This window comes from Bacteroides sp. AM41-16 (assembly GCF_003603495.1).
GTDB lineage: Bacteria > Bacteroidota > Bacteroidia > Bacteroidales > Bacteroidaceae > Bacteroides > Bacteroides uniformis.
Window position 1 is genome coordinate 396702 of sequence record NZ_QTNE01000001.1, and the last position, 115343, is coordinate 512044.

Sequence of the window (115343 nt, forward strand, 5' to 3'; positions counted from 1 at the left end):
GGTAATTGCAATCTAAACTGCGTTGAGCGGAAAACGAGACTCGAACTCGCGACCCTAACCTTGGCAAGGTTATGCTCTACCAACTGAGCTATTTCCGCGATTGCGGATGCAAAGGTAGATATTTTCCTTAAACCTGCAAACATTCCGCAGACTTTTTTCACACAGAAAAGTGTACATTTTCGCCAGGCATACAAGCAGACTTTTGATTATCAACTCATTCGCCCACGATAATCTTCATAAGAAAATTGCTTGAAAACTTCAGCTTTTCCTTCTTTTGTCCACATTGCAATGGCCGGATGGTGAATTCCATTGAACATATTCGTCTTTACAGTGGTGTAATGTATCATGTCCTCAAAGACGATTCTCTCCCCTATCTGCAGCTCATGGTCGAAACTCCACAGTCCCATATAGTCGCCGCTCAAGCAGGAGTTTCCTCCAAGGCGATAGACGTAAGGGCCCGCATCGCCCATCTCCGCTCCACGCACTGCAGGCTGATAGGGCATCTCCAGACAATCCGGCATGTGGCACGTAAAGCTAACGTTGAGAATGGCGGTACGAATGCCGCGGTTTTCCACGATGTCCACTATCTCCGAGCTCAGCACACCGGTCTGCCAAGTAAAAGCGGAACCGGGCTCAAGAATGATTTGAAGATGTGGATAGCGCCCCTTCAAGCCCTGCAACAGACGGACAAGATGCTCTACATCATAATCCTTACGCGTCATCAGATGCCCGCCTCCTAAATTCAACCACTTAATCTGTGAGAACCAGCGGGAGAATTTTCCTTCCAAGTGCTCCAATGTGTGTTCCAGCTCGTAGGAAGAAGACTCGCAGTGACAATGACAGTGAAAACCTTCAATACCCGCCGGAAGTTCTTCGGGAAGCGGGTCGGCCATTACACCGAAGCGGGTACCGGGTGCGCAGGGATTATAAAGCTCCGTTTCCACCTCAGAGTATTCAGGATTGATACGGATACCGCAGGAAATGCCGCTTCCCTCCGCCACCACTACCGGATAAAAGCGGTGGAACTGCGAAAGCGAATTGAAAGTAATATGGCTGCTGCACCGCATTATCTCCGGAAAATCGGCCTCGGTATAGGCAGGCGAGTACGTATGTGCCTTACTTCCGAACTCCTCCAATGCCAGACGGGCTTCGTAGACGGAACTTGCCGTAGAGTGGTCTATATACTCCCTGAAAATGGGAAAGGAACGCCACATGGCAAATGATTTGAAAGCGAGGATTATCTCCACACCTGCGCGGTCGGCCACACTTTTTATCAGTGCGAGGTTCTTTCTCAGCAATCCTTCTTCCATAATATAGCAGGGAGAAGGGAAAAGGGAAAAGTCTTTATTTGTCATTCTTCTATCTATATTTACTATTCTAAATTGTCCGTATGTATCGTTCTAACTGTCTTTTTTTAAGATACCACGGTCCTACACTTATACCATCATCCTCTTACAAATATCCCGTTTTTGTGTGAGACAAAAGATGCGACTATCCTATGACAGCACTTTGAAACGCGCGAAGCGCAGCAAAAGTTGTTTGTCTCCCGCATTCTTGAAGCGGATGGTGGCTTTCGCATTGTCTCCTTCGCCCTCCACTTTCAAAACTTCACCCAGGCCGAAACGTTCGTGCTCTATCAATTGTCCCTGCTGTACACGATTGGCAGACCCGCCGGCAGAAGGCGATGTACTTGCCGTATTTGCAGAAGGCGCCACCCGTTTCAGGTTACGTGGAACAGTCGGCGCAATAATCTGCTGTTTCGGTCGTACAGACACACGCTCTTTTCCTCCATACGGAGCATCTTCCCTATCAGGCGCAAAACCTCTGGCGTTCTCCCTGCGGAAAGCGGCGGCTTCCTCCTCTACCCTGCGGAACATTCCCGCATCCTGAGGCAGACGCAGGAAACGTATATCTATATCCTTCAGGAAACGGCTGGGACTGCCAAACTCCATCTTGCCATATCGGAAACGCGTCTTTGCATACGATAGGAAACAGTGTTCTTCAGCACGTGTGATGGCTACATAGAACAGCCGCCGTTCTTCCTCCAATGCCCGGGGAGAGTCACCCACCATGCCGCTGGGAAAAAGATTCTCCTCCATCCCCACTACAAACACATTCTTGAACTCCAATCCCTTGGCCGAATGTACAGTCATCAGGGTTATCTTCTCATCGTCCCCATCCTTATCCGAATCCTGGTCGGTAAGAAGGGAAACTTCCGAAAGGAAGTCACCCAACAACACGTTCGGGTTTCCTTCCTCCTGCCGTTGGGCACAAAAATCACTCATACCGTTCACCAGCTCCTCTATATTCTCCTTACGGCTCAGATTCTCGGGAGAGTTGTCCTGACACACATCATTGATGATGCCCGATTGGCGAATAATGTCGGCACCGATCTCGTAGGCATTCTTCTCCGCAGCATCTGTGATAAAGGCGGATATAAGTTCGCGGAATGCCTGCAACTTTCCCACCGTACCTTTATTGAAGTTCAAGCCATACGCCAACGGCTCACAAAGCACGGTCCACAAACTTACATTGTGCCCGGTGGCGGCAGCAATGATTTTTCCCACTGTCGTATCTCCGATACCCCGTGCAGGATAATTGATAATACGTTTGAAAGCCTCTTCATCATTGGGATTCACTATCAGACGGAAGTAAGCAATAACATCTTTGATTTCCTTGCGTTGATAGAACGACAAGCCTCCGTAAATACGGTAAGGCATACTGCGTTTGCGCATGGCTTCCTCAAAGATACGGCTCTGCGCATTGGTACGGTAGAGTATCGCAAAATCAGAGTAGGCATAGCGCTTTTCACGCCGCAGTTCAGCTATCTTATTCACCACAATATCCCCTTCTTCCACATCACTGTATGCCTGGTACACACCAATGGCCTCTCCCTTCTCCTTTTCCGAGAACACTTCCTTGCGTATCTGCCACTGGTTCTTTTCTATCAGGCTGTTGGCCGCGCGGACAATGGTCTGGGTGGAACGGTAATTCTGCTCCAGCTTGAAGACCTTCGTATCGGGATATACTTTCGTAAAGTAGAGAATATTGTCAATATCGGCACCACGGAAGGAGTAGATACTCTGTGCATCATCCCCCACCACACAGACATGCTGATGGTTCTTGGCAAGTTGCAGCACGATGCTGTGCTGTGCAAAATTGGTATCCTGATACTCATCCACCAGAATGTAACGGAACTGCTCCTGATAACGCGCCAACACCTCGGGGTGGTCCCGGAACAGCAGGAATGTGTAGAACAGCAAATCGTCGAAGTCCATCGCATCTGCCTGCCGGCAACGCTCCCAATATCTCTGGTAGATGTCGCGAAGCGCCGGAACCTTGGCTGCACGGTCTCCTTCGTAAGCCTCCTTGTTGTTGGCATAGCCTGCCGGAGAAACCAGATGATTCTTGGCATTCGAGATACGCGCCTGCACCATCCCCGGCTTGTACACTTTCTCATCCAGCCCCATTTCCTTGATAATGGAACGTATCAAGCTTTTACTGTCTGCCGTATCGTAAATGGTAAACTGCGAAGTGAAGCCGATATGCCCGGCCTCGACATGCAGAATGCGCAGGAACATGGAGTGAAAGGTTCCCATCCACAGATGGCGCGCCCTCTCCGGCCCTACCTGACGGGCTATACGCTCCTTCATTTCGCGCGCCGCCTTGTTGGTAAAGGTCAATGCCAGAATGTTCCAAGGCTGGTAGCCATTCTCCAGCAGATAAGCAATCTTGTAGGTCAGCACGCGCGTCTTTCCCGAACCGGCACCGGCTATCACCAGTGACGGACCGTCATTGTATAACACCGCGTTCCGTTGTCCTTCGTTCAGTTCCTCTATATAATCGGGCATATCCGTATAATCTTAAAATGATGATATTTTTTCTTCCTTTGTTTTTACGGAGGCAAAGATAAAAAAAGCTTCGGAGACGTACGAACATTTCTATAGGTTATAGTGTTTATATAGTAAAGTTCCAAAATTAAATAATTGAAACTTATGAATACAATATTAACGATTTTAATGATAACAGTTATGACTTACGAAATGCCAAAACTTCCCTACACCAACAATGCACTGGAACCTGTAATCAGTCAGCAAACCATAGATTACCACTACGGTAAACATCTGCAAACCTACGTGAACAACCTCAACAACCTCGTTCCGGGAACGGAATTTGAAGGCAAAGACCTGGTAACCATTGTTGCCACAGCACCGGACGGTGCCATCTTCAACAATGCAGGACAAGTGTTGAACCACACATTATACTTCTTACAGTTTGCTCCGAAGCCTGCCCACAGCGAGCCTACCGGCAAGCTGGCAGAAGCCATCAAACGCGACTTCGGCAGCTTTGAGAATTTCAAGAAGGAATTCAACGCGGCAGCTGTCGGCTTGTTCGGCTCCGGATGGGCTTGGTTGTCTGCCGACAAGAACGGCAAACTCCACATCACCAAAGAAGCCAACGGTAGCAATCCGGTACGCGCCGGTCTTGTTCCGCTACTCGGATTCGACGTGTGGGAACATGCCTACTATCTTGATTACCAGAACCGCCGTGCCGACCATGTGAACGAACTGTGGAGCATCATCGACTGGGATGTAGTAGGTAAAAGACTGAAATAAGCAACAAGGTCCCACTAAACATGTTAATGACGCATTCTTGAGCAACTAAGGTTCAAGAATGCGTTTTCTTGTTTAAAATAGCCATCTAACATATTTTAAAGAAATTCTTTGGCTTCTACCATAAGTATTCATTAACTTTGCTAAACTTAAAAGTTAAACAAAAGAAATGAAACTCATCGTAGTAACAGCACCCACATTTTTTGTGGAAGAAGACAAGATTATCACGGCACTATTCGAAGAGGGGCTGGATATTCTACATCTGAGGAAGCCGGAAACTCCCGCCATGTATTCAGAACGGCTTTTAACGCTGATACCCGAAAAATACCATAAGCGCATCATTACCCATGAGCACTTCTACCTGCAGGAAGAGTTCAGCCTGATGGGGATTCATCTAAACACCCGCAATCCCAAAGAGCCCCACGACTATTCGGGCCACATCAGTTGCACCTGCCATTCACTGGACGAAGTGCAGAACAAGAAGCATTTCTATGACTATCTGTTCCTAAGCCCGATATATAATTGCATCACAAAGTCCGGAGTCACGTCCGGCTTCACAGCCGAAGAGTTGCGGCAAGCAGGAAAAAGTAAGGTCATAGACAGTAGAGTCATGGCTTTGGGAGGCATTACTCCCGACAACATACTGGAGATTAAGGATTACGGATTCGGTGGTGCCGTTGTAATGGGTGATTTATGGAATAAATTCAATGCCTGCACCGACCGCGATTATCTGGAAGTAATCTGCCACTTCAAGAAGTTAAAAAAAATGGCTGATTGAGCCTTGCCTTGGACTGGCAAATCAAAATTTACCGTACTCTTTGTATTCAATACCGGCAGGCAACGTGAAATAGAAGGTGGAGCCTTCCCCTTTCTTAGACTCCACACCGATACCTCCCCCATAGTGCTCCACAATAGATTTGGTGATGGAAAGCCCCAACCCCGTACCTTTGATATTGTAGTTCATCTTCACAAACCGTTCAAAGATGGCATGTCTTCCCACTTCATCGATACCACAGCCTGTATCTGCCACATAAAAATAGAAGTTATGGTTGCTCAATCTCCTGCAACCGATTTTCACACTGCCCATTTCCGTAAACTTCAAGGCATTCCTCACCAAGTTACCTATGACTTGGGCAAAACGCACACGGTCTACCACCAAACGGCATTGAGGCAACCGTTCTACAAACTCCACCTGAATGCCCGTGGGATGCGAGCGCATATTCTCCGTCGTGCAGACTTCATCAATCAGCGCGTTTACATCCACTTCTCCATCGTTATATTCCAGGGTATTTGCCTCAATCTTCGAATAGTCCAGCAAGTCATTGACCAGTTGCAGCAGCGAGTCCTTGTTATCATTAATCTCTTTCAGGAAAGCCATACGGGTTTCTCTGTCCAGATTATCCATTTCGGCAAGCATGGTTGTAAAGCCTACAATAGCATTCAAAGGAGTACGTATTTCGTGAGTCATATTAGCTATGAAAGCATTCTTCAGCTGATTGGATTCTTCGGCAACCTCATTGATGCGCTGCAACGTCTTCAACCTTTTGCTCTTGCTGATGGAAATGATTATCATGATGACCAAGAGCAGAATGACAATCATTCCAAAACTGTATATTAGTGCTTCATTCTTCTGATAGAGGTCGCTGGTCCAGACATCATATGCTGCCGTAATTGTTAATATCATCGTTTATTGCTTGCTTATTGGAAACTATAAAATTATAGGAAGCAAATATACTAAAGAAAACACAAATAAATTAATAGAAACTACAGTTTTTTCCAACAAAATGGGCCGCATGCCATTACCAAGTAAAGCATGCAGCCCATAAATGTCATTATTCAGTATTATTGATATCAGCCTTCAATGGCAGCCTGCGCCGCAGCCAGACGTGCAATAGGCACACGGAACGGAGAACAGCTGACATAATTCAAGCCAACTTTGTGGCAGAACTTCACAGAAGAAGGCTCACCGCCATGTTCGCCGCAGATACCGCACTTCAAATCCGGACGGATAGCACGTCCCTTTTCAGTAGCCATGCGCACCAACTGTCCTACACCATTCTGGTCGAGTACCTGGAACGGGTCTACTTTCAGAATCTTCTTCTCCAGATAAATCGGGAGGAAGGAAGCGATATCGTCGCGTGAATAACCAAATGTCATCTGAGTCAAGTCGTTCGTACCGAATGAGAAGAACTCGGCAGAGGAAGCAATGCGGTCGGCAGTCAAGGCGGCACGCGGAATCTCAATCATTGTACCTACCTTGAAGTCGATGCTGTCACCCACTTCTTCAAACAACTGGGCAGCCTCAGCACGAATCACTTCTTCCTGCTGCTTGAACTCATACAAGATACCGGTCAGAGGCACCATGATTTCAGGATGGGTTTCAACACCTTCCTTCTTCAATTCCAAAGCAGCACCCAGGATGGCACGCGTCTGCATCTGTGTAATTTCAGGATATGTATTTCCCAAACGGCAACCACGATGACCCAACATCGGATTATGCTCACAAAGTGCCTCAACACGTTGCTGGATATACTGGAGGCTCACGCCCATCGTATCTGCCATTTCCTGCTGTCCCTTCAGGTCATGGGGAACAAACTCATGCAAAGGAGGATCAAGCAGACGCACCGTCACCGGACAGCCTTCCATTGCTTTGAAAATTCCCTTGAAGTCAGCTTGCTGGTAGGGAAGAATCTTAGCCAAAGCCTTGCGGCGCCCTTCTGCATTTTCTGCCAGAATCATCTCGCGCATGGCTTTAATCTTCTCGCCTTCGAAGAACATGTGTTCCGTACGGCAAAGGCCGATACCCACCGCACCAAAATTGCGTGCCACTTCTGCATCGTGAGGAGTATCCGCATTGGTACGAACCTGCAGCTTCGTATATTTGTCTGCTAAATCCATCAGTTCCGCAAAGTCACCGGACAGCTCAGCCGCTTTTGTCTCCACCTTGTCTTTATATACTTCACCGGTGCTTCCGTTCAAGGAGATATAGTCACCTTCTTTCAACAGTACACCATCCACTTCCACTGTACGCGCCTTGTAGTCGATGTTCAAGGCACCTGCACCAGACACACAGCACTTACCCATACCACGAGCAACCACTGCCGCATGCGAAGTCATACCACCGCGGGCAGTCAGGATACCTTCGGCAACTGCCATACCTGCCAAATCTTCCGGAGAAGTCTCGATACGTACCATCACCACACGCTTGCCGGCAGCATGCCATTCGGCAGCATCATCGGCAAAGAATACGATTTGTCCCGTAGCGGCACCCGGAGAAGCGGGAAGACCACGAGTCAACACCTTAGCTTGTTTCAGAGCTGTCTTATCAAATACCGGGTGGAGCAGTTCGTCCAACTTATTGGGCTCACAACGCATCAATGCAGTCTTTTCGTCAATCATACCTTGATGGAGCAAGTCCATGGCAATCTTCACCATAGCGGCTCCGGTACGCTTACCGTTACGGGTCTGGAGGAACCAGAGTTTACCCTCTTGTACTGTAAACTCCATATCCTGCATATCACGGTAGTGATTTTCGAGTTTTGTCTGCAAAGCATCCAGTTCCTTATAGATTTCCGGCATAGCCTCCTCCATGGAAGGATATTTGCTGACACGTTCTTCTTCGCTTACACCGGCTAATTCAGCCCAACGTTGAGAACCGATTTTTGTAATCTGTTGCGGAGTACGGATACCGGCAACCACGTCTTCACCTTGTGCATTAATCAAATACTCGCCATTGAAAAGGTCCTCACCGGTAGCAGCATCGCGGCTGAAGCAAACACCCGTAGCAGAGCTCTCGCCCATATTACCGAATACCATAGCCTGAACGCTTACGGCAGTACCCCATTCGTCAGGAATTCCCTCCATCTTACGATACAAGATGGCGCGTTCGTTCATCCAGGAGTTGAATACGGCACAAACGGCACCCCACAACTGCTCGTAGGCACAAGTCGGGAAGTCTTTTCCGGTTTGTTCTTTCACCGCAGCCTTGAACTTCTTCACGAGTTCCTTAAGGTCTTCCACCTCAAGCTCGTTATCCAGCTTCACGCCTTTAGCATGTTTCACATCTTCTATAATAGCCTCGAACGGGTCTACATCTTCCTTGTTCACCGGCTTCATACCCAGCACCACGTCGCCATACATCTGCACGAAACGACGGTAAGAGTCCCATGCAAAGCGTGCATTGCCCGTCTTGCGCGTCAGGCCTTCCACCACTTCGTCATTCAAGCCAAGATTCAGGATAGTGTCCATCATGCCCGGCATGGAAGCGCGTGCACCCGAACGAACGGAAACCAGCAACGGATTCTCCACATCACCGAATTTGGAACGCATCAGCGTCTCCACATGGGCAATGGCCTGTTCAACTTCGTTCTTCAACAGAGCAACGACTTTATCCTGCCCCATTTCATAATATTCCGTACAAACTTCTGTCGTTATTGTAAAGCCCGGAGGAACCGGAACCCCTATAAGGTTCATTTCTGCAAGGTTGGCACCTTTCCCACCCAAAAGGTTTCTCATATCGGCCTTTCCTTCTGCCTGGCCGTTACCAAAGGTATAAACTCTTTTTTTGTCCATAATATAAATTTAAAGTTTTTGATAGTGATTTCTCTTTTCTGTTCGCAAATCTAAGTATATTTCGCAGACTAGAAAACTTTTTCAGAAAAAACTTTATGCTAAAATGCAATTTCGACATTGCAATCTTTAATATTTCATTTCATAGAGAGAAATCCCGAAAAAATGTCTATTTTTGCCGAAGAATTTATTAGATTGGTGTAAAAGTGGCAAGAAAGAGAAAAGAACTTCCCCTACTGGAGAAGGTGACAATTACGGATGTGGCTGCCGAAGGAAAAGCCATCGCAAAAGTCAATGATTTGGTGATTTTCGTACCATATGTCGTCCCCGGCGATGTAGTTGACCTGCAAATTAAGAGAAAAAAGCATCATTATGCTGAAGCCGAGGCTGTGAAATTCCATGAATATTCGGCAGTACGGGCAGTTCCATTCTGCCAACATTATGGTGTATGCGGCGGTTGTAAATGGCAGGTTCTCCCCTATTCCGAGCAAATCAAGTATAAGCAAAAACAAGTAACGGACAACCTCACCCGCATCGGCAAAATCGAATTGCCGGAAATCTCTCCGATATTAGGTTCAGAAAAAACTCAGTTCTACCGGAATAAACTGGAGTACACTTTTTCCAACAAACGTTGGCTGACGACAGAAGAGGTTCAGCAGAATGTAGTGTACGAACAGATGAATGCCGTAGGCTTCCATATTCCCAATGCTTTCGATAAAGTGCTTGCCATAGAGAAGTGCTGGTTGCAGGACGATATATCCAACCGCATCCGCAATGCGGTACGCGACTATGCCTACCAGCACAACTATTCCTTCATCAACCTGCGTACGCATGAAGGAATGCTACGCAATATGATTGTGCGTACCTCTACCACCGGCGAACTGATGGTAATCCTCATCTGCAAGATAGAGAAAGAGGAGGAAATGGCTCTGTTCAAGCAAATGCTGCAATACATAGCAGATACATTCCCCGAAATCACTTCCCTGCTATACATTATTAATAATAAGTGCAACGATACCATCACCGACCTCGAGGTACACACCTTCAAGGGGAAAGACCACATCTTCGAGGAAATGGAGGGACTGCGCTTCAAGGTAGGTCCCAAATCTTTCTATCAAACCAACTCCGAACAAGCCTACAACCTCTACAAAGTAGCGCGCAACTTTGCCGGACTGACCGGTAACGAGCTTGTTTATGACCTTTATACCGGCACGGGTACCATTGCCAATTTCGTATCCAAGCACGCACGCCAGGTAATCGGCATAGAATATGTGCCCGAAGCCATTGAAGACGCCAAGGTCAATGCCGAGATTAACGGAATTAAAAATACATTGTTCTTTGCCGGAGATATGAAAGACATGCTGACACAAGACTTCATCAACCAATACGGCCGTCCCGATGTCATCATCACCGACCCTCCCCGTGCCGGAATGCACCAGGATGTAGTGGATGTCATTCTGTTTGCCGAACCCAAACGCATCGTATACGTCAGCTGTAATCCGGCTACGCAGGCGCGCGACCTGCAACTGCTCGATGCGAAATATAAAGTGAAGGCCGTTCAACCGGTAGACATGTTCCCGCACACCCACCATGTGGAAAACGTAGTATTATTGGAATTAAAAAATTGAAAGTACAAGTAGTTTTCAATCGTAAATTGTAAATTGTCTAATCGTAAATTAAAACCAGTCGTGGCAAAAGAAAAAATTACAGCAAGAGCCCGCACACAATATACGGACTACATGGTGAAGGAACCGATGGAGCTCATGGAGTTTCTGGCAGCTAAAATGCCGGACGCCAGCCGCACCAAGCTGAAATCATTGCTAAGCAAACGCATTATATATGTGGACAGCGTTATCACTACACAATACAATTTTCCCCTGAAACCGGGTATGAAAGTACAAATCAGCCGTGAGAAGGGACGTAAAGAGTTCAACCATAAACTGATGAAGATTGTATACGAGGATGCCTATATCATCGTGATAGAGAAGATGCAGGGTTTGCTGTCCGTCAACACTGACCGGCAAAAGGAACGTACCGCCTATACCATCTTGAATGAATACGTGCAACGCTCGGGCAAGCAGCACCGTGTACACATCGTGCACCGCCTGGACCGTGACACCTCCGGCTTGATGATGTTTGCCAAAGACGAGAAGACCCAACGTACACTACGCGATAACTGGCATGACATTGTAACAGACCGGCGATACGTAGCCGTAGTGGTCGGCGAGATGGAAAAAGATGCAGGAAACGTGGTTTCTTGGTTGACAGACCGCAAGCTGTATGTATATTCAAGTCCGACAGATGACGGGGGACAAGAATCCATTACGCATTACCGTACCATCAAACGAGCCAATGGATACTCTCTCGTTGAACTGAACCTGGAAACGGGACGAAAAAACCAGATACGTGTACACATGCAGGATTTGGGGCATCCCATTATCGGCGACGGACGCTATGGACTGGAAGACGTAAATCCTATCGGACGCTTGGCCCTGCATGCTTTCAAACTCTGTTTCTATCATCCCGTCACGGGAGAGCTGATGCGGTTTGAAACACCTTATCCGGGAGAGTTCAAGAAATTGGTTTTGAAGAATAAGTAAAAAGCTGACATACAATAAAAAACGGAGCAATTGATTTGCTCCGTTTTTTATTGATAAGCATGTCGTCATTGCCGACGCATACGAAAAGGCTGTCCGTGAATATTATCTTGATATTCCCTCCAGCTATTATACCAAGTACCACTGAAAGAATAAGAATCAGCCATGGCTCCTTCAATGTAAGCCATGCTGCCACCATCATAGAATTCCAATTCCATCAGATTGTAAGCCCCACTAACCCAATTCCATCTGAAAAGCAAATAATTCGGGTCGCCATATGAACCAATAGTACCTTGGTTGCGCGCGTTAAAGGTCATAATCGTCCCCCTACCCCAAGTATATGCCCCGAAATCTATTTCTTCAGATGTATACCATTCACCGGGCAGATTATATTCCGTTTCTTCCTCACTATCACATGATGTCAATCCTAATACAAGGACAAACAACAATAACATTTTTGTGTATTTCAACATATTATTCATAAGCCATACTTTATTTATAATTAGCATCTACCATCATAACAACCACTCCATCCAGTTTACCGGATAAATAATGTTCGCGCACCCATACATTATCAAAGTACTTGATTTCACCGGCACCATAATTCAGAGTCAACCCCTCCATAGACTTATCCATCCATTTCCAAGTAAAAGTACGTGAAGTCGTTTCATAGGGACGGGACTCGCCTCCGCGATAATACTCCCAGATTTCCTGTCCAGAATTATCAGCCTTGGCAAACTTCAGCTGATGACTGCATAACACTTCAACTCCATCTTTGTTTTCCGTCTGATATTCTTCTATCCACGTCTTCCCACACAATTTGTCGTCGCTATTCTGCATGGTATAATATACATCATCCCCACAAGACGCCAGCCCAATCGTAAATACACACAACAGCAATATCTTCACATAATTCAAAGTCTTCATAAGTTATCGAGTTTAGTTAATACTTGCGGACAAACATACACAAAAAAAATGAAACACTTAATACTTCGCCTGAAATTTCTTGTAGAAGACAAGGAATAAAATAAATCCCATCAGTGCAAACGGTACGCCTGCCAATGCGGGATAACGGTATCCTCCACTCAAGGCAAGACCTCCGATATAGGCTCCGATAGCATTCCCCAAATTGAAGGCCATCTGCACACAAGCGCCTCCCAACATTTCTCCTCCAGGGGCCACACGAATCATCAACACCTGCTCCGGACTGGAGACGGCAAACAAACCTGCCGTACAGAGTGTCATCAATATTGCCGAACACCACGGATGGGGCGAGAGTAAAAATATCAATAATAAAATAACACATATCATCCCTTGCACCACCGTACCTACCTTTCCCGGAGTGTACCGGTCGGACATGCGCCCACTGACCAGATTGCCGGCAACCATTCCGAATCCTGCCAGTACCATCAGCGCCGTAATGCTTTCCGCACTAAAACCGGAAACCTCAGTCAGCAACGGGGTGATGTAGCTATACCAGCAGAATACGCCACCGTTGCCCAAAGCCGTAGCTCCCAATATGAGCCACGGCGCCGGCTTCTTCAAAAAACGGAACTGTCCTTTAAATCCCGTGTCTTTCAGTCCTTCGACCTGCGGTACCCAACGCCAAATGTAGTACAGTGTTATCAATCCCCAGGCACCTACCAGCAGAAACGTGGCACGCCAAGACAGTGTATGGCTCAACGAAGTACCCAACGGCACCCCAAACAGATTGGCCACAGTCATTCCCGCTATCATAATTGAAACCGCCTCCGAGCTTTTCCCCTTATCAGCCAATTTTCCCGCAACAATGGAAGCCACCCCAAAATAAGCGCCATGAGGAAGTCCGGAAACAAAACGTCCCAACAGCAAGACCCAATAATTGGGTGCCATAGACGCACAAATATTACCCACAATCATTAATGCCATCAAGACCAGCAGAATCTGCTTCAACGGGCGTTTACGGGCCAGGAGCAGCATGGGCGCACCAAAACAAACACCCAACGCATACGCAGAAATGAAATGACCGGCCACGGGAATGCTGATTCCCAAATCAGTAGCCACATAGGGCAAAATACCCATCATCGTAAATTCGGCAATCCCTAGCCCCAATGTGCCGAACGCCAATGCAATAAGACTCTTCTTCATACCTTAAAAAACAACCTATATTTTTTACCGGGCGCAAAGATAATGACATTGCATTCTCCAAATAAAAAGGATACCGAATTATTTTCAGTATCCTTCTTCATTTTTTATCTTATATCAATTGTATACCCACCTTTAAAGACTCCTCCCGGCGCCAAGTGCTGCATACAGTCCTTATCCTTATATTCGCCCTTATAATGGGCACGGTCACAACGCCCGTACCACGGCTCGATGCAGACAAACGGAGCATTCTTGGCCGGAGGCGACCACAACCCCACCACCGGAGTGTCGAAATACAGACTGAGATAGGGCTTCTTCTCCTTATTATATAATGTAACTTCTTTCACTTGACTGTTTTCCAGAATCAGGGCATCTTTATCAAAGGAGTGGATGTCCAAAGGCAGCAGGCCATCTGTCAACTCAAGCAAATATTCCTTATCCGGAGCGGCACATCCTTTCTCGGAGATAAGGATATAGTGCAAACCTTCCGTCTTATCAAAGCCGAAATATCCACGGTCCGTTGTCTCCGTATCATAGTCCGGGTAATAGAAAGCCGGATGGGCCCCTATCTGGAAGTGCATTTCGCGTGTTCCGGTATTGATGACTTTCCAAAGCACCTCAATCTTCTTTCCCTCTATCCGATAGCCTATCTCAAGGCAAAACGGGAAAGGATATTTCTTGCGTGTTTCCTCACTGTCAACCAGTCGATAGCGTACCTCATCTTCCAGTTCAAGCATCAATTCAAAATCCATATCGCGGGCAAAACCGTGTTGCGTCAATGCGTAGGAAACGCCTTCGTGGCGGTATTCATTCTCCCAAACGCTACCTACAATGGGAAAAAGCACCGGAGAATGCCGTTTCCAAAAAGCGGGGTCTGCCTGCCAAAGATATTCTTTTCCATCATGCAAGATACTGCATAACTCGGCCCCATGTGGGGAGACTTTAATTGTCAGTTCTGAATTAGAAAGTGTTTTCATATCATATATCATTTTGTTATTTTCTCATATAGTGTGGCATCTCTCCGGGTATTTCCATCGAAATCTCCACCAGGCCACCGACCACTCCGTCCTGCTTCCATGCCGTCTGATAAATCATTTTCCTGACACCGTTCTTCTCAATGGTGTAGGCATTCACTCCCCCCGTCTCCAGCAGTTCGCGTATCTTGGCTTGCGATTGCGGGTTGTGGCAATCAAAGAGATTCTTGCCTATCAGGTCACCGTGTTTGGCAAACGTACGGCATGCTTTCTCGTTCATATATAGGATGATTCCCTTTGTGTCGCATACAGTTACGGCACAGTTCATTTCATTGGCCCATTCGTACATAATTCTTTATTTTTAATTGGCTATTTTCTATGCACTTGAAATGCATTTACAGAAAACTCTTCAAAGTCAAATGTCCTTTTCTCTATCGAATTATTATTGCATTAATCCTCCTTCTATGAAGAAAACGACTTCATTCAATCGTTCTTTATTCGATTCTTCATCTTTGAAAATAGCTGGAGTGAAGATTATCCTATCTTGAATCAGATTATCTACCAAATCCCACATGACTTCATGGTACAGCATCACCATTGCCACTTTTTCATTGTCAATACCATATTGGCTTGCTAAGGAGCCACAATTATTCTTTAGTTCCGCACTGATAGAGTTTACCAATTTTTCAGTTATTTGATGAAAGCGGTCTTGCCGTTTCTTTATAATAGGAAATAATACATCTCCATTATCATCTACCAGCCCATAAGGTTTTAACTGAGAAACGAGTTTGGCATCTGTTACTTTTCCGAATTGTGCTATTTCATCAGCACAATGGTCCATAATGTCGTTGTCAGGAGCAATGCCGCTATTGATGTAAGTCAAAATCAAATTCTGTTCTCCGAAACCATTCGTACCGCATGCAAAGCCATTTCTTGATTCGTATAATACCCAGTAACAGCCACTCCAGCTTGTATAATTGTCAACATCCTCAAACAAGACTAACTTTGTCCACATTTTTCCATCCAGAAGGTATGAAAAAACAAGTGAGAGTACATTGTTCTTGAATCCCATTTCACTGATAGTTTGTGCCAATGATATAAAGTCTGCCTTTGTTTTGACATACATGGATTCAGCAATCTCCTTACTTAAGCTTCTTAGAGAATTGGTCTGTTCTTTGTCGAGAATGGGTATAGTAGCTTTCCATTTTCCTTTTGTTTTACTGACAAGTCCACCTACTTCCAATAACAATAATTGGCTATCAGAGCATTTAATACCCATTTCACGAAGTTCGGCTTGAGTACGTGGAGTCCGTAAATTGTATAGTATTTCCCAATTATTATCTGGCGTTACATAGTCTTCGGGCTGATGTCCGTTCACTGCAACAAACTGGGTTGCTTCCCATTCGCTATAAGGTCTTATCGATATTTGTGCTTTAATCATTGTGGTAACGGACAATAAGGCAAACAACAATAATAAGTCCGGATAATGTTTCATATATCGCTTAATTTTAGTTTTGTTCATCATTCATGCACTTCTCTTATGTAACAAAGATAACGTTTTTTTCAATTCCTCTCTCAAACCTATAACAAAAAACTTCCCGACTACCAATAAAAAACTTCCTAACTACTAATAGTAAAGTTTGCAAGTATAGAGATAAAGAATTACCTTCGCCCTTGGTTTGTCTATCCCAAGCCTTGGGATAGAAATCCCCAACCTTGGCATACACATCCGCAACCTTGGGACAAACTCTGTAAGCCCCAATAAACAAACGAACCTCATAACAACGCTACCATCATGGCAGAATACAACATGCAGGAACTGAACCTGCCGGGAGAAGACGGCAAACGCATCCTCTACCCACGAATGAAACTATACGGGCAGGTGGACTTGGAAACCATCACCGAAAAGATAGCATACGCCTCATCCTTCACACGAGGAGACATCATCGGACTGATGCAAGCCATCACCGACGAAATAGCCTACCAAATGGGGCAAGGTTACTCCGTGAAGATTGACAACTTAGGAGTATTCACCCCTGCCCTCGGTCTGCGGCAAGACCGTGAACGGGAGACGGGCGAAGAAGGAGACACCAAGCGAAACGCCGTCAGCATCTGCCTGAAGGACATACATTTCAAGGTGGACAAAGAACTACTGTACCGTACCGCTCGCCATTGCCACCTGAAACGTTCCACCGACAAATTCCAACGCTCCTCACAAGTGTTTTCTCCGCAGGAACGGCTGGAACGGGCAAAAAAATACCTGGAAAAGAACAGCTTCATGACCCAAGCCGACTATTGCCAACTGACCGGCTTATTGAAGTCCGCCGCCTCCCGCGAGTTGCGCGAATGGATAGCCAATCCCGAATCGGGCATCGACTACAAAGGACGAGGAACACACAAGATTTATATTCTAAGGAAACCATAACCCACATCCATTGAAGTAACAAAAACAATGAAGATACTACATACCAGCGACTGGCACCTGGGACACACCCTCTACAACTACGACCGCACCGTCGAACAGCAGGCCTTCCTACGGCAACTCACCCGCATAGTAACCGAAGAGCAGCCCGACGCCATGGTGGTAAGCGGAGATATCTACCACTACTCCTCTCCCGCTGCCGCCACGCAGAAGATGTACACCGACGCCATGCTGAACATTCACCAAGCCTGCCCCGAAATGACCATCGTAGTCACCGCCGGAAACCACGACAGCAGCTCCAAATTGGAGATAGACAGCAACCTCTGGCAGCACTTCGGCTTGAACGTTGTGGGAAACATCGAACGTACAGCCGAGGAAGTGAATTTGGACAAGCACATCATCGAGATAAACAATGAAAAAAAGACAATAGGCTACGTCATTGCCGTGCCCCACGTCTATCCGCAAAACTTCCCCCTGCTGGACACTGAAACACCGCGCGACCAACGGCAGGCACGCTTCTTCCAGGCACTGCTGGACGAAGTGAAGAAACGGAATACGGCACAGCTTCCCGTCGTCCTCATGGCCCATCTCTCTATTGAAGGCAGCGACCGTAGCGGGCACGATGAGAGTATCGGCGGAATAGAGTATGTTCCCCTCAGCGCTATGGGAGAAGGGTACGACTACCTGGCACTCGGACACATCCATTGCCCTCAGGACATCAAAGGCAGTCATCACCACGCACGCTATTGCGGCACTCCCCTCCCCGTCAGCTTCGACGAAACCTATCCGCACTCCGTCTCCATCATCGAGTTGGAGAAAGGGGCAGAGCCACAAATCAGTACAAGGGAAATTGAAAATCCGATTCCGCTCGTCACACTTCCCCATGACCCGACACCTTTCGAAGACGCCTTGAAACTGCTGGAAGAATATCCGGAAGAGAAACCTGCATACCTCCGCCTGAACGTGCTGACAAAAGGCTACCTGCCCCCCGACTGCAACGAAAAAGCCTCGAACGCCGCCAAAGGCAAGGCATGCAAATATTGCTACATCAAGACTACCCGAGAGCGACAGGCCGACACTGACGAGAGCAAGCCTATCTCCATCCAAGAGATGCAGGAAATGTCTCCCCTGGAAATAGCCAGACTCTACTACCGCGAAACCGAAGGAGAAGAGATGGACCCAGAACTTTGCCAGCTGATGGAGACTGTCATGCAAAAAGTGAAAAGCAAGAACAACTCCTAATCATTTGTCCGAACCATGAAACTCCAGAAACTGACCATAAAGAACCTTGCCTCCATAGAAGATGCCGTCATCGACTTTGAGAACGGACCGCTAAGCGAGGAATCCCTTTTCCTTATCTGCGGCGAGACGGGTGCAGGGAAGACAACCATTCTCGACGCCATCTGCCTGGCACTCTACAACGAAACGCCCCGCATGGACCATGCCGAGAACGAAAAATACAAAGACCTGAGCCAGACTTTCTCTGCCAAAAAGGAAGATGTTGCCATCAACGACAGCCGGCAACTGATGCGCCGTAACACCAGTGAAGCATGGACGGAGCTGGAGTTTACCGGCTCGAACGAAACGCCCTACACCGCCCGATGGTACGTGGCGCGGGCACACCGCAAGATTTCAGGAGCCGTGCAGGATGTGCGCTGGACACTGGAAAACAATAAAAGCGGCATACAGCTCAACAAAAAGAATGAGATAAAGGCGGAAATACAAGCTGCAGTGGGGTTGACCTTCGAACAATTCTGCCGCACCACCATGCTGGCACAAGGCGACTTCACCAAGTTCCTGCAAAGCAAGGAAAGCGAAAAATCGGATATTCTGGAAAAGCTGACCGGTACAAGTATCTACTCCGAAATAGGTGCCGAAATATATGCTGCCACCAAGGAAAGACGGACGGAATACGAAAACCAGAACCGGAAGCTGGAAGGCATCCACATCCTGGCAGAAGAAGAAATCTCCACAATCAAGGAAGCCATAGCCACGCAAAATGCCGGAGTCAAGGAAGCCAATGAGCAGAAAACCATCGCCCTCGCAAAAAGGGACTGGCTGAAGAAATACTCCGAACTCCTCCTCACCCGTGAACAGCAAAAGAAGATGTGGGAAGGGAAGCAAGCGCAACTGCAATCGGACGAATTCAAACAGAAAGAACTGCTGATTAAGGAATGGAACGCCACCGCCGATGCCCGCAACTGGCTCTCTACCTTGAAACAGCAGCAACAGCAACAACAACAGAACTATGCACAAGCCGGAATGTTAAGAGCATCCTTTGCCCGGCTGGACGGAGGAAGCAAGTGGCTATGCGGTTTCCTGAAAGAGCAAGAAGACAAGCTGCATCGTGCCGAGAAGTACTTGCAAGAGCATTCGCCCTTACTGCCCATGTTCGAGCAAAGCCAATCCATCATTACCGGCCTAAAATCCGCACTCGATGCCCAAACACGCATCGGCACCTACAACGCGCACCTTGAAAGACTTGCCGCGCAACAACCCGTAAAAGTCAAGGAGCGTACCGACAAGGAAGCTGCCCTCACCCGGAAAGAACAAGAGAACCATACATTGCAAAACGAAATAAACCTCCGGAACAAGCAGCTTGAAACCATGGACCGCCCTGCCCTGCAAGACAAGAAAAACAAACTCGATGCCGGACGGGAGAACCTGCTGCAAGCATTGAGCGCCTTGTCTTTACTGGCTGAAACGGAAAGGACACTGAACGAGGCAAAGGAAAACGAAAAGGCTTTGAACGCCAAAGTGGAGGCGTGCCAAAAGCAATACGTCCTCCTGCAAACGGCATTCGACAGCAGGAAAACAAGTTATGATGACATCCGCACCCTCTACGACAAGCAAAAGGAAGCCGTAGAAGAGTGGGCAAAGGAAACACGCTCCCGGCTTGTCGTCGGGGATACTTGCCCCGTGTGCGGACAAGAAATAAAATCGCTTTGCAAAGATGAAGATTTCCAGTCTGTCCTTGCTCCCATACGCACCTCCCTGAAAACAAAAGAGAAAGAATACAAGGAAGCCGAGCAGGCATTGAACAACAATCGGACAGAATCCAAGACCTACGGAACGCTGGCAGAGAATGCCCGTCAGTCCACAGCAAGAGCGCTCCGGAGCTACAACCTTGCCCGTACTGACGCACAAGCCAAATGCGCCCAATGCAACGGCATCGGCCTCTCCACAACCACCGGCGAAACCCTGAAGAAGCTACTGGAAGAGAACAAGCTGGAAGCAGACAAACTGAACGAAAAGCTCACTGAAGTTCAAAAGCTCAGCGCACAAATCATAACTCTGCAACGGCAAAAGGACGAATGCCAAAAACATGTGGACGCTGCACGCCAAGCCTTCAACTCTGCCGACAGAGTGCTGAATGAGCTGAAAAACAACATCGTCAATTACGAGTCGCTCACCGCCAACGAAAAGGAGAACATACGTGCCACCATGGACCGCGTCACTCCCCACATCCTCTGGGAAGGATGGAACACGGAATGGAAGAACTCCCCCCTCTCCTTTATTGACCGCCTGACGCAAGCTACGCGCAACTACCGTCTGGCGCAGGAAAAACAAAGAGAACTGAAATCCGCCATTGCCCTTATCCACAAAGAGCTGGAAGGGATAAACATCAACAAGGAAAGCATCGATGCCGCATTCCCCGACTGGCGCAACGCACCTGCAGCAACACAGGAAATGGAAATCAAGGACCTGGGGATTGCCTGGAATAATCTGAATACACAAGCAAGCGGACTGAAACAAAGCATATCCTCCACCGCAGACCAAATGGCAAGGCTGCAAAAGGATTTAACCGGGTTCTATGCCGCCAACCCCACTCTCGACGAGAATCGTATCACCGTCCTATCCGCTTGGTCCGGCTCCCGGATAGAAGCATTACGTGCCTCATTGCAGACACTTAAAGAGGAAGAAGTAGCTGCATCGACCGCCTTTCATCTGGCCACCGGACAAGTGGAAGAGCACATCAGCCGGAAGCCCGAAATAGAAGAAAACGAGAACTTCGAAACCCTGGATGCACTCATCGCAAATCTCGAAGAAAAGATAACCGCCGGCAACCAATCCATCGGCCAGCAGAAGTTACGCCTGGAAGAAAACACTCGCAACATCGACCGGATAAAGGAAGAAAAGGAACGTGCCGACCGGCTACGCGAAGAGTATCTGAAGTGGGACCGCCTCTGCCACCACTTCGGTGACGAACGGGGAAAGAACTTCCGCAACATAGCCCAGAGCTTCGTCTTAAAAGAACTGCTGGCAGGCGCCAATTTCTATCTGCAACGCTTGACCGACCGCTACGAACTGGAATGCCAGGCCGGTTCGCTCACCATCCTGCTGCGCGACTTCCATCAAGGAGGTGCGGCACGTCCGGCATGCACCTTATCGGGCGGCGAAAGCTTCCTAGTATCTCTGTCACTTGCCCTCGGACTTTCTTCCCTCAGCCGCCAGAGCCTCTCGGTAGACACACTGTTCATCGACGAAGGTTTCGGCACACTGAGCAGCGACTACCTGAACACCGTTATGGACACATTGGAAAAACTGCACCAGATGGGCGGCAAGAAGGTAGGCATCATCAGTCATGTGGAAGGACTGAAAGAGCGCATAAAGACCCAGATACAAGTACGGAGGATAGACAGTTCAAGAAGCGAAATAGAAGTGGTGAATACCCTCTAAGCTGGTATCGGGATAAAGAAAACGAATGTTTTTTCGGCTCTTGATAGTACAAGCACCTGCATTATTGTGTATTTTTGCAGTCTCATAAAAAAGAAAAGACAATGAAAAAGTTCATGAAAGGAGTCCGGTTTACTCCTAAAAACTATTCCGACGAAGTAGAAGCCAAAATTCAACATTATAAGAAAGAAGGATATAAACTGCCGATGCGAAGCGCACTCCGCACCGAGGAGCAGTTGGCCGGTATCCGCGCAAGCGCCAAAATCAACACTGCCCTGCTGGATTATCTCTCCGAGAACATTCGCGAAGGCATGTCCACAGCTGAAATTGACCATATGGTGTATTGCTTCACCACAGACCACGACGCCATCCCCGCCCCCTTCATGTACGAAGGCTTCCCCAAAAGTGTGTGCACCAGCATCAACGATGTAGTGTGCCACGGCATTCCCAGCACCAGGGAATTCCTGAAAAGCGGTGACATTGTAAATGTCGATGTATCCACCATTTACAAAGGTTACTTTGCCGACGCATCACGCATGTTCATGATTGGCGAAGTCAGCCCCGACATGCAGAGACTGGTACAGGTCACCAAAGAATGCCGTGACATAGGCATACAGACCGCACAGCCCTGGGCACGCCTCGGTGACGTAGGCGCCGCCATCCAGGAGCATGCGGAAAAGAACGGATACAGCGTGGTACGCGACCTCTGCGGACATGGCTGCGGCGTCAAGTTCCACGAAGAACCGGATGTGGAACACTTCGGCAAACGTGGTACGGGCATGCTGATAGTGCCGGGCATGACGTTCACCATCGAACCGATGATTAACATGGGAAGCTACGAAGTCTTTATCGACGAAGCCGACGGATGGACCGTCTGCACAGACGACGGACTGCCTTCTGCCCAATGGGAAAGCCAAATCCTGATTACTGAAGACGGAAACGAAATATTGACACAATAAGGCGGACACTTCAAAACACTTATGGAGATAGTATTACTGATTATAGGGATAATCATCGGAACCGTAGTCGGCTATCTGGCGGCAGACCGCAAGTCTGCCGCACTGAGGGCAGAAATCAGCGGGACAAAGAAGGAAATAGAATTATTGAAGCTGCAGAAGGAAGAAGCCGAAGCGTTGCACAAGCGCATGAACACCGAGTTCGAGAATCTCTCCAACCGTATCTTCCAGAGCAAAGCCGAAGACTTTACCAGGCTGAATACCGAACACCTGGGCAATCTGCTCCGCCCGCTGGGCGATAACCTGAAGGACTTCCGCCAAAAGGTGGAACAAGTATACAGCACCGAAGCCAAAGAACGCTTCTCGCTGGGTGAACGCATCAAGGAACTGGTGGAACTGAACAACCGCCTCAGCGAAGATGCCAACAACCTGACCCGTGCCCTGAAAGGAGACTCCAAAATGCAAGGCAACTGGGGCGAAATGATTCTGGAACGTTTGTTGCAAGCCTCCGGACTGATTGAAGGCGAACACTACTTCCGCCAGGAGTTTCTAAAAGACGAACGGGGCGAAGCCATCATCAACGAGGAAAGCGGGCAGAAGATGCAGCCCGACATCATCGTGAAATACCCCGACGAACGGGAAATGATTATCGACTCCAAAGTGTCGCTGACTGCCTATGCTGCCTACACCTCTGCCGAAAGCAAGGAGGAGCAGGCACACTTCCTGAAAGCACACCTGCAATCTGTCCGCTCCCACATCGACGAGCTCAGCCATAAAGACTACTCGCATTACGACGCCCAATCACCGGATTTCGTTATGATGTTCATCCCCACCGAAGGTGCCTACCTCCTCGCCATCCAAAGCGATGCCCACCTCTGGGAATATGCCTACAACAAAAAGGTGGTACTAATGAGCCCCACCAACCTGATTAGCGCCCTGCGCCTCTCGCTCGACCTTTGGAAGAAGGAGAACCAGGTAAAGAATGTGCAGGCCATCATCAAGCGCGGCACCATCTTATATGAAAAGATTGCAGGCTTTACCGACACCTTCCTCGGTATCGGCGACCGGCTGGCCAGCCTGCAAAGGGATTACGACAAAGCCTTCAACCAGCTCTCGGACGGTAACGGCAGTGTAGTACGCCAGGCCGAAATGCTGAAAGGCATGAGCCTCACTCCCAAGAAACGCATTTCTCCAAGATTTCTGCCCAAAGATACCATTCAAGAAGAAACAGAAGAGGAAAACGATAACATTCAATAAAACATCCAACATGAAAACTCTGAAAGACCGCATTCTCCTTCACCAAGAACCATTCATACGAGGTCTGTGTCAACAGGAATTACCACCGGAGAAGTAACAGCCATTCTGGCAAATGCACCGATTCATATCAAGGAATAAAGAAAAAGCGACGAAGAATCCACTCCACTTTCTTTCAATAGAGAGGAAATGCCCCGAACAAAAAACTCCGGCAAAGCCCTGAAGGACAAGCCGGAGTTTTTTTATCTCAAGACGGACAAGGAAGATTATCCGCCAAAGTTATCGAACATCAGGTTCTGAGCCGGAACGCCGAGGTCGTCGAGCATCTTCTCAACAGCCTTCGACATCGGGCCGGGACCACACATGTAGTATTCGATGTCTTCGGGAGCTTCGTGGTCTTTCAAGTAAGTCTCGTAAATTACGTTGTGTACGAAGCCCGGAGTGTACTTCACGCCCGCTGCATCGGCTGCCGGATCGGGACGGTCCAGTGCAAGATGGAACTTGAAGTTGGGGAAATCCTTTTCAATCTGCAGGAAGTCTTCCAGATAGAACACTTCATTCAATGCACGTGCACCGTAGAAGTAATTCATCACGCGATCTGTAGTGTGCAGTGTCTTCGTCATATGCATAATCTGTGCACGCAACGGAGCCATACCGGCACCACCGCCGACCCACATCATCTCCTTCTTGGAGTCGAATATCGGATGGAAGTCTCCGTAAGGGCCACTCATGGTTACCTTATCACCCGGTTTCAGGGTAAAGATATAAGAAGAAGCGATACCCGGCATTACATCCATGAAGCCCGGGCCCTGGTCTTTCGGCTTGAACGGAGGCGTGGCGATACGTACCGTCAGCATAATGCGGTCGCCTTCGGCAGGATAGTTGGCCATAGAATAGGCACGGATGGTTTCTTCGTCATTGCGGCACTTCAAGCCCAGCAGACCGAATTTCTCCCATGCAGGCAGATACTCATCACCGATAAGGCTCTTGTCGATGTCCTTATCATAATCCATCGAATATTTAGGAATCTTAATCTGCGCATAAGAACCCGGAACGAAATCCATGTGCTCGCCTTTGGGCAATGCAACGATGAACTCTTTGATGAACGTAGCCACATTCTTGTTGGAGATAACCTCGCACTCCCACTCTTTTACGCCCAGTACGCTTTCGGGAACCTTGATGGCCATATCGCCTTTCACTTTCACCTGGCAACCCAGACGCCAGTGATCTTGTATTTGCTTACGGCTGAAGTGCGGAGTCTCAGAAGGCAAGATTTCACCCCCACCTTCCATTACCTGGCATTTGCACTGTCCGCAGGAACCTTTACCACCGCAAGCGGAGGAAAGGAACACACCGTTTACAGACAGCGTATTCAGCAATGTAGAACCGGAAGCTACGTCCAGTTCCTTGTCGCCATTGATAGTCAGTTTTACATTACCCGAAGGCACCAAGAAATTCTTGGCAACCAGCAGGATAACAACAAGCAGGATGACAACCACGAGGAATACTCCAATGCTTGCTAATATCATATTCATATCCATTGTTTTATTCCTTTCTTTTAGATGTTCAAACCAGAGAAACACATAAATGCCATTGCCATCAGACCTACAGTGATAAACGTGATGCCCAGTCCTTTCAGTGGAGCCGGAACGTCAGAATAGGCCATTTTCTCACGGATGGCAGCCAAGCCTACGATAGCCAGCAACCAACCGATACCGGAGCCCAACGCATAAGAGACAGCATCAGCAATGCCACCGATGAATTTCGGGTCGCTCTCACCCAGCGTGATGCGCTGCTGCATGAAAAGAGAAGCACCCATGATGGCACAGTTTACAGCAATCAGCGGCAGGAAGATACCCAGTGAAGCATACAGCGAAGGGCTAAAACGCTCTACAATCATTTCCACCAACTGAACGATAGCTGCGATTACAGCAATGAAAAGAATAAAGCTCAAGAAGCTGAGGTCAACGCCTTCAATGATTGCGTTGGCAGCCAGCACCTTTGTCTGCAATAAATAGTTGACCGGAAGCGTAACCACCAACACGAAAGTTACGGCGATACCCAGTCCTACGGCAGTCTTCACATTCTTCGATACGGCAAGGTAAGAACACATACCGAGGAAGAACGCGAATATCATGTTGTCCACAAAGATAGAGCGGACGAATAAACTTATTAAATGTTCCATATCTCTTCGATAAATTAAGAATTAAAGAATTAAAGAATTAAAGCAATGAGAACTTGTACTGCAGCAGAGCAGCCCATTTTTCATTCTTTCATTTTTCATTCTTCATTTATTTATTACTGCTTTTCCTGCAATTCTTTGTGACGTGCACGCTGATACCAGATGATGCAAGCGCAGAGAATCAACGCCATTGGCGGCATCAGCATCAAGCCGTTGTTCACATAGCCCAACTTCTGCAGAGGTTCATAGTTCAAGATGTTGAAACCGAGCAGCGTTCCCGAACCCAGAAGCTCGCGGAAGAAGGCTACGATTACCAGAATCTTGGCATATCCCAAACCATTACCCACACCGTCAAGGAAAGATTCCCAGGGACCGTTCTGCATGGCAAATGCTTCCAAGCGTCCCATCAGGATACAGTTGGTAATAATCAGACCTACATATACAGAAAGCTGCACACTTACATCGTAAGCAAAAGCTTTCAGAATCTCACTTACAATAGTTACCAACGCGGCAACAACCACCAGCTGAACGATGATACGGATACGGTTGGGTATCGTCTTGCGCAGCAGTGAAATCACTACATTGGAGAATGCTGTAATCACCGTCACTGAAAGCCCCATCACAATGGCAGGCTCCAGTTTGGCAGTAACAGCCAAAGCAGAACAGATACCCAATACCTGCACGGTAACGGGGTTGTTCAGTCCCAGCGGAGTAGAGAATACTTCTTTATTCTTCTTTGAAAACAATTGTCCCATATTCTTATTCCTCCTCATTATTATTAGTTAAAAAGTTCTTGTAGCTGCTCAGACAAGCCTTCAACATGGCATCCACACCTACAGAAGTGATGGTACCACCGGAAATGCCGTCCACCTGATAGTCAGGTTTCTCTACCTTGCCGTTCTTCACAACACCGAGGACTACCTCGCCGTTCTCCAACGTTTTCTTGCCGGAGAACTCTCCCTGGAAATGCGTGCTGGCGATTTCGGCACCCAGACCCGGAGTCTCACTGGCATGAGAGAAGTAAACACCATAAACGGTATCCTTGTCGCTGTTCAGCGCAACATATCCCCAGATAGCGCCCCAAAGACCGGCACCGTAAACGGGAAATACATATTTCTTCTCACCGTCAACCTCTGCCACGAATACGTGCAGACGGTTATTTTCTTTGGCTTCCTTCTCGTAAGCGGTAGCAAATGCACCGGTATTCTCTGTCAGAGTACCGTCAACGTTCATCAGCATATCGCCCTTTACATATTTATTATATTCAGCTTCGGCATCCTTCACGTCCTTGATGTTGAGTGCAGCAAGAATCTGCTTCTTCGTGTCAAGTTCCACATTCTTGTTCTGCGTCTCGCGCAAGGAAGAACTTACGAATGCCAGCAGGAATGCAACGATAACAACCATTACCGAAGCATAAATGATAGTATAACTATTACTATTGGTATTCATTTCTTTTCCGGTATTTAATTGTTAGACTTGATTGCACGTTTTTCGCGACGGCTGATGTTACCCTGTACCACACAGTAGTCAATCAGCGGAGCGAAGATATTCATCAGCAGGATGGCAAGCATCATACCTTCGGGGTAACCGGGATTGAGCACACGGATAATGATAGCCATGGCACCAATCAGGAATCCGAAGATGTACTTACCAGTCTCTGTACGTGCCGATGTAACGGGGTCGGTAGCCATGAACACGGCACCGAAGCAGAAACCGCCCAGCACGAGGTGTTCGTACCAAGGCATCTGTGCCATCGGAGTGTCGGGACCGATTGCATTGAACACCCATGCCATGAAGGCACCGCCTACGAATACGGAGAACATCGTTTTCCAGCTTGCAATGCCCGTCCACAACAGCAGAATGGCACCCAGAGCGATGGCGATAACGCTTGTCTCACCGATAGAACCCGGAATAAGGCCGGTCACCATGTCCCAGGAGAACTCCGGAACGGCGCCCGAGGTAGCGGCTGCACCCAACGGAGTAGCTACCGTCAGACCATCTACCGACTGTCCCAGACCGAAGATACTGTCGCCCGATACCCAAACGGCATCACCGGACATCTTCGTAGGATAGGCGAAGAATAAGAATGCACGGGTAATCAAAGCTACGTTGAACACGTTCATACCCGTACCACCGAATACTTCCTTAGCAAAAATTACAGAGAATGCAGTAGCCACCGCCAGAATCCACAACGGGCAGTCTACCGGAACAATCATCGGAATCAAGATACCGGAAACCAAGAAGCCTTCCTGAATCTCCTCCTTCTTCCACTGAGCCACTACGAACTCAATGCCGAGACCTACTACATAAGATACAATGATTTTTGGCAATACAGCCAGAAAACCGTAGATGAACATTTCCCAGAAGCCTCCGGCAGCACCGGTAGCGTGGAAATGCTGGTAACCTACGTTATACATACCGAACAGCAGCGCCGGTACTAACGCAATGACCACCATCGACATGATGCGTTTGCTGTCAATGGAGTCGTGAATATGCGTTCCCGATTTCGAAGTGGCATTGGGCACGAACAGGAATGTTTCGAAGCCATCAAACACCGAACGAAATGCGTGGAATTTGCCGCCTTCCTCAAAGTTCGGCTTTATCTTGTCGAGATAATTTCTTAACGCTTTCATTAATATATTTACGATTTTACGATTTACAATTTACGATTTGCCATACGCCCCGATTATGCCATTTCGGCACGAAGCATATCGAGCCCTGCACGTACGATGCGCTGCACTTCCACTTTGGAAGAACATACGAATTCGCAGAGAGCGAAGTCTTCGGGAGCTACTTCGTAGATGCCCAGAGCCTCCATACGGTCGATGTCACCTGCAATGATTGCTTTCACCAAGTATTCGGGGAAGATGTCCATCGGAAATACGCGGTCGTATTCGTTGGACATAATCATGTGACGTTCACCACCCTTGATACGGGCATCTATCACATATTCCTTCTTGCCCATCAACCAGCTGAAGTAAGAGCGGTTGACGCTGAACTGATTGAAACGCGGCATAATCCAACCCAACATTTCATGGATTTCATCTCCTTCGGGAATAACGGTCAATTGGCTGTCGAAAGAGCCGAGGAAGCCGTTCGGAGAAACTTTCTTACCGGTCAGCACGTTGCCGCTGATGTAGCGGAGGTCTTTGTCGGTAGTCACGTTACCTTTGAAAACGTTCGTCAACAGAGCGCCGACTTTCAGCTTGCAATAAGCGGGTTTCAACACTTCGGAACCCGTTACAGCCACCGTACGGGTCATGTCCACACGACCGGTATTCATCAGACGTCCGATGAAGAGTACGGCTTCGGCACTGATGGTCCAGACCGTTTCACTCTTCACTACCGGAGAGATGTGGTTAATCTGTACACCCACGTTGCCTGCCGGATGTGGTCCGTCAAAAGCTGTTACGGTAACGTTCTTTGCCTGCACAAGAGCAGCAGACTTTTGTTTTACACTAATACCCAGATACGTCTTTGCCATCTTTGACAAAGCGTCGAGTCCCGTCTGGAAGTTTGCTTCTTCTCCCTTCAGCGCGAATTCAAAATCGGGAGCCAGCGGATTGCTGTCGAAAGCCGAAATGAAGATAGCTTTCGGAGTTACCGTCGGATCAGCGATAACGTCGTACGGACGTTGGCGGATGAAAGCGAACATACCTGCTTGCAAAAGAGCTTCTTTTACTTGCTGGCCGCTCATCTTGGACGGGTCCATCTTGCCGAATTCCTCATAGTCTTGCTCAGTGGCAGCCTCTACGACGATGTTCAGCACCTTGCGGCGTGCACCACGCTCCACGCTTGTCACTACGCCGCTAACGGGCGAAACAAATTTCAATTCAGGATGATTCTTGTCGATAAACAAGGGTCCCCCGGCCATCACATATTCCTGCTCTTTGACCACCACTTTCGGAGTGATGCCTGTATAGTCATCGGGAACCAGCGAATAGAATCCCGGTTCCTTAACAGACACAAGTTCCTGGGCAGCAGCGCCTTTCAGGTTGATGTCAAGGCCTTTACGTAACTTAATTACATTTGCCATGCGTTTATTTAAAATAATGGTTTCATTAATTTGCCGCAAAAGTAGCAAAAAAGAACGTGAATAAAGAGTAAAAAAGAAAGGAATTACGGAGAAATTTCCGTAATCCCTTTCGTTAACGAACACGAGAACAAGGATTAGGGGTTAAGAATTAGGGATTAATACCCTGCGGAATCATAGTGCAGCCCACTAATCCTTAATCCTTAATCCCTAACCCCTAATCCTTATCATCACTTTTCTTCAGCGAACATCGGGTCCCATGCCGGCAGGCAGACGGGCTTTTGTTTAAACAGTTCCATCACTTTGGCGGGAACATACTTTGTCTCCACTACCAGACGGAACATGTATTCATTGAACCACTCGTCGGTCATGATGAGATGTCCCTGATAACCGGAAGCGGCTCCCCAACTGTTCTCTACCATCCATTTTACGGGCTTTCCGTCTTTGTTCAAGTCAACGGCCATCAAGGTCATGGCGTGGGAAGAGCCACTGGAGAAAGTCTGGATACGTTGCTTCTTGTCCATCCCGAAGGTGGTGCCCATCAGTGATTCGTAGTCATAGTTTTTCACATCGAGCAGACCGCGTTCGGAGTTCAGGAACTTGCCCACATCGCAAGAGAAGTACATCATGGTGCTGTCCTTCAAGGAGGCAATGGCCATCTCTTTGATGTCCTCTACGGGCAGGTTGACATAAGTCCAGTTCTTGCCGTCGTAACGGTGGCGGTCATAGTCTATTTCATAGCACTTGTAATACTCGCGACTGGGGTCGTTCATCAGCATTACGTAGTTGGTCAGCAGTTGTTTGTCTCCATATTTCTCAAGGAAAGACATGGGAGTGTGATGCTCTGTCTCCACAGGATTACCCTTGGCATCGTGGCGGACATAGTCGAACTCCGTGGGAGGTACACCGAGGTTCAGCACCAGCATGCGGTAGATGGTTCCGAGCATCGTAGTTTTCTCCTTCTCCAGAGCTTCGGGCTTGGCACCGGCGGCAGCCATGTCACGCAGTTGCAGACCATACTCTTTCAGCTTCAGAGAGATGAGGTTGGCCATGCGGGAGGTATTTTCACTGCTGTTTGTTTCGGGCATGGCATCTTTGGGAACAAGGCCGTATTTGGAAACAATGTCGGCCACACCGGTAAAGGTACCCCCATCGCTCAGCGGATGCTGGAAGAGCCATTCTACGGTCTTATCAGTCAGGGGACTCTTGGAGGTGTCGATGATGCCTTGCAAGAAGAGGTTTGCCTTCTCCAACTGGTCCCAGAAGAAGGGATAGACTTCGGAGAACTCGAAAGACTGGAAACCGTATTCGGCAAGAGTCTTGGCACGCATCACATTCAGCCCCGTAAACAGCCAGCAGCGGCCAGACGACTTCTGGTCGGTGATGCCTTTGGATTCTACCTTGATGGAGAAGTGGGTATCCATGCCCTGCATATTCTCCTGGTTGAGTGCCAGTTTACGGATGTCATTATTGCCTATGGCATTGCGGAGCGCCTTGTCGGCAGCCGTGCCTTGATAACTTTGCTTGATTTGTCCAAGCATTTCGGGGCTGATACCCCCTTTTCCCTCTTGTGCCTGCACAGAGAACAGTGCGGCACTCAGAACAATTACAGATAAAAATCGTTTCTTCATTCAGATTATGTGTTTTTAGTTATTGATGTCTTGCTTCGTGAAGCAGACAAAAGTAATGTCTTTTTTGATAATTTTAGTGACATCTTTAGATTTATTATCTATTACAGTGAAAACTATTCGGGATAAAATAGTTTCCTTTGCACCCACATTTCGTACGACATGAAAAGATATATACTAAGCATTATCGCACTGGTGCTGTTCGCCACCACCTTTTATGCCCAGGAACAGACTGCGGCCGCCACAAACGACAGCGTTCCTGCACTGACCAAAAAAGAACTACGCAAGCAAAAGGTAGCGCGTCGGAATCTGCATTACAATATTCTGGGCGGACCCAGCTACACCCCCGACTTCGGTGCCGTGCTGGGAGGAAGCGCCCTAATGACCTTCCGTATGAACCCCAGCGACACCACGCAGCTGCGCTCCGTAGTGCCCATGGCCATCGCCTTCATGTTCAACGGTGGCATCAATCTCTTCTCCAAACCGCAACTCTTCTTTAAGGGCGACCGTTTCCGTATCTTCGGAAAGTTCAGCTATAAAAATACGGAAGAAAACTTTTACGGCATCGGCTATAATACCAATAAAGATTATGTACGAAGCGACAGTACCAGCAAATACCGGTACAGCGGCGTGCAAATCAACCCCTGGTTCCTTTTCCGACTGGGCAACAGCAATATCTTTGCCGGACCTCAAATCGACATCAATTACGACCACTTGACGGAGCCCGGCAAGTTCTTGGTGGACGAACCCTCGTACAAAGAGGCAGGCGGTACGGCTAATGGCTATAACAACTTCAACTCCGGCCTCGGTTTCCTGCTGACATACGACAGCCGTGACGTCCCTGCCAACGCCTACCGTGGTATGTATCTGGATTTCCGCGGCATGATGTACGCCAAGTTCATCGGCAGCGACCAGACCTTCTACCGCCTAGAGATAGACTACCGCCAATACAAGTCACTGGGCAAGCGCAGGGTGCTCGCGTGGACGGCACAGACCAAGAACGTGTTCGGTGACGTCCCTCTGACGCAATATGCCCTCACCGGAACGCCTTTCGACCTGCGCGGCTACTACATGGGGCAATATCGCGACAAGTCCTCGCATGTGGTCATGGCAGAGTACAGACAGATGCTCAATACCGACCGCAGCACTTGGGTGAAGCGGATGCTCAACCACATAGGTTTTGTAGCCTGGACCGGCTGCGGCTTCATGGGCCCCACTCCCGGCAAGATAGAGGGTGTACTGCCCAACTATGGTGTAGGTCTACGCATTGAGGTACAGCCACGCATGAACGTCCGCCTGGATTTAGGCAAAAACACGGTAAACAACCAGATGTTGTTTTACTTCAATATGACAGAAGCGTTTTGAGTAACGCCCTGCCTACCTGCCCATCCCTTTCCTATGGAGAATGATGTTTGAAAGCCTTTAATCGCCTCTCACTCACAAGGTTATTCAAGCTCACCTCTATAGGAAGCTCACTTCCTTATAACATCGGAACACCTTGAGAAACAAACATTTTATTTTTCTTTTATTTTTCTTGCATCGGTAAAAGATTATCCATACTTTTGGCAATCACATTTCTTTTTATCAAAAAAGAAAGCAAACGAGCGGATACATGAAAGCCCTTGAAGTACTCTTCTGGATAAGTTTATTCATAGTGTTCTATACCTATATAGGTTATGGTATACTATTATATATCCTGGTCAAGATAAAAGAATGTTTCCGCAAGCCTACGCCCCGTCCGATGCCTGCCGACGATGCTTTGCCCCCATTGACGCTGTTTATCGCCGCCTACAACGAAGAAGATGTAGTGGACGAAAAGATGCGCAACTGCCTGGAGCTGGACTATCCCACCGACAAGCTACACATCCTCTGGGTGACCGACGGCAGCAACGACCATACCAACGAACGCCTCTCTCACTGGCCGCAAGCCACCGTCCTCCACCAACCCCAACGCCAAGGCAAGACAGCCGCCCTGAACCGCGGTATACATTTCGTAGAAACGCCCCTTGTCGTGTTCACCGATGCCAATACTCACCTCAACCGCGAAGCCCTGCGGGAGATAGTGCACGCCTTCACCGACCCTAAAGTGGGATGCGTGGCAGGCGAAAAACGTATCGCCGTGCAAAGCAAGGACAATGCTGCCTCGGGGGGAGAAGGACTATACTGGAAATACGAATCCACCCTCAAAGCGCTCGACGCACGCCTCTATTCGGCAGTAGGCGCAGCGGGTGAGTTGTTTGCCATGCGCCGCGAGCTGTTCGAGGAAATGCGGACAGACACGCTGCTCGACGACTTCATACTCTCCCTGCGCATCGTCATGCAGGGACACGCCATTGCCTATTGCGCCAATGCCTATGCCGTAGAAAGCGGCTCGGCAGACATGCGCGAGGAAGAAAAGCGCAAGGTGCGCATCGCTGCCGGCGGCTTGCAGTCCATCTGGCGGCTGCGTCCGCTGCTCAACCCGTTCCGTTACGGCACATTCTGTTTCCAATATATTTCCCACCGGGTGCTGCGCTGGTCGCTCACTCCTATCCTATTGTTTCTACTGCTTCCCCTCAACACAATTCTCATCTTTACGACAAGCACGCCATTACTGTATGCCGTCATCTGGCTGTTACAAACTCTTTTCTACCTCATGGGAAGTTGGGGGCATTACCTTTCAACGAAGCATATAAAAAACAAAATACTTTTCATCCCCTACTATTTCCTCTTCATGAACGTCAACGTCATACGAGGATTCAACTACCTGTGCAAACGCAAAGGCAATGCAAGCGGCGCATGGGAGAAGGCCAGAAGGGCATGAAACTAATACTATAAGAATGAAAAACATTTTGAAACAAGCTGAAAACGCCGAGAGACTGTTGAAGCTGACGTCAGATACCATGCTCCTTCTGAACCGGGACGGCATTTGCATGGACATCGCAGTGCACAATGTAAACCTTTGGTTCATGAAGGAAGAAAAGCTGCTGGGCAAGAATCTGTTCCAACTGATACCGCCGTCGACTTACTACCAAGTATATCCGGAGTTCAAGAAGGTACTGACGCAAAAGGTACGTTCAGTCCATAATTACGAAATGACACTGGGTCACACTACCTATTACTTTAAATGCATCATGTACCCGTACGACGGCATGGTCCTCTGCCAGTACCGCGACATCACAGAACGCAGCCAGCGCAAACTGGAACTCGAAAAGAAAAACCACGAGCTCAACGAAATACAAAAGGCCGCCCTCATCGGAAACTGGCAATACGATACCCAGACCCGCATATTCTGTTATGCAGGTCATACGGGTATCATGTGTTCGGAAGAGGTGCAGCACATCAATATGGACAATTATCTGGAACTTATCCTTCCTGAAGACCGGAAAAGCTTTACCGGCTGGATGAAAGAGAATCTGAAAGGCAAGATGGAAAACAGCGTGGACTACCGCATCTTCCTCAAAGGAAACATTTTCTATATCCGCCTCAAAGCGTTTGCCCGCGAACGGCAGAAAGACGGGAATGTCACTATAGAAGGATACATACAGAACATTACCGACATACAGAAACGGCGCAACGACATCAATCTGCTGACACATGCCATCAACAACTCCACCGAGGACATTTATTCGGCACACGAAGACGGCACGCTGATATTCTGCAACCGTTGCTTCAAGGAACGGCATGGCATCGGTAATGGCCAAGACCTCACCCGGATGAAGATATACGACCTGCCCTCATACGGCAGGGATGAAACATCCTGGAAAGAGTTTGCCAACCGTGTCAAACGTGGAGAGACGAACCACGGATACATCGTCTACCATCCGCTGCCCAAGCGTCCGGAAGTACTCGCCATTGAAGGAAACGCTTATTGGGTGACAAGCGACAAAGGGGAAGGAACCATCTGGACATTCGGAAGAGACGTATCGACACGCATCCGGCATGAGCAGCAAATCAAACAGTTCAACCAGATTTTGGACAAAATCATCGAAAACCTCCCGGCAGGCATTGTTGTGAAGGACATCAACAACAACTTCAAGTACCTCTACCGCAACCGCGAATCGTATAACCGCGAAATCCCCATACAAGAGGCATTGGGAAAGGACGACTTCGATTTTTATCCTCTGGAGACTGCTCAGGAAAAGAGGGCGCAAGACATCGAAATAGCCAGAACCGGCAAAAAGATGCACTGGATTGCGGAAGAACGCGACGGAAACGGAAATCCCATCTATCTGGACAAACGGAAGATGAAGATTGAAAGCAACGACTTCTCCCCCATCCTGCTGAACATCGAATGGGACATCACGGAAATGGAACAGATGAAACGGGAACTGCTCGTAGCCAAGGAGAAAGCCGAGACCTCCGACCGGCTCAAATCTGCCTTTCTCGCCAACATGAGCCACGAGATACGCACACCGCTCAATGCCATTGTAGGCTTCTCACGAATTATTGCCGAAAGTACCGACGAGGAAGAACGGCTAGGCTATTACGAAATAGTGGAATCGAACAACGAACGCCTGCTCCAGCTCATTAACGAAATCCTCGACTTATCAAAAATAGAATCGGGCATCGTGGAGTTCACCATCACGCCCGTACGCCTCCATCCACTCTGCAAGGAGATACATGACGCACATATTTTCCGCTGTCCCGAAGGAGTGGAACTGATATACGAACCCTCTGACGAGAATATCGTGATTGACGGAGACAAGAACCGGATTTTCCAGGTCATTTCCAATCTGATAGGCAATGCCTTCAAGTTCACCACCACCGGGCACATCAGTTACGGGTATCGCCGGGAAGGCAAGTATGTAGCATTCCACGTCACCGATACGGGTATGGGCATTGCACCGGACAAGGTGGACCGGGTATTCGAACGTTTCGTCAAGGTGAACAACTTTGCCCAGGGCACCGGATTGGGACTTTCTATCTGCAAAACCATCATCGAACGTCTGGGTGGCAACATATCCGTCACTTCAGAGGTGGGTAAAGGCACCACATTTACTTTTGTTCTCCCGCTGGAATCCACCAGCAAAACAGAGGCGGAAAAGAAAGAAGAGGACAACCAGGAAACGACAGCAGAGACACACTCCACAGAGCAGAGGGGCAAAAATGCAGCCCCCGGAGATTCCCCGAAGAATGAAGAGGTCGGAGCACTCCCTACCCCTCCTTCCAAGACCATCCTGATTGCCGAAGATACAGAAAGCAACTTCATCCTAATTAACGCCATTTTAGGCCGACTCTATCGGCTGAAACATGCCAAAGACGGCATGGAAGCCGTAACGATGTTCGAGGAAGTCCACCCCGACCTCATCTTGATGGACATGAAAATGCCCAACCTTGGCGGAATCGACGCCACTCGCATCATCCGTGAACTGGTACCGGACGTCCCCATCATCGCCCTTACAGCCTATGCCTACGAGCACGACAAGCAAGCTGCCCTGGAAGCAGGTTGCAACGACTTCCTTACCAAACCCTTCACTCAAGAAGTGCTGAAGGAAACCATCAAGAAATGGCTGGATGATAAAGGATGACTGAAAAACAGTCATCCTCCACTTTATGCAAAAATATCACTTCGCTGGATATAAGCAATCACATCCCCTTTATTGACCACATCCCCTTGCTTGGCACAGACTTCCACCACACGTCCGGTAAATCCGGTCCATATCTTCTCGTATTCGCCCCACGGCGTAGAGATGTAGCAGAACACCTCATCATGCTGGTACTTGCGTCCGATGAAAGGAGCAGAAGAAGGACCTTCGACGGAAACCTCCCAAAGCACTTGCCCCTTGGAAGGCGCGATTATCGGGTCTGCCTTGGCACGCTTCAGCTTCTTGATTTCTTCTTCCGAGTATCCGTTTTTGGCCATCGCCGCATCCTTGGCACGCTGCAGGTCATCCTCAAAACGTTTCTTGGCAACGCCGGATTTATAGTCGCGATACTGTCGGTCGTGCATGGCAAGCTCGAAGAGTTCCTCGTCATCATCGCCATATTCCCAACCGTTTTCGTCCATCTCTTTCCGGTATGTATCCAGAGCATCCGGGTAGTTCAGCTGTGGGTCCGTATCCACGAACTCAAAGCCTTTGGACTTGGCCAGTTCCACTATCTCGGGCGCTAAAGTACCGGGGAGGCGTCCGCTCTTGCCCAGAATCATGTCCCACGTATGGTTGTCTATCATCGTCCAACGCTCCTCTCCCTTTACCTGCTGCATGAGGTTCATCAAAGCCACATTCTTCACATACTGGCTGAAAGGAGTCACCAAAGGAGGATAACCCAGCTTGGGCCATACATATTCCACTTCGTCGAACAGCATGACGAGCAGGTCGTCCAGACTGAGTTCCGGCTCGTTCTTACCGCGCAGTATCATGTTGATGCCGGAATGCACTCCCTTCAAGTCGGCCATCATGGAGCCCATCATGCCACCCGGCAAACCGCACTTCAGCAAGAGTGAGGACATATGTTTATTGGTGGGGTCCATGAAATAACCCAAGAACTCGTCAATGAACTCCTGCGTCATGGCACGGGCTTTCATGTAGGCTTTCATGTTTATGTCGGGCACTTGGAAACCCAGGTCTTTCAGCATGGCCTGCACGGAGATGATGTCCGGATGAACCTTGCCCCACGACATGGGTTCCATCGCCACATCGATGATGTCGGCACCGTTCTCACAGACTTCGAGAATGGAAGCCATGGAAAGTCCGGGACCGCTATGCCCGTGGTATTGTATCAGCACATCGGGGTGCTTCTCCTTAATGGTTCTGACAAGCTGTCCCAGCATACCCGGACGTCCGATGCCCGCCATATCCTTCAAGCAGATTTCAGGTGCCCCGGCTTCAATCAACCGGTCGGCAATACTGGCATAGTATTCCACCGTATGGACGGGAGAATACGTGATGCAGAGCGTAGCCTGCGGTATCATGCCCGCTTCCAGAGCATATTTGATAGAAGGAATTATATTCCGCGTCTCGTTCAATCCGCAGAAGATACGGGTAATGTCCACACCCTGGGCATGCTTCACCTTGTACATCAGCCGGCGCACATCTGCCGGAACGGGATACATGCGCAGTGCATTTAGCCCGCGGTCGAGCATATGCGTCTGTATGCCTGCTTCCCTAAAAGGTGCGGTAAAGGCGCGTACAGCCTTGTTGGGATTTTCACCATACAGAAGGTTTACCTGCTCAAAAGCTCCTCCGTTTGTTTCAACGCGTGCAAAACAACCCATTTCAACTATCAACGGAGCAATACGTACCAACTGGTCTACCCGGGGTTGATACTTACCGGACGACTGCCACATGTCCCGGTAAACAAGACTGAATTTAATTTCCTTTTTCATCATAGTCAATAATAAGAGATTTTCCTTCGGTTAACTTAACATATACAAATATAAAGGATTATTCTGACATATAGTCAAGAATAACCCTTAAAAATTCATCATAAGCAATATGTTATATATCATATTGCTACTATCAAATTATTATCAGATGAAATCTTTCAATTCATCCTGCAACTTCTGGCGCGTAAAGAAGATGCGGCTTTTCACCGTTCCGAGCGGAAGGCCGAGGCGTTCGGCAATCTCGCGGTACTTGAAACCGGACACATGCATGGAGAAAGGGACTTTATAGTCGCGTGGAAGGGCATTGACGATGCGATGCATTTCTTTCAGGTCGTAGGCACCCTCGGTACTGGCAAAACCAGAGTCCTGGGGCATGCTGAGGTGATACTGATTGTCCGTCTGGTCCACAAAAGTCTGTTCGCGAACTATTTTCCGGTAATTATTGATAAAGATGTTGCGCATAATGGTATACATCCAACCTCTGAAATTGGTGTCGGGTTCAAATTTGTCTTCGTTATCCAAAGCCTTGAGAGATGTCTCTTGCAACAAATCATTCGCTTCTTCCCGGTCGGCTGTCAACTTGTATGCAAAGCGAAGCAGTTCTTCTTGCACTGCAAGCAAATCTTTTCTAAAACTGTAAGTATTCATACTTTGCTCAATTTTTAAATAGTTAATAATGGTTTAGGTTTTACGATTGCAAGTATAAGGAAAATTTGAAGCCCCGGGGGACGGAATACGGTTTTTATTAGGGGTGAAAACTATCATTTGACAGTTTACACCCCCCTCTCTGATAGTTTACGGGTGATATTATATGCTGAAAACCATCATTTTTCCGAAGATTTCGTAAATGTTACGTGATTTTTTTATAGCTTTGCCTACATATAGGAAAACACTTTTATTACATAAAAACACTTTATTTTATGAAATCATTTCAATTTAAGTCACTTCTTCTGCTGACTACCCTTATCATTTCCCTGCCCTCCTTTGGACAAGGACTGAAGGCGTTCAAGCTGAAGAACGGTCTTTCCGTATATATATGGGAAGATGAATCCAAATCGGACGTGTTCGGACTGGTAGGCGTACGTGCCGGTTCCATCAACGACCCCGAAGAGTACACGGGACTTGCACACTACCTGGAGCACGTCATGTTTAAAGGAACAGACAAGATAGGCGCGCTGAACTGGACGGAAGAAGAACCGATCTACAAGGAAATCATCGCCAAGTACGACCAGATGGCCGAAGAAGCCGACCCGGTAAAAAAAGAAGCCATCAGCAAGGAAATCAATGAGCTGACCGTCAAGGCCGGAAAGCTGGGGCTTCCCAATGAATACTCCAACCTGATGGAAAGCATGGGCGCCAAAGGGGTAAATGCAGGAACCTACTATGACTGGACCTTCTATCACAGCTCCTTCCCTGCCTATCAGATAAACAAATGGCTGGAGATTTCCTCACAACGTTTCCTGCATCCCGTATTCCGTTCCTTCCAGTCGGAGCTGGAAAACGTGTACGAAGAATATAACCGTTCACAAGATGACCAGGGACGTGCACAGAACCAGTTCGTGATGGAGAAAGCTTTTGAGGGACATCCTTACTCCCGTTCCATCATCGGCCTGCCCGAACATCTGAAGAATCCCCGCCTGAGCAAGCTGATTGAATTCTACGAACAATGGTATGTACCCGAAAACATGGTACTGGTACTCGTAGGAAACATCAAAGCCCAACAAATCAGCGGACGCATCAATGCTGCCTTCGGACGTCTGGCTGCTAAGCCCGCACCCGAGCGCAAGGTCTACCAGAACCTCGAAATAAAGGGCCGCAAACAGTATTCGGCTAAAGTGGGATTCTACCCGCAAGTGGCAATGGTATTCAATGGAGTACCTGCCGGACATCCCGACGAAGACGCTCTGAACATCGCCCTGGCACTGCTGAACAACAACAGTCAGACCGGAACTATGGACAAGCTGGTACTGGACGGTGAACTGACCAGCGCCGGAGCCTACACCCGTACTTTCCGCGAACAAGGACGCGCCATCGTAGCGGCCATTCCCCTCTACGACGAAAACCAGCGCCGTTTCGAGTCTACCAAGAGCGCCGAAAAGAAAGCTTTGAAAGCCATCCAGCAAATCGCCAACGGAGAATTCGAGGATTGGAAAATTGATGCCATCAAAGCCGAGAAATGCCGCCAGTTCGACCTGGAAATGGAGTCGAACGAGGACAAGGCCATGATACTGATGAACGCCTTCTACAACGAGCAGGATTTAGGCGACATACTCAACTACAAGGACAAGATTATGGCCATCACTACTGACGACATCAAGCGGGTAGCCAAGAAATACCTGTCGGACAACTACCTGGCCCTATATATCGAAAAAGGGAAACCTGACAAAAACGCCAAGATTGAGAAGCCGGGGTACAAACCCGTAGAACCTCCGGTAGGCAAGGAATCGCTTTATGCAACGCAATTCAAGAACCTGCCCATCGGACAGATGGAAGAGAAATTCGCAGACTACGGCGAAGTGCAAATCAAGCAGCTGAACGACCGTTCCAAGATGTACTACACGCCCAACAAGGAGAACAACGTATTCCAGTTGGTTGTACAATACGGAGCCGGTGAACGCGAATTCCCAAAACTTGGCTATGCCGCCCAGTTGATGAACAACGCAGGCATCATGGGGGCCTACGAACCGCAAGAGTTGAAAGAAGAACTCAGCAAGCTGAACGCAACCTGCCACGTGACAGCCGATGATGACAACCTCTACATCATCATGGAGGGCTACGAAGCCACCCTGCCGCAAGCCTGCCAGCTACTTTCACGCCAGATTCTGATGCCGAAATTGGACGAAAAGCAACTGGCACGTCTGAAAGGTTCGGCAATGGGTATGCGCCAGCAGCGTAAAGACAACGTCAGCATCCTGAACGAAGCGCTGCGCCAGTACATGCTCTACGGAGAGAAATCAGACTACATCAAGGAGCTGACCGACAAGGAGATTTACGAATTGCAGATTTCAGAACTGACGGGCGACATCAACCGTGCCTCCAACTACGAGGCAAAGGTATTCTTTACCGGAACACTCCCCTTCGACCAAGTATACGACATCCTGAGCAAGAACCTCCCGTTGGTAGCCAACGAACGCCCGTCCAACTCCCCGCAGGCAAAGGAGATGATGCCGGTAACCGAAAACACCGTCTACTTCCTGCCTAACAACGATGCAGAACAAGCCCAAATCCACCTCTACATCCCGATGCAGAAGGCTGACAAGAAGGACGACGTGCTGCGTAGCGCATTCAACCAGTACTTCGGTCTCGACTTCACCGGCATCGTTCTGAACGAAATACGTGAAAAACGCTCCATGGCCTATACAGCCTACGCATTCGTCGGCACGCAAGGCATAGCCGGAAAAGCAAGCTACCTGCGCGGCTACATCGGTACCCAGAACGACAAGGCAAACGATGCATTGGACGTACTGATGAGTCTCGTCAATGACATGCCGAAGAATCCGGAACGTATCGGCAACATCAAGAGCTACCTCCGCCAAGCCATGCTGACCAGCCACCCCAGCTTCCGCAACAAAGCTATGGAACTGGTAGACTTGGGCTACAGAGGCTACACGGACGACCCAGCCAAAGAAAACCTGCCGAAAGTAGATGCACTGACCTTTGACGACATCGTGAAGTTCTACGAAGAGAACATCAAAGGCAAACCTTACTGCATCTCCATCATGGGCAACCCGAAGGACATCGACCTGAAGCGGCTGGAGAAATTCGGCAAGGTAGTGAAACTGAACGAACGCAAGCTCTTCAACACGAAGGATGCATTGTTCTAACCTAGTCTTATCTCTTTAGCAATCCTATCCTCGCTCCCTTTAATAAGGGGAACGAGACATATGAAAAATTCCCCGACATTTCGGTTTGAAAATGCCGGGGAATCTTATTTTAAAACATCTGGGAAGTGCTTCTCCGGAATGTCCGAGTTTCACCGGAAAATCCCTGAGGTTTTCAGACTGCAAACAACGGACTACATTTCCTGCTCCTCTTCATTACCCGAAAGGATAGGAAGGCAAATCCTATACTTTACTGCCAGTATACGGGTAACGAACACCGTCACACCACCCACAATCTGGCACACGAAAGACTCCATCCCCAAAAGGTGGCACATCCAGTAGAAGGTTCCTCCCACCACACAAGCCATCGCATAAATCTCCTTCCGGAATATCAGCGGAATTTCGTTGATGAATACGTCACGTATCACACCTCCCGCAGCCCCGGTAATGCTGCCCATGATGATGGCCACCCAGAAGGGATAGCCCAGCGCGATGCTCTTGCCCACACCAACGACCGTGAACAGTGCCAGGCCGATACTGTCGAATATGAAGAATGTATTGTGCAGATGGATGAGATGCTTACCGAAGAGGATGACCCACAACAAGGCCAGTCCGGTACAAATCAAATAAATAGGGTCCGTCATCCAACCCGGGGTGACGTCCAGCAGCAGGTCGCGTATCGTACCGCCTCCGATGGCCGTCACAAAACCCACCACATACGCTCCAAACCAGTCGAACCGCTTGGCCGAGGCCAGACGTATGCCACTAATGGCAAAGGCAAATGTGCCAATGAAATCGAGTATCTGAACAAATGTTGGCATTATCACTTTGAGAATTAAAAATTAAAAATTAAACAAGTGCTTCGAGTATCCAAAATTAAATCCGAGTATCCAAAACCGAAAAAGATAATACATATTTCAACAGACACTCTGAAAATAATAGGCAAAGTAACAAATAATTTCCCTAAGAAAGCGTATTTTTGTATCGACATTTTTTTACCAATTACGACAATGAAAATAACAATCGTATCGGGCGCACGCCCCAACTTCATGAAAATAGCCCCCATCTGCCGCGCCATCGACGCCGCCAGAGAGGCAGGAAAGAACATCTCCTACCGCATCGTCTACACCGGTCCGCAGGATGACACCAGCCTGGATGCCTCGCTCTTCTCCGACCTCTCTATGAGGAAACCGGATGCCTGCCTCGGCGTCACCGGACATGACCACTCGCAGGTGGCAGCCTCCATCATGCTTGCCTTCGAGCGCGAGTTGGACGGGCACCCAGCACAAGTCGTACTGGTGGTAGATGACATGACCGCCACCATGAGTTGCTCCATCGTCGCCAAGAAGCGCGGGCTGAAGGTGGCGCACGTCATAGCAGGCACGCGCTCCTTCGACATGAACATGCCTCGCGAAGTGAACCGAACCATCGTGGACGCCATCTCCGACTATCTCTTCACTGCCGGCATGGTGGCCAACCGCAATCTCAACCAAGAGGGTATGATACCCGACTATATCCACTACGTGGGCAACATACTGATTGACACCATCCGCTTCAACCGCCACCGCCTGGTGCAGCCCATGTGGTTCTCCAGCCTCGGCCTGCGGAAAGGAAACTACTTGCTACTCACCCTCAACCGCCGTGACCTACTGGAGAAGAAGGCAGTGCTACACTCCCTGCTCCAGACCGTCATCGAAAAGGCCGACGGCATGCCTATCGTCGCCCCTCTGCACCCCTATGTACAAAAGGCAGTGAAGTCACTGGGACTGGATGCCCCTAACCTGCACATCCTGCCTCCACAGAGCTACCTGCACTTCGGATTCCTCATCAACCAGGCACGGGGCATCGTCACCGACTCGGGAAACATCGCCGAAGAAGCTACCTTCCTCGACGTCCCCTGCATCACCCTCAATACCTATGCCGAGCATCCCGAAACCTGGCGCATCGGTACCAACGAGCTGGTAGGCGAAAATTCCTTCGCTCTCTCCGCCTCGCTCGACAAGCTGCTGCACGGAGAATGGAAGCACACCACCCTGCCCGACCGCTGGGACGGACGAACGGCGGAACGCATCGTACAGACACTACTGAACGGCAACAATTCATAATCCTCCATAAATTCTATCCCAAGCTTGCAAACGTCTATCCCAAACCTACGGACGCTTATCCCAAGCTTGGGTCTTTCTATCCCAAGGCTTGGGATAGAACTTTCTCCATACGTTGTGCAACTTTATCCTTTATATCCGGCAACTTTTCTATAAGGATTCTGTACGTTTTTTATCTGTATCCGGCAAACAAGACATACGACTTTCACGTTCATTTAACCATATCTCCCGTTTCTTTAGTCTATATTTGCTTCTTGATTAACCTTAATTTGTTAACTTTGCGCCCGAATTATCTGTAACTTATGAAGCAAAGATATACAATTTACGCCCTTTTCCTGCTGTCACTGTTCGTCTCCATCAGCGCATCCGCCCAGATAAAGGGTGTCATCACAGACTCCCTCACGAACGAACCGCTGATGTACATCACCGTACAGTATGAAGGGAAAGGTGTAGGCGGCATCTCCAACGCAAACGGTGAATACCAGGTGGAAACCCGCAAAGGCTGGGATGAGCTGACGTTCTCCGCCGTAGGCTACATCACCAAGAAAGTAAAACTGAAACCCGGCACCCGGGTGCTGAACGTCAAACTGCAATCGGATGACATCATGCTCTCTGAAGTCGTGGTGAAGCCCAAAAAGGAGAAATATTCTCGCAAGAACAACCCCGCCGTGGAGTTCATGAAGAAGGTCATCGAGAATAAGAAGGCACTGAAACTGGAAGAGAACGACTACTACCAGTACCAGAAGTACGAAAAGATGAAGATGTCGCTCAACGACGTCACCCCTGACAAAATGGAGAAAGGCATCTACAAGAAATTCTCCTTCTTCAAAGACCAGGTGGAGGTATCGCCCAAGACCAACAAGATGATTCTACCCATCTCCATCAAGGAGACGGCCAGCAAGACCATTTTCCGTAAAAGCCCCAAGAGCGAAAAGACCATCATCGAAGGTATGAACTCCACCGGTATCGAAGAGTTCTTCAACACCGGAGACATGCTGGGGACCATCCTTACGGACGTATTTTCCGACATCAACATCTACGACGACGACATCCGCCTGCTGCAACGCCGCTTCGTCAGCCCCATCGGCCGCGGAGCCATCAGCTTCTACAAATACTACTTGATGGACACGCTCATGGTGGATAGGCAGGAGTGCGTGCACCTCACCTTCGTTCCCCAGAACCCACAGGACTTTGGTTTCACGGGGCACCTCTACGTGGTGAAGGACTCCACCTATGCCGTGAAGAAATGTACCATGAACCTGCCCAAGAAGACGGGTGTCAACTTCGTGGAAAACCTCGACATCGTGCAGCAGTTCGAACAACTGCCCGACGGAAACTGGGTGCTGACCGATGACGACATGACCGTGGAACTGCACTTTGTGAAAGGCATCCAAGGCCTGGAAGTACAGCGGACCACCAAGTACAGCGACTATCAGTTCACAGAGATAGAACCCCGCCTCTTCCGCCTGAAAGGAAATGTCATCAAGGAGGCGAACATGCTTGCCAAGAGCGACGAGTATTGGGCGAAAGTGCGCCAAGTGCCTCTCACCAAGAAGGAGAGCACGATGGACGTATTCATGAACCGTATCGAACAGATTCCCGGCTTCAAGTACGTCATCTTCGGAGCGAAAGCCTTGATTGAGAACTTCGTGGAAACGGGCAGCAAGAAACATCCCAGTAAGTTCGACTTCGGTCCTATCAACACAATGATAACCAGCAACTACGTCAACGGCACCCGTTTCCGTCTGAGCGGTATGACAACCGGTAACCTCGACCCGCATTGGAGCCTGAGCGGTTACGGCGCCTACGGAACCAAGGACAAGAAATGGTTCTACTCCGGGCAGGTGGCCTACTCCTTCAACAAACGCGAATACGTATTGTGGGAGTTCCCGAAGCACTACATCGCCTTCAAGTACACCTACGACGTGATGTCTCCCATGGACAAGTACCTCGCCACGGACAAGGACAACTTGTTTGTCGGCTGGAAATGGACTACGGTAGACCAGATGTCCTACATGCGCGACGCCACGCTGACCTACGAGCTGGAGACCAATACCGGCTTCTCCGTACAGGCCATGGCACGCCACCGCAACGACCAGCCTGCGGGGCAACTGCAATACTGGAAGAACAACGGAGAAACACCCGGACAGTGGGATGAAAAGAATACGCTGGTGCACGACATCACCACTACCGAGCTGGGTGTGACCCTGCGTTACGCTCCCGGTGAAACCTTCGTCAACACCAAACAGCGCCGCGTGCCCGTATCGTTGGATGCGCCCACCTTCACCCTCTCCCACACCGCCGGATTCAAGGGCGTGCTGGGTGGAGAGTACAACTTCAACTTGACGGAAGCCAGCATCCGGAAGCGCTTCTGGCTCGGCTCGTGGGGCAAGCTGGACGTAACGGCACGTGCCGGTGCGCAATGGAACACCGTTCCCTTCCCGCTGCTGAACCTACCGATGGCAAACCTCTCGTACATCACGCAGAACAACGAGTCCTTCAACCTCATCAACAACATGGAGTTCCTGAACGACCGTTACGCCTCCCTCAACCTAAGCTACGACATGAACGGAAAACTCTTCAACCGCATCCCGCTCATCAAGAAGCTGAAGTGGCGCGAGATGTTCCGCATCCGTGGTCTGTGGGGCACGCTGACGGACAAGAACAACCCATACAAGAGCAACAATCCCGACTTGTTCCTCTTCCCCATGCGCGACGGTGTACCCACCAGCCACGTCATGGGCAAGACTCCCTATGTGGAAGCCAGTGTAGGTATCTACAATATCTTCAAGCTGCTCCACATAGAATATGTACGCCGACTGACCTATACGGATATACCGGGAGTGAAGAAGGGCGGTATACGCTTCATGATATTAATGATTTTTTAAGAGTTACATACTATGCAACCATTAGCAGAACGGCTTAGACCAAGAACATTAGATGAATATATCGGTCAGAAACATTTAGTGGGACCGGGTGCAGTGCTACGTAAGATGATTGATGCAGGACGTATCTCTTCGTTTATCCTATGGGGTCCTCCGGGAGTGGGAAAGACAACCTTGGCGCAGATTATCGCCAACAAGCTGGAAACTCCTTTCTATACGCTCAGTGCCGTGACCAGCGGCGTGAAGGACGTGCGCGACGTGATAGAGCGCGCCAAGAGCAACCGTTTCTTCTCGCAAGCCAGTCCCATCCTCTTCATTGACGAGATACACCGCTTCAGCAAATCGCAGCAAGACTCACTGCTGGGAGCCGTGGAGCAAGGCACCGTGACGCTGATAGGCGCCACCACGGAGAACCCTTCGTTCGAGGTCATCCGCCCGCTGCTGTCCCGCTGCCAGCTCTATACCTTGAAGTCACTGGAGAAGGACGACCTGCTGGAACTGCTGCAACGCGCCATCACCACAGACACCGTGCTGAAGGAACGGAAGATAGAACTGAAAGAGACCACTGCCATGCTCCGCTTCAGCGGAGGAGACGCCCGCAAGCTACTCAACATCCTCGAGCTGGTGGTAGACTCCGAAGCCGCAGACCCTGTCCTCATCACCGACGACATGGTGACCGAACGCCTGCAACAGAACCCTCTTGCCTACGATAAGGACGGCGAGATGCACTACGACATCATCTCCGCCTTCATCAAATCCATTCGCGGCAGCGACCCGGATGGCGCCATCTACTGGCTGGCACGCATGGTAGAAGGCGGTGAGGACCCTGCCTTCATAGCCCGCCGCCTCGTCATCTCCGCCTCCGAAGACATCGGACTGGCCAACCCCAACGCGCTGCTGCTTGCCAACGCCTGCTTCGACACGCTGATGAAAGTGGGATGGCCCGAAGGACGTATCCCCCTGGCAGAAGCCACCATATACCTCGCCACCAGTCCTAAGAGCAATTCAGCCTATATGGCCATCAACAATGCCCTGGAACTGGTACGCGAAACGGGCAACCTCCCCGTCCCCCTGCACCTACGCAATGCGCCCACCAAGCTGATGAAGCAGTTGGGCTACGGCGAGAAGTATAAGTACGCCCACGACTACCCCGGCAACTTCGTCAAGCAGCAATTCCTGCCCGACGAACTGAAAGACCGCCGCATCTGGGAACCACAACTCAACCCTGCCGAGCAAAAGCATAAGGAACGGATGCAGCAACTCTGGGGAGAGGAAAAGAAATGGTAAACTATCAATTCAAATTAAAAATTAAAAATTAGAGATTAAAAGTCGGATACAGAAAATCCCCACAACAAATAACTCATAACTCATAACTCCATGAATATAGTAGTATTAGACGGCTATGCCGCCAACCCCGGCGACCTCTGCTGGGACGAATTGCAAGCCTTGGGCGAGTGCACCATCTACGACCGCACCGCCCCTGCGGAAGTATTGGAACGCGCTGCTGGTGCAGAAATCCTGCTGACCAACAAAACTGTACTCACCGCTGAACACATGGCGGCACTGCCCGAACTGAAGTATATCGGTGTGCTGGCCACCGGATATAACATCGTAGACACCACTGCCGCCAAAGAACGCGGAATCATCGTCACCAATATTCCCGCCTACAGCACCGACTCCGTAGCCCAAATGGTCTTTGCCCACATCCTAAACATCACCCAGCAAGTGCAACACCACTCCGAAGAGGTGCACCGGGGCCGCTGGACAGCAAGCAAGGACTTCTGTTTCTGGGACACGCCGCTCATCGAACTGCGCGAAAAGAAGCTCGGAATCGTAGGCCTGGGCCACACCGGTTTCACCACCGCCCGCATCGCCATCGGCTTCGGTATGAAGGTATGTGCCTACACCTCCAAGACCAACTTCCAGCTTCCTCCCGAAATCCGCAAGATGGAGCTGGACGAGCTGTTCCGCGAATGTGACATCATCAGCCTGCACTGTCCCCTCACCGACTCCACCCGCGAGATGGTAAATGCAGAACGGCTCCGACTGATGAAGCCCACCGCCATCCTCATCAATACCGGACGCGGCCCGCTCATCAACGAACAAGACCTTGCCGACGCACTTAACAACGGTACCATCTATGCCGCCGGCGTAGACGTACTCTCGCAAGAACCTCCCCGTGCCGACAATCCGTTGCTCTCCGCCCGCAACTGCTACATCACTCCGCACATTGCCTGGGCAAGCACCGCCGCGCGCGAACGCCTCATGCAGATTATGCTCGAGAACATCAAGGCCTACCAAGACGGCAAGCCGGTGAACGTAGTGAATAAATAAGCAAACAACATGGGAAAGTCCGCCGTAAAAGGTCTGTTCTACATCTGTCTGATAGCAGCGACATTCGTCTTGGCCACCATCACCATAGTGGCAGCCTTCTCAGGAAATGTAGCTCCGGTCGATTCCGTCATCATGCCATTACTGGGGCTGGCAGTGCCCGTACTCCTGATTGTCAATCTGATAACGGCACTCTGCTGGGCATTGGCCCGTAAGCGCTGGGCACTGGTTCCGCTGGTGGCATTCTTCTGCAACTGGGGATATCTGACGTCTGTCTTCCAGCTCCACCTGCCGAAAGACAAAACCCCGGCAGGCAAGTATCTGAAGATAGCCACCTACAACATACACAACTTCGGAGGTGAGATTACCGGTTATTCCTGCAAGGAGATAGCCCGGTACATGCAGCAGGAAGGCGTGGATGTGCTGTGCTTCCAGGAGTTCGGAGACAACAGCGACTTCCCCACAGACAGCATACGGCGCGTACTCTCGCATTGGTCACACGCGCTCATCCCTTCTGAAGACTCCGTCAAGGGCGTACTGCCTATCGCCGTATTCAGCCGCTATCCATTGGCGAACCACCGTTTCATCACTTACCAGCAAAGCTCCAACTGTAGCATGATGTGCGATGTAGCGATGGGTACGGATACCATACGTCTGATAAACAACCACCTGCAGACCACCAGCGTCAGCCAGAAGCGCAGGAAGTGGGAACGCGAGCTGGCCACCGACGACACCCGCCGCGAAGTCCAGGCAGCCAAAGATGCCGCAGGCACCCTGCACGAAAACTTCATGAAGCGGGCCACGCAGACTTACGTCATCAGCCACTACGCCAAGACCAGCCCCTATCCCGTGCTGCTATGCGGCGACTTCAACTCAATACCTTCCTCCTACACCTACCATCATTTGAGGAAAACCCTCAAAGACGGATTCCGCACTGCCGGAAACGGATACATGTACACCTACCGCTATGCCAAACGCATGTTGCGTATTGACTACATCTTCCACTCCCCCAGCCTGAAGGGTATTGCATACTACTCTCCAGACCTGGATTTGTGCAGCGACCACAATCCAGTGATTATGGAGGTTGAAATACAATAAAGTAAAGAAAGCCAAAAACAATAAGGGCTGTCCCGGAAATCCCGGAACAGCCCTTGCCTTATCATATTCTGCCATTCAACGGAGGTTATCTGCACCCGATTAGTTGAACACGTAACGGATACCGACTTGCAACTTCCAGCATTCGCTGTAGTTCTGATAGGTGTCGTAAGTCTTGGTAGGATATTCACCGTTCACCTTATACATGGAGAATACCGGAGTCAGGTCAGTGGCGCTCTTCACCCCTTCATACTTCAGGATTCGGTTGCTGTTGGAAACGGTATTGGTCTTGGAGATACCCCATTTGGAGTTGATGAGGTTACCCACGTTCATGATGTCAAAACTCAACTGGAAGCAATGCTTGGTCTTGCCAATCTTGAATTCGAAATCCTCCAGCAGACGGAAGTCAAAGCGGTGCACCCACGGAGCGCGGGCAGCATAAGCCTCGGCATACTGTCCTTTGTGATTCTTCAAGTACGAATCCTGCTCTACGAATTTCCAGAAGGCAACGCGGTCTTCCTCTGTCTTGAAGTTGATTTCACTATCGTCCTTCGGAATGTACATCAAGTCGTTGTTGATACCATCGCCGTTCATGTCGTTGGTGTAGCAGAAGCTGTAACCGCCGGAAGAATAGCCGGAATAGAACAGATTCAGGTGTGTGCCGCGAAGCAGGCCTTTGTGTCTGAAGGGGATGTAGTAGCCCACAGAAGCAATCACCTTATCGGGAACCACATACTGTGACCGTTGTGCATCCACATAATTGGAACCATCAATCGTGTTCAATCCCTGCCAAGTGGAGATAGGGTCGCTGCCCGGAAGACCGGAAACTTCTTTGGACTCCGTGTGCGTATAGGCCAGCATCAGCATCAAGTCATCCACCGGCTGGGCATTCACCGTGATGTTTGCCGTATAGCCGTAGCCTTTGGATGTATTGTCGAGTACCACGGCATTCTTGCCATTGTAATGCACGAAGTCGCCTGCATATTTCACATTCTTGTCGGGGTTGTCATAAAGAGAATAAGAGTACACCATGCGGTTATCCGCACCATTGAAACGTTGCATACCCGTATGCAACAGTTCCGTAGTTGTCACGTCTTTTCCATCAGCGCCCTTGACGGTGGTCAGCTTATTGTACTTCCATTCGTCGGGGTTCTTGATATTGATGTTGTTGATGGTAACGGCATTCACATTCTTCGTGAACATGAACTCTCCCGTCACGGTCAAGGGGAAAGATACGGGTACCTGATAGTCCACCGCGATAGACGACTTCCACACCTGCGGCATCTTGAAGTCCTGAGCCACACCGGAAATCTTGCTTCCCGCCACGTGTTTCTCAATCGTGGTGGGGAGGTTGAACTTGTCGATTATCTGGTTCATGTCCGTAATCATGCCGCCTGCCAACTGGTCCAGACGGGAATCATGGCCCACCACCTTTCCATTGTCATATTGGGTCTTAAAGGTAACGGAGTTCTGTACCATAGAAGCATTGGTCGGCATATTGGTGAAGAAAACCAACGGCAGACGTCCGGTAAACACACCCGTACCTCCACGTACTTTCAGCGACTTGTCCTTGAACACGTCCCAAACGAAACCTATACGGGGAGAAATCTGCCATCTGGAATCCGGCCACTTGCCAGTGTCGATGTGCTGCCCGTCGAAGTCAAGCTCATAGATGGCATCGTTTCTCTGGAGGTCGTCGTTGTCGAACATCAAGTTGTCGAAACGGATACCGTAGGTCAGTTTCAGACTGTTGCCGAGGTTCCATTCATCCTGGGCATAGAAACCAAGCTGGTTGAAGGTAACCTGAGCATTGGGGTTGGCCACACCGTTGAAGCCATAAGTCAAAGCGAATGATTCGGGAGCTGCGCCACTCAGGAAATCTTCCAGACTGTTATAGCGGTAATATCCCGTACCGTTACGCATATAGGCGTTGTTGGCAAACTGGTGCTCATAGCTAAGACCTGCTGTCAGCTTGTGGTTACCGGTGAAGAAGGTGAAGTTATCGGTAATGTTCGTAATCTTGTTCTTCACACCGTTGTTGTAGGTGAACAACTCGTAACCGGCGCTCATGTACGGTTCCAGAATCTGGTTTCCATTCTCGTCCTTGCCTGCCATGATGTCGATGAAGGGGAAAGGAGAAGAATTGGTGCCGCGCATGTCCTCTATATTGGTGTAGGTGAACAGCAACTGATTGGAAATCTTATCGGTGAAGCGGCTGTTCAAATCTGTCGCCCAAGACTGCACCTTGTTGTCCATGGAATACATGCTGTTGGCAAACGCCATAGACTGCGTACCTACGCGATAAGTATTGTTCAAGCGATATCCCGTATCGGAAGAGTTACCGTTCGGGGCATTCCAAGCCGTATTCTTCGTATTGTTGTAGCGGAGGCTCAAGCGATGGCGGTCCGTGATGTTCCAGTCGATGCGGGCCAGAATCTTGGTGTTCTCCTCGTCAGCAGGAAAACTTGTGTAAGAGCCTGCGTCGTAGCCGTACTTGTCCTTCAGATGGTTGTACACCTTCTCCATATCCGACTTCAGCGTACGGGACACCATACCTTTTGCCTCTTCACCGTCCTCACGCGCGCGATACTTTATAACCTCTCCCGGAGTCTTCTCCTTTTCGTAGTTTACGAAGAAGAACAGTTTGTTCTTGATGATAGGACCGCCCAGCGTGAAGCCGTAGGTAGTCTTGGACTCGTCGGAACGTGCTCCCAGGTCCTCGCCGTTGATGCGGTTACCGCGCATGTCCTGGTTGCGGTAATAGGTATAGGCAGTACCTCTGAACGTGTTCGTACCACTCTTGGTAATGGCGTTGATGCCGCCGCCTATGAAGTTCGTCTGGCGCACGTCGAAGGGAGCCACCACTACCTGCACCTCTTCGATGGCATCCATGGAGATGGGGTTGCCGCCGCCGGGGAGGTTGGAACTAAGTCCGAAGTTATTGTTGAAGTTGGCACCGTCGATAGTGAAGTTCGTGGAACGTCCGTCACCGCCGGCAAAACTCATGCCGTTGGCATAGGGAGAAAGGCGGGCAATGTCACTGATGCTGCGGTTCACGGTGGGAAGCTGCGTTATCTGTGCAGAAGAGATGTTGGTAGTGGCACCCGTCTTTTCAGCAGTGAACTTGGTCTTGGCAGCCGTCACAATCACTTCGTTCAGCAACTCGGAAGATTCACTCATCTCTACGTTCAGGTTGTATACCTCACCCAGCTGAAGGGTGATGTCCTTATAAATAACCGTCTGATAGCCGATATAGGAAATCTCCACCCGGTAGGGACCACCAGTGCGCATACCCTGGATAGAATAGCGTCCATCGACGTTGGTCACGGTTCCGTAGCGCGAACCGGAAGGCTGATGAACAGCCTGTACAGTGGCGCCGATAATGGGCTCATTACTTGCATCCGTCACCTTACCTGCCATAGAGGCGGTGGTGACCTGCGCATTTACACCTACGGCAGCCAGTAGCAGTAACGCTGTCAGTGCAATTCTTACTCTCTTTAACATAATGTCTTTTAAATTAGTTCCTAAAACGTTATATTTCTTAAAACACTGGCAAAGATACGCAAAATTATATATAAGAACATTACAATATGATTACATTTTTTTAAGGATTTATTCAATACAAGGCAGCACCACCGTGAAACGGCTTCCACGACCTTCCTCGGAGCGGAGTTCGATGCGTCCTCCCATCTTTTCGACGATGAGCACACAGATGGACAAGCCTAGCCCGACGCCTTGGGAAAACTCGCTACGCTTGTAGAAACGCTCAAAAATCATCTTCTGCTCGCTGTGCGGAATGCCTATGCCGGTATCTTCCACATAAAGATGTACCTCGCTCATGCCGGACGGACAACAATACCCCAGCTGGATGCTGCCTTCTTTCGTAAACTTGTTGGCATTGTTCAGGAAGTTGGTGAGTACCTGTGTCAGTCGCATGGGATCTACATTCACCTGCACATCTTCGGGAGGGAAATCCTTGAGGAACTGCAACGGCGGCTGGATAAGCAGGCTATGCGTCTGATAGACGTCATCGAGCAGCTGGCGCACACTCTCCCGCTGAAAGATGAACGAGAGGTTACCCGACTCGATGCGCGACAGTTCCAGCACATCGCCCACCAGTTTCAGCAGCAGTTTGGTATTGGTGTTGATAATGTCCACAAACTCCTGCCGCTCTTCGTCGGAGAACTCCGGCTCGTTAGCCAGCATGTCCGAGAAGCCGACAATGGCATTGAGCGGAGTGCGTATTTCGTGACTCATGTTATTGAGGAACGACTGTTTCAGTTCGGCTTGCTCCGCAAGCTCGCGGGATTCTATCAGCTCCTGCTCGTGGTCTTTCAGTTCCTGGATATTCTGCAGCAGTCCGGCTATGATGGGTGCGTGTCCGGGGGTGTGGATGGTATTGTAGCTGAACTCCCACCACTGGAACTCGCCGGTGAAGTTACAGCGGTACTGTCCCTTGTGGTGCGTACGTTCGTGCCTTGACGCTATGTTCTTGCGGAAAACGGGTAAGTCGCCGGGATGGATGTAGGGAGTGATTTCATTGAGCAGAAGACGACCGGAGCGGTGGTGAATAAGCTCGCAGAACTGCGAGTCGCAGGACACGGAATCTCCCTCCAGTCGCCAGGCGTAGGTAGAATTTCCTTCGATGGCCAGGCAGAGGGTCTCATGCTCGTAGAGGAGGTTTCGCAGTGCCTCACGCTTGCGCCTGCGTTCGTGCAGTAGGCTGAAAGAGAGCAAGACTATCACCGTCAGCACGAAGACAGCGCCCAGAATGGAGCCTACGAGTATATGGTAACGATAGCGCTCCGAGAAAGGGATGTACATCACGGTGTACTCCACCGGAATGCTCTCGAGCGGGATGCCATACTTCTGCAGCACATGCCAGTTCAGCACGTACTGCTTAGCGCATTCCGTCACCTGCTGCCGGGGCATCCGCCCTTCGAGGCGTTCCTTGATACCGGTCGCCATGTATCTTATCTGGCTCTCCAGCGGGGTGAAATATCCTCCCAGCAAGTAGTCGGCAAAGCCGAAGCCCTCGTTGATGGTCTGAAACGTGGGATTGTCAAAGAGCATGCCCACGCGCTTGGTGGTATAGTCCCGCTTGGTATAGAGCAGCAACGTGTTGTCGCCGCGTCCCAGCCACATCAGATGGCGTATCGCTATGGAGTCGCTCGTCATGCGCACAATCTTCGTGGTGTCCAGCAGCATGTCTATGTTCTGCCGTTTCAGTATGGGGCTGATAGTCTCCCCCTCGCGCACGCAGTGATAGGAGGAACCAGCAAAGTAAAAGCCTTGGGCGGAGGTCACGATGTCGGGCCCCTGCCCTTCGCACTGTTCGTTCAGCGCGTGCCATATCTTGCGGTCCAGAAAAGTCTGGCCGTTCATCAGACAGATGCGTGCCTTGCCCATGATACTCTCTATCATGCGGATGGTGCGCAGGTAATCGGGCGTGTCGGCATAGCCCGTGATGTTGGGATATTGCAGGAGCAGGGAGATGTTGGGATAGTTCACACCGCTAAACACGACGGGTATTTCGTGCGCCAGCGGATGCCCGCATGCCATCAGCGCATAGGCAGCCTGGTCGTCGAGCACGGCTATTAGCTCGGCTCCCCAAGCGGAGAGGTCGTCCACGAAGCCGGCCATGCGGAAGTTCTCCACCTCCTCCATGTAGCGGTCGCAGTCCAGGTAGTATTCGCGTACATCGCAGTCCAAGCCGAGACGGCGGAACTCTTTCTGCAGCAGTTCCAGAGCTTTCGTGGCAGGCGGATAGCCCGGCTCGAAAGAGTGTATCAGTGCGATGTGCCGCGTCTCCGCATGGGCGGGGCAGGCACACCACACGAGGCAGAGGGAAAGCGTCAATATATATACGGTAACTACCGTTGTTTGCTTCATATCCGGAAGGTCCTTTCGACTTGTACCAGCAAAGATACGAATGTTTTTTAAGAATAATGGACTATTTCTTCTGTTTCTGTAACAAAGAATACGTTTTCTTAAATCATTGACACATCCCAACTTATCTTTCAGAGGATTTACCGAATATCCCTAAAGAACCGATTCTTCGTCCAGTATTCCAAAGTGGAGATCTATTTGTTCTTAACCTTCGGCAACACCGCATTCAGTACCATATATCCCAACATACCGGCAACAATCGTTCCCAGCAATACACCAAACTTCGCCTGGTTCAGCAGATCCGGATATTCTCCTGCAAAAGAAAGGTTGGCAATAAATAAAGATACCGTAAAGCCAATACCCCCCAACAAGGATACTCCGGCAACACTTCTCCAATTCATTCCCGGAGGCATTGAGGACAAACCACTCTTGACCGCCAGCCAGGTAAACAGAAAAATACCGATAAACTTGCCAAGAAGCAATCCTGCAGCCACCGCTATACTAACAGCTCCAACAACGCCACCGCCTCCACTGAACACCACACCGGCATTGGCAAAGGCAAAGAGCGGCAGTATCACAAAGTTTACCGCACCATGCAAATTGTCTTCCAGGGATTGCAAAGGACTAATTACATGATCAGAAGCGCGCTCCACTTGTTTTAGAGTGGCAATCTGCTCATTGGTCAATATAATATTATCTGATTTGGTAACCGGAAAATCACCGATAATGTCGCGGATGCGTTTAATGTATTTCCCGGCATCCAAACGGGGACGGGCCGGTATTACAAAGGCCAGTATCACTCCGGAAATAGTGCTGTGAATGCCCGACTGAAGGAACAAATACCAAATAATTACCCCGATAAGCAGGAAGAATATCTTCTGTGTCATACCGAATTTCCCCATATAGTAAAGGAAGAAATAAAGGACAGCAGCTACAATAAGATATCCGTATGCCACTTCGGAACTATAGAAAATGGCAATAACCAGAATGCCGCCAATATCATCGACCACTGCAAATGCCGTCAGGAAAATTTTCAGACTCAAAGGCACCCGTTTACCCAGCAGACTGAGTACACCCAATGAAAAAGCAATATCCGTAGCCATCGGTATAGCCATACCGCGCGTTTCCGGAGTACCCTGAACGACCAAAAGTGAATAGACAATGACCGGCACCAGCATACCGCCACATGCCGCTACAAAGGGTAAAGAAGCCTTACGAAAGGAAGAAAGTTCACCCACCAGCAGTTCCCGCTTTATCTCCAACCCCACAGCCAGAAAGAAAACAGTCATCAGGCAGTCGTTTATAAACTCAATCATTTTCAACGGATGACCACCATGGGAGAACAAATTAAAGTCTCCGATACGCAGATGCAGTTCCTGCAAAAGAAAGCCCTGATACAACGGAGCCATCGGCGAATTAGCAATAACGGCCGCCAAAATAGCCATCAAAAACAGCAAGATGCTCGCCGCTATATTCAGCGACGAGAAGTTTTTCACAGTACGTAAAATAATCATAAAGAAGTATATTTGATTTAAGATTTCATCCTTTCGACATCAATCCAGCTTCAAGACTGCCAGGAACGCTTTCTGAGGTACCTCCACATTACCAATCTGTTTCATACGCTTCTTACCTCTCTTCTGTTTCTCAAGCAATTTTCGTTTACGGCTCACGTCACCTCCATAACATTTGGCCGTTACGTCCTTACGCACAGCCTTAATCGTTTCCCGGGAAATAATCTTGGCACCGATAGCAGCCTGAATGGCGATATCGAACTGCTGTCTCGGAATCAGGTCTTTCAACTTCTCGCACATCCGGCGTCCCAATTCGTAGGCATTGTCAAAGTGTGTCAAGGTAGAAAGAGCATCCACCGGCTCACCGTTCAGCAAAATATCCAGCTTCACCAGTTTGGAAGGACGAAAACCGTTGGGATGATAGTCAAAAGAGGCATATCCCTTAGAGATACTCTTCAATTTATCATAGAAATCGATAACTATTTCGCCAAGAGGCATGTCATAGTATATTTCTACACGGTTACCTGAAATATATTCCTGCTTCACCAGCTCGCCACGCTTGCCCAGACAAAGAGTCATGATAGGACCGATGTAATCAGTGGTGGTAATCACCGAAGCACGGATATAGGGCTCCTCAATACGGTCTATCATGGTAGGGTCGGGCATGCTGCCGGGGTTATGCACTTCGGTCATATTTCCCTGCTTGTCATAGATATTGTAGGAAACGTTGGGCACGGTGGTGATAACGTTCATGTCAAATTCACGGTCAAGGCGTTCCTGCACAATCTCCATATGGAGCAGCCCAAGGAAACCACAACGGAAACCAAAGCCCAAAGCCAATGAAGACTCAGGCTGGAAAGTCAGCGAAGCATCATTCAACTGCAGCTTTTCCAAAGAAGAACGCAAGTCCTCAAAATCTTCTGCCTCGATGGGGTACACACCGGCAAAAACCATCGGCTTCACCTCCTCAAAACCGGCGATGGCCTCTTCGCAAGGACGGGCAATATGCGTAATCGTATCACCTACTTTCACTTCCTTAGAGGTTTTGATACCCGAGATGATATAGCCCACATCCCCCGTACGCAACTCCGGACGTGGCATCATTTCCATTTTGAGCACTCCGATTTCATCCGCATCATATTCCTTGCCTGTATTGAAGAATTTCACTTTATCCCCTTTACGAATCACACCGTTCACTATCTTGAAATATGCAATGATACCACGGAAAGAATTGAAGACAGAATCGAAAATCAACGCCTGCAACGGAGCTTCCTCGTCACCCTCCGGGTGAGGGATACGCTCAATGACCGCAGCCAGAATCTCTTCCACTCCCATGCCTGTTTTGCCAGAAGCACGGATAATTTCATCACGCTTGCAGCCCAACAGTTCGACGATCTCATCCTCCACTTCCTCGGGCATGGCGCTTGCCATGTCACATTTGTTGATGACGGGAATAATCTCCAAATCATGCTCAATCGCCATATAGAGGTTTGAAATGGTCTGCGCCTGCACTCCTTGCGAAGCATCTACAATAAGCAAGGCTCCTTCACAAGCGGCAATGGAACGTGACACCTCGTACGAGAAGTCCACGTGTCCCGGAGTGTCTATCAAGTTCAGAATATACTTTTCACCTTTATAGGTATACTCCATTTGTATGGCATGGCTCTTGATGGTGATACCTCTTTCCTTCTCAAGGTCCATGTCATCCAGCATCTGTCCGTTAGTTACTTGTATAGTATTGGTAAATTCCAGCAGACGGTCTGCCAAAGTTGATTTACCGTGGTCGATATGGGCAATAATGCAAAAATTTCGTATATTCTTCATTGTCAATAACTATCTATTAATTAGGTGCGCAAAGATAGTGAAAACAGAGCAAATAAAAAAAATGCGTTGATAACATATTCATGTACCAACGCATCTTTTTATAACATTCCAATCAATTCCTCGCTTAGTTCAGCTTTACAAACAATTCGCCTTCCACTTCAGAAGTAGAGACCTTGTCTTCTCTTAACAACCAGCCCAATCCCAGGAAGAAGTCCTTGTCGATCAGTTTAGTTGCTTTCTTGATTTGCTTGTGAGTCAAGCCATCTGTGCCATTCAGTGCAGTCCAAATCTGTCCTGCAACATTACCAGCTTTTTCTTTTAACATTTCTATTTGCTTTTAGTTAAACGTTATCCTCATCTCCAAAGATAGAGATGTCGGTGTTTTTATATCGCTGCAAAGATAGGTATATTTATGTTATACAACACGTTATTAGGCACTTTTTTTCTTACTAAGGGGTAAAAAAGTTCTTTTTTCTTACTTTGAGGACGTTTTTTCCAGGTATTCGGTCCAAATTTGGGCAGCTACCTCTACCATCCTGGCACACGGGCGTTTAGCATAATACTGCTCGGTACGGGCTTCCGGAACGGACGAACCTTCCGGTTTTCTCAACCCCAACAATTCAGCACATATCAAAGAGCCATTTCGTTTCTTGAATTCAGCAGCCAGCTCCTGCACCAACGCATAGTTTGCCGCCTTACCTTCACGGTCCTTGCCTTCCACAGCTCCTTTTTCCAATCCGGCCAATAGGAACATGCCGCATGCAGCACCGCATGTCTGCCTCATACGACCTATGCCACCACCAAAAGAGGCGGACATCCGGAAAGCCTGCTCTTCTGTAAAACCATACATATCTGCAAAAGCTCCCACTACCGATTGCGAACAGTTATAGCCACTCTTGAAAAGCTCCACAGCTTTTTCGATTCTGTCTTTTGTTTCCATCATCATTATTCTGTAATTTCCAACAACATCGGACAATGGTCCGAATGAACAACGTCACCCAATATTCTCGCCTCCTTCAACATCGGGCGCACCGGTTCACTCACCATGCAATAATCAATGCGCCACCCTTTGTTCTTGGCACGTGAATTAAAGCGATAGCTCCACCACGTATATTCCTGCTTGTCGGGATGAAGCCAACGGAAGGAATCTATGAATCCCGCATTGAGAAAGCGCGTCATCCACTCCCGCTCTTCAGGCAGGAAGCCACTGTTGGTGGCATTCCTGATAGGGTCGTGAATGTCTATTGCCTCATGGCAGATATTATAATCGCCGCAAAGAATGAGTTTAGGACGCGTACGTTCCAGCTCCAATACATATTCCTGGAATTTCTCCAACCAGACCATCTTGAAGGCCTGGCGTTCGTCACCGCTGGTACCGGAAGGATGATAAACACTCACAACGGACACATCACCGAAGTCGGCACGGATAAAGCGCCCTTCGTTATCGTATTCTTCGATACCCATACCATATTCCACATGGTCCGGTTCTTGCTTGCTCAGAATAGCGACTCCACTATACCCCTTCTTCTGTGCAGAATATAGATAATGCTTATACCCCAAAGCATCCAGCGCTTCTGCCGGATACTGTTCCGGTTGCAGCTTCGTTTCCTGCAAACAAAGCACATCCGGCTGCTCTTGTGCCAGCCACTCGGGAAAACCTTTTGTCACGGCAGCCCGTAGCCCATTTACGTTATATGTAATAATCTTCATACTTATTTGATTTCTTAGAAATGAATTATTCAAGATGTCAACTCGGATACCAGCAGCATGATATTCAGCACAGTGACCACCGCAGCAATGGCATAAAGTACAAATGTACTCCATTTACTGTTTACATACTGCCCCATCACTTTGCGTGAAGAAGTCAGTCCCACTTGCAGGAAAACCGTAAACGGCAGCTGGATGCTCAGTATCATCTGTGAAATCAGCAGTCCTTTGAACGGGTCTCCGATAAAGAAAATCAGCAGCAGTGCAATGCCCAGCGACAGAATCACACCCACCTGCGAGTGACTGTCTTTGATATGATAGGATTCTCCGAAAATACCGGCAAAGATAGAACCTGCCGCCATACCGCTGGTTATCGTGGAAGATATACCCGCCATCAGTAATGCCAATGCAAAAACCACGGCAGCACTGTTCCCCAGCAACGGCTCCAGCAAGGATTTGGCCTGCTGCAACTCTTCCACCTGAATACCGCTTTTAAAGAAAGTTGCCGCAGCCAGCAGTATCATGGCACTGTTGATGGCCCATCCCACAATCATAGAGAACAGCGTGTCGAACAATTCATATTTCAACACCTTACGGATGGACGCATCATCTTTCTTATTATATTCATGGCTCTGTATCACTTCCGAGTGCAGAAACAGATTATGCGGCATCACCACCGCACCGAGCACACTCATGATAATCAGCATGCTCCCATGCGGGAACGAAGGTGTCACCCACCCTTGTGCGGCCAGCGGCCAATCTATCTTCACCAGAAACAGCTCATAGATAAAGGAGAGCCCAATGACCGAAACAAAAGCAATGATGGAACGTTCTATCTTCTTGTAGGAATTAGTGAAAAGCATGACGACTACAAATACGGTAGTCAAGACAGAACCCCATATGATGGGAATGTCAAACAGCATCTGCAAAGCGATGGCACCTCCCAATATCTCTGCCAGCGAAGTCGAGATGGAAGCCAGCACTGCTGTACCCAATATGGGACGCGACACCCAGGAAGGAGTATATTTGGTAGCGGCTTCGGACAAGCACAAGCCGGTTACAATGCCAAGATGCGCCACATTATGCTGCAATACAATCAGCATGATAGTGGATAAAGTCACGACCCACAGCAACGAATAGCCAAATTCAGACCCTGCCGCAAAATTAGATGCCCAGTTCCCCGGGTCAATAAAGCCCACAGTCACCAGCAGTCCGGGACCTATATATTTAAAAACGTCCAGACCGCCCAGATAGCGTTTGTGGTCTCTCCGTTTCAAGTCTTTAAAAATATTCTTCATTGTGTCTGTTCAATTAAGAGCGTAAAAATACTCAAATAATAACAAATACCTCCATGTTAGGTTCAAAAAAAGCCCCTGGCATCTTTCAATGTCAAGGGCTCTCATCCATTCTTTCAGGCAGTAGGCTCAATACCCCATCTCGTGCAATGCCTTGCACAATTGGTCGGGGCAGGAAGTGGAACGTCTTCCGCAGCGAATTCCTTCCAAACGGGCAATCACCGCATCTACCGGCATGCCTTTCACCAAACGTGAAAGTCCTTGCAGGTTTCCATTACATCCACCCCAAAATGCCACCTCTTTCACAATACCATCTTCCACATCCAGTTCGATGTTACTGCTACACGTACCTTGCGTCTTGTATGTATATGTCATTATTCTCCGCCTTCTTCCGGTTTCATGTTAGTATAAACCGTCTGTACATCATCAAACTCTTCGAGACGCTCTATCATCTTGTCGATGGTTTCGCGTTGCTCGGGAGTCACATCCTTCATATCGTTCGGGATATAGGTAAACTCACCGCCGACATCTTCAAAACCGCACTCTTCCAAATGTTTCTGGATAGCTGCATAGCTTTTCGGGTCACCATAAATAGTGATAGTACCTTCTTCTTCATCCTCTTCGTAGTCTTCCTCTACGTCATAGTCTATCAAGTCAAGAATGAGTTCTTCCATATCGATACCGTCTTTCTTCTTGAAAGTGAACACGCACTTGTGGTCAAACAAGAAAGCCAGTGAACCCATTGTTCCCAAGTTACCGCCGAACTTGTTGAACACGGAACGCACATCGGCTACTGTACGGGTAGTATTATCAGTCAGCGTATCCACAAAAACAGCTACACCGTGAGGACCGTATCCTTCATAAGTCATACCCTTATAGTCGCTCTGGTCCTTACCCATCGCATTCTTGATAGCACGTTCAATATTATCCTTCGGCATGTTTTCACGCTTACAAGTAGCGATTACCGAACGCAGTGTCGGGTTGTTTTCCGGCTCCGGACCACCAGCCTTCACCGCAATAGCAATTTGTTTACCCAGTCTTGTAAAGGTCTTTGCCATGTGACCCCATCTTTTCAATTTGGCAGCTTTTCTATATTCAAACGCTCTTCCCATTGGAACTGTATTTTAAATTATGAATTATAAATTCTGAATAATGAATCAACGCAGCTTGGCACCCAACTTGTCCTCCAGGTTCTTCACCAGTTTGGACATAATCTTGTCAATCTGCTTATCGTTCAACGTGGCATTCTCATCCTGCAACAGGAAGCTCACCGCGTAACTCTTCTTACCGGCTTCCAGATTCTTACCCTCGTAAACGTCGAAGAGAGAGACCTCCTTCAGCAGCTTTTTCTCCGTCTCGTAGGCAATCTTCTCGATTTCCGCAAATTGCACTTTCTTGTCGAGCAGCAGTGCCAAGTCACGTTTCACGGCAGGGAACTTGGAGATTTCCGTATAGCTCACCTTCACATTGCGGATGGCCTTCAACAATTCTTTCCAGTTGAAATCGGCATAGTAAACCTCGTTGTCAATATCGAATGCCTTCAGCAGCTTCTTTGTTACAATACCGAAAGTAGCCAACCGCTTTCCACCCCTTGTCTGTACGGATAAACCGGCAGCATAGATATCATCAGTCAGATTGCCGACAACCAAATCATGCATGTGCAGCCCCAATCTGGCAAAGACATTCTCAACGTATGCCTTCAGCTCATATACCGAGCTGTTCTCATCCGGATGAGCCCATGAGTTGGCCACCCTCTTGCCAGTCACCCACAAACCAAGATGATAGTCTTCGGAATAAGCGGCAAGCACTTTCTCCGGATTCTTCTTTTCCTCGTTGAAGTGATAACAATTACCGAATTCAAAGAATTTCAGGTCTGCATTCTTACGGTTGGCGTTGTGCGAGATGCTTTCCAATCCACCGAAAAGCAGTGTCTGACGCATGGCATTCAAGTCTGCACTCAACGGATTCAGCAACATTACCAGATTCTTCGACGGATAAGACTCCAAGTTGTCATAGTAAGCGGCACGCGTCAACGAGTTGTTCAGAATCTCATTGAAACCACAGCCCACCAGCTGCTCGGCAACCAGGTTTTGCAGTTTGTTGGATTTATCATATTCACCCTTGGTAGTCAGACAAGACTTCAAGGTAGTCGGAATCTCCACATTATTATATCCGTAGATACGCAGAATATCCTCTATTACATCGCAATCGCGCTGCACGTCCACACGGTAAGGAGGAACATCCAGTGTAAGCCCTTCGGCTGTCTCGTCTACAATCTTCATTTCCAGACTTGTCACGATGCTCTTGATGGTATCCACCGGAATAACTTTACCAATCAGTGAGTTCACTTTCTCATAGGCAAGTTCCACACGGAAATCCTTGGCAGGAGCGGCGCACACATCTTTTATTTCAGAAGAAATGGTACCTCCGGCAAGTTCCTTTACCATCAAAGCTGCCAGCTTCAGGCAGTAAATAGTGGCATTCGGGTCAATACCTCTTTCAAAACGGAAAGAAGCGTCTGTGTTCAACGCATGGCGACGGGCTGTCTTGCGCACCCATGTGGGATGGAAGTAAGCACTTTCAAGGAATACATCTTTGGTGGTTTCCGTAGAACCGGAATCCAGACCGCCGAACACACCGGCAATACACATCGCCTCTTCCTTGTTGCAAATCATCAGGTCGCGTTCGTTCAATTTACGCTCCACGCCATCAAGAGTTACAAACGGAGTACCTTCCGGCATGGTCTTTACAATCACCTCACCGCCTTTAATCTTATCTGCATCGAAGCAGTGCAGCGGCTGGCCGAAAGCATGGACGATATAGTTGGTAATATCCACCACATTATTGATAGGACGCAGGCCGATAATACGCAACTTGTTCTGCAACCATTCGGGGCTTTCTTTCACTGTAACCCCTTTCACCGTAACGCCGGCATACCGGGGACATGCCTCGCTGTTCTCTACAGTTACTTTAATATCCAAATCGTGATTTTCTACCGCAAAAGCGTCTACCGAAGGTTTCTTCAAGGCAGCCTGCTTACCGTTCTGTATCAAGTAGGCATACAAGTCGCGTGCCACCCCATAATGTGAGCAAGCATCGGCACGGTTGGGAGTGATGTCCACTTCCAGCACGTAATCGCTCTTGATGTTATAGTAGTCCTTGGCAAGCGTACCCGGAACAGCTGTTTCCGGCAGTACGATGATGCCTGCGTGGTCCGTACCGATACCGATTTCATCTTCAGCACAAATCATGCCGACAGATTCCACGCCACGAAGTTTTGATTTCTTGATGGTAAAGCACTCGTCACCGTCATACAGTTTTGTACCCAACGTGGCTACTACCACTTTCTGTCCGGCAGCTACATTCGGAGCGCCGCATACAATCTGCACGGGTTCACCTTGTCCCAGGTTCACCGTAGTGATGTGCATATGGTCTGAGTTAGGATGAGCTTCGCATGTCAGCACTTCGCCGATGACCAGTCCTTCCAGTCCGCCTTTAATGGTTTGCACCTCTTCCACACTTCCCGTTTCCAGTCCGATGGAGGTCAGTGCCGCAGCAACTTCATCCGGTGTCAAATCGAAATCGACATACTCTTTCAACCAATTATAAGAGATATTCATATCATTATATTTTTATTGTTTCCAAAAGTGACCTGCAAAGGTAATAAGATTTTTTGGTTGGCAGGGAATTATAAATGAAGAAAATAACAAAAAGGCGATGAAGTGCTTTTCCTTCACCGCCTTTCTCCTAATATTCTATATAAATCTACAATTTATACATTCATTGCATTGGCGCCTAAAGCTCCCAATATGGCGGAAGCAACAGCTATCACTACCTTCAAAATCTTGTCCCAAACGTTCTTTTTCATAGTCTTAATCTTTCAAAATTAGTAAATACATCTTATCCTAACGGGTTCTCTCCCTGGTCACCGTCGGAACCGCCACCGGAATTACCACCATCACCGGCATCATCCTTACCGTCAGTAACCACTCCCGTCCATTTCTCAAACTCCACACCCTGGAGCATGGCACGCGTAGTGCCGATGGCAGCCGGGCGCGTGTATTCCGGAGTAAACTGGCAGCGCAAAGCAGTCACCTGATTGGGATTCACGTCTTCAGATTTGACCACTCCCTTACCTCGCGTACGGGCCTTCATGGTGAATGTGCCCAGGCCATCCAGACGCACCGTACGGCTGTTCAGCAACTGGCTCCTCATTACCGTCATCAGGTTACGGATTACATTATGTACGTCACCCGGAGTCAGGGAAGACTTCTCGGCAATCACCTCAGCCAGCTGTTGTGCATCCACGGCTCTTCCCACTTTCTTCAAACTCAGATGCCAAAGTTTGGCACCCTCTTTTGTCGCCAGAGACGACTGTCTTGCATAATAAAATAAAGGCATAGTTTCTTTCTCCTTTTTACATTTTTAATTCAACATGGTTTTTAATCTCGTTTTGTTGATCAACAATGCAAAGGTGAGGATATATTTGCCTGTAAACAAAGAAAACAGCCTCGCTGAAGCTGTTTTCTGAGATAAGTTCATAAAGTATTGATTTACAAGCTGACAGATTAGGCAAGCCAACTTAATCAAGATATCCTACGATGATGATTGCCTGTACTGCCATATAGGTCAAAGATACTATGACATGGGGAATCTTCAGCTCATTCGCCATAATCTGATAAGATGTTTGCGATGCGGTAGTCCGATATTCTCATGAAGCATCAGGCGGTGAATATTTGGCACGCTTGCAGAAATTGAAGAAGCAGAAGACTAGAACGGAACAGACAACGGTATAGATGAAATCCGCATTGACAAACGTATTGGCAACCGACAGCGTTGTCAAGGTCGTAGTTAAAAAAGCTGTATTTTCATCTATTATTTTACTATGGCCTCTTTTATACACTCCACGATATAATATACATCTTCATCAGTCACCCACGGCCCGGCAGGAAGGCACATACCGATTTTAAAAATAGCTTCGGATACCCCATTGATATAAGCCGGAGCATCCTTATAGACCGGCTGCTTGTGCATCGGTTTCCAAACCGGGCGTGCCTCTATTTTTTTGCCAAGCATAAAAGCACGCAAAGCCTCCACATTCTCGTTGGGCTGGCAATCTGTTGTAGCACAATCTACGGCATGAATCACACCTGCAGCACCACCTACGGCAGTCCTGACAACATCCTTATAAGCATTTTCCTGCCCTTTGATGCGAAGTGAAGAATCCAGAGTGATTGTACAAAGCCAGAAATTAGAGTCATAATCAGCCGAAGGAGCTTCATGCAGCAATACCCCCTCCACATCCTTAAGCAGTTCCTTATAGAGAGCCTGCACATGTCGGTGATGTGCAATATGCTTATCGGCAACGGTCATTTGACCACGACCAATACCTGCACATATATTACTCATGCGATAGTTATACCCTATCGCCTCATGCTGGTAATAAGGATAAGCCTCACGAGCCTGCGTAGCATACCACATGATTTGATTCTTGCTTTCGGCATCTTTACAAATCAACGCACCACCGCCACTGGTAGTAATCATCTTGTTACCGTTAAAGCTCAGCACCCCGAACTTGCCGAACGTCCCCAGTACCTGTCCCTTAAAACGGGAGCCAAAACCTTCGGCAGCATCTTCCACCACTGGAATAGCATACCTATCGGCTATCTCCATGATACGTGTACAGTCATAGGGCATGCCATACAATGCCACAGGAACAATAGCTTTTGGCTTTTTGCCAGTCTTGGCAATGCGGTCTTTGATGGCTTCTTCCAACAGTTCCGGAGACATGTTCCAAGTTTCTTTCTCAGAATCCACAAATACCGGAACAGCCCCCAGATAAGTGACCGGATGCGAAGACGCACAGAATGTGAAGCTTTGTACAATCACTTCGTCACCCTGTCCCACTCCGCAAGCCAACAGAGCCAAATGTACTGCCGCCGTACCGGCCGAAAGTGCCACCACTTCCTTGCCTTCGCCTACAAAACGTTTCAAATCCTCTTCAAAAGCATTCACGTTAGGACCGAGAGGAACCACCCAGTTCGTATCGAAGGCTTCTTTTACATATTTCTGTTCAATACCCTCCTCGCTCATATGGGCAAGGCAGAGATAAATGGTTTTATCCATAAATATATATGTGATTATTTAATGATCAGACTTCGGATTCCTCACATAGTGGGGAATAAAAAAGAAAGAAAGAAGTTTACAGATCCTTTCCAAGTACTGTGTAGATAATGATTTTGATGTCATTCCAGAAGGACCAATTATCCAAATATTCTATATTTATCTGTACTTTATCCGGGAATAATACCGCATCATTATATTTTTGAGGATTCTCCTGTTCTGCCAATATCTCTTCCTCATTCCGGTATTTTAAACTTGCAGGACCTGTAATTCCCGGTTTCAAAAGAAGCATCCGCCTATTCTCTCCTTCAAGTTTGTCAGCATAACCGGGAACATCGGGACGGGGGCCGACAAGACTCATGTCACCTATCAATACATTCCATAATTCCGGCAATTCATCCAGTTTATATTTCCGCAATTTGGCTCCCAAAGGAGTAATGCGGCTTTCTCCTTTCACAGATACGGAGCTTCCCGAATGGCCGACAGTCATAGATCGGAATTTGTACATGGTAAACAATTGCCCGTGTTGTCCGACCCTTCTCTGCTTAAAGATTATAGGACCACCGGGCATCTTGATGCGAATCAGAATACCAACTACAATCAAAACTGGAAACAAGAAGACTAGACCGAAAAACGAAGCGGTACGGTCAAAAATGGATTTTAGGAGCATAATTTAAATTGTAAACACAACTTCCCATTCTGTCTATTTTCACTTCCCATAACCGATGCATTTATAGATTCCTACTAACGACCCATACCCATAAGAAAGATGCAGCACCACAAAAGATAAAAGCAAGTAAGAAATACTGATTTTACTACGCAAATTTATAGACATACTGATACAGAAAAGAACCAACAGATAGGATAATAATGAAAGAAATGAAAGAAAAGCGAACGGAAGATAAAACAATGCCGCAAACAACGGAAGAAGTAAAGACAGCAAAAACACCAACGGAATAAAATGCCTTACCGACAAAGATTTCAATTGCCTTGTATAATACACCGTCAAGACATTCCATTTTCCGTTAGAAAAATTATTCCTTGCCAATCCTTTAAACGTCTCACGAGCCAAATAGGTACAATAAGTTTCGGGCACAATACAAATGCGACCACCACCATGTATAATACGCTTGTTTAGCTCAATGTCCTGATTACGTATCAAGCGTTCATCATAGTAACCATATTTCTCAAACACCTTCCTGCGCCAACACCCAAAAGGCACGGTTTCCACATCCATTACCTTGTCCACACCCAAACGAAACGTGGAATTCCCCACACCAAACCTATTACTCAGTACCTCGCGTATGGCAAGTGTTTTAGGAGTCTTGTTCAATACGTCCGTCCTGCAAGCAGCCCCCACATTGTCCGCATTCAGTTCATAAAGTTTCTTCACCAAAACCCCAAAATAGTTCGTCGGATAACTGGCATGGGCATCCAGGCGCATCACTACATCTCCTTTGGATGCCCGTATACCAATGTTCATCGCCACCGGAACAATCTTTTTGGGGTTGTCTATCAATTTGATAAACGGATATTCACGGGCATATTCCAACACCCTTTCACGGGTTCCATCCCGGCTCATGCCATCCACAAAGAGCACTTCGAGCTGCTCTTTCGGATAATCCTGAAGCAAAACAGATTGAATGCATACATCAATGTATTTCACTTCATTATATATAGGACAAATTACGGAAAGCATATTTTTCCTACAATCTTCCGTCTATTTGGTTCTTGGGTAGAATGCCCTTCACATCATACACTACTCCATTCTCCGCCTTCAAGAAAGCGCGAGCATCCAAATCCTTGAATTCATTGTGTGCAACCCCGAAAATCACGGCATCAAACTTCCCTTCCAAACTTTCCATATCTCCTTTGGAAATTCCGATACCATATTCATGCTCTACGTGCGCTTTGTCCGCCCAAGGATCATAAACTGTAATGTTTGAAGTATATTCACGCAACGTGCTGTAAATATCCACAATTTTAGTATTTCGGATGTCAGGGCAGTTTTCTTTGAACGTGATGCCTAACAACAGAATCCTGGCATCTTTCACCAATACCCCCTTCTTGTTCATCAGCTTAATCACTTGATTGGCCACATAGTCACCCATACCATCGTTCAAGCGACGTGCCGATGACATCACACGTGGCAATACCCCATACACTTGCGCCTTCTGAATCAAATAATAAGGATCCACGCTAATACAATGACCGCCTACCAATCCCGGCTTCAACTTAATGAAGTTCCATTTGGAAGCAGCGGCCTCTATCACATCGTTCGTATCGATACCCATCGCATTAAAGATCTTTGCCAACTCGTTCATAAACGCAATATTCACATCTCGTTGCGAATTTTCAATAATCTTCGAAGCCTCTGCAACTTTGATAGTCGGTGCTTTATGAGTGCCATTTACCAACACAGAATTATATACATCATCTACTATATTGGCAATCTCAGGGGTGGAACCGGAAGTCACCTTCTTTATTTTTTCCACCGTATGTTCTTTATCGCCCGGATTGATGCGCTCGGGAGAATACCCCGCAAAGAAATCTACATTGAATTTCAGGCCTGATACCTTTTCAACCACCGGCAAACACTCCTCCTCTGTAACTCCCGGATATACCGTGGACTCATACACCACAATATCCCCTTTAGAAATCACCTTGCCTACCGTTTCACTAGCCCCCCACAAAGGTTTCAAGTCGGGACGATTGTCCGCATCAACAGGTGTAGGTACTGCTACTACATAAAAATTACAATCCTTTATATCTTCCAATTTCGTAGTACATACAAAACCATTATTTCTGATGGCATCCTGGAGCAAATCATCCGCTACTTCCAGTGTGGCGTCATGACCGGACATCAACGCATCTACACGCGATTGATTCATATCGAAGCCTAGCGTTTTATACTTTGTTGAGAAAAGTCGAGCCAAAGGAAGCCCTACGTAACCGAGACCGATTACGGCAATTTTAATTGAGTCCATAATTATATTCTAATGTTTTATAATAATTTTAATGAATCTATCCTAATGAATTAATCTAATCACATCACGTGCTATATTATCCCATGAGAAACGATAAAGTGATTTTCCTATCGGTTCATATTGTTCATATTCATCTATCAACCGACATATAGCTTTTTTTATAGAGTTCTCATCATAAGAATCAGCCGCCTCACCAATCTTTTCTTTTAACGTACCATCAATACCTTGTCCTCGAGTATAAAGAATAGGTAGCCCTTGACTAAGTGCCTCGATATAAACCAAGCCAAAAGTCTCACTATGCGAAACCATCACAAAAATATCAGATTCAGCAAACACTTTACATAAATCTTTTTTATCTAATATTTTTCCCTTAAACGTAAACAATTCCGGATGAAGCTTACAATATTTCAAGACCCTTTCATGTTGATTACCTCCTCCGCCAACCAATGTAAGATGTAAACCCTCATAACGAGATGAAAGATTTTCAACGACTTTCATTGTAGCAAGAATATTCTTATTATCATTAAACACCCCTATAAAAAGTAAACTTCTTGGAATCGACGAAACATGTTTACTTTTCGCATGCTCTATCCAATAAGATTCAATTCCATTAGGAATAATTTCCATCTTTCCTTGAACATTTTTTTTTACAGGAAGCATTATTTTCTTTTGAAAAAAATGCCGAGAAATAGCCTCTGTTATAAATGTCACCTTATGCGCACATCTTAACACATTCCAAGCTAATGGCCAGACATGAACCATATATTTCATATAAAAATTAACATCAGTCGCCCTTACAGCTATTACATAGGGAATACTATAATTCTTATATAACCGATATGCTACTGCCCCTTCAGAAAACAAAGTAGCAGCATAAACCATATTTACACTCTGTATATCAATATGACTAATTAGCCATGAAGTCTTCCGTTCTATTTTAAAGAAAAAGTCATACTTGTATTTTTGGGCTGATTCATCTAATTTATACAATAACGTCTGATAATTTATTCCTGTATATGTTGAGCGTAAATCATTTGAAAGAATATTATTTCGTAATACCGCATACACTATTACATTTATACCTTTACCTAAATCAACAATATGCTTGCACAACTGGTGGTGCACTTTAGAGTAAGGATAGTCTTCAGCTAAATAAAGAAAATTCATGTTATTTTACAGTTTAAAGACTTTTATATATTATTTTCCACTCTGCACAACAATAGGAGATATTTTATTTGAACCTTTCGTAGATAATTTCTCCATTTTATAATCAATTACATCATCGGTAAATAAATCAATATTTGATATTTTACATACAACTGCATCAGAAGATATATCAATTTTATTAAGAACTATTTGCGATATATATCCAAAAGATATTGGTAGTCTTTGAGTATCAGATTTAAATATATAGCATTCTTTTAAAGGTTCTTTAAACTCTATTTGACAGTTATCTATCTTTATATTAGGAAGGCATTTTTTTGCTAATTCAAATCTCTCATTTTCTTGTTTGGGTATCCCCATAATATAAATTATACCATCATTTAAAGAGGTCATTTTCATTATGCAATTTTCAAAAAACAAATCGAAAGGAGTATAAGCATTATAAGACGAGGTCAATAAACACGGAATAGCTGCATCAAAGACACAATTACGGTAAGAAATTTTACCATAAATAGAAGAGTACTGATTATAAAGGCGAAAAATAGTACAATTCTCAAAATCTATATCACGTCCATAACAATGGATATCAAATCTATTTATACAACAATCTTTCAAATGAGCTACATTAACATTATTATTTCCAAATATCCCCCACTTACCATCTCCTTTCAGCCTTAATATCGTTGTATTCCAAAGATTATTAAACATTATTCCATAGCCATATCGTTTTAACTGAGAGTAGGTTCCATTAATAACAATATCTTTAAGCAAGGAATTTGTACAATTTTGCAATGATATGGCAGCATCTCCATAGAGAGCATTCACAGGAGTATTTATAATTACATTACTAATAGTAACCCGATTCTGATTTTCAATAAGAAAACAGCGAGTCATACAAGTACTAGATTCCATCCTATTTATTGTAATACCATCTATAATTTTTTCATTCTGATCTACACTACAATATTTGAATTGGGGCTGTGATGCCAAAGTATTATAAGAAGCTACAGGAGAATTCACCACCTTGGCATCCGATATCAAAAGTACATCTTTACGCATAGCACCATAAGCATACCCTATACGATTTTTTACCCAAGGAGTTTTATCCTCTATAACCAACAATTTATCACCATATTTAAACTCTTCCCGATGCAAATAACTTAAAGAACAAAATTCCTGTTTTGAAATAGAAATAGGAATCAAGTTCTGGTTCATTTTAAATAGATAAATATTCTTCCTTTTATTCGTTACATTCAGAATCAATCCTTTAAAATCCGTATTATATCCCAAAGGAATACTACATCCATCTATAGGAATCTCAATATCCAACTCCTTTATTCCTGTATAATCTACTGTCAATCCTTTCTCTAATGCAAGCTTATGTGTTGTTAATAAAATTCGATAACGCTCTATACCCGTTTTTGCCTGCGCCAATCCATAATCTAAAGGAGAAATTTTTTGTGCAAAAAGACTTAAAGGCAAAAAAAGAAGAAAAAGAACAATCACCCTCATTTCATTTAAGTATGATATCTGAATTGCCCGCATATCAATTAAATTGTTTGAACGGATTAAGTCCATTTCTCTCATAATATAAAATAGTATTACGCAGTTGGCTATCCGTTAAATTATTTTCTCCTCCGTTACTAGAATACAACATCACATCTCTTGTATTTAATACAGGCAATATACCTTTGTAATTTTTTACTACAACAATCTCCGTATTTTGCAAACGTATCATTGTATTTAACCATAAATCATCCTCCAATGGACATAAATCACAGGCAAGTGCTATATTTAATGTATCCCGATAAAGACTAGTACCAGGCATTGGAAATAAAGTTCCTCCTCCTGTTCCTAGAAAGATATCTTGTCCGCCAAACTTTGTTTTATAAATACGCGACCATTTTAAACTAGATTTTATGGTCATATTACTATCCCATACAATACTTTTGGCATAACGACATATAACACTTTTAGGATAAAGTTCATGATACTGCACCAAAGTCTGGATCATAGTCGTAGGATAAAATATATCATCATCAACCGTTATTATAAGATCGTCAGGATAAGCTTGCATCACATAATAATATTTTTTGTGCGATCTAATATCTCCCTCCACGAATCTAATATCCAATCCTCTCGCTTTCATATTCAGAAGGGAATCTGGTAAATCTTCTTCTAGTCTGGGAAATTGTACTTTTGATAAATATAAGATAACCTTGTCCGGTTTTATACTCTGACTCAGAATTGTTTCTATCACCATCCATAGTTTTGAAATGCGATTAGGAAAGGATGTTAAACTAACAACAATTTTTTCCGTACGTTCTCCAATAAATAAACCATAATGTTTTCTATTAGATAAACAATAAGGCAATATTCTATTAGCCAAAACACGTACTGCATATCGCAGCAACGAATTTATCTTTAATTTATCCAAAAGGTAACTATCATTAAATGAGATAGAATAAAGTCGATTAAAAAGATTTACCATTATATTATTTTGTTTTTCGTAGAGAGGCTGTAGCACAAGAAAATATCAAAAATTGCCATACAGTAAAAGCAAAAGGACGTTGAAGAAATGATAAAATAAAAAGTAAATAAAAAAATAAAATATCTGGATTTTTTTTTCCAGCTAATATATAATAAGCAAAAAGCAAACAAACTATTGAAAGAAACCCATATTCTATTATAAATAATTTATATGATTGCCCCTCTTTCAGCTGCTTATCCATCATTTTATTATAACCAATGCCCAATAAAGCTTCTGGTGTATAAACAAAGGACTTATAAAAACGAGAAGCCTGATATCCTGTACGATTATCTAAGTTATCCACCCCTCCTCCAGATATCCGTTCCACTACAGAATACTGAAAAGCCAAATTATCTTTTAAGGTTGAATAAGCAATGAAAGCAAGCAATAAAAGAAAAAATATTGATAGTAGAATTTTTCTTACACTCTTCAAAGATTGAAATAAATACCCCATGAAAGTTAAAATATAAAAGGCTAATGAAAATGAAAAAAATGCACCTATCAATATTATCAAATTGCTTTTTCGCTTAAAATCGTACTTATTAGCAAATAAAACAAATGCAGAAAGAGTTCCTAACACTCCTGGTTCATCAAACATTGAATAAAAACGAAATGTATTTGCAGTAGCCATTGTGACAAATAACAAATAGTTATTCATGGGATAAACACTTCCTTTAAATTCAGAATTATCAATTTCTCCGAAAGAAGGAAACTCAAATACAAAAACATGGATCAACCATGCAGGCAATGATATACTTATTATACAAGCTAAAATTTTGGTAAATATATCCAATGCTTGTACTTTTTCAGATTCATCGAGTCCTAATGCTAAAAGAAAGCTCATGATAATGAGAACATTGCTCGCATGAAAGCCTACAAATAAAGGATGTATCAGAAAACATATACACAAAAAAATAAAAGCACTCCAATATTTCAGCAACATTGAAGCATTTACTATAGAAGATACTTTAATTCCAAATAGGACTATTAGCAAACAATAAGATATTGCTGTTCCTTTACCTCCCCACAATGGCCATATAGGATTTAAGCATAAAATAATGACTGCAACGATTAAAGATACAACACTATTTTTATTATACTTTACACGGAAAAAATTCAGCATTTTCTAAATGAGCATAAGCTAAACGAAATTCCTAACATCTCATACATTAGTTTTCCTCTTTTTTATAAGCTTCGAAGGGACTCCACCAACTATAGAATACTCAGGAAAATCCTTGGTCAGGACACAACCTAACGCTATAATAGTACCTTTATAAACATGACGTCCATTTGTAAAAGAAACATTTCTTCCAATCCAAACATCATCTTCTATTATGGTCTGTTTATGCTCTGAATGTCCTTGCAAAATCATAGGAATATTTGTAGCATCAAAAGCATGGTCAGCTTGAAGAATATAACAATTTGGTCCCATCATTACATTTTCACCTATGATTGTGTCATTAGGTATAGAGGAATTTATTCCTAATCCACTATTATCACCTATAATAATATTAACTCCAGATCCAAACCAAGCCTTACGTTCTATATTGACATTTTTTCCACATTTCCTGAAAATATGTTTGCAACAATTATAACGTAATCGCCTACAATATTTACCTATAATAGGTGTAGTAGAAGCTGGAAGATAATATAAGAAAGAATAATATAATGCTAAAAATATAATCTTCTTTGAAAAAGTCATCCTCATTCTCTATCGTTTTTTAATGAATCTAAAAGAAAACTCAAAGATTTTTTACGTAATATATTTAATTGACTAGTCACTTTATCATAATCTATATCATTTTCTGGCAAATTATCGTCAGATACAATACGATCTGTTAGTCCTAGCTGAGTCAGCACTTCTGATACACGTTCAATATTTCCTCCATTAACAGAAATAAAAGTTTTTCTAAAAACAAGAGAAAGGGCTGTTCCATGAAAAGAAACACAAACTACACACTCCGCATATTTTATCAAACTTAATAATTCTGGAACAGATGCATCTATTATTTTAGCTTTCTCATAAGTATTACGAGTACTCCGATTACATGGAGCAACAACTACAATTTCGGCATTCAAGATTGCAGCTTTTTTCTTTGCAATTTGCATTAAATTAGAATTTTTCCCAACAGCATAAACTAAAACATAAGGATACTCAACTATACGTTTAGGAGTTATGCTCTCTAAGATACAAGGATTAGCCATTAATGTCGGATCAAGTACCACAGTTGCCTCATATCCATGTTTATTGACAAATTCCTCAAGTCGCTTTTCACGTACCCCAATCCTATTAAAACAAGAAAGCCATTTTGAAACATCCAAAAAACAATGACTATCAAAAAGCTCTTTTACACCACTACTAATAGCATATCCTATTATCTCAGATTGTTTTGAACAATATTGCCCCCAATAGACCAAATCAGGACCATCGGTAAGAATTGGGTTCCATACCTGATCACTGCCAATAATAAAATAATTATAAGGAGCTGTCCTTAAATTGATTGCTGTATATCGCTTTGACAAAACAAGAAATTCTGTTCTAAATTTATTAAAATTAGTGGCACGATGTTTATAAGATGGGAAAAAACGTAATACTCGGAATACAAAAAGAAATGGATGATATAAAAACTCAGAAAAAGAAAACGGATGCATTCTACTTTCTATAAGGGGATTCCTATAATCTACAATTTCCACATCAAATCCAATGCGACGTAACGTTTCTTGCAAACAATAAGCCTGTAATACAGCACCATAATTATTTGCATTATGAAAAGTCAATATTCCTATACGCATAATTAGTTGTTATTTAATGAAATAATTTATCCACGCCCCTCAAAATATATTTTTTTGTAGTAGAGCGTTCCGAAGATGTTAATGCGATAAAAAAAGTAAATATTGATAATAATAATACTGCAACAATAGAAGTTACAAAAAAATGAATGACAGCATTAGGGATACATTTCCCAATGAAATAGACAAAAATAAAAGAAAGTAAACCAATCATAAGCAAAGGGAAAAAAACATTAGCCATATAATCAACCACTTTATATCCCATTAACTTTTCCAAAATAAAACTACGAATAATAATCGTCACTAACGAAAGTACTATTGACACAATCATTGTCACTTCTGGAGCACATCCCCAAAATAATAAAATATATGACATTGGTAAGTTTAAGATCATTAATCCACCTGTAATTATTTCAAATTTTTTTATACGTCCTGTAGCTAATGCAGCAGCAATGGCAGGTCCATTTACAGAATCAATAAGTGCATTTATAAGAACTAATTGTGTAAAAAGTACTGTATAATCAGGTATCTGATTTAACCATAAATTTAAAACAAACTCCATATTCATTAATATAGGGTAAGCCAATATAGCAACAAGAAGAAAACAAATCTTAGAACTACGTGATAATAAAATATACATCTGATTTAACTCATTTGCACCATATAACTTATAAATCTGAGGCTTTACTGCTACAAAAAAACTATTAGTTAAGCTATCAACCGCCACACTCACTTGGAAAGCAATAGCACGAGCACCATTTACTACGGGATTGAAAAAGGAGTTTAACAAAACATTTACACCTTGATTTCGTACAATAACGGAAACAGCACCTATTAAATGCCATCCTGAATAACTCGCTACTTCGCGTATTTTATCACTTTTCCATAAATAAGAATAATGACTTTCTGGATACTTACATTTACAATAAACATAATAAAACAAAGTTATACAGCTTGTTGACAAAAACAGTAATACTGCATACAATATAAGTCTATCTACATCACCAAGGCTTAAAAGGAAAACGATACCAAGCCTTAACAAAACTTCTATTATAGATATATAAGCATAAACAGACATCTGTTCATGAGAAATAATCAAAGCATTATAAGGAATGGAGAAACTAGAAACGATGAATGTTAAAATAGAAAATTGATAAGTCCAATTCATTGCAACAATCCTATCCTGTGGAATAACTAAACAGTTATTGACAAACCAAAGCCCAATAGTTTCTGCAAAAAATATAACTACTAAAATGAAATACAAATAAACTGTTAAATTCAAGCGAAATAAAATTGATATTCCCTCCTGATTTCCACGACCTATTTCATAAGAGAAATAGCGTTGACATGTAGAAGATAATGTACTATTTAAAAATGAGACCATAGCTACCACTCCCCCTACGACATTATATATACCAAAATCTTCAACTCCTAATACCCCCAATATAATGCGACTTGTATAAAGAGATACTACCATAATTAGCAGCATTCGAATATATAGCATCAATGTGTTCTTGGCAATACGCCGATTATCCTTCAATGCAGATGACATATTTACACTCAAAACAAATCCTTACTTTTTAAAGCTATTATTATATCCCTCCCTAAAAATATCCAACTCATACATCCCATCATTGTCACAAACAAAGCACTTATTAATATTAATATTTTACTAGGCCGAGAGGGAGCAATAGGTATTGTCGCCGGCTCGAGCACCGTATAAATAGGAGTAATTTCCTGTACCTTCGCCTCAGCCACTTGCAACTGCTGTGCAACACTTGTATATACTTGATAGGCAAGATTCATTTCATTCTCCAATCGTACTTGTTCAGCACGGTAACTCTGAAGAATAATATTTTTGTTAGTATCAGAGAACTTTGCATAATTCTCCTGTGCCGTCTCATATTCTTTCTTTTTACGTTCAAAAAGTTTCTTTTGGAACTCAAAATCCTGACGAGCTTTATTTGTACGGTAATCCGTAACATAGCTCTGCAAACGATACATTACACTATCTGTCAAACAGGCAGCAATACGAGCATCCTGCATCGTAACAGACAAAGTGGCAAGCCCCGTCTTCTTGTCAACAGAAACACTGATACTATTACTCAAAAGTTTTGCAATGGATGATTCTTTTACTGTCAAGTGAAAAGGGTCAAGCTTTGTAATTCTATCCTCATCCTTTTCATCCTTAAACAAAGAAGCCACCCATCCAAGAGCCTTGAAAGGAGCAGAAATTATCACACTCCACCAAGGAGAACGTTGATACTTGTCCAAATAACAATAAAGTGTAGTATCTATTATCCCCTCCAGGTCTTTCACTGGAATATTGAAAAGACCAGTAATAAAGGGAGTCGAACTCACAATATCGGGATACAAATCAGGATAGATAGCATCAGCACCAGAAGAAGTATTTATATTAAATCCTGCCATGGCAGCAAGAGAAGACAATCCTCCCCCACTTTTTCCATCCGACAACTCCGGAGCAATCGTAGCTGTAGCTGTATATTCTTTCGGAATACTGAAAGCAATCACCAGTCCCACAATCACTGCATAGCTGCAACACTTCAATATCCACCTGCGCTCTGCCCAGACCTTCAAGGCAAGCTCAAGCAAATCAATCTCCTCTTCCTGTGGATGTTTATTCTGCTGTCCGTCATTCATATCAGCATTCTTTCTTTTTATATCTTCCACTTGTTTCTTATTTAAAAGTATTAGCCAAAGTAGCCACCATCGCCGCAATCGTCGCAGTCATGGAGCTTATACCCATAATCTCGGAAAGTTGGAGACGCTTCCTCTCAGACTTCGTGGGAACCACAATCTCACAACCCGGCTGGATTAAATCACTGTCACTCTTCTTAGCACGGGCTACCGTACCGTTCAGATAAATAATGTATGCCTTCTTCTTTTTCGCATTCTCGCCATAGCCACCTGCCATATTGATATAATGTTTCAGTTTGGCACCTTTCTCCCAAGTTACTGTATTAGGATACATCACAGAACCGCTAATCTTCACCGTATTGACGTATTCAGGAATATAAACGATATCTCCCTCACGCAGGATAATGTCATAATCACTACCCGGATGTGACAGAGCCTTTTTCATGTCAACGCCTACCGTGTAAGTGTCGGAGATAGCAAGCTTGTTCACTGCAATGCTATCGGAACCTTCACCGCTCTGTGCCATGCGAAGCACATCCGTCTCACGCCGACGTTCCTCATCATTACGCTTGCGAATCAAACGTCCCCCCTTTATATATGCCGCCGGAGTAATTCCGCCTGCACGACCTATCACATCACTCAGACGTTCATTCTTCTTCAACAACGAATAGCTGCCGCTGAAAAGCACCTCACCCGCAAGCGTCACCATGCGCTGAACTTGGTAGGCAGGACTGCGACGAACCTGGACTACATCGAAAGGTTGCAGGCAGAAACTACCGGCACCCGTCAGAAGACCGTCCTTGATGTCAAAGGTGAATGTCTCCGCAAGCTTGCTGCTATAGGCAGTACTCTTGGGATCCTTGATGCGGCGCGTCACGCTCACACAGGTAGTGGCGGCAGCCTCGGTAAGACCTCCCGCCTGGACAATCATATCCTCTATCGTTAAGTTGTCGGAGTACAGGAAAGTACCGGGATTGAGCACCTCACCATAAATGGAGACCGTCTCGCTCTCCTTCAGGTCATGGATACCGGGAACATACAGATGGTCGTTCTTCTGAAGGGGTATATCAGAAACCGTACCGTTCATAATACCCTCCAGATCAACGGCAACCATTTCGTGCGTAAGATCTTCACGCTCACGGTCCAGAAGGACACGGGCAAGGAAAGCATCTCCCCGGAGTCCCTCAGCCTTCTTTATCAGCTGCTTCACCGTGTTCACCTCACCGTCCAACTGATAAAGCCCCGGACGATAGACGGCACCACTGACCTCAACCTTGTTCTCAAAACGGTCGAGTACGGCGTCAACCGTCATTAAGTCACCGTCGTCTAAACGGAATACGGAATAGTCCATCTCATCCACATTATATACTTGATGTTCACGTCCGCTTTTACGGATGATGCGTACAGCCTTCTTATAGGCATCTCCCATAAAGCCACCCGCATACTTCAGTAAGGAAGCAACCGTCTCGGCAGGCTTCATTTCATAATACATGGGACGTTTCACCTTGCCTACTATCTCGACCAACGACTGGTAGGGACTCACGATAATCACATCGCCCTCCTGCAGACGGACATCGTCATTCATCTTGCCCTGCATGATGAACTCATAGACGTCCAAATGCTCTATCGTCTCTCCGTTACGAACCAGACGGATGTCACGCAAGCTACCGATATTATTCACACCACCGGCACGGTACAAGGCATGGAAAACCGTGGAAAAGGCCGAAAGTGTATAAGTACCCGGCACCGTGACCTCACCCATGATATGGATCTGAATGGTACGTATATCGCCTAAAGTCAGACGGATCTGTGAATTGGGATCCCCCCCTCCGATACCGGAATAGATCTTGGACAGTTCCCGTTGCAGATAAGCGTTGGCTTCTTTAACAGTCATGCCGTTCAGATAAACGGGACCGAGGTCTTTCACCTGGATACTTCCCTCGGGACTAATGGTCTGGCGGATGGTATTCTCGGAAGCTCCCCAGATATCTATGATCACCTCGTCACCGGGCCCCAGCCGATAATTTGCCGGAGTAGCCAGATTCACACTAGGTTCAAAGGAGAGATTACGGTTCTGGAACAGATTATGACCGAAAATCTGTATGCCGGCAGCCTCAGGGGCGGACTGGCTTTCAAGTCTCTCATTAACAACCGCTTTCTGATCATCCAGTTCGGCAGCCTCGTAGGATTCTCCCACAGCAATCGAACGCTTGCGCATCTGTGAGGAAGCTTCGGAACCCGGGACAGCAACACCCGAGTTCTCATATTTATCCTTGATGCGGAGCACCTGTTCGCGGGTCACCCCACGGCGCAACAGTTCGGCAGTCATCTGCTTCTGAGATTTTCCGGCTGCCTGTGCTTGTTTCACATATTCAACCACTTGCTCGTCGGACATGCGCTGGGCATAGGCAGAACCGAAGAAAATGAAAAGACATAAAATCAGAAATAAGATTCGACGCATAGTTTAATGTTTGTTAGATTCTTATATGTCACACACTGAAAAAATCAAACTAATCCGGGAAGGTGGAACCAAAGGTGATTTATATTTATTACTTCGCGTAGTAATGAAAGAGTTAGTACCACGCTTCCCGGATATTCAATAGATATTGGGCATCTACTAAAGGGGGTATAACCCACTTTGAATTATATTTTTAATCAAATAATAAGTTATTTTACTATATTCATTGGCAGAAATGCCATATAATCCGTTTCTCTGGAGACTATTTTTCGTAATACAATGTGTGGAATCCTTTTCACTCATTACATGAATATATCACTTGTATGTTTAGTTCTATATGCCTTTAACTTTTCCCGTGTCTCCTGCATTCTCCACTCCATTTCTTTTTTTGCCTTTCGAGAAAACTTTCACCTGTTTTAGTCCTCAAGATATTCCCACGGATAGGGATTGTCAACTACATTCCGGAATTCCTCGACAGCTTCCTGCTGTTCGGCAGTGAGCGATGCGGAGTCCCAGGAAGAAATAATCTTTCGGGCTTCGTCGGCTAGGGGCTCATCGAACACTTCTCCATAACAGGCAGTAAGCAGACGGAGTTTCAACAGCGAGGCGGGAAGGGTATCAAGGAGATTCCAACAACGATTTAATATCTCCTGGAGGTGATCCTGCTTCTCGCCATGGTCAATGAACGATGCGTTATACCCCATCAAGAGAGCAAGACAGACGTTTGCTTGTTCTTCCGTAGTAGTACCTCGAACACTGGAACCATACAAAGCCGCAGTCAAGCGGTAAACCTCACCGTTGCGGCGGGAAAGGTCATCACTATAGATAGGACTACCGTCCATACCTAAATACATCAGTTCGTGCGCAGCACGCTGGAGATTAATTGCTTCTTCGAAAAGGGAGGAGGACATTTTTTGAATTATGAATTGTGAACTATGAGTTGTAAATTATGAATTATAATTCAGCCGATCACTTCTATAAGATCCGGATGGATAGTGGCCATGGCAAGAGCAATGACACCTTGTATCTCTATAACCACACGGCGGTCACGTGCCCCCTTTACTTTCAGAAAAATACCCTCCTGACCTGCAAAGTCACCACCCGTAATACGGACTCTAGTTCCCTTCGACAGATTCAACTCTTCGGGCTGGAAATAAAGCAAATGGTCGTTATAGGTTCCGGCAACGGCGATGAAGCGCTGCATCTCATGGTCGGGAATAATTATCTTCTGACCACTGCGGGTATCGGTTATATATTGCAAATAAGTAATTTGAGACTTAACACGCTGTACGTCGGAAGGACGTGCATGGACAAAAACCAGATTACGGATGACGGGAACCAAAGTACGGACTTTCTTACCCTTACGGATACTTACCTTATATTGCATGGGGACAAAACATCCGAGGCTCTCCTTCTCGAGAAGATGCACTGCATCAAGCTCTCTGCGGTATGTGGCACGCATGGCATGCCAGACTTCAACCTCGTTATCCGTTTCCATTTTCGTTGTTTTGTTCACAAAAGAGTGTTCCTCTGGGGCTTTGAACCCTTGGTATATAACTGGTATTCAATCATTTGCGAGCACCTTATGTAAAATACAGCAAGCATTGTGCCCTTCTTGCCAACAGTTTTTTTGCAGTTCGTCATTACCTTCTGGTAAGAGACTATAAACGAACGGATTACAAACAAAAAGCGTTTTTTAAACGTTCGTTTAATGGACGTCAAATTTCAGGAAATGAAATAGGGAATGAGTTAATAAAAGGGAATGGAAATTTTAAATATTAAATAAGATACTTAACATACTGAATTACTGTAAATTAAACTGATACACGATGGGTTTTCCAAAATATTTTTATTAAACATTTTGAGGATATAAAAAACAGTCTTATCTTTGCGTCCATTAAACGAACGTTTAAAAAACACTTCCAAGTCAAAGTCATTTCCATTTATATATCAACGCATTAACCCATCATAAAGATAAAACCCAGCTTTTTATCTCCATCCTTACTCCACAAAAACAAAAAACTTGATATACCTTTGCATTTATTTTACAAACTACAGTAATTTTAATTATTAACCCAAAAACATTAGAAAATGAAGGCAAAAAAGACACTCCAAAGTAAGGAAAAAAAACAAAAAGAGACACCCTTAAAACGGATGTAAAGCACGGCATATCAGCTCCGAAAGCAGGAGTAGGACGTCCCTCAAGCGGGGAGGTTATAGGAATACTGCCACAATATAGGAAAGAAGTCATTAAAGACATCATCCTATGGAAAAAATCAAGATACTTTATAGAAGAAAAGCCGACAAGCAACAAGGCATTGGCACAATGGGCATACTCACATTTCGACTTCAGAACGCCAGACTATAAAAGACTGTCAGAAAACACTATAATACAAGAGTTCGGTGAAGTGTGGCGGGAAATGAAGGTAGCAGGAGAGATATAGGGAATAAAACAAAAAAGGGCAGAAACCACGAAACTTATTGACAATAATTAAATATAAACAACTTAAGGAATAAACCACTTATCTTTGCCGCCACTTTGGTAAGGATGAAGCCACACCACCTACAGATGCCGCTTTCTCAATGAATGCGGCATCTTTTTTTATATACAAGCGTACCTCCTGCCAAACTAATACAATTATTAATTTTAAAGACAACAAGATGAGAAAGTCGACAAAGAACGCTTCACTTCACGAAGCACTGAGAAACCTATGGAAAATACGTATCATGCTGGAAAAGAACTACACGGAAACATGCGCCACATGGATGGCCCGACGAATAGAAAGCCTGATAGACCACATGCAATACGGACACGCACTCATAGCCTACCACAAGCAGGACGGGACATTCAGGCTGGCGAAAGCCACCTTACTGCCCTACAAGGCTGACTTCAGAAGAGATTATGACATCACAAGAGTGACAAGCACCATAGCCTTCTGGGACGTGGAACTGCAGGCATGGAAAACTTTCCAGCTGGAGAACTTCCTCGAATGGAGCCCCATATGCTAATCATTAACCATTAATCACTAATCATTAAACACTAAAAACAATGGCCATGATGTACGGGGGAATGCTATACTTCCCCCTCAAAGTAAATCTATTCGAAGAGATAGCAGTGGAACTGGTGGAAGCCAGGTTCGGACTGAAAGGCACAGCGGCGGTAATGAAACTGCTGTGCAAGATACACAAGGAAAACGGATATTACCTGAAATGGAACGCGGAGCAATGCACACTGTTCACAAACAAGGCGGGAAAGGACATCAACGAGCAGGAGATGCAGGGAATCGTGGACATCCTGGTGGAGAAAGCCTTTTTCGACCCCAAAACCTATAAGGAGCAAGGGGTACTGACCTCTACCGAGATACAGAAAATATGGCTGGAAGCCACCAAAAGAAGAAAAAGGGACCTCACCACCCTACCCTATCTGCAGGTAGAGACGGAGGAAGATAAACCGGACAAGGACAAGACTTGTACGCAAAAACGGGAAAATTGTACGCAGGATGCGGACATTTTCCCCGAAAATGCATGCAATTCCAAACAAAGCAAAGTAGAAGAAAGCAAAGCAAAAGAAAGTAAAGCACTTCCCCCTCTTACTCCCCCGGGGGAAAGCGGAGGAGCGCAGGGGAATCCTGATCTGGACATTCCCGGATATGCCTACAACAGGAATACGCACAACCTGGAATGCCTCATGCTGAATCTGGAAAAGCTCTACATCACCGACCGGGAGGAAATCAGGAAGATTCTGAAGTTATCGGACTACGGCAGGCTGGGAAACTACGTCTGGAAAATATTCAATGGGACGAACTGGAGCAAGGTGAACAGCAAGGGAGGGTACATCATCTCGGTACTGGCAAGAGAGAAGCGGAGTACGGGAAGCTGATTCCACAGGGCACAAGCTATCAATAACATGTCATGCAGGAAATCAATAACGTGTGATACAAAAAACAAATATCGTGCCGGCAGGAAATTAATTCCTTGCCGACACGATATGAATTTCTTCTTCGTCCTTAAAACTATACCTTATAATCATGCCGGTATTCAGCACAAAACCTCTGCAATTCAATAAAAAATGGCTGGAACACAGCAAACAGTTCCTCATCGTGCTCTTCAAGGTAACGAATAGCCTTGTCTACGGATATATCAATATGATGATATTCCACCATGATGTTCAAAGACTCTCTTATTCCGTTCAGAGTGGCGTATTTCCGCAAACGGTCGGTCAGGATAAAATGCCAGATGAAACGTTTGAACCGTACCGGAAGATAGCGGTAATTGATGAGGAGGGAAAGATAGAAAGTCCGGGTATACCTCCTCAAGGAAACCCCGGAGAACGACTCGAAACGGGAAGCCAGCAAATAATCGAAATAAATATCCAGCAATGCCCCCGAATACCGTCCGAATTCTGGTTGAAGCCTATGCACCACCTCGCAGACAGCCGGATGACGGTCGGTATAGTCGTCAATAGCGCGGTGAAGCTGAATACCCTTGGCTATATCCGGCGGATAATTCTTATAGGAGCTTCCCTTTACGGCATCGCCTACAAAATTGCCCAACTGTACTTTTCTGTTCGAACCGGAAAGGAATATATGTGCCAGATAGTTCATGACAAAAGATTTACCAGCTCCTTGCAAAGACGCTCCTTCACCTCCTCCATCGGCACCTCGTGTCCCAGCTCTTTCTGCAAAGAAGTGACACCCTTGTCTATGAATCCGCAGGGATTGATATAGCTGAAATAACGTAAATCGGTATTCACATTCAGTGCCAATCCATGCATGGTGACAAAATGGCTGCTGCGCACGCCGATGGCACAAATCTTACGGGCACGGGGAGTATCGCCCTCCAGCCATACGCCCGTTGCCTTCTCCAGACGTCCGGCCGCGATGCCAAACGAAGCACAAACACGGATTACCGCCTCTTCCAGCAGATGCACATATTCCTTCAACCCCAAAGAAAAGTCGTCAAGGTTCAGAATAGGATAGCAGACCAACTGTCCCGGACCATGATACGTAATGTCTCCGCCACGGTCAATATGATAGAGCGTAGCCCCTATCCTGCGCAGTTGTTCTTCTCCCAGCAGCATATTCCTTTCTTTTCCGCTACGCCCCAATGTATAGACATGGGGATGCTCGCAGAGCACAATATGATTGACATAGCACTCTCCTGTCTGCTTGGCATGTACAAGTGCGTCAAACCATTCCGTCTGCCGGCTCCATGCTCCGGCATAAGGAATCATGTTCCAATCTGATATTTCCAGTTTCATGCAAGCAAATATAGCACTTTTTTGAATTCACTCCCCGAATTTATCTTAAATATGTAGCATCTATTCATAAAAATACACCTTGATAATCTGATAATATCTCACGTACTTTGCAAACATTCTGATATAACTATTCACAAAAAGACAGACTTATGAAAAAAAGAATTCTAATAACGCTATTCGCAGCGTTACTGTTCAGCTTTTCCATATCTGCACAGATATTGAAGGGGCACGTATATGATGCAACGACCAATGAACCGCTTGCAGGGGCATCGGTCACCTACAAGCTGAAAGACACGCAAGGCGTAGTGACCGACATAAACGGTGCATACGAAGTACACCTGCCGGCGGGAGGTGTAGATTTGGTATTCAGCTACGTGGGATATGAGGATGTGCCAATGCCCATCGTCATCAGCAAAGGAGACATTATGCAGAAAGACGTGTACATGAAGGAAAGCACCAACCTGCTGGAAGATGTCGTGGTCTCGGCCGGACGGTTTGAACAGAAGCTGAGCGATGTGACGGTCTCCATGGATTTGATAAAGGCCAGTGACATTGCCCGCCAGGCTCCCACAGACATCACCTCGACACTGCAGACCATTCCGGGGGTGGATATCATCGACAAGCAACCCAGCATTCGAGGCGGTGGCGGCTGGACTTACAGCGTAGGTGCCCGCAGCCTGGTACTGGTAGACGGGATGAGCGTGCTCAGCCCCCAAAACGGAGTCATCAACTGGAACAGCGTACCTCTGGAAAATGTGCAGCAGGTAGAGGTCATCAAAGGAGCCTCCAGCGTGCTCTATGGTTCGTCGGTCCTGAACGGCATCATCAACATACGCACCGCACGGCCGGGACTGACCCCTCAGACCCGTTTCAGTGCCTATGTAGGAATCTATGACGACCCCGACAACAGCGATTACCAATGGAGTGACAAATCTTTCTGGAAAGAGGACAAATATCCGGTAAAGCCCTTGTTGCGCAACAGCCTTTTCAGCGGTGTACGCAATCCGCTCTACGAAGGTTTCGACCTCACCCACTCCCGCCGCATCGGTAACTTTGACGTCAGCGGCGGACTGAATCTCTTTACCGACGAGGGCTACCGCCAACAAGGTTACAACAAACGTTTCCACATCAACGGAAACCTCACCTACTATCAGCCGGATATGGGTATGAAACTGATGAACTACGGTTTCAACGTGGATTTCCTTTCCAACAAGTACGGGGATTTCTTCATCTGGCGCTCGCCCGGCGAGGCCTACCGCCCCTCTCCCTTTACTAATATGGGACGTGAGTCCAACAACTTCCGCATTGACCCTTTCTTCAACTTCACCAATCCTGAAAGAGGTACTTCACACAAAGTAAAGGGCCGTTTCTACTACAGTGCGGACAATGTGGTACGCCCTACACAATCCGCCTCCATTACGGATATTCTGGGCAACATGGGCACCGACGCACAAGTCATCCAGAACATTGCCAATGGAGACTACACAGCCCTCCAGCCACTGATGACCGGAGTTATCAAATGGCTGGGAAGCGACAAGCTGAGTGATTTGATGGACGGTGTCTTCGGCTCTCTGGACAACATATTCCCCAATGCCACCACTGCCGACTATTGCGACCTCATCTCTTGGGTAATGAGCAACGGCCTGCCGTCTGACATGGGAGGACTGCTTGAAGGGAAACTACCCAGCGACCTGGTTCCCTGGCTATCCGGTGTACTCAATCCGAAGCGCAATCAATCACCAACACGGACGGACAAGAATTACGACTATTATCTGGACTATCAGTTCAACAAGAAATGGGACGGCGGCGCACAAATCACCACGGGTCTGACTTACGAACATATCCGCACCTTCTCCGGCGAAACGGAAGAAGTACATCAAAGTGACAATGTTGCCGCCTATATGCAATACGACCAGCGCTTCTGGGACCGCCTCAGCGTATCGGCCGGTGTACGTGCCGAATACTACCGGATAGACAAGCACTACCGGGAAGCCGACACAAAGGTTTTCGGGAGCAAGATTCCTTTCCGCCCCGTGTTCCGTGCCGGGCTGAACTACCAGCTAGCCGATTACAGCTTCCTGCGTGCCAGCTTCGGCCAGGGTTACCGTAATCCCTCCATCACCGAGAAATACCTTCGCAAAGACATCGGAGGTGTAGGTGTATATCCCAACTACAACGTACAGCCGGAAAAAGGATTCAATGCCGAGCTGGGATTCAAGCAAGGGTACAAGGCAGGCAATTTACAAGGATTTGCAGATGTCGCCGCTTTCTATACCCAATACAAGGATATGGTGGAATTCCAGTTCGGCCTATTCAACAATGCGGACCTGAGCATGATAAACAGCGTTACAGACGCCATACAAATGCTGAAGAACGGCAAGGGTTTCGGCATCGGGGCACAGTTCCACAACGTGTCCAAAGCACAGATTTATGGAATGGAAATCAGCACCAACGGCATGTACACCTTCAACAAAAACGCCAAGCTGCTCTATAACCTGGGATATGTATATACCGAACCGAGGGATGCCGACTACAAGAAACGCAATGCCCTGGAGAACACCTATACCGACCCGCTTCAGATGAAGGAGAAAAGCAATGACGGCAAGTACTTGAAATATCGTCCGAAACACAGTTTCAAGGCCACGCTGGACTTTCAGTGGAAACGCATCAACATAGGTGCCAACGTAAACTGGAAAAGCAAGATACTTGCCGTGGACTATATTATGCTGGACGAACGCAGCAAAAGTGAACCTGACCTGCTGGACTACGTGCGCGGCATCCTCTTCGGCTCGTCCAACGGGGAAACCCTGGCATCCTATTGGAAAAAGCATAATACGGACTATGCCACAGTGGACATGCGCTTCGGGGTGAAAGCCACCAAGGAAGTAGCTTTCCAGTTCATGATAAACAACCTGCTGAACAAGGAGTACAGCTATCGTCCCATGGCAGTGGGCGCGCCACGTACTTTCGTCGTAAAGATGGACGTTACATTTTAAAAAAAGAACATTTCATTTTAAAAACAGAATGTCTTCCGTTACTTTTTCCCGGAAAAGAATTACCTTTGTGCGAACTCTAAACGACAAAGCGTATGGAATTTCCTCAAGTCGACCTGCCAGTAGACATGATTGCATGGACTGAAGTAACGGAAGACATTCTAAACATATACAAACAGTCGTGCCGCCTGAAAGCATGCATCTTTGCACTATGCATAGAAGGTTCCATCACGGTATCCATCAACTTGATGGATACGGAAATCAAGCAAGGGGATTTTATCACCCTGCTTCCCGGAACCATCATACAGTTTTACGAACAAAAGGAAAAAGTGTGCCTGGGATTCGTGGGGTTTTCTTCCCATTGCCTCAATGGAGTCAACCTCATCCAGTCTACATTGAGCTCCTTCTCCAACATACTGGAGTATCCGGTACTGGCTGTCAACCCTACCGTCGCCTCCTATTTCAAGGACTATTTTGCCTTATGGGCACGCATCACGACCGGTCCCTATCCTCCCGATACAAAAATGGCTCAAAGCACATTGAACTTGCTCCTCAGCGGCATAGACAGAATGTATTGCCACCGTCCGCAGATGCAAAAAGGGAACAAGAGCCGGAAAGAGGAAATATGCCGCGAACTGGTGCAGCTCGTCATCGAAAACTATACCCGCGAACGCCGCGCGCAATTCTATGCCGACAAACTGGGCATCTCCCTGCAACACCTCAGCACCACCGTGAGGCAGGTGACCGGCAGAAATGTATTGGACATCATCGCCCACGTCGTCATCGTAGACGTGAAAGCCAAGCTGAAATCAACCAACATGACCATTCAGGAGATTGCCTATTCCCTGAACTTCCCCAGTGCTTCCTTCTTTGGAAAATACTTCAAGAGGCACATGGGCATGAGTCCGCTGGAGTATAGGAACAGCTGAGAATACAGCCGTCAGAACCTGGAACTCAGACGAAGGCTGCTCAAAGCCACGGATACACAGGAAAGAGCCATGGCAGCACCTGCCAGCGCAGGACTCAGCAGGATGTCATAGACGGGATAGAGTACTCCGGCCGCGACAAAGATACCCACTGTATTATAGATGAAAGCCCAGAACAGATTCCGGTACATGAGGCTCACAGTCTGGCGAGACAACCGGAAAACTTTGGGCAACAGCAGCAGGTCTGAAGTCCTGAGAGTAATCATGGCGGTGTCCATCAACGTATCGGTCCCCTTTCCCATGGCAATGCTTACATCAGCACAGCTCAAGGCTTGCGCATCGTTCACGCCATCACCTACCATGGCGACCGTTTTACCCTGAAGCTGCAGCTTATGGATGAAATCCTCTTTGTCATCGGGCATAGCATCGGCCACAAAACGCATGATACCCAAACTGCCGGCCACGGAAGAAGCCGTACGCTCACCATCTCCCGTAAGCATGCATATCTCGATGTCCTGGGTACGCAGTTCCCGGATAGCTTCCATAGAAGTCACCCGCAACTGGTCCTTGATGGCAATAACGGCAAGTAAATCGTTCTCACGCCCAAAGTAGACAATACTGTTTCCGTCCGATTCATATTGCGTCAGCATATCGGCCAGGATATCCGACAAATTGGCCTGATAATCTTTCAGCAGTTTATGGCTTCCTACCCAATATTCCGCACCTTGATAGGCCACTCTGACACCTTTTCCGGCAATGCTTTCGAAACCGTCCAGATGGGCAGGGATAACCTGCTCTTCCCCTTCCAGGGCCGTAACGATAGCTTCCGCCAGAGGATGGTCCGAAGTAGACTCGGCAGCAAGCAGTACATCTTTATAATGATCCTCCTGCCCTTGCGCCCACAGCCAGCCTATTACCGTAGGATGCCCTTCTGTCAGGGTCCCGGTCTTATCGAATACCACCACATCCACATTGCGCATCTGCTCTAAAGCGGAAGTATCCCTGATCAGGATATGATTGCGGGCGGCTTTATTGAGGCCAGCCGCCAAAGCTACGGGAGTGGCCAGCCCTATCACACACGGACAAGCCACCACCAACACGGACAAAGCGGCAAACAGACCGTGTGACACTACACCTATGCCTCCGAAGAACACCCATATAAAAAAGGTCAGCAGGGAAACGATGAGAATGACCGGGACAAAAAAACCGGCGACGCGGTCGTCAATGCGTTGCTTCTCCGGCAGTACGCGGGCTGCGTTATGCTGCCAGCCTCCCAACCGGCGGATAGCCACCGACACAGTTCTCCGGGCACGTTCCTCCATAAACTCGCCAGTCAGGGAAAAGGCGATGATGACGGCGGCAACCCCATAATAGACATGCGGTTCCAGCCCGATGCCCAGCCAATAATCCGGAAAGAAAGTATTGAACACACTGAACAGAAAAGCCACAGAGGTGGTAAGTGCCACCAGACGGTCTATATTGTTGCGACCCGACCGGGTTCCCTTCCAGGCACCGGCATAAAAAGGAAAGCCGAAAAATAGCAGTACCGGAATTGCCAGTACCATCTGTATTTCACGGGTATAGGATATATGCACAAAGACTGTAGAAAACAGTATCAGCACGATGGCAAAAAGCCATGCGCCGACGACACGCAATTCCGTGCTGTGCATATCCAGCACGGGATGCGCCTTAGTAATTATATTGCTCATTCGATTTATTTTTTAGATGATTGTTGTTCCGCTTTAATAAAGCAACAACCGGAATGAGCAGTTTGTTCAATTACTTCTTATCGTCCTGCTTGGTTTCCTTGACAAACTCCGCTTCATAATGGAACTTTTGGAAACCTTTTTTCAACTTTTCCACATTGGTCTTGTCGGCATCATACGTGATGGTTACCGTCTTTGTCTTCAAGTCTGTGTGGAAGTCCTTCAGTCCCTTCTCAAAACGGATGTTATTGTTTATCTTCCTTACACAGTTCTCACACTTCATCTGTGCCACCTTGAACACGGCTGTACGGATGTCTTTTGCCATTGCGGCAGATGCCCAGAAGAGTACAACTGCCAAAGTCATTAAAAATCTTCTTGTTTTCATTGTTTCGCTATTGATTTAATAAATAATATTATATTCTCGGCAAGTTAAAACGGACACCTACATAGGCTTTTGCTCCATGCATCGGTCCCCACACCATCGTAGCATCAAAGTTGCTTCCCCAGGGATCGGAGGCATCGATGATAGGATTCTTCTGTTTGAAGTTTGCCAGATTCTCGCCACCGATGTATATAGACCAGCGACGGAAATAGCGCGTCACCTGTGCGCTCAACTGCTCGAAGCCGCCATAGCGCCTTTCCCACGACCAATTGCCGTCTGTCAGTTCGTATGGAGCCGGCATGCGCCCGCCACCGTTCAGTTGCAAAGTTACATCAAACTGCCACAATCCCAAAGGTGTCTGATAAGAAGCCGTCAGCAAACCTTTATATTTGCTGGTAAGGGGTTTCTCCATCAGCTCTCCGTTGTAATTCGTCTTGGCATCCGTCCAACGGTAAGCCGCGGTAAAGGTGAAACCCGGGAAGAACGGATAGCTTGCCTCCACCTGCACTACCTGCGAATAGGAACGGCCGTGAAGGTTGTAAAACAGAACGGCATGCGGGTCCGTATCCATGTCTACCACCACCTGCTTGCTGAAATCCGTGTAATAGTATTCCGCATTCAGGTTCAAGGTTTTGCCGAACAAGGGAATATAGGCGGAAGTGCTTGCGCCATAGTTCCAGGCCTCATCCTGGTCAAGACGTTTGGCGATGTCTATCCGACGGCTACTTGCCAGCAGGTAGTTATTCTCGGCCAGCACATGGTTCGTGCGGTATCCTTTTCCTGCCGAAAGACGGAAATGTACATACTCGTTGGGATTGTACTTCACATGGAAACGCGGGGTGACGAAATAGCCGTACTCGTTGCTATGGTCGCCGCGGATGCCACCCATCAGCACCAGTTTATCGTCCCAGTTGTAGGTGTACTGCACGTAGGCGCCGGGGACGGCTTCTTTGGTGAATTTCTTCGTCAAAGGCTGTGCGGCGTCATTGTCCAGGCGGTAGCGCTGGTCATAGGAGTCATAGTTGAAGCTCAGTCCGGCAGAAAGGCTTTGACGCTTGGTCAGTTCCGTCTCGAACAACAAGGAGGCATAAGCATTGTGCTGGTCTACGTCGTAGATTTTCCGTCCGTACAAGGCATCCTGCTTATGCAGGGAGCCGGAGAGGATCAATGCCAGGTTAGTGTTCTTCTCCTTGTTGAATATATAGGCGTTCTTGGTGAAAGCTTCGTAGCGGTCGGTGCCTATACTTATCTTATAAGGGTCTGTCAGAGGCATTTTGCCATGACCGACTTGTCCGCTGTTGCGGTCTTCCGTAAGCACTTTGATGCCTGCTTGGAAAACGTAGCGGTCGCCCATGTATGCCCAGCGGTTCCAGAGGTTGTACTGCTCCACGCGGGGGATGTCGGCAAAGCCGTCGTCGTTGCTGTCGTGAGCTTTGGTCTCATTCTCGTAATGTGCCAGCAAAGAGGTGCTCCAGCGTTTGGAGAGTTTCACCGTGGCATCGGCATTGGCTTCATAACGGTTGGTGCTGCTGGCAAAAAGGTTGGCCGAAAACCAGTCCGCTTCGGGCAACTGGGGTTTCTTGAATTCCACATTGATTTGTCCCGTGATGGCCTCATACCCGTTCTTCACGGACGAACTTCCTTTGCTTACCTGAATGCTCTGCATCCACGGCCCAGGGACATAGCCCAAGCCGTAGGGGGCGGCAGAGCCGCGGTAGTTGGGGACATTCTCCGTCATCATCTGCACATACGTACCGGACAAGCCCAGAAGCTTGATTTGCTTGGCACCGGTGGCGGCGTCAGAGTAAGTGACGTCCACCGAAGGATTGGTCACAAAACTTTCTCCCAGGTTACAGCAGGCGGCACGGTTCAGCTCGGCGCTGCTTATCATATCTTCGTTCATCACACTGTTGCGCAACTTCATGGTGCCCAACTTACGGCTGACCACATTCACCTCGCTCAGTTCCACCCCTTCGCGCAAGACAATGTCGAGCGTCTCATTGCGGTTACTGACGTGTATCGTATCATTCTCAAAACCGATAAAGCTGACTACAAGCATATGCTTGTCATTGGGTTTGGACAAGGAGAAGGTACCGTCTGCCGAAGTGGTGGTTCCTTGAGTGGTTCCCTGCCAGAAGAGGTTGGCACCCGCAATCGGGTCGCCCAAATTATCCTTTACCGTTCCCTTTACCTGCGCCTGCAAGGCGATGAAAGAGAACAGAAGGATGACTATCAAACTATATTTCATTTCTGTTTTATACTTAAAGAAGTGATTAAAAAACAAACAGTTCCCTCCGGACAATTCATGTCATTGCCCCGTATAAAACAACACTAAATGAGAAACGTGGAATAGAGCGCCAGATAATGACGCGAGCCGACGACATATGGCGGTGCCCCGAAATGCACTTCCGGAGTGCAGGCCACTTGCGGCAAGGAGTAATCAAACAGCGGCAGTTGCTCACAAAACAGTGTAAGGGATGGCACGAACGAAGCAGACTCGTGTGCATGTTTCACGAAATCCACCTTGTAGTAGACGGCTGTACAACCGGTATCCTTGCACGTTTTTTGTGAACCACGATGTGCATGATGGCATTTGGAACAGCCGGAGGTGCAACAACTTTGTGTCGTCTCGCATCCGGCACAGCAATACTGAACTACAGAAATCCCCACTCCGCTTATAATGATAAGAGAGGAAAAGAGTACAGCCAGTATGTAACGGAGTTCCTTCATAAGCGCTGCAAAGATAGAAAGTTTTAACCGTTTGCCGGAATTAATTTTTCCTTTTTTATGCCTGCAGTTCGTTAATAAGTTCTATATTTGTCGATAAAGTTTTTTGATTGATATGTTGATTTATAAACGAAACTCAATATGAAAAAGCAAACTGTCAGCCTACTTGTCCTTCTGCTTGCGGCAAGCGGCCTTTTCTTTTCCTGCGGTAACACCGTGAACAAAAACGCATACGCGTTGGAGTTCGACAGTATACAAGTAAACGAAACCGTACATCTCTTCGGAGACACAGCCAAGCCGGCCTGCAACCTCATCCTCAACGTTGCCTATGCCAGCCAGTCATCCGACGTAAGGCTGAAAGACAGTCTGAACACCTTCTTCCTATCTGCCTGCTTCGGCGACAAGTACATGGCGATGACACCCGAAGAAGCTGTCAAGAAATATACGGAGAAATATGTCGGCGACTACCGCAATGACCTGGAGCCGATGTACAAGAAAGACGAGGAGGACAAACAGGACGAGCAGAGCATAGGAGCCTGGTATTCCTATTATAAAGGAATCGAAAGCCATGTGCAGTTGTGCAATACCTTAATACTGACCTACCGTATAGATTACAACGAATATACCGGCGGCGCACACGGCATCTATATGTCCACCTTCCTCAACCTCGACCTAAAGACCCTAAGCCCCATCCACCTAGGCGACCTCTTTGAAGGCGACTATAAGGAAGCGCTGACCGACTTGCTTTGGAAACAGCTGATGGCAGACAACAACGTCAGCACCCGCCAAGAGCTGGAGGACATGGGCTACGCCACCACCGGTGACCTGGAGCCTATCGAGAATTTCTATCTGGACCCAACGGGAATCACCTTCTATTATAATGTATATGAAATTGCCCCATACGTAATGGGAGCAACCAAAATCACGTTGTCTTATGAGGACATAACCCATCTGATGAACAGCGAATTCGTCACCTTGAGCAATACGATAAAAGCAGGCGACCAATAGGAACCGTAATCAATTGTCTATCAACATAAAATTCACAATGGATTTAATACTCAAATATTTCCCGGACCTGACGGAAGAACAGAAACGGCAGTTTGCCGCCCTCTACGACCTCTACATGGACTGGAACTCTAAGATTAATGTCATTTCACGCAAAGATATAGAGAACTTGTACGAACACCATGTGCTGCATTCTCTGGGCATAGCCAAGGTAATCAGGTTCAGACCGGGGACACAGATTATGGACCTCGGCACGGGAGGAGGCTTTCCGGGAATCCCGCTGGCCATCCTTTTCCCCGAAGTACAATTCCATCTGGTGGACAGCATCGGAAAGAAAGTACGCGTAGCCTCCGAAATAGCCAACAGCATCGGGCTGAAAAACGTCACCTTCCGCCATGCCCGCGCAGAAGAGGAAAAAGGGAAGTTCGACTTTGTGGTGAGCCGTGCCGTGATGCCACTGACAGACCTACTGAAGATTATCCGCAAGAACATCTCCTCCAAACAGCAGAATGCATTGCCCAACGGACTGATTTGCCTCAAGGGGGGCGAATTGGGAAACGAAACCATGCCCGTCAAGAACAAGACCACGTTGTGGGACCTGAAGGAGTTCTTTGAAGAGGAGTTCTTCGAGACAAAAAAAGTAGTGTACGTAGGGTGTTGAGAGATAGTTGAGGTTTAGAAATCTAAATACATAATATGAAAATAAAGAGATTCGAATTTAATATGTTCCCGGAGAACTGTTATGTGCTTTGGGACGAAACCAATGAAGCGGTCGTCATTGACCCGGGCTGCTTTTATGAGGAAGAAAAGCAGGCCTTGAAAAACTTCATTACCAAGAATGGGCTGAATGTGAAACATCTGCTGAATACCCATCTGCATCTGGACCATATCTTCGGCAATCCTTTCATGCTGAAAGAGTTCGGTCTGAAGGCCGAAGCCAACCAGGCCGATGAGTTCTGGATTGACGAAGCGCCGAAACAAAGCCGCATGTTCGGCTTCCAGCTGCAGGAAGCCCCCGTGCCCCTGGGCACTTATCTGCACGACGGAGACATCATCACCTTCGGCAATACGAAACTGGAAGCCATCCATGTACCGGGACACTCGCCGGGCAGTCTGGTGTATTATTGCGCGGCAGACCACTGCATGTTCTCGGGGGATGTGTTGTTTCAAGGCAGCATCGGCCGTGCCGACCTCACCGGTGGCAACTTCGACGAACTGATAGAACATATTTGCAGCCGTCTGTTCATCCTGCCCAACGACACGATTGTCTATCCCGGACACGGAGCGCCGACTACCATAGGAATAGAGAAAGCGGAGAATCCGTTCTTTCGGTAAATATACAGCAAACTTTTAAATCATTACAGCCATGAAAAACGACCTATTGGCCTACCGCCACATCGGCATCAGCGAAAAAGACGAGGAGAAGATGCTCCAAAAAATAGGAGTGAAAAGCCTGGACGAGCTGATTGATAAAACCATTCCTGCCAACATCCGCTTGAAAGAACCGCTGGCTCTGCCCAAGACAATGACAGAGTATGAATTCGGACAACATATTGCAGGGCTGGCTGCCAAAAACAAACTTTACACAACCTATATCGGTATGGGATGGTACAACACCATCACTCCTGCCGTTATCCAACGGAATGTATTCGAGAACCCCGTTTGGTACACTTCCTATACCCCCTATCAGACCGAAGTCTCACAAGGACGCCTGGAAGCCTTGATGAACTTCCAGACTGCCGTATGCGACCTCACCGGCATGCCCCTTGCCAACTGCTCCCTGCTGGACGAAGCGACTGCCGCAGCCGAAGCCGTGACGATGATGTATGCCCTGCGTCCGCGCGACATGCAGAAATCGGGTGCCAACGTGGTATTTGTTGACGAAGCCGTCTTCCCGCAGACGCTGGCAGTAATGACTACCCGTGCCATTCCGCAAGGTATCGAGCTGCGTATAGGAAAATACCATGAAATGGAATTCACACCGGACATCTTCGCCTGCGTACTGCAATATCCCAACGCCGCCGGCAACGTGGAAGATTATCGCGCCTTCGTGGAAAAAGCCCATGCAGCCAACTGCAAAGTGGCCGTTGCCGCCGACATTCTGAGCCTTGCCCTGCTCACCCCTCCGGGAGAATGGGGGGCCGACATCGTCTTCGGAACCACACAACGGCTCGGTATACCGATGTTCTACGGCGGACCGTCGGCAGCCTACTTTGCCACCCGCGACGAGTACAAGCGCAATATGCCGGGACGCATCATTGGCTGGTCGAAAGACAAATACGGCAAGCTGTGCTACCGCATGGCGCTGCAAACCCGCGAGCAGCACATCAAGCGTGAAAAGGCGACTTCCAACATCTGTACCGCACAAGCACTGCTTGCCACGATGGCTGGCTTCTATGCCGTATATCACGGTCCGGAAGGTATCCGCACCATTGCAGAACGCATCCACAGCATTGCCGTATTTCTGGAAGAAAGTATCAACAGACTGGGATACAAGCAGGTCAATGTACAATATTTCGACACGCTCCGCTTTGCACTGCCCGACACCATTTCGGCACAGCAAATACGTACCATCGCCTTGAGCAAGGAAGTGAACCTGCGTTATTTCAAGAATGGGGACGTAGGTATGAGCATCGATGAGACTACGGACATCATTGCCGTCAACGTACTGCTCTCCATCTTTGCCATTGCCGCCGGAAGGGATTGGGAAAAGGTAAGCGACGTACCCATGGCAAGCAGCATCAGCGCGGAGATGAAACGCCAAAGCACCTATCTGACACATGAAGTATTCAACAAATACCATACGGAAACGGAGATGATGCGCTACATCAAGCGTCTCGACCGCAAGGACATCTCACTGGCACACTCCATGATTTCCCTCGGCTCGTGCACCATGAAGCTGAACGCTGCCGCAGAGATGCTGCCGCTCAGCCGTCCGGAATTCATGAACATGCATCCCCTGGTGCCCGAAGACCAGGCCGAAGGTTACCGCGAACTGATAAGCAACCTCAGTGAAGAACTGAAGATAATTACCGGCTTTGCCGGCGTCAGCCTGCAACCCAACTCCGGTGCGGCAGGCGAATATGCAGGACTCCGCGTCATCCGCGCCTATCTGGAAAGTATAGGACAAGGGCACCGCAATAAAATACTGATACCTGCATCCGCACACGGCACCAACCCGGCATCCGCCATCCAGGCAGGCTTTACCACCGTGACCTGCGCCTGCGACGCACAAGGCAACGTGGATATGGCCGACCTGCGCGCCAAAGCGGAAGAAAACAAGGCGGACCTCGCCGCCCTGATGATCACCTACCCTTCCACACACGGTATCTTTGAAACGGAAATTGTGGAAATCTGCCACATCATACACGCCTGCGGTGCGCAGGTATATATGGACGGTGCCAATATGAATGCCCAAGTAGGCTTGACGAATCCCGGCTTTATCGGTGCGGATGTCTGCCATTTGAATCTGCACAAAACGTTCGCCTCTCCTCACGGTGGCGGCGGACCGGGCGTAGGTCCCATCTGCGTGGCAGAGCATCTGGTTCCGTTCCTTCCGGGACACAAATTGTTCGGCAATGCCGCCAACCAGGTGTCCGGAGCTCCTTTCGGCAGTGCAGGTATCCTCCCCATTACTTACGGCTATATCCGCATGATGGGAACAGAAGGGCTGACACGGGCCACAAAGATAGCCATCCTCAGCGCCAACTACCTGGCAGCCTGCCTCAAGGATACATACGGCATTGTTTATCGCGGTGCTACCGGCTTCGTGGGACACGAAATGATATTGGAATGCCGTAAGGTGCACGAAGAGACGGGCATCAGCGAAAACGACATCGCCAAGCGCCTGATGGATTATGGATATCATGCCCCTACCCTCTCCTTCCCGGTACACGGCACACTGATGATTGAACCGACGGAGAGCGAAAGCCTTGCCGAACTCGACAACTTTGTCCACGTGATGCTGACCATCTGGGACGAGATTCAAGAGGTGAAGAACGGCGAAGTCGACAAGACGGACAACGTGCTGGTGAATGCCCCACATCCCGAATACGAAGTGGTAGCCGACACGTGGGAGCACAGCTATACCCGCCAAAAGGCAGCCTACCCGATAGAAAGCGTGCGCGAAAACAAGTTCTGGGTGAACGTGGCACGTGTAGACAACACGTTGGGAGACCGTAAACTGTTGCCCACATGCTATGGATGCTTCGACTGATGAAAAGAAAGCGTAACGGACTATTTTATAGTAAAAAAGAAGAAACCATCAATTCCATCTCCCATGGCATCGGCATTGCCATGGGAGTAATTGTAAGTACACTATTCCTGATAAAATGCTACCAGGCGCAGAATCTTTGGGCAGCATGCGGCGTATGGCTCTATCTGTTCGGCATGGGAGGCTCCTATCTTGCCTCCACACTCTACCACTCCCTGAAACATCATAATCCGTGGAAACGACGCTTGCGGCATTGGGACCATGCAGCCATCTATTGGCACATTGCAGGCAGTTATTCCCCCATCATACTCATTGCATTGAGAGAGGACGGCGGTTGGGGCTGGGGACTTTTCGGCTTCGTCTGGCTATGCGCCATCATCGGTACTGTTGTCAGCTTCCGCAAGATGGAGGAGCACAGTTACGTGGAAACAGTATGCTACATCCTGATGGGGCTGTCCGTACTGGTAGTATTCAAGCAGCTTTTCGCCCTCTCCCCCACAGCCTGCTACTGGATTATTGCCGAGGGGGTATGCTACATCACGGGAGCCGCCTTCTACTCCTTGCGCAAAGCACGGTACATGCATTCGGTTTTCCATTTCTTTGTATTGGGCGGTTCAGCCTGCCACATGGTGGCTGTATGGGACATACTGGTGAAGATGCTGTAAGCAAACGGCAAGCGCACAACCGCTAAAAGAAGTTAATAAGTATCTCTTTCCCTTGCTTTTCTCCATAACTTACCCTACGTTTGCAGTGTTGTACATCAGTGCAACACTAATAAAATTATGATAACGATAGAGAATACGAGCTACGGTTACAAGTCCAATCCACTTATTTTCAACAACATATCTTTGGAAATAGGAAACGGTATATATGGACTTCTGGGAGAAAACGGCGTAGGCAAAACGACGCTGATGCATCTCATCTGCGGACTACTCTTCCCCAAAAACGGAAAGTGCAGCATAGACGGAAGAAACACGGCAGAGAGACAGTCCGAAGGGTTGGCCCGTTACTTCTTCCTGCCCGAAGAGTTGCAGATGCCTACCGAAAGCATCGCCAGCTTCGCTGCACGCCATTCCGTATTCTATCCACATTTCAATCAGGAAGAATTCAAGCTGAACCTGGAAGAGCTGAAAATCAACCGGAAACAAAAACTCTCTTCCGTCTCCTACGGACAACAGAAGAAGGCAATGCTGGCATACGCCTTTGCCCTGCATACTCCATACATCCTGCTCGACGAACCGACAAACGGGCTGGACATCACCTCCCGCCAAGCCTTGAAACGTATCATCAGCCGCAGCATGGACGATGAAAGCACGCTGCTCATCTCCACCCATCAGGCGCACGACTTCGAGAATCTGCTGGACCATCTCGTCATCCTTGGCAAAGGCGAAATATTACTGAACCGTTCGCTGGACGAAATCAGTAACCGGCTTCTCTTTGCCCGTACGGACATCCTGCCGGCAGAAAGCATCTACAGCGAACAAGACTTGTCGGGCCATTTCTCCATTCTCCCCAACGAGGACGGAGAAGAGAACACACCGGACATCGAACTGCTGTATAAAGCGGTGTTGCAACAACCGGAAAAGATACAGAGCATGTTTCAATGAAAATCCATCATACAAACAGAACTATGAACGCAACTTTTAATCTGAAACGCTTCCTGCTACTGGAACAATATAAAAGGAATGAGACCGGCAGGCACCTGCTTTGGTCGGCAGCCGTCGTATCGTTCATCTGCATCCTGTGCATCCTCCACGACATAAACCGCGGTGGAAGTTACTACGGCAAACATACCTCTGCCACCGAATTCTCCCGCTACGTACTATGGTTTATCCTCATGGCCCCCTGCCTGCTGGAAACAAATTTCAGCAAACACAGCTCCACTCTCGATATACTGCTGCCGGCATCGGCATTCGAGAAGTTCCTGCATATCTGGATAAAATACCTGCTGCTGCTTCCCCTATTCTGCAGTCTGCTGATAGCCTGCCTCAAAGGTCTGCTGTCCTTAAGCGGCAGCGAGTTCCTGCAGTATTTTGCAACGCACATCACGATGTTCCGGATACACAACACCCAGATACTGACCTATGTAATCCTGCATGCTTCCGCCTTCATCGGATACTTCGCCTTCAGCCGGCAAGTCCTGCTGAAAAGTTTCACCATCTTTGTAGGCTCCATTGCCGTCTGCATAGGAATTGTAACTTTTGTGGCCTCCCTCATGCCCGAAGCCAGAGCGGACGGATACTGGATGGATAACATTGCCACATGGCCCCACACCAACTATCCGCTGTCGGCCGGTGCACAAGCCATCGTGACTTTCTGCAATTATGCGGCTCCTATCAGTGTGCTGCTCGGTTCATGGGCATCGAGCTACTTCCTGCTCAAAGAAAAACAACTGTAGCCTATGGACTTCAAGACCAACAAGCCGATATACCAGCAGATTGTAGACTTCTGTTTCAGCAAGATTCTCACCCGCGAATGGCGGGCGGAAGAGCGGGTGGTATCCGTGAGGGAGCTCTCCACACAACTGGCAGTGAACTCGCGCACCGTGTTGAAGGCCTATGAATACCTCCAGACGGAGGACATCATCTACCCGGAACGGGGAATGGGGTTCTACCTCTCCAAAGATGCGGTGAAGAAAGTGATGCGAATACAGAAGAAAGAGTTTTTTGAAAACCAGCTTGCCGACATGTTCCGCAGCATGGAGCTGCTCAGCATCAGTATAGAAGAAATAACAGAACGATATAACAAACTTAAAAAAGACGGTTCATGAAGAGATACGCAAAGACTGCATTATGGATTACCTTCGGACTCCTCTTCGGACTTACGATTGTCAAAGTTTCGACACTGATGTACGAGATTTATTCCTTCATGCATTCCTGACTTTCATCGGACAGACGAGGAAAGTATAAACAACTGACATACAAGCCTCAACATCTTTCCTTAACGGAAGGAGTGGCTTTTGCATCCCTATCCAACAGTAACAGACTAATACAAACGATTATGAAAACCAAACTTTTTTTACTATTGCTTGCCCTCTCCGTACTCCGTACGCAGGCACAGAGCCTCTCCATCAAAGGACGCGTCACGGACACTTCGCAAGAGGCAATTATAGCCGCCAATGTGTCATTATGGACCATAGACTCTACTTTGGTGACCGGAGTAACCTCGGATGCACAAGGCAAGTTCACCCTCCATAAAATCAAGGCAGGCGATTACCGCCTTTCCATCTCCTTCATCGGCCTCCAAAGTGAAAACATACTGCTGAAACTGAATAAAAGCCTCGACCTGGGCGATGTACAGTTGCAGGAAGATGCCGTAAGCCTCGGTGAAGTGACGGTATCCGCCAGCAATGTGCTGCAGCGGGTAGACCGGCAAATTATCCTGCCTTCCGAAAGCCAGCTGAAACGCTCGTTCGGTGCCTACGACCTGCTGAACAATCTCGGCATTGCCCGTCTGCAAGTGGACAATCTGAGCAACAGCATGAGCGTCAGCGGTGGTGGGTCCGTACAAACCCGTATCAACGGCATTAAAGTGACAGACAAGGAGATAGCGGCCGTCAGAGCCAAAGACGTACTGCGTGTGGAGTTCATCGAAGACCCCGGCAAGCAGTACGGAGACGACGAGCTGGGCGCCGTAGTCAACATTATCCTGCGCCGCCGCGAAACGGGCGGTGTTGTGAACTTCCAACTCTCCGATTCGCCCCACACCCTATGGGGAGAGAATTTCCTGAGCGCGAAGTTCAATTACAAGAACTCCGAATGGGGCATCGACTACTTCAACAAGAACGGCAAGTATCACAGCCGCCTCGAATCCCATGAAACCTTCTATCTGGGCGACCGTACCATCGACCGCATCAAGGAAGGCATCGAAGACGAGTCTCCCTCCCTGAGCTTCATCAACAACCTGAATCTGACGTACAATCTGACGAAAGCGGACAAATATGTATTCAATGCCATTTTCCGTAACAACCTCAGCAATGCCCCCTACCAGAATGAGCTGAACAAGATGTGGGCAGTGGGCAGCACGGAGTCCATCTATTCGTACGTCAACAACCACACATCCAGCTACTCTCCGGCGCTCGACCTTTACTTCCAGCATACCCTGCCCCATCAGCAGAGCATCCAGGTGAATGTAACGGGAACGCTCATCCATACCAAGAACAACCGGAAATACAAGGAGTACAAGGACGAGAACGCACCGCTGGCAGACATCCAGACATTAGTGGACGGCGACAAGCGCTCCGTCATCGGCGAAGCCATCTATGAAAAGAACTTCAAGGAGGTGAAGCTGAGCGGCGGTGCCCGCCACTATCAGATGCGGACAGAGAATGAGTATAAAGGTTCCAACCCTACCACTTCGAAGATGGACCAGTCGCAGACATCCGCTTTCTTCGAGGTGCAGGGCAAGGTAAAGGACTTCAGCTATGCGGGCAGCGTAGGCATGACGCGCGCCTGGTTCAAGGAGAGTGAGGAAGACCATGCCTACTATACCTTCACGCCCACCGTGCGGTTGAGCTATAATCTGAAGAAGGCGGGATTCCTGCGCTACCGGTTCAACATCAGTCCTGCCATACCGTCACTCGGTTCGCTGACGGATGTGGAGCAGGCGATGGATACGATACAGATAGTCCGCGGCAACCCGTTGCTGAAAACGTATCAACAGTTCACGAACTCCTTGTCTTACAGCTATTCGAAGAAGCAGTTCAATGCCAATCTGAGCGTGCGCCACCAGTATTATGACAATCCCATCATGGAAAGCATCTTCGTGGAGGACGGCAAACTGATACTGAAGGATGAAAACCAGCGGTCGTTCCAAAGCCTGAATACGGAACTGATGGCCGGCATAAATGGCGCTACACTGTTCGGACTGAAAGATTTCCTGACGCTTTATGCTTCGGGAGGATATACGCGCAGTTGGTCGGAAGGCCTGAACTATAGCCATATGTACGATGAATTCTATTACAGCGTGATGGCGCAAGTGCAATATAAAGGCCTCTCGCTGCTCGGGCAGTTCCGGAAAGTGCAGAACAATTTCTTCGGCGAAACCATTAAAAAGAACGAAAACCAGACGGCATTCATGGCAATGTACACCCGGCAGAACCTTCAGGCGGGAATCGGTATTATGTTTCCCTTCACCAATAATTATAAAGTGGGAAAAGAAAGAATCAGCAAAGTGGCTCCTTTCCGTTCCGAGACATTCGTCAGGGAGACGGGACAGATGGTCGTGCTGCGCGTGGGTTATACATTCGAGTTCGGACGCAAGCACAAGGCAGGCAACAAGGGGCTGAACAACAGTGATACGGACAGCGGCATCATCAATATGCAGCGATAACCCATTTCCTCTGTGAAGAGGAAGCCCAACGGAGAGTGGCGGAATTATACGTTATTTTGCTTCATGTATGATTAATTACCTGACCGCCACCTCTCCTGCGGGTATCTCTGTTTAGCGGATGATGGTCACCGTACCTTCCTTCACCTTTTTCTCCTTCACCGGAGCATCGGCGGGAGCATATCCCAGGGCTGCGCAGCCATATACCTTATGGCTCTCGGGTACACCCAGCTTTGTCAAGAAAGCGCGGACATCGGGGTCGTCGCAGGTCTGCCCCAACTGGTTAATCCAGCAGGAACCGATGCCGAGGGACTTGGCTGCAAGGAAAATGTTCTCCAAGGTGCAAGCGCAATCCATAGCAGCCCACCATTGGGTAGGCTCGTTGGAGACAATGACCAGCGTGGGGGCATGATAGTAGCAGCAATAAGTCTGGCTATGTCCACGTTCCCGTGTATGAGGGTCGTCACTCTTGGCAAAGGCGCCTTTGATTTTATCATTCAACTCTTTCAGTACTTCCTTATTCTGAATGGCAGTGAAGTGCCACGTCTCCAAATGCATACCGTTGGGGGCATAAGTAGCCGCCTCAAGGATAAGATTCAAATCTTCTGCGGAAACCTGCTGTTCCATATAGGCACGGACGCTACGGCGTGCCTTGATAGTTTGTAATGTCTCGTTCATTTGTTTAATTGAGAATTGATAGTTGATTATTGATAATGCAAATCGGTGCGTATTCAGTAGGGCTGTTTCATCGTTTCACCAGTCCAATCTTCACATTCAGCTTGAAGTACCAGACGCCGTTCTCGCGCTCCAAGAAGCCGTATTTATCTTTCTCTACGGCACCTTTCTCCAAACGCGTGTTCTGATAAAGGAAGTCTGCAAAGACCTGCGGACGGGATTTGTGGTAGCAGAGTATCTGCCCGTTGCCGTCCGTCAGGAAGATGCCTTCGACGGCAGAGTCCGTACCGTTATAAATTTTGGCAGGGCGCATGCCGAGGGCAAGCGCCAGCAAGAACTGCTTCATCTTGAACTCGTAGAAGCGGTGCTTGTTTATCAACTCGTCCTTTATCTTCAGCGGATTCATCTCCTTGATGCGCTCCGTCAATTCGCTGATGCGGGTGATGCCGTCCAAGTGCATCAAGCGTACCATCTCGGCAAGCATGCGGGGGAAGTGGAGGTCTATCATCAGCAAGTTGCAGCGGAACACGCGGTCGGCAACGTCGGCATACTTCAGCACGCCGCCCAGTCGCTCAATCATCATCATGCGTTCTGCTACTTCCGTAGAAGATTCCGGCAGGGCATTCACCTTGTTCACCGTGGGCACGGCAAACTTGACACCGCTTTGCTCCAGCTTCAGATTCGCCGTGCGCCCTCCGTCCAGCAACGGATTCATCGGGGTAAGGCGACAACGGACATTGAAGCCCGTTAGCGGAGCTTCGGGATGCCAGAAAGCTACGGAGAAATCGGTACGGTCCTCCGTCTTTGCTTCCAGGTCGAAGATATTGACAGCATCCAGGAAAGCTTCCAAGCCTTCAGTCACTTCCACTTCCTCGCCCGAAACGTTCTTCAACAGATGCAGAACCAACTCTGCCGCATCACCAAAGTCTTCGCGGGGGAAACGCAGTTCCTCCTTCTCGCCCGGAACAAACGAACCGTCCTTCCCGGTAGTTCCGCTGACAACGCGCACTTCCTGCGCTTCGATATAGTAACGGCGCGTACCGTCATGCTCTTCCCTCTGTATCAAGGCAACGGGCCAGCGCAGGGTTTCGTCTTTTTCAGCTTTCGGTGTGCCCAATGACACGGCTCCATCCGCCAGCAGGCGAAAGAAGGTGTAGAGCTCACCCAGTTCTCTTTTTGTTGCACTAAATGCCATAAACTTTCTTTTGTTTAAAGGGGGGAGTCAGCCTTTCATAAGGAGTGGTGCCGTTTCCGCAAAGAAAACAGTCTGTTCCTCATAGGAAAACAACTTGTTCCGTTAAAGGAAACGAACAACTTCCCTATTAAAAGGGGCTCTTATCCCATTTGTTGTATTATTCAAACCTTAATGTTTCTACTTTCTCCAACCGTGCCCGCAACTTCGGCATCATGGACTGACGGATGCGGAGCGTCATACGGCAGTCCATATCATACGACTGTTCCAGAATTTCCGGCTCCTCCTCCTTCACCACCCGCATCACATCGTTCATGAAGGGGTATTCGAAGAGGAAAGTCACCGCCTCATCTACCGTCTTTTCAATGATGGTGGCAGCGGCAATGGCTTCGGCGGCAGCAGCCTTATAAGCTACAATCAGTCCACTCGTACCCAACTTGATACCGCCGAAGTAGCGCACTACGATGACGAGAATATCCGTCAGTTCGTTGGAATTGATTTGTCCCAGAATCGGCTTGCCTGCCGTACCCGATGGCTCGCCGTTGTCGTTGGCACGGAAGTCCTTCCGCTCATGGCCCAACATGTAGGCATAGCACACGTGGCGGGCGTCGTAGTATTTCTTCTGGTAAGTTTCCAGATGCGCCTTCACCTCCTCTACTGTACGCACCGGCAGGGCAATAGCAATGAACTTGCTGCGCTTTTCAGTGTAAATGCCCTCGGAAGGGGCAACGATGGTTTTATACGTATCTTCGCTCATGCTGCAAAGATAATGCAAACCGAAGAGAGAACTTTCATGCTTGCATGAAAAAGAAATGAAATTTTGTATATACCTTTGTAATTGTACAACTTGTCATCCGAAGCATGACGAAATTATAAAAGACCGCATTTATGAAAAAGATAGTGATTGCCCTTGATTCCTTTAAAGGATGTCTCACCTCGGCAGAAGCCGGAGAAGCTGCCGCCCAAGGGGTACATGCCGCATGTCCCGAATGCCGGACCATCGTGCTCCCTGTGGCCGACGGTGGAGAAGGCATGCTCGACGTCCTGCTTGCAGCCAGTAACGGAAAACGTATCACCGTCCGTGCCCACGACCCGTTGATGCAACCGTGCGATGCCAGTTACGGCATCTCCGGAGACGGCAATACCGCATTCATAGAGATGGCCGCCATCAGCGGACTGCCTCTGGTTCCTGCCGACAAAAGGAATCCGATGAAAACCACCACCTTCGGAACGGGCGAACTGATACGCGATGCCCTGGAACGGGGATGCCTCCGTTTCGTCATCGGACTTGGAGGGAGCGCCACGAACGATGCCGGTCTGGGAATGCTGCAAGCATTGGGATTCCGTTTCTTCGATAAAGAAGGACACGAAGTGGGAAGCATGAAAAAAGGCATCGCCCTATGCGGTGCCCTTCTATCGGCAATCAGCTCCATAGACAGCTCTTCTGCCCATCCCGCACTGAAAAAGGCATGTTTCACGGCGGCGTGTGATGTACGCAATCCTTTCTTCGGTCCCAATGGAGCAGCCCACGTATTCGCTCCCCAAAAAGGAGCAGACGCGGATATGGTGAAGGAACTGGATGTTGCTATGCAGCATCTTTCGGACGTCATATTCCACACTACCGGCAAAGACGTATCCTTGCATCCCGGTGCCGGTGCGGCAGGCGGTATGGGGGGCGGTCTCCACGCATTTCTGGATGCACAGTTGAAACCCGGCATAGAGCTTCTTTTGGAAACTCTGGACTTTGCAGAAAAGATTAAGGATGCCGACCTCCTCATCACCGGAGAAGGGAAATCGGACCGGCAGACTCTTATGGGGAAAGTACCTTCGGGCATCTTGCAGGAAGCAAGGAGGCAACATATTCCCGTCATCCTGCTGGCAGGAGCGATAGAGGATGCCGGGATACTGAATGCAGCCGGATTCCGGGGCGTATTCTCCATTACCCCCTCTCCCATCTCTTTGGAGCAGGCCATGCAACCCGAGTTTGCTCAAGAAAATATCCGAAGGACAGTGGAGCAAATTTGCCGGATTTTCTTTTAACTCCCTCTAACTCCTTTAACATACCGATAGCACCAGATACCGACTACATCGGCAATCAGCCAGCCGATGGGGATGGACCACCAGATGCCTGTCACCCCAATCTCAGGTATCGAAGCAAACCAATAAGAAAGAACTACACGGGTGCCCAGCGACAGCACGGTCAGCACAACAGACATGCCCGGCATACGGATGGCCCGGTAGTATCCGTACAGCAAAAACAAGATGCCGATGCCACAGTAGAAAGCACCTTCGATGCGTAGGTACGCCACTCCCACCGCAATAATCTCCGTTTCGTCCGGACGGACAAAGATAAGCATCAACGGTTTGGCAAAGATGAAAACCAATACGGACACAAGGAGCGAAAAAACAACAGCCGTGACAAATGCACTGCGAACACCCCGGTGGATACGGTCGTAACGTCCGGCCCCGAAGTTCTGTGCAATAAAGGTGGAAAAGGCGTTCCCAAATTCCTGCACGGGCATATAGGCGAAAGAGTCAATCTTCACAGCTGCCGCAAAAGCTGCCATTACCGCTGTTCCAAAGCTGTTGACAAGTCCCTGTACCATCAGGATTCCCAGATTCATCACCGACTGTTGGACGCAAGTCAGTGTAGAGAAGGAAGCTATTTCCTTCAAGCAAGTACGGTCAAAACACATATCTTCATGATGCCATCGCAGTTCCGGACGCCTTCTGTAAGTATAAATGATGATGCCCAGAGCAGCTACTCCTTGAGCGAGGACAGTGGCCGCAGCCGCACCCTGAATCCCCCAATCCAGTTGTAGGATAAAAAACAAGTCGAGCGCTATATTCAGAACGACAGAAACTGCCAGAAACCAAAGCGGAGTGACAGAATCCCCTACTGCACGCAGCAGAGATGCGTAGAAGTTATAGATAAAGGTGAAAACTATACCGCAGAAGATTATCCACAAGTAGCTGCGCATCATGCCGTATATGTCTTGCGGGACCTGCAACAGCCGGAGAATAGGGTCGAGCCAGATAAAAACGGCTACATTCAGTATCAATGTCACGATACCTATCAGTACAAACGAACTGAATATGCTACGACGCAGTGCTACATGGTTTCCGGCACCATAATGTAAAGAGAACACAGTGCCACTGCCCATCGCCAGTCCCAGCAAAACGGATATAAGGAAAACCATCAATGTGTATGCCGAACCGACCGCCGCCAACGCCCCTGCACCAATGCATTGGCCTACAATGAGCGTATCTGCAATGTTGTAGCATTGCTGCAAAAAAGACCCTACCATCATGGGTAGGGTAAAATGTAATAAAGTACCGGTTATGCCTCCTTGAGTGAGGTCTCCTTTCCGTAGCATCCTGCTTTTGTTTTTAAGAGTTTCATTTCCGGGTACAAAGATACAAAACCCTCCAACAAATCATCTGGACTCGACGAAGAAAGAGGCATGTAATAAAAAAAGCAGAGGGTTAACCTCTGCTCTCCATACTGTTTTTGTCAGGATTCAGAATCTTTACGACCTGACGAACATCTCTCTTGTCTGCATTACCGTAAAGGCCAATCTGTTGTCCGGGTACTGTTCCCTTTTCATGTTCTGCCTGGGACAATGCTACTTTCGGGTCAATATGCCCTGCTTTCTTATCTATATTCATACCTATTGAGTTTTTCTAAATTCTTATATGAGAACAAGATAAAAAAGCAAATTGTTCAGCAGTGTCACGAGATATTTAGTAATTCCACTTCAAATATCAGTGTGGAATACGCCGGAATGGGTCCACTGGTACGTGTACCGTATCCCATGGTGTAAGGGATATATACAATCCAACGACTTCCGGGATGCATTCGTAGCAAGGCAATCTGCCAGCCCTCAATCACTTCATTCAGACGAAAAGCCTCCGGACAATTCCGTTTCCACGAATTATCGAACTCACGCCCATTGATAAGAGTGCCTTTATAATGCACAGATACTACACTGTTGAGACGTGGTGTCAGACCGTCTCTGCCTTCCTCCAATACCCGATAAAGTATGCCGCAAGGCAATTCCTTGATTCCTTCTGCCGTACGCAACTGTTCCAGAAACTGTTCGTTCTGCAATTTATATTCTTCTTTTCTACCCATATTGACTTTTTCAATACTTTACAATAATTTGTGCACTGCTTTCTTGCAGTTCCGCATATCCTTTTCCGTCAGCTCAGGATGCTTCTTAGTACCTCCCCTCTCAATGGTTTTCACAATCTTGAAACCACTCCATTTCAGAATCTCCCTGAAAGCTCTCACCACACCGTGCGTCTGATTATAGAGAATATTGAAAGGATAAGGGGTAGTACAAGTACTTACCACAATCGCTTTCTTGCCCTTATGAAGCGGAAGGGGCATCCCCCAAGAGTTCTCCCCCATCATACCGTAAACCA

The 115343-nt window shown here is 47.5% G+C and carries 93 protein-coding genes, 1 tRNA gene and 1 pseudogene (1 of these 95 only partly in view); 32 read left to right on the forward strand and 63 right to left on the reverse strand.

Features of this window, described 5'->3' with window-relative positions; all coding sequences use genetic code 11:
• Nucleotides 1-25 precede the first annotated feature (25 nt).
• The 3 genes from DW896_RS01965 to DW896_RS01980 all read right to left on the reverse strand — a co-directional run bounded on the left by DW896_RS01965 (nt 26) and on the right by DW896_RS01980 (nt 3851).
• Nucleotides 26-98 (reverse strand) — tRNA-Gly (locus DW896_RS01965).
• A 111-nt stretch (nt 99-209) separates the two neighbouring features.
• The gene (gene nspC / locus DW896_RS01975; RefSeq protein ID WP_009036959.1) at nt 210-1355 is read right to left on the reverse strand and encodes a carboxynorspermidine decarboxylase; all 1146 of its coding nucleotides are present in this window, start codon (nt 1353-1355) and stop codon (nt 210-212) included.
• 141 nt (nt 1356-1496) lie between these two features.
• On the reverse strand, nt 1497-3851 hold the full coding sequence (locus DW896_RS01980; protein ID WP_119992768.1) for an ATP-dependent helicase: 2355 nt from the start codon (nt 3849-3851) through the stop codon (nt 1497-1499).
• Nucleotides 3852-3995: 144 nt separating this feature from the next.
• Between DW896_RS01980 and DW896_RS01985 the strand changes: the two genes are divergently transcribed.
• Both DW896_RS01985 and DW896_RS01990 read left to right on the forward strand, forming a co-directional pair.
• Entirely contained in the window at nt 3996-4616 is a 621-nt protein-coding gene (locus DW896_RS01985) for a superoxide dismutase (RefSeq protein ID WP_005828364.1), read from the forward strand.
• 166 nt (nt 4617-4782) lie between these two features.
• On the forward strand, nt 4783-5391 hold the full coding sequence (locus DW896_RS01990; RefSeq protein WP_117681537.1) for a thiamine phosphate synthase: 609 nt from the start codon (nt 4783-4785) through the stop codon (nt 5389-5391).
• A 21-nt stretch (nt 5392-5412) separates the two neighbouring features.
• Here DW896_RS01990 and DW896_RS01995 read toward each other — a convergent pair whose 3' ends face one another.
• On the reverse strand, nt 5413-6297 hold the full coding sequence (locus DW896_RS01995; protein WP_119992770.1) for a sensor histidine kinase KdpD: 885 nt from the start codon (nt 6295-6297) through the stop codon (nt 5413-5415).
• Nucleotides 6298-6464: 167 nt separating this feature from the next.
• Nucleotides 6465-9185 carry a pyruvate, phosphate dikinase gene (gene ppdK, locus DW896_RS02000; protein ID WP_119992772.1) on the reverse strand — a complete coding sequence of 907 codons (2721 nt, stop codon included), beginning with the start codon at nt 9183-9185 and terminating at the stop codon, nt 6465-6467.
• A gap of 203 nt (nt 9186-9388) precedes the next feature.
• Here ppdK and rlmD point away from each other — a divergent pair, with 203 nt between their 5' ends.
• Both rlmD and DW896_RS02010 read left to right on the forward strand, forming a co-directional pair.
• A complete protein-coding gene (gene rlmD / locus DW896_RS02005; RefSeq protein WP_119992775.1) occupies nt 9389-10810 on the forward strand; it encodes a 23S rRNA (uracil(1939)-C(5))-methyltransferase RlmD in 1422 nt (473 codons plus the stop codon).
• A gap of 60 nt (nt 10811-10870) precedes the next feature.
• A complete protein-coding gene (locus tag DW896_RS02010) occupies nt 10871-11782 on the forward strand; it encodes an RluA family pseudouridine synthase (protein ID WP_035448307.1) in 912 nt (303 codons plus the stop codon).
• A gap of 65 nt (nt 11783-11847) precedes the next feature.
• Here DW896_RS02010 and DW896_RS02015 read toward each other — a convergent pair whose 3' ends face one another.
• From DW896_RS02015 to DW896_RS02040, 6 genes are all read right to left on the reverse strand, one after another.
• Nucleotides 11848-12261 carry a hypothetical protein gene (locus DW896_RS02015; RefSeq protein WP_008663282.1) on the reverse strand — a complete coding sequence of 138 codons (414 nt, stop codon included), beginning with the start codon at nt 12259-12261 and terminating at the stop codon, nt 11848-11850.
• Between the two features lie 10 nt (nt 12262-12271).
• Complete coding sequence (locus DW896_RS02020) at nt 12272-12706, reverse strand: hypothetical protein (protein ID WP_005828348.1); 435 nt, start codon at nt 12704-12706, stop codon at nt 12272-12274.
• Between the two features lie 57 nt (nt 12707-12763).
• On the reverse strand, nt 12764-13906 hold the full coding sequence (araJ, locus tag DW896_RS02025; protein WP_009036955.1) for an MFS transporter AraJ: 1143 nt from the start codon (nt 13904-13906) through the stop codon (nt 12764-12766).
• 104 nt (nt 13907-14010) lie between these two features.
• Nucleotides 14011-14880: an aldose 1-epimerase family protein gene (locus DW896_RS02030; protein ID WP_035449249.1), complete on the reverse strand. Its 870-nt coding sequence runs from the start codon at nt 14878-14880 to the stop codon at nt 14011-14013.
• Between the two features lie 16 nt (nt 14881-14896).
• Nucleotides 14897-15226, reverse strand: coding sequence for a PAS domain-containing protein (locus DW896_RS02035; protein WP_035448305.1), 330 nt, complete (start codon nt 15224-15226; stop codon nt 14897-14899).
• 93 nt (nt 15227-15319) lie between these two features.
• Nucleotides 15320-16402 carry a hypothetical protein gene (locus DW896_RS02040; protein ID WP_034523156.1) on the reverse strand — a complete coding sequence of 361 codons (1083 nt, stop codon included), beginning with the start codon at nt 16400-16402 and terminating at the stop codon, nt 15320-15322.
• Between the two features lie 270 nt (nt 16403-16672).
• Here DW896_RS02040 and DW896_RS02050 point away from each other — a divergent pair, with 270 nt between their 5' ends.
• The 5 genes from DW896_RS02050 (at nt 16673) to DW896_RS02070 (ending at nt 24189) form a co-directional block, all read left to right on the forward strand.
• Nucleotides 16673-17302, forward strand: coding sequence for an HU family DNA-binding protein (locus tag DW896_RS02050; protein ID WP_009036951.1), 630 nt, complete (start codon nt 16673-16675; stop codon nt 17300-17302).
• 27 nt (nt 17303-17329) lie between these two features.
• Nucleotides 17330-18541 carry an exonuclease SbcCD subunit D C-terminal domain-containing protein gene (locus tag DW896_RS02055; RefSeq protein WP_022401048.1) on the forward strand — a complete coding sequence of 404 codons (1212 nt, stop codon included), beginning with the start codon at nt 17330-17332 and terminating at the stop codon, nt 18539-18541.
• A gap of 15 nt (nt 18542-18556) precedes the next feature.
• A complete protein-coding gene (locus DW896_RS02060) occupies nt 18557-21979 on the forward strand; it encodes an AAA family ATPase (protein ID WP_119992776.1) in 3423 nt (1140 codons plus the stop codon).
• Nucleotides 21980-22080: 101 nt separating this feature from the next.
• On the forward strand, nt 22081-22935 hold the full coding sequence (gene map / locus DW896_RS02065) for a type I methionyl aminopeptidase (RefSeq protein ID WP_005828329.1): 855 nt from the start codon (nt 22081-22083) through the stop codon (nt 22933-22935).
• Between the two features lie 21 nt (nt 22936-22956).
• Complete coding sequence (locus DW896_RS02070; RefSeq protein ID WP_009036948.1) at nt 22957-24189, forward strand: DNA recombination protein RmuC; 1233 nt, start codon at nt 22957-22959, stop codon at nt 24187-24189.
• 263 nt (nt 24190-24452) lie between these two features.
• Here the strand turns inward: DW896_RS02070 and nqrF are convergent, their stop codons facing one another.
• From nqrF to DW896_RS02105, 7 genes are all read right to left on the reverse strand, one after another.
• Complete coding sequence (gene nqrF, locus DW896_RS02075; protein WP_016272690.1) at nt 24453-25727, reverse strand: NADH:ubiquinone reductase (Na(+)-transporting) subunit F; 1275 nt, start codon at nt 25725-25727, stop codon at nt 24453-24455.
• A 17-nt stretch (nt 25728-25744) separates the two neighbouring features.
• Complete coding sequence (nqrE, locus tag DW896_RS02080; RefSeq protein ID WP_005828321.1) at nt 25745-26371, reverse strand: NADH:ubiquinone reductase (Na(+)-transporting) subunit E; 627 nt, start codon at nt 26369-26371, stop codon at nt 25745-25747.
• 113 nt (nt 26372-26484) lie between these two features.
• Nucleotides 26485-27123 carry an NADH:ubiquinone reductase (Na(+)-transporting) subunit D gene (locus DW896_RS02085; protein WP_005836455.1) on the reverse strand — a complete coding sequence of 213 codons (639 nt, stop codon included), beginning with the start codon at nt 27121-27123 and terminating at the stop codon, nt 26485-26487.
• A gap of 4 nt (nt 27124-27127) precedes the next feature.
• The gene (locus DW896_RS02090; RefSeq protein ID WP_008663259.1) at nt 27128-27817 is read right to left on the reverse strand and encodes a Na(+)-translocating NADH-quinone reductase subunit C; all 690 of its coding nucleotides are present in this window, start codon (nt 27815-27817) and stop codon (nt 27128-27130) included.
• A gap of 14 nt (nt 27818-27831) precedes the next feature.
• Nucleotides 27832-29001: an NADH:ubiquinone reductase (Na(+)-transporting) subunit B gene (locus tag DW896_RS02095; RefSeq protein WP_005828314.1), complete on the reverse strand. Its 1170-nt coding sequence runs from the start codon at nt 28999-29001 to the stop codon at nt 27832-27834.
• Nucleotides 29002-29054: 53 nt separating this feature from the next.
• Nucleotides 29055-30404 carry a Na(+)-translocating NADH-quinone reductase subunit A gene (locus DW896_RS02100; protein WP_008663256.1) on the reverse strand — a complete coding sequence of 450 codons (1350 nt, stop codon included), beginning with the start codon at nt 30402-30404 and terminating at the stop codon, nt 29055-29057.
• Between the two features lie 227 nt (nt 30405-30631).
• Entirely contained in the window at nt 30632-32032 is a 1401-nt protein-coding gene (locus tag DW896_RS02105; RefSeq protein WP_005828311.1) for a C1 family peptidase, read from the reverse strand.
• A gap of 159 nt (nt 32033-32191) precedes the next feature.
• On the opposite strand from DW896_RS02105, the gene DW896_RS02110 reads away from it, so the two are divergent.
• The 3 genes from DW896_RS02110 to DW896_RS02120 all read left to right on the forward strand — a co-directional run bounded on the left by DW896_RS02110 (nt 32192) and on the right by DW896_RS02120 (nt 37539).
• Entirely contained in the window at nt 32192-33394 is a 1203-nt protein-coding gene (locus DW896_RS02110) for a BamA/TamA family outer membrane protein (RefSeq protein ID WP_005828308.1), read from the forward strand.
• Nucleotides 33395-33641: 247 nt separating this feature from the next.
• Entirely contained in the window at nt 33642-34832 is a 1191-nt protein-coding gene (locus tag DW896_RS02115; RefSeq protein ID WP_009036947.1) for a glycosyltransferase family 2 protein, read from the forward strand.
• 16 nt (nt 34833-34848) lie between these two features.
• Entirely contained in the window at nt 34849-37539 is a 2691-nt protein-coding gene (locus DW896_RS02120; protein WP_034528742.1) for an ATP-binding protein, read from the forward strand.
• Between the two features lie 23 nt (nt 37540-37562).
• On the opposite strand, the gene DW896_RS02125 is transcribed toward DW896_RS02120, so the two are convergent.
• Nucleotides 37563-39338, reverse strand: coding sequence for a biotin/lipoyl-binding protein (locus DW896_RS02125; protein WP_025835515.1), 1776 nt, complete (start codon nt 39336-39338; stop codon nt 37563-37565).
• A gap of 144 nt (nt 39339-39482) precedes the next feature.
• Nucleotides 39483-39986 (reverse strand): RNA polymerase sigma factor, encoded by a 504-nt coding sequence (locus DW896_RS02130; RefSeq protein ID WP_005828302.1) that lies wholly within the window; start codon nt 39984-39986, stop codon nt 39483-39485.
• Between the two features lie 272 nt (nt 39987-40258).
• On the opposite strand from DW896_RS02130, the gene DW896_RS02135 reads away from it, so the two are divergent.
• Nucleotides 40259-43162: a pitrilysin family protein gene (locus tag DW896_RS02135; protein ID WP_009036945.1), complete on the forward strand. Its 2904-nt coding sequence runs from the start codon at nt 40259-40261 to the stop codon at nt 43160-43162.
• Nucleotides 43163-43353: 191 nt separating this feature from the next.
• Here the strand turns inward: DW896_RS02135 and DW896_RS02140 are convergent, their stop codons facing one another.
• Entirely contained in the window at nt 43354-43980 is a 627-nt protein-coding gene (locus tag DW896_RS02140; protein WP_034528739.1) for a trimeric intracellular cation channel family protein, read from the reverse strand.
• 189 nt (nt 43981-44169) lie between these two features.
• On the opposite strand from DW896_RS02140, the gene DW896_RS02145 reads away from it, so the two are divergent.
• The 5 genes from DW896_RS02145 (at nt 44170) to DW896_RS02165 (ending at nt 51575) form a co-directional block, all read left to right on the forward strand.
• Nucleotides 44170-45264 carry a UDP-N-acetyl glucosamine 2-epimerase gene (locus tag DW896_RS02145; protein ID WP_009036943.1) on the forward strand — a complete coding sequence of 365 codons (1095 nt, stop codon included), beginning with the start codon at nt 44170-44172 and terminating at the stop codon, nt 45262-45264.
• A 299-nt stretch (nt 45265-45563) separates the two neighbouring features.
• Nucleotides 45564-48149, forward strand: coding sequence for a DUF5686 and carboxypeptidase-like regulatory domain-containing protein (locus DW896_RS02150; protein WP_008663243.1), 2586 nt, complete (start codon nt 45564-45566; stop codon nt 48147-48149).
• A 12-nt stretch (nt 48150-48161) separates the two neighbouring features.
• Complete coding sequence (locus DW896_RS02155) at nt 48162-49433, forward strand: replication-associated recombination protein A (protein ID WP_009036942.1); 1272 nt, start codon at nt 48162-48164, stop codon at nt 49431-49433.
• A gap of 90 nt (nt 49434-49523) precedes the next feature.
• A complete protein-coding gene (locus DW896_RS02160) occupies nt 49524-50480 on the forward strand; it encodes a D-2-hydroxyacid dehydrogenase (RefSeq protein ID WP_005836435.1) in 957 nt (318 codons plus the stop codon).
• 9 nt (nt 50481-50489) lie between these two features.
• Nucleotides 50490-51575 carry an endonuclease/exonuclease/phosphatase family protein gene (locus DW896_RS02165; RefSeq protein ID WP_009036941.1) on the forward strand — a complete coding sequence of 362 codons (1086 nt, stop codon included), beginning with the start codon at nt 50490-50492 and terminating at the stop codon, nt 51573-51575.
• A 99-nt stretch (nt 51576-51674) separates the two neighbouring features.
• On the opposite strand, the gene DW896_RS02170 is transcribed toward DW896_RS02165, so the two are convergent.
• The 29 genes and pseudogenes from DW896_RS02170 to DW896_RS02305 all read right to left on the reverse strand — a co-directional run bounded on the left by DW896_RS02170 (nt 51675) and on the right by DW896_RS02305 (nt 86006).
• On the reverse strand, nt 51675-55076 hold the full coding sequence (locus DW896_RS02170) for a TonB-dependent receptor (RefSeq protein WP_005828280.1): 3402 nt from the start codon (nt 55074-55076) through the stop codon (nt 51675-51677).
• Nucleotides 55077-55184: 108 nt separating this feature from the next.
• Nucleotides 55185-57464: a HAMP domain-containing sensor histidine kinase gene (locus tag DW896_RS02175; RefSeq protein WP_005828279.1), complete on the reverse strand. Its 2280-nt coding sequence runs from the start codon at nt 57462-57464 to the stop codon at nt 55185-55187.
• 191 nt (nt 57465-57655) lie between these two features.
• Nucleotides 57656-58975: a Na+/H+ antiporter NhaA gene (nhaA, locus tag DW896_RS02180; RefSeq protein WP_005828276.1), complete on the reverse strand. Its 1320-nt coding sequence runs from the start codon at nt 58973-58975 to the stop codon at nt 57656-57658.
• Nucleotides 58976-59014: 39 nt separating this feature from the next.
• Nucleotides 59015-60796: a translation elongation factor 4 gene (gene lepA / locus DW896_RS02185; protein WP_005828274.1), complete on the reverse strand. Its 1782-nt coding sequence runs from the start codon at nt 60794-60796 to the stop codon at nt 59015-59017.
• Between the two features lie 124 nt (nt 60797-60920).
• Nucleotides 60921-61121 carry a winged helix-turn-helix domain-containing protein gene (locus DW896_RS02190; RefSeq protein ID WP_005828272.1) on the reverse strand — a complete coding sequence of 67 codons (201 nt, stop codon included), beginning with the start codon at nt 61119-61121 and terminating at the stop codon, nt 60921-60923.
• A 150-nt stretch (nt 61122-61271) separates the two neighbouring features.
• Nucleotides 61272-61742, reverse strand: a complete 471-nt coding sequence (locus DW896_RS02195) for a C-GCAxxG-C-C family protein (protein ID WP_034532774.1) — start codon at nt 61740-61742, stop codon at nt 61272-61274.
• A complete protein-coding gene (locus DW896_RS02200; protein ID WP_005828268.1) occupies nt 61742-62506 on the reverse strand; it encodes an exodeoxyribonuclease III in 765 nt (254 codons plus the stop codon). Before DW896_RS02200 ends, DW896_RS02195 begins: the two co-directional genes overlap by 1 nt.
• Before the next feature lie 29 nt (nt 62507-62535).
• Nucleotides 62536-63801, reverse strand: a complete 1266-nt coding sequence (locus DW896_RS02205; protein WP_057259189.1) for an Nramp family divalent metal transporter — start codon at nt 63799-63801, stop codon at nt 62536-62538.
• Between the two features lie 126 nt (nt 63802-63927).
• Nucleotides 63928-64173, reverse strand: coding sequence for a TIGR03905 family TSCPD domain-containing protein (locus tag DW896_RS02210; RefSeq protein WP_005828266.1), 246 nt, complete (start codon nt 64171-64173; stop codon nt 63928-63930).
• The gene (locus DW896_RS02215) at nt 64173-64910 is read right to left on the reverse strand and encodes a YebC/PmpR family DNA-binding transcriptional regulator (protein WP_005828265.1); all 738 of its coding nucleotides are present in this window, start codon (nt 64908-64910) and stop codon (nt 64173-64175) included. The genes DW896_RS02210 and DW896_RS02215 overlap by 1 nt, the downstream gene beginning before the upstream one ends.
• Before the next feature lie 45 nt (nt 64911-64955).
• Nucleotides 64956-67418 carry a phenylalanine--tRNA ligase subunit beta gene (pheT, locus tag DW896_RS02220; protein ID WP_119992778.1) on the reverse strand — a complete coding sequence of 821 codons (2463 nt, stop codon included), beginning with the start codon at nt 67416-67418 and terminating at the stop codon, nt 64956-64958.
• 152 nt (nt 67419-67570) lie between these two features.
• Entirely contained in the window at nt 67571-67666 is a 96-nt protein-coding gene (locus DW896_RS21405) for a smalltalk protein (RefSeq protein WP_005828262.1), read from the reverse strand.
• A gap of 32 nt (nt 67667-67698) precedes the next feature.
• Nucleotides 67699-68199 carry an HU family DNA-binding protein gene (locus DW896_RS02225; protein ID WP_119992780.1) on the reverse strand — a complete coding sequence of 167 codons (501 nt, stop codon included), beginning with the start codon at nt 68197-68199 and terminating at the stop codon, nt 67699-67701.
• Between the two features lie 187 nt (nt 68200-68386).
• A pseudogene (locus DW896_RS02230) lies at nt 68387-68617 on the reverse strand (hypothetical protein); the annotation flags it as partial.
• Between the two features lie 56 nt (nt 68618-68673).
• Nucleotides 68674-69924, reverse strand: coding sequence for a DegT/DnrJ/EryC1/StrS aminotransferase family protein (locus DW896_RS02235; protein ID WP_005836416.1), 1251 nt, complete (start codon nt 69922-69924; stop codon nt 68674-68676).
• Between the two features lie 76 nt (nt 69925-70000).
• Nucleotides 70001-70591: a sugar transferase gene (locus tag DW896_RS02240; protein ID WP_119992782.1), complete on the reverse strand. Its 591-nt coding sequence runs from the start codon at nt 70589-70591 to the stop codon at nt 70001-70003.
• A 39-nt stretch (nt 70592-70630) separates the two neighbouring features.
• Nucleotides 70631-71587 carry a glycosyltransferase family 2 protein gene (locus tag DW896_RS02245; RefSeq protein WP_370293220.1) on the reverse strand — a complete coding sequence of 319 codons (957 nt, stop codon included), beginning with the start codon at nt 71585-71587 and terminating at the stop codon, nt 70631-70633.
• 40 nt (nt 71588-71627) lie between these two features.
• Nucleotides 71628-72908, reverse strand: a complete 1281-nt coding sequence (locus tag DW896_RS02250) for a nucleotide sugar dehydrogenase (protein WP_119992786.1) — start codon at nt 72906-72908, stop codon at nt 71628-71630.
• 42 nt (nt 72909-72950) lie between these two features.
• Entirely contained in the window at nt 72951-74075 is a 1125-nt protein-coding gene (locus DW896_RS02255; protein WP_119992788.1) for a glycosyltransferase family 4 protein, read from the reverse strand.
• A gap of 30 nt (nt 74076-74105) precedes the next feature.
• A complete protein-coding gene (locus DW896_RS02260; protein WP_131226093.1) occupies nt 74106-75659 on the reverse strand; it encodes a hypothetical protein in 1554 nt (517 codons plus the stop codon).
• Nucleotides 75619-76509 (reverse strand): hypothetical protein, encoded by an 891-nt coding sequence (locus DW896_RS02265; protein WP_131226092.1) that lies wholly within the window; start codon nt 76507-76509, stop codon nt 75619-75621. Before DW896_RS02265 ends, DW896_RS02260 begins: the two co-directional genes overlap by 41 nt.
• A 58-nt stretch (nt 76510-76567) precedes the next feature.
• On the reverse strand, nt 76568-77725 hold the full coding sequence (locus tag DW896_RS02270) for a hypothetical protein (RefSeq protein WP_131226090.1): 1158 nt from the start codon (nt 77723-77725) through the stop codon (nt 76568-76570).
• A gap of 39 nt (nt 77726-77764) precedes the next feature.
• Nucleotides 77765-78310, reverse strand: coding sequence for a DapH/DapD/GlmU-related protein (locus DW896_RS02275; RefSeq protein ID WP_119992796.1), 546 nt, complete (start codon nt 78308-78310; stop codon nt 77765-77767).
• Nucleotides 78307-79395 (reverse strand): polysaccharide pyruvyl transferase family protein, encoded by a 1089-nt coding sequence (locus tag DW896_RS02280; protein ID WP_119992798.1) that lies wholly within the window; start codon nt 79393-79395, stop codon nt 78307-78309. Before DW896_RS02280 ends, DW896_RS02275 begins: the two co-directional genes overlap by 4 nt.
• 13 nt (nt 79396-79408) lie before the next feature.
• The gene (locus DW896_RS02285) at nt 79409-80869 is read right to left on the reverse strand and encodes a lipopolysaccharide biosynthesis protein (protein WP_131226089.1); all 1461 of its coding nucleotides are present in this window, start codon (nt 80867-80869) and stop codon (nt 79409-79411) included.
• Nucleotides 80870-80952: 83 nt separating this feature from the next.
• The gene (locus tag DW896_RS02290; RefSeq protein WP_119992851.1) at nt 80953-82053 is read right to left on the reverse strand and encodes a Wzz/FepE/Etk N-terminal domain-containing protein; all 1101 of its coding nucleotides are present in this window, start codon (nt 82051-82053) and stop codon (nt 80953-80955) included.
• A gap of 37 nt (nt 82054-82090) precedes the next feature.
• Nucleotides 82091-84511 (reverse strand): SLBB domain-containing protein, encoded by a 2421-nt coding sequence (locus DW896_RS02295; RefSeq protein WP_119992803.1) that lies wholly within the window; start codon nt 84509-84511, stop codon nt 82091-82093.
• A gap of 413 nt (nt 84512-84924) precedes the next feature.
• Nucleotides 84925-85419: a UpxZ family transcription anti-terminator antagonist gene (locus tag DW896_RS02300; protein WP_119992804.1), complete on the reverse strand. Its 495-nt coding sequence runs from the start codon at nt 85417-85419 to the stop codon at nt 84925-84927.
• A gap of 50 nt (nt 85420-85469) precedes the next feature.
• A complete protein-coding gene (locus DW896_RS02305) occupies nt 85470-86006 on the reverse strand; it encodes a UpxY family transcription antiterminator (RefSeq protein ID WP_119992806.1) in 537 nt (178 codons plus the stop codon).
• A 1163-nt stretch (nt 86007-87169) separates the two neighbouring features.
• Between DW896_RS02305 and DW896_RS02315 the strand changes: the two genes are divergently transcribed.
• Both DW896_RS02315 and DW896_RS02320 read left to right on the forward strand, forming a co-directional pair.
• Nucleotides 87170-87517, forward strand: coding sequence for an SH3 beta-barrel fold-containing protein (locus DW896_RS02315; RefSeq protein ID WP_022401485.1), 348 nt, complete (start codon nt 87170-87172; stop codon nt 87515-87517).
• A gap of 40 nt (nt 87518-87557) precedes the next feature.
• Nucleotides 87558-88388, forward strand: a complete 831-nt coding sequence (locus tag DW896_RS02320; RefSeq protein WP_119992808.1) for a DUF4373 domain-containing protein — start codon at nt 87558-87560, stop codon at nt 88386-88388.
• 133 nt (nt 88389-88521) lie between these two features.
• On the opposite strand, the gene DW896_RS02325 is transcribed toward DW896_RS02320, so the two are convergent.
• Complete coding sequence (locus DW896_RS02325) at nt 88522-89112, reverse strand: ACP phosphodiesterase (protein WP_119992810.1); 591 nt, start codon at nt 89110-89112, stop codon at nt 88522-88524.
• The gene (lipB, locus tag DW896_RS02330; RefSeq protein WP_227204327.1) at nt 89109-89780 is read right to left on the reverse strand and encodes a lipoyl(octanoyl) transferase LipB; all 672 of its coding nucleotides are present in this window, start codon (nt 89778-89780) and stop codon (nt 89109-89111) included. The genes DW896_RS02325 and lipB overlap by 4 nt, the downstream gene beginning before the upstream one ends.
• Nucleotides 89781-89917: 137 nt before the next feature.
• Here lipB and DW896_RS02335 point away from each other — a divergent pair, with 137 nt between their 5' ends.
• Together DW896_RS02335 and DW896_RS02340 are read left to right on the forward strand one after the other, a co-directional pair.
• Complete coding sequence (locus DW896_RS02335) at nt 89918-92764, forward strand: TonB-dependent receptor (RefSeq protein WP_119992813.1); 2847 nt, start codon at nt 89918-89920, stop codon at nt 92762-92764.
• A 92-nt stretch (nt 92765-92856) separates the two neighbouring features.
• Nucleotides 92857-93690: a helix-turn-helix domain-containing protein gene (locus DW896_RS02340; RefSeq protein WP_005836344.1), complete on the forward strand. Its 834-nt coding sequence runs from the start codon at nt 92857-92859 to the stop codon at nt 93688-93690.
• 11 nt (nt 93691-93701) lie between these two features.
• Here the strand turns inward: DW896_RS02340 and DW896_RS02345 are convergent, their stop codons facing one another.
• The 4 genes from DW896_RS02345 to DW896_RS02360 all read right to left on the reverse strand — a co-directional run bounded on the left by DW896_RS02345 (nt 93702) and on the right by DW896_RS02360 (nt 98505).
• A complete protein-coding gene (locus tag DW896_RS02345) occupies nt 93702-95396 on the reverse strand; it encodes a heavy metal translocating P-type ATPase (protein WP_119992820.1) in 1695 nt (564 codons plus the stop codon).
• A gap of 70 nt (nt 95397-95466) precedes the next feature.
• Nucleotides 95467-95778: a heavy-metal-associated domain-containing protein gene (locus tag DW896_RS02350; protein WP_119992822.1), complete on the reverse strand. Its 312-nt coding sequence runs from the start codon at nt 95776-95778 to the stop codon at nt 95467-95469.
• A gap of 28 nt (nt 95779-95806) precedes the next feature.
• Nucleotides 95807-98023, reverse strand: coding sequence for a TonB-dependent receptor domain-containing protein (locus DW896_RS02355; protein ID WP_119992823.1), 2217 nt, complete (start codon nt 98021-98023; stop codon nt 95807-95809).
• Between the two features lie 83 nt (nt 98024-98106).
• Nucleotides 98107-98505: a hypothetical protein gene (locus tag DW896_RS02360; protein ID WP_117951907.1), complete on the reverse strand. Its 399-nt coding sequence runs from the start codon at nt 98503-98505 to the stop codon at nt 98107-98109.
• A gap of 138 nt (nt 98506-98643) precedes the next feature.
• Here DW896_RS02360 and DW896_RS02365 point away from each other — a divergent pair, with 138 nt between their 5' ends.
• From DW896_RS02365 to DW896_RS02405, 9 genes are all read left to right on the forward strand, one after another.
• Complete coding sequence (locus tag DW896_RS02365; protein WP_119992825.1) at nt 98644-99510, forward strand: DUF3298 and DUF4163 domain-containing protein; 867 nt, start codon at nt 98644-98646, stop codon at nt 99508-99510.
• Nucleotides 99511-99547: 37 nt separating this feature from the next.
• The gene (gene rsmG / locus DW896_RS02370) at nt 99548-100168 is read left to right on the forward strand and encodes a 16S rRNA (guanine(527)-N(7))-methyltransferase RsmG (RefSeq protein WP_119992826.1); all 621 of its coding nucleotides are present in this window, start codon (nt 99548-99550) and stop codon (nt 100166-100168) included.
• Between the two features lie 35 nt (nt 100169-100203).
• Nucleotides 100204-100842 (forward strand): MBL fold metallo-hydrolase, encoded by a 639-nt coding sequence (locus tag DW896_RS02375; protein ID WP_117600573.1) that lies wholly within the window; start codon nt 100204-100206, stop codon nt 100840-100842.
• A 31-nt stretch (nt 100843-100873) separates the two neighbouring features.
• Entirely contained in the window at nt 100874-103723 is a 2850-nt protein-coding gene (gene gcvP / locus DW896_RS02380; protein ID WP_119992828.1) for an aminomethyl-transferring glycine dehydrogenase, read from the forward strand.
• The gene (locus tag DW896_RS02385) at nt 103723-104385 is read left to right on the forward strand and encodes a hemolysin III family protein (RefSeq protein WP_225982616.1); all 663 of its coding nucleotides are present in this window, start codon (nt 103723-103725) and stop codon (nt 104383-104385) included. The genes gcvP and DW896_RS02385 overlap by 1 nt, the downstream gene beginning before the upstream one ends.
• A 117-nt stretch (nt 104386-104502) precedes the next feature.
• Nucleotides 104503-105327 carry an ABC transporter ATP-binding protein gene (locus DW896_RS02390; RefSeq protein WP_009036898.1) on the forward strand — a complete coding sequence of 275 codons (825 nt, stop codon included), beginning with the start codon at nt 104503-104505 and terminating at the stop codon, nt 105325-105327.
• Nucleotides 105324-106118, forward strand: a complete 795-nt coding sequence (locus DW896_RS02395) for a hypothetical protein (protein ID WP_119992830.1) — start codon at nt 105324-105326, stop codon at nt 106116-106118. The genes DW896_RS02390 and DW896_RS02395 overlap by 4 nt, the downstream gene beginning before the upstream one ends.
• Before the next feature lie 3 nt (nt 106119-106121).
• Nucleotides 106122-106490, forward strand: a complete 369-nt coding sequence (locus DW896_RS02400) for a GntR family transcriptional regulator (RefSeq protein ID WP_055288358.1) — start codon at nt 106122-106124, stop codon at nt 106488-106490.
• 230 nt (nt 106491-106720) lie between these two features.
• Nucleotides 106721-109051: a TonB-dependent receptor gene (locus DW896_RS02405; protein ID WP_118274098.1), complete on the forward strand. Its 2331-nt coding sequence runs from the start codon at nt 106721-106723 to the stop codon at nt 109049-109051.
• Between the two features lie 111 nt (nt 109052-109162).
• Here the strand turns inward: DW896_RS02405 and DW896_RS02410 are convergent, their stop codons facing one another.
• The 3 genes from DW896_RS02410 to DW896_RS02420 form a co-directional block, all read right to left on the reverse strand.
• On the reverse strand, nt 109163-109726 hold the full coding sequence (locus DW896_RS02410; RefSeq protein ID WP_118274100.1) for a nitroreductase: 564 nt from the start codon (nt 109724-109726) through the stop codon (nt 109163-109165).
• Nucleotides 109727-109793: 67 nt separating this feature from the next.
• A complete protein-coding gene (locus DW896_RS02415; protein WP_119992832.1) occupies nt 109794-110918 on the reverse strand; it encodes an HpaII family restriction endonuclease in 1125 nt (374 codons plus the stop codon).
• A 157-nt stretch (nt 110919-111075) separates the two neighbouring features.
• Nucleotides 111076-111672: a YigZ family protein gene (locus DW896_RS02420; RefSeq protein ID WP_005828136.1), complete on the reverse strand. Its 597-nt coding sequence runs from the start codon at nt 111670-111672 to the stop codon at nt 111076-111078.
• Between the two features lie 131 nt (nt 111673-111803).
• On the opposite strand from DW896_RS02420, the gene DW896_RS02425 reads away from it, so the two are divergent.
• Nucleotides 111804-112955 (forward strand): glycerate kinase, encoded by a 1152-nt coding sequence (locus DW896_RS02425; RefSeq protein WP_119992834.1) that lies wholly within the window; start codon nt 111804-111806, stop codon nt 112953-112955.
• On the opposite strand, the gene DW896_RS02430 is transcribed toward DW896_RS02425, so the two are convergent.
• The 4 genes from DW896_RS02430 to DW896_RS02445 all read right to left on the reverse strand — a co-directional run.
• Nucleotides 112952-114292 (reverse strand): MATE family efflux transporter, encoded by a 1341-nt coding sequence (locus tag DW896_RS02430; protein WP_119992836.1) that lies wholly within the window; start codon nt 114290-114292, stop codon nt 112952-112954. The two genes, DW896_RS02425 and DW896_RS02430, sit on opposite strands and share 4 nt — an antisense overlap.
• 109 nt (nt 114293-114401) lie before the next feature.
• Nucleotides 114402-114584 carry a hypothetical protein gene (locus tag DW896_RS02435; protein ID WP_005828120.1) on the reverse strand — a complete coding sequence of 61 codons (183 nt, stop codon included), beginning with the start codon at nt 114582-114584 and terminating at the stop codon, nt 114402-114404.
• 64 nt (nt 114585-114648) lie between these two features.
• A complete protein-coding gene (locus DW896_RS02440) occupies nt 114649-115050 on the reverse strand; it encodes an FKBP-type peptidyl-prolyl cis-trans isomerase (protein ID WP_005836316.1) in 402 nt (133 codons plus the stop codon).
• An 18-nt stretch (nt 115051-115068) separates the two neighbouring features.
• On the reverse strand, nt 115069-115343 hold the 3' portion of the coding sequence (locus tag DW896_RS02445) for a flavodoxin family protein (protein ID WP_005836314.1). 301 nt of this gene lie beyond the right edge of the window; the window shows 275 of its 576 coding nt (coding positions 302-576); its start codon lies off the right edge, out of view; it ends in the stop codon at nt 115069-115071.

Bases quoted from the DNA above. Each gene is read 5' to 3' on its own strand.
- DW896_RS02130 (WP_005828302.1), bottom strand. From the start codon at position 39,986: ATGAATACTTACAGTTTTAGAAAAGATTTGCTTGCAGTGCAAGAAGAA.
- DW896_RS02100 (WP_008663256.1), bottom strand. From the start codon at position 30,404: ATGGCAAATGTAATTAAGTTACGTAAAGGCCTTGACATCAACCTGAAA.
- DW896_RS02425 (WP_119992834.1), top strand. From the start codon at position 111,804: ATGAAAAAGATAGTGATTGCCCTTGATTCCTTTAAAGGATGTCTCACC.
- DW896_RS02070 (WP_009036948.1), top strand. From the start codon at position 22,957: ATGGAGATAGTATTACTGATTATAGGGATAATCATCGGAACCGTAGTC.
- DW896_RS02410 (WP_118274100.1), bottom strand. From the start codon at position 109,726: ATGAACGAGACATTACAAACTATCAAGGCACGCCGTAGCGTCCGTGCC.
- DW896_RS02360 (WP_117951907.1), bottom strand. From the start codon at position 98,505: ATGAAGGAACTCCGTTACATACTGGCTGTACTCTTTTCCTCTCTTATC.
- DW896_RS02095 (WP_005828314.1), bottom strand. From the start codon at position 29,001: ATGAAAGCGTTAAGAAATTATCTCGACAAGATAAAGCCGAACTTTGAG.
- DW896_RS02015 (WP_008663282.1), bottom strand. From the start codon at position 12,261: ATGAATAATATGTTGAAATACACAAAAATGTTATTGTTGTTTGTCCTT.
- DW896_RS02170 (WP_005828280.1), bottom strand. From the start codon at position 55,076: ATGTTAAAGAGAGTAAGAATTGCACTGACAGCGTTACTGCTACTGGCT.
- DW896_RS02105 (WP_005828311.1), bottom strand. From the start codon at position 32,032: ATGAAGAAACGATTTTTATCTGTAATTGTTCTGAGTGCCGCACTGTTC.
- DW896_RS01980 (WP_119992768.1), bottom strand. From the start codon at position 3,851: ATGCCCGATTATATAGAGGAACTGAACGAAGGACAACGGAACGCGGTG.
- DW896_RS21405 (WP_005828262.1), bottom strand. From the start codon at position 67,666: ATGAAAAAGAACGTTTGGGACAAGATTTTGAAGGTAGTGATAGCTGTT.
- DW896_RS02435 (WP_005828120.1), bottom strand. From the start codon at position 114,584: ATGAATATAGATAAGAAAGCAGGGCATATTGACCCGAAAGTAGCATTG.
- araJ (WP_009036955.1), bottom strand. From the start codon at position 13,906: ATGAAGAAGAGTCTTATTGCATTGGCGTTCGGCACATTGGGGCTAGGG.
- rsmG (WP_119992826.1), top strand. From the start codon at position 99,548: ATGGATTTAATACTCAAATATTTCCCGGACCTGACGGAAGAACAGAAA.
- DW896_RS02350 (WP_119992822.1), bottom strand. From the start codon at position 95,778: ATGAAAACAAGAAGATTTTTAATGACTTTGGCAGTTGTACTCTTCTGG.
- DW896_RS02390 (WP_009036898.1), top strand. From the start codon at position 104,503: ATGATAACGATAGAGAATACGAGCTACGGTTACAAGTCCAATCCACTT.
- gcvP (WP_119992828.1), top strand. From the start codon at position 100,874: ATGAAAAACGACCTATTGGCCTACCGCCACATCGGCATCAGCGAAAAA.
- DW896_RS02085 (WP_005836455.1), bottom strand. From the start codon at position 27,123: ATGGGACAATTGTTTTCAAAGAAGAATAAAGAAGTATTCTCTACTCCG.
- DW896_RS02430 (WP_119992836.1), bottom strand. From the start codon at position 114,292: ATGCTACGGAAAGGAGACCTCACTCAAGGAGGCATAACCGGTACTTTA.
- DW896_RS02280 (WP_119992798.1), bottom strand. From the start codon at position 79,395: ATGCGTATAGGAATATTGACTTTTCATAATGCAAATAATTATGGTGCT.
- DW896_RS02200 (WP_005828268.1), bottom strand. From the start codon at position 62,506: ATGAAGATTATTACATATAACGTAAATGGGCTACGGGCTGCCGTGACA.
- DW896_RS02050 (WP_009036951.1), top strand. From the start codon at position 16,673: ATGGCAGAATACAACATGCAGGAACTGAACCTGCCGGGAGAAGACGGC.
- DW896_RS02315 (WP_022401485.1), top strand. From the start codon at position 87,170: ATGAGAAAGTCGACAAAGAACGCTTCACTTCACGAAGCACTGAGAAAC.
- DW896_RS02325 (WP_119992810.1), bottom strand. From the start codon at position 89,112: ATGAACTATCTGGCACATATATTCCTTTCCGGTTCGAACAGAAAAGTA.
- DW896_RS02140 (WP_034528739.1), bottom strand. From the start codon at position 43,980: ATGCCAACATTTGTTCAGATACTCGATTTCATTGGCACATTTGCCTTT.
- DW896_RS02035 (WP_035448305.1), bottom strand. From the start codon at position 15,226: ATGTACGAATGGGCCAATGAAATGAACTGTGCCGTAACTGTATGCGAC.
- nqrF (WP_016272690.1), bottom strand. From the start codon at position 25,727: ATGGATATGAATATGATATTAGCAAGCATTGGAGTATTCCTCGTGGTT.
- DW896_RS02340 (WP_005836344.1), top strand. From the start codon at position 92,857: ATGGAATTTCCTCAAGTCGACCTGCCAGTAGACATGATTGCATGGACT.
- DW896_RS02150 (WP_008663243.1), top strand. From the start codon at position 45,564: ATGAAGCAAAGATATACAATTTACGCCCTTTTCCTGCTGTCACTGTTC.
- DW896_RS02355 (WP_119992823.1), bottom strand. From the start codon at position 98,023: ATGAAATATAGTTTGATAGTCATCCTTCTGTTCTCTTTCATCGCCTTG.
- DW896_RS02290 (WP_119992851.1), bottom strand. From the start codon at position 82,053: ATGAATGACGGACAGCAGAATAAACATCCACAGGAAGAGGAGATTGAT.
- DW896_RS02060 (WP_119992776.1), top strand. From the start codon at position 18,557: ATGAAACTCCAGAAACTGACCATAAAGAACCTTGCCTCCATAGAAGAT.
- DW896_RS02235 (WP_005836416.1), bottom strand. From the start codon at position 69,924: ATGGATAAAACCATTTATCTCTGCCTTGCCCATATGAGCGAGGAGGGT.
- map (WP_005828329.1), top strand. From the start codon at position 22,081: ATGAAAAAGTTCATGAAAGGAGTCCGGTTTACTCCTAAAAACTATTCC.
- DW896_RS02115 (WP_009036947.1), top strand. From the start codon at position 33,642: ATGAAAGCCCTTGAAGTACTCTTCTGGATAAGTTTATTCATAGTGTTC.
- DW896_RS01990 (WP_117681537.1), top strand. From the start codon at position 4,783: ATGAAACTCATCGTAGTAACAGCACCCACATTTTTTGTGGAAGAAGAC.
- DW896_RS02375 (WP_117600573.1), top strand. From the start codon at position 100,204: ATGAAAATAAAGAGATTCGAATTTAATATGTTCCCGGAGAACTGTTAT.
- DW896_RS02275 (WP_119992796.1), bottom strand. From the start codon at position 78,310: ATGAGGATGACTTTTTCAAAGAAGATTATATTTTTAGCATTATATTAT.
- DW896_RS02400 (WP_055288358.1), top strand. From the start codon at position 106,122: ATGGACTTCAAGACCAACAAGCCGATATACCAGCAGATTGTAGACTTC.
- DW896_RS02160 (WP_005836435.1), top strand. From the start codon at position 49,524: ATGAATATAGTAGTATTAGACGGCTATGCCGCCAACCCCGGCGACCTC.
- nspC (WP_009036959.1), bottom strand. From the start codon at position 1,355: ATGACAAATAAAGACTTTTCCCTTTTCCCTTCTCCCTGCTATATTATG.
- DW896_RS02320 (WP_119992808.1), top strand. From the start codon at position 87,558: ATGGCCATGATGTACGGGGGAATGCTATACTTCCCCCTCAAAGTAAAT.
- DW896_RS02250 (WP_119992786.1), bottom strand. From the start codon at position 72,908: ATGGACTCAATTAAAATTGCCGTAATCGGTCTCGGTTACGTAGGGCTT.
- DW896_RS02020 (WP_005828348.1), bottom strand. From the start codon at position 12,706: ATGAAGACTTTGAATTATGTGAAGATATTGCTGTTGTGTGTATTTACG.
- DW896_RS02215 (WP_005828265.1), bottom strand. From the start codon at position 64,910: ATGGGAAGAGCGTTTGAATATAGAAAAGCTGCCAAATTGAAAAGATGG.
- DW896_RS02165 (WP_009036941.1), top strand. From the start codon at position 50,490: ATGGGAAAGTCCGCCGTAAAAGGTCTGTTCTACATCTGTCTGATAGCA.
- DW896_RS02225 (WP_119992780.1), bottom strand. From the start codon at position 68,199: ATGCCTTTATTTTATTATGCAAGACAGTCGTCTCTGGCGACAAAAGAG.
- DW896_RS02295 (WP_119992803.1), bottom strand. From the start codon at position 84,511: ATGCGTCGAATCTTATTTCTGATTTTATGTCTTTTCATTTTCTTCGGT.
- DW896_RS02365 (WP_119992825.1), top strand. From the start codon at position 98,644: ATGAAAAAGCAAACTGTCAGCCTACTTGTCCTTCTGCTTGCGGCAAGC.
- DW896_RS02420 (WP_005828136.1), bottom strand. From the start codon at position 111,672: ATGAGCGAAGATACGTATAAAACCATCGTTGCCCCTTCCGAGGGCATT.
- DW896_RS02210 (WP_005828266.1), bottom strand. From the start codon at position 64,173: ATGACATATACATACAAGACGCAAGGTACGTGTAGCAGTAACATCGAA.
- DW896_RS02205 (WP_057259189.1), bottom strand. From the start codon at position 63,801: ATGAAGAATATTTTTAAAGACTTGAAACGGAGAGACCACAAACGCTAT.
- DW896_RS02040 (WP_034523156.1), bottom strand. From the start codon at position 16,402: ATGATGAACAAAACTAAAATTAAGCGATATATGAAACATTATCCGGAC.
- DW896_RS02090 (WP_008663259.1), bottom strand. From the start codon at position 27,817: ATGAATACCAATAGTAATAGTTATACTATCATTTATGCTTCGGTAATG.
- pheT (WP_119992778.1), bottom strand. From the start codon at position 67,418: ATGAATATCTCTTATAATTGGTTGAAAGAGTATGTCGATTTCGATTTG.
- lepA (WP_005828274.1), bottom strand. From the start codon at position 60,796: ATGAAGAATATACGAAATTTTTGCATTATTGCCCATATCGACCACGGT.
- DW896_RS02285 (WP_131226089.1), bottom strand. From the start codon at position 80,869: ATGGTAGTATCTCTTTATACAAGTCGCATTATATTGGGGGTATTAGGA.
- DW896_RS02135 (WP_009036945.1), top strand. From the start codon at position 40,259: ATGAAATCATTTCAATTTAAGTCACTTCTTCTGCTGACTACCCTTATC.
- DW896_RS02175 (WP_005828279.1), bottom strand. From the start codon at position 57,464: ATGAAGCAAACAACGGTAGTTACCGTATATATATTGACGCTTTCCCTC.
- DW896_RS02345 (WP_119992820.1), bottom strand. From the start codon at position 95,396: ATGAGCAATATAATTACTAAGGCGCATCCCGTGCTGGATATGCACAGC.
- DW896_RS02190 (WP_005828272.1), bottom strand. From the start codon at position 61,121: ATGTTAAAAGAAAAAGCTGGTAATGTTGCAGGACAGATTTGGACTGCA.
- DW896_RS02335 (WP_119992813.1), top strand. From the start codon at position 89,918: ATGAAAAAAAGAATTCTAATAACGCTATTCGCAGCGTTACTGTTCAGC.
- DW896_RS02415 (WP_119992832.1), bottom strand. From the start codon at position 110,918: ATGGCATTTAGTGCAACAAAAAGAGAACTGGGTGAGCTCTACACCTTC.
- DW896_RS01995 (WP_119992770.1), bottom strand. From the start codon at position 6,297: ATGATATTAACAATTACGGCAGCATATGATGTCTGGACCAGCGACCTC.
- DW896_RS02255 (WP_119992788.1), bottom strand. From the start codon at position 74,075: ATGAATTTTCTTTATTTAGCTGAAGACTATCCTTACTCTAAAGTGCAC.
- DW896_RS02385 (WP_225982616.1), top strand. From the start codon at position 103,723: ATGAAAAGAAAGCGTAACGGACTATTTTATAGTAAAAAAGAAGAAACC.
- DW896_RS02195 (WP_034532774.1), bottom strand. From the start codon at position 61,742: ATGATGATGGAAACAAAAGACAGAATCGAAAAAGCTGTGGAGCTTTTC.
- DW896_RS02260 (WP_131226093.1), bottom strand. From the start codon at position 75,659: ATGAGAGAAATGGACTTAATCCGTTCAAACAATTTAATTGATATGCGG.
- DW896_RS02055 (WP_022401048.1), top strand. From the start codon at position 17,330: ATGAAGATACTACATACCAGCGACTGGCACCTGGGACACACCCTCTAC.
- DW896_RS02300 (WP_119992804.1), bottom strand. From the start codon at position 85,419: ATGTCCTCCTCCCTTTTCGAAGAAGCAATTAATCTCCAGCGTGCTGCG.
- ppdK (WP_119992772.1), bottom strand. From the start codon at position 9,185: ATGGACAAAAAAAGAGTTTATACCTTTGGTAACGGCCAGGCAGAAGGA.
- DW896_RS02395 (WP_119992830.1), top strand. From the start codon at position 105,324: ATGAAAATCCATCATACAAACAGAACTATGAACGCAACTTTTAATCTG.
- DW896_RS02405 (WP_118274098.1), top strand. From the start codon at position 106,721: ATGAAAACCAAACTTTTTTTACTATTGCTTGCCCTCTCCGTACTCCGT.
- DW896_RS02440 (WP_005836316.1), bottom strand. From the start codon at position 115,050: ATGGGTAGAAAAGAAGAATATAAATTGCAGAACGAACAGTTTCTGGAA.
- DW896_RS01985 (WP_005828364.1), top strand. From the start codon at position 3,996: ATGAATACAATATTAACGATTTTAATGATAACAGTTATGACTTACGAA.
- DW896_RS02120 (WP_034528742.1), top strand. From the start codon at position 34,849: ATGAAAAACATTTTGAAACAAGCTGAAAACGCCGAGAGACTGTTGAAG.
- DW896_RS02155 (WP_009036942.1), top strand. From the start codon at position 48,162: ATGCAACCATTAGCAGAACGGCTTAGACCAAGAACATTAGATGAATAT.
- nqrE (WP_005828321.1), bottom strand. From the start codon at position 26,371: ATGGAACATTTAATAAGTTTATTCGTCCGCTCTATCTTTGTGGACAAC.
- DW896_RS02030 (WP_035449249.1), bottom strand. From the start codon at position 14,880: ATGAAAACACTTTCTAATTCAGAACTGACAATTAAAGTCTCCCCACAT.
- DW896_RS02110 (WP_005828308.1), top strand. From the start codon at position 32,192: ATGAAAAGATATATACTAAGCATTATCGCACTGGTGCTGTTCGCCACC.
- DW896_RS02305 (WP_119992806.1), bottom strand. From the start codon at position 86,006: ATGGAAACGGATAACGAGGTTGAAGTCTGGCATGCCATGCGTGCCACA.
- DW896_RS02145 (WP_009036943.1), top strand. From the start codon at position 44,170: ATGAAAATAACAATCGTATCGGGCGCACGCCCCAACTTCATGAAAATA.
- DW896_RS02270 (WP_131226090.1), bottom strand. From the start codon at position 77,725: ATGCTGAATTTTTTCCGTGTAAAGTATAATAAAAATAGTGTTGTATCT.
- DW896_RS02240 (WP_119992782.1), bottom strand. From the start codon at position 70,591: ATGCTCCTAAAATCCATTTTTGACCGTACCGCTTCGTTTTTCGGTCTA.
- nhaA (WP_005828276.1), bottom strand. From the start codon at position 58,975: ATGATTATTTTACGTACTGTGAAAAACTTCTCGTCGCTGAATATAGCG.
- DW896_RS02125 (WP_025835515.1), bottom strand. From the start codon at position 39,338: ATGAAAAAGGAAATTAAATTCAGTCTTGTTTACCGGGACATGTGGCAG.